Source organism: Pseudomonas sp. 1L-B-1-E-C1 (assembly GCF_057291835.1).
This window is the reverse complement of sequence record NZ_JBXAWN010000007.1, coordinates 230,687-344,135: the sequence shown is the minus strand read 5'-3', so window position 1 is coordinate 344,135 and position 113,449 is coordinate 230,687. Positions and strand designations below refer to the sequence as shown.

The window sequence follows — 113,449 nt, the reverse complement described above, 5'->3', positions numbered from 1 at the left end:
AGGAAACCCTCGGCGGTCATCACCTTGCCCCGTGGCACACCGTTCAGATCCGGGGTGACACATTCAATCTCATCAATGCCGGTCAATCGCTGCGCGAGTGAACCCTGGCCATCGGTTGTCATGACGCAATCCTTGTTGTTGTGCGAGCCGCGAACGGCGACCCGGACAAAATAGGCTGCGCCTGTTCGGAATATCAAGCAGCGCCCACAAAAATCCCGATCTCGTGCAGGAGCCGTAGGAGCTGCGTAGGAGCTGACGAGTGCAACGAGGCTGCGATCTTTTGATCTTGAAAAAATCAAAGTCAAAAGATCGCAGCCTCGTTGCACTCGTCAGCTCCTACAAGTCATGTCAGGGCAAGTAGAGGCTGAACACCCCACCGCCCAACGGCCCGCCATTGCTGATTTCGGTGCGCCCTTCCACGCCGTTGCGCTGATGCAGCGCCGCGATGCGATTGGCGAAATACAGACCCAGGCCGGTGCTGCCGCTGCTGTGATTGATGCCCTGCACATAATCGGCCTGACGCTCGAGCATCTGCGCCGGATAGCCGTCGCCGTCGTCGTTGATACTCAACACCAATTGCCCGGCTTCGTCGCTGACGGTGATCAGCAGCGACTCGCGGGCGTAACGGATCGCATTGTTGATGCAGTTGCCGAGCACCGAGGCGATCAGCTCGCGATCGAAGAAACCCAGCGGGCTCAGCGGATCGACTTCGTAGGTGGCGATGATCCCGCGACTGGCGAACACCTCTTGGTGCGCGGCCAGTTGCGCCTCGATGAAATCGTCGAGTTCGTGATAGGCCGGTTGCAGCGGCAACTGATTCACGCCGAGTTTGTACAGCCCGAGCAACTGCACGAGCATGCCGTTGAGGTGGGCGAACTCGAAATCGATCACGCCCTGCTCCGAGCCGTCGCGCAACTCCTTGGGCAAACGCGCCAGCCACTGGCTGTGAGCCTGCATCAGCATGGCCAGGGAGTTCTTCATGTCGTGAACGGTGGAGGCAATCACCGTGGAAAAATCCAGCGCCGGATCAATTGGGTTCATTCGCCAAACGCCTTGCTTTTCAGCTTCTGATAACGCGCAAACCGCGCGTCGGTGTCGGGCATCAGGCCAACCAGTTTCAGGCAGGCCCGACATTCTTCCAGTTCCGCCGACGGCACACTGGTGTCGGTGCCGTGCAGCAGCGACTGGGCCAGGTTCAGCGCAATACTGATGTTTTTCGGTTGCAGCTTGAGCGCCTTGCGGAACACCTCGCGCGCCTCGACCAGATTGCCGGTTTTGTACACGCGCACGCCCTGGCGATTGAGATCGGCCGCGGCGTTGCTCGAACTGAGGATGGTCGGATCGTCGGTGAGCTTGGCAATGTCTTTCATCACCGCCGGGTCATCACCGTAGATCTCCGCACAGCTCTTGAGCATCGAGGTACCCGCCTCGGCCTGACCGAGCATTTGCAACTGCTTGGCCACCAGCAACGCCGCCTCGGGGCTCATGAATTGCTCCATGCCATCGAGGCGCATCAGTGCTTGTTCGGTGAGTTTGTCAGCGGTTTCGGCGTCGTTGAGCAACAGGCTGGTGGCCTTCATCAGTCGCGCACGAATTTGCAGGCCGGGATCGCTCGGGTTCTCTTTAGCCACAGCGCTGAGCGTAGTGTTGATTTCCAGCCGCGTGCGCGTGTCGAGACCGCGATCACTGCCCTTGCTGATCAGCGCGTGCGCCAGGCCGAGGTTGCTTTCCGGGTCCTTGAAGCGCGACTGGGCTCCTTGCGACACGGCCTGACGATAGGCGCGCGAGGCGGTTTCGAAATCTTCGTTGGCCATCGCAAGTTTGCCCAGCAGAGCCTGACGACGCACCGCGAGCGGCGACAGGCGAATCGCTTCTTCGAGCACCCGCTGCGCGCCTTTGCTGTCGCCTTCGGCCACCAGCACATCGGCCATGCCGTCATACAGCGCCGGCATCATCGGAAAGACTTTCAGGGCCTTTTCATAGACCTCTTTGGCCTGCGTTACCTGCCCGCGCTTGAACAGCAATTTGCCCAATCCGGCAAACGCCCACGGCAACGGGCGGTCGGCGATGATGCCGTCGTAGAGCCGCTCCAGCGCTTCGTTCTGGTTCATGTCGCGCAGCGCATCGGCGCGATAACGCAGGCACAGCGGCGAGTAGCGGATGTCCTGTTTGCACAGGGCGATACAGGCATTGAGCACCTCGACCGGTTTACCGCGATCGAGGGCCTGCAGAATCGGTTTGAGCAAGGTCTTGCGTTGTTCCAGACGCTCCAGCCGTTGAGCCAGCCCGGAACGGTTGAACGGCTTGGTCAGGTACGCATCCGGCTCGTGCTCCAGCGCACTGAGCACCATGGCCTGACTGGTCTCGGCGGTGACCATGACGAAAACCGCTTCGTGGCTGATGAGCTTTTCCGACATCAGGTCTTCGAGCACTTGTTGGCCGTTCTTCTTGCCATCACCGAGGTGGAAGTCCTGAAGAATGAAATCGTAGGACTTCTGCGAACACATCTTCAGCGCCTGCTCGCCGGTGTCGGCGGTATCGACATCCTTGACGCCGAGCTCACGCAACATCGAACGCACGGAACTGCGGAAATCGGAAAAATCATCGACGATCAGAAAGCTTTTTTGGTGATACGACGACATCGAAGATTTCCAGGCAATTGAAGAAAACGAACCGAGGCGATTTCAGGCGCGCAGATGATAGCGGGAGGCCATGCACCATCAAGCGATTTCGCGCGAGCCTGAACTCACCGTTCGGGTTATCGGCCAAAAGTGCCGGGGCCTGAGGGTGGTGCTTCAAGAATATTGCTTCGAGTATTACTCTGCGCGCCTGCTCAAGGATTTCCATAAGGACTGAATCGTGTACATCAAGGGACGCTACATCCTGTCAGCCTGTTTGCTGGTCGTTATCCAGCAAGCGACAGCGGCGGCAATGGATTGCACAAAAGCCACAAGCGCTGCCGAAATCACGATTTGCGCGAATAAACCGCTGTATGAGCTGGACGCCCAGATGGGCACGCTGTATCGCCAACTGATGACAACTGCCACAGCGACGCAAACTGAACTCAAGGGCACCCAGCGCGCCTGGCTGAAAACCCGCAATGCCTGCGCAGATGATGCCGCTTGCCTGGATGGCAGCTACCGCCAGCGCCTGCAAGCATTGCAGGCGCAATGGACGCAAGCCGCAATGTGGCAGCCGGACGCCGTGGATCTTCAGGCGATGAACGATTTGCTGGAAAGCATTCGCGCCCAGAGCAAAAGCCATCCGGAATTTGCGCTGGAACGCGCCTTGGCCGCGCGGGCTTTCGATTCTTCGCAGACGTCGTTCGCGGGCGATCCAGTCGACAGCTACGACGAGCAGACCAACTTCCCCAAGTCGCGTCCCAAAGGCGTGAGCGCGGATGAATGGAAAGCATTGAACGCCTCAAGCATCGACGGAGCCGCCGAAACCGGACGGACTTCCTACGCACTGCTGGATCTGGACAATGATGGCCAGCGCGACCTTATCGTCGACACATACGCAGGCGGCACCGGCCTGTTCACCTACGTGGAAACCTGGCGCCGGGCGGGCGAGCGGTTTGTGAAAAGATCGGTCGAGCCGGAAAGTTCGCTGTTCTACACCAACGACCGTGGCGCCAATCAGGCAATCAGCTGGATCAAGCTTCACGACAGAATTTATGCCGCCTATCGAAACAGCGCCTACGGTGTCGACAACCTTTATCTGCTCAATCCACTGAAGATCAACCTTCGCGTCCCGACACTGACCGTGCGTTACGCTTACGCCCTGCAAGTGCCCCCAACTCAACATAAAGAGGATGGCACCGGCACCTATGAGCTTGACGCGGATCTGCACGGGGCACTTGAGCAATCTATCACTGAAGCGATGAAAGTCGCCCCAGGCTCGACCGATCACGCGCCGCTTTGCCCAATTCCTCCCACGGGCGCCGGTGACGACGATTACTACAGCTATGGCCCGACGCACTACGCCATCGAGAAGATCATCGATCTGCCCGTGATGATCGGGGGCGAATGTCATATCGGCGCGCTGATCGACTGGTTCGGCAGCTACAGCGAGAAAACCGGCTTATCTGCTCAACTGGCCGTGCGCAAACCGGGGGTCGAGTCGAGCGGGACTGGTTACGAGGTCTATGGACGTCGGCATATCACCGACGTCAGCAGTACCCTCGGCAAAGTCGAACTGAACAGCGACTGATCGGCAGTAGCACCGCCCCGCGAAATCATCGCCACGGTCGCTAATGACTGGGTGCCAAAAGCACAGGCCACGCAATGCAAAAAGCCCCATCGCACGGTTAAATGCGCCGGGGCTTTTCGGTGTTTGTAAGGTGGTGTCCCAGGCGGGGTTCGAACCTGCAACCTTCCCCTTAGGAGGGGGATGCTCTATCCAATTGAGCTACTGAGACACTGAGTGAAGCGCGCAGTACGCGGCGCGACAGACGGCGTGCATGTTAACGGCCAGCCCCTGTTTTGTCATGTCGTCCGTAGGGCTTTTTAAGTGTAGGCAAGCGCCCTGCAAGATTGCGGGAACTTTTACCGGGCAATTTGCACTACGCGAAATTGCCGTCATTGCAGATTGCAATCAGCACCGACCGAAAAACCCTAACAAACCCTTGTTTTTAAAGGACTTATCAGCCGTTACACTGTTGGCACGGGGACTGCTTTGCCTGTTCTATCAAAAAGAACAATTTGGAGCGTCGTGCCATGAACAGCACCCTCTTGCTTGCAAACGCAGCGGCTTTGGCTTTCTTGCTCGGATCGCATTTTTTCCCCCAGGCTGATGTCGAGCAGCCAGTGGCGCAACGCATGCCGCATTACCTGCAGGTGCAGAAAGCACCGCAGTGGGCTGTGTTGAGTGATCGCAGCGACGCCTCTACGCACATGGTCAGCGAGCCTGAGCAAGCCTCGGCGCCGACCACCGAACGTCTGGTTTTTTGAAATATCTTCAGGAGTACAACATGTCCAAATCGGCGACAGGATTTCTGATCCTCGCTTTACTGAGTGGCGTTACCCATCTGGCGCTGTTCGAGGAGACGGAAGTCACCTTGCCTCTGGTTGGCTGTGGCGTGTTTGCGGTGCTGTTCGTATTGGCACTGATCGCAGGGCGCAAGATCAAATTCGACCCGGTTCTGCGTTGAGCCGAATCAATTTCAGTAGCGCGGAAACAGCGGCAGCAAGGTCGCCAGAATTGTCGATTTGATGGACGGGGCTGTCGCTGGATCTCCGGTCTTTGAACAGCGCGTTGCGCGCCAGCCTGGCATTGATCTGCTCAGGAGTCTCCCGACCCCGCCTGAGCAGGCGCTGGCGCAGAACTTCGTCGTTGACCGTCAGCAGGATCGGTACGAGGGTCGGGTACAACTCCATCGCTTGGCGCAGGTTTGCTCTTGAACCATTGACTAGGACATGGCGCCCACCTCGCAACCATTGATCCATTTCCCTGGGAATGCCGTACGACAGGCCATTTGCTTGCCAGGCCAAGGAAAACGCGCCGACCTGCTGTTGCCGGTCGAACTCTTGCGGCGTCACGCCAATCGCATCCTCGCCTACCGACTCCGCTGATCGGGTGATCACCCGACGCATGATTTCGCAGTTCAACTCACGCAATGGCTCACGCGATGCGTCGATCAGGCTGTCCTTGCCCGAACCGGACGGCCCCATCAGGTAAAAAAGCTTGCCATCCATCCTGTAAACGCCCTCCAACGGGACCTGCCCCTAGTAAATCGGCAATTTGCCACTATCCTGTACACATAGGGATCAAGGTAGTGAGCCGCATAGCATGCACGTTCCGAGGTCTTCGGACATCAACAGATGTGCATGTAAAAGCGGGCAGCGATACGGAAGGATGGAAAGTTTTCCAACCAGTCCGCATTTCTGACAACTGGTGCTGGCATTACGCCTTTACCCGGCTCAATATTTGTCACAGAATTGACGCCAATGATCTGGCAATTTTGAGGCATGATGCCGGCCTCTTAACAATTCAGGTTGAACCAATTGGTCCGGATGCTTGTCCTACCACACATCCTGCGGCCAATCCCGAGAACCGCTCCCCTGAACTAACCGGTTAAATATATGCGCCCATTGAAACAGGCAATTTATTCCAGCCGTACGGCTGACAAGTTTGTCGTACGTCTGCCAGACGGAATGCGTGAACGCATTGCCGAGGTGGCTCGCAATCATCATCGCAGCATGAACTCCGAGATCATTGCGCGCCTTGAGCAGAGTCTTATTCAGGAAGGCGCACTGGGCGAAGAGCTGAGCATGCGCCTGGACAGCCCGGAGCTGTCGCTGCACGAGCGTGAGCTGTTGCAACGCTTCCGTCAGCTTTCGCATCGCCAGCAAAACGCTCTGGTGTCGCTGATCGCCCACGACGCCGAAATGGCTGCAGACGCGTCCTGAGTTATACCGAACACATTGAAGCCAGCTTGATTGCTGGCTTTTTTTTGCCTCGGTTTTGAGTTTTCACAGGCGTAAAAAAGCCCGTCGATCTGACGGGCCTTTGCACAGCACAGCTGCTTCAGAGCAGGAAAATTGTCGCCAGCCCGAGGAAGATGAAGAAGCCACCGCTGTCGGTCATTGCGGTGATCATCACACTGGCGCCCATCGCCGGATCGCGACCCATTTTCGCCAGCGTCATCGGGATCAACACGCCCATCAACGCCGCCAGCAACAAATTGAGCGTCATCGCCGCCGTCATGACCACACCGAGCGACCAACTGCCGTAGAGCATATACGCGACCACACCGATCACCCCGCCCCAGACCAGACCGTTGATCAAACCGACCGCCAGTTCTTTGCGCATCAAGCGCGAGGTGTTGCCGGTGCTGACCTGATCCAGCGCCATGGCGCGCACGATCATGGTGATGGTCTGGTTACCGGAGTTGCCACCGATACCCGCCACGATCGGCATCAGCGCCGCCAGTGCCACGAGCTTCTCGATCGAGCCTTCGAACAGACCGATCACCCGCGATGCGACAAATGCAGTGATCAAGTTCACCGCCAGCCACGCCCAACGGTTACGCAGGGATTTCCACACCGAGGCGAAGATATCTTCCTCTTCGCGCAGACCGGCCATGTTGAGGACTTCGCTTTCGCTTTCCTCACGGATCAGGTCGACCATTTCGTCGATGGTCAGACGGCCGATCAGTTTGCCGTTCTTGTCGACCACCGGCGCCGAGATCAAGTCGTAACGCTCGAATGCCTGAGCGGCGTCGTAGGCATCTTCGTCCGGGTGGAAACTCACCGGATCGCTGGCCATGACTTCGGCGACCTGCTTCTCCGGATCGTTGACCAGCAGACGCTTGATTGGCAGCACACCTTTGAGCACGCCGTCGTAATCGACCACGAACAGTTTGTCGGTATGACCGGGAAGTTCTTTGAGGCGACGCAGATAACGCAGAACCACTTCAAGGCTGACGTCCTCACGGATCGTCACCATCTCGAAGTCCATCAGCGCACCGACCTGATCCTCGTCATAGGACAGGGCCGAGCGCACACGTTCGCGCTGCTGGTTATCCAGACTTTCCATCAGCTCATGGACAACGTCGCGCGGCAGCTCGGAGGCCAGGTCAGCGAGTTCGTCGGCGTCCATGTCCTTGGCGGCAGCCAGGAGCTCGTGATCGTCCATGTCGGCGATCAGCGTTTCACGGACGGAATCGGATACTTCAAGAAGAATGTCGCCGTCGCGGTCGGCCTTGACCAGTTGCCAGAGCGTCAGACGATCGTCCAGCGGCAAGGCTTCAAGAATGTAGGCGACGTCGGCGGAGTGCAGATCATCGAGCTTGCGTTGCAGCTCGACGAGGTTTTGCCGGTGAACCAGGTTTTCCACGCGGTCGTGGTGCGGACCTTCCTGGCGATGAGTCAGGTCTTCAACGACACGCTGGCGCTGCAGCAACTCGACGACCTGAGCCAGGCGGTCCTGCAGGCTTTCCTGTGTTTTCTTTACTTCGATTTCGGACATAGGCGAACTCCACTCCCAGCAGCGGGGCACGCCGGAAGGATCAATCAGTCAATTCATGATTGGTGAAACGGTTTACTGAACAACTACTGGGTAAGTCCATGGAGGTTTTCCATAAGCCCCGGCGGGGCTGACGGGCGCAATGATACACGCCTGACGGTTTAAAACGTTGAAAAAATCACGGCTGAAACAAGCGCTTGCGAAACAAACCTGAGCACCTGCCTGACCCGTGCAAATGCGACGACTCATCTTGAAAAGAAAACACACCGGCAATGCAAAAAGCAGCGACTACCCTTGAGCGTAGATCGTCATGGAGGACATCGAATGCCAGCAACACCCGCGCTTTTTCTACTGACCGCCCTGCTCCACGTCACGCCTTCCAAGGCCACCACACTTCATCGCTGCCAGGCCGCTGACGGCAGCGTCACGTTCATGTCGATGAGCTGCGCTACTGGCGAGCAACTCTCAGTTCAGGAAGTTCACCCCTACTCGCCTGGTTGGGTCGCAATCATGCCGGAGTTCAATCACGAAGCTGTGACCGGCATGAAAGACAGGGGACGCGAACCGGGCATCGTCGGCGGCACTGAACATAAATGTGGAAACCTGATCGACAACAGACAGCGGCGCGAAGCGATCATCAACCGTCGAGTGATTGCCGGCATGAGTCAGCGGGACGTCGAAAGCGCACTGGGCAAACCGGACAAGATCAACACCCGCACATCGACCACGAGCTATCGTTACGACCTCAAGCGAGGCCGCAGTGCTCAAATTGATTTTGATGAAAGAGGCTGTGTGAAGGGAAAAGCCAAATCCCGGACAGCAAAAAGCCCGCGTTAAACGCGGGCTTTTTGGTATATGGTGCACTCGACAGGATTCGAACCTGTGACCGCTCGGTTCGTAGCCGAGTACTCTATCCAGCTGAGCTACGAGTGCATTTTGTGTTTTTAAACCAGACCACAACTGGCTGAAGCCGAGTTACTCGCCTTACAGCAAATAACTCTTAAATGGTGCACTCGACAGGATTCGAACCTGTGACCGCTCGGTTCGTAGCCGAGTACTCTATCCAGCTGAGCTACGAGTGCATTTGTTGCCGCGCATTATAGGCCGTCTAATCTCTATGTCAAACACTTTTTCTAGTAATTTCAACAACTTACAGAAGAAGCCAGATTACGACGTACTAAGCAAATAATGGCGGAGAACGGGGGATTCGAACCCCCGACACCCTTTTGAGGTGTACTCCCTTAGCAGGGGAGCGCCTTCGGCCACTCGGCCAGCTCTCCGCAACACGGGGCGTATATTAACCAGCTTCTTCCCCGTTTGCAAACATAAAAATCGATAAAAATTAATGGCTTGGTTCTTCGTCCTTCTCTTTCTTTATACGCAGGTAAATTTCCTCACGGTGCACCGCAACCTCTTTCGGAGCGTTGACGCCGATACGCACCTGGTTTCCTTTGACGCCGAGCACGGTCACGGTGATTTCGCCGTCACCGATAATCAGGCTTTCCGCGCACCGACGAGTCAGAATCAGCATACCTTTCTCCTTACGCCATTCATTTCAGGGACAACAGTCTGCAAAAAAAAGGCACCCGACCTACAACCGCAGCGATCGTAGCCCTACATGCCTGAGTATTGACCAGCGCGAGCAAAAGAACAGTTCCGGGGCTCACGCCATTCAAAAATAAAGGGCGCGGTCAGACCGCGCCCTTTACAGAAGCGGATTACTCGCCCTGACGGGCCGGAGCATCCAGTTCGAAAGCCGTGTGCAGCGCGCGCACGGCCAGTTCCAGGTACTTCTCTTCGATCACCACGGACACCTTGATTTCCGACGTCGAGATCATCTGGATGTTGATGCTTTCTTTCGCCAGGGATTCGAACATGCGGCTGGCCACGCCTGCGTGGGAACGCATGCCGACGCCGACGATCGAGACTTTGGCAATCTTGGTGTCGCCAACGACTTCACGGGCACCGATCTCGCGAGCGGTGTTTTCCAGCACGGTCTGTGCGGCCTGGTAGTCGTTGCGGTGCACGGTGAAGGTGAAGTCGGTGGTGTTATCGTGCGCGACGTTCTGCACGATCATGTCGACTTCGATGTTCGCGGCACTGATCGGGCCGAGAATCTTGAAGGCCACGCCCGGGGTGTCTGGCACGCCACGGATGGTCAGCTTGGCTTCATCGCGGTTGAAAGCGATGCCGGAAATGATCGGCTGTTCCATGGTTTCCTCTTCATCAATAGTAATGAGGGTGCCCGGACCCTCCTTGAAGCTGTGCAGTACGCGCAGCGGTACGTTGTACTTGCCGGCGAATTCCACCGCACGGATCTGCAACACCTTGGAACCGAGGCTGGCCATTTCCAGCATCTCTTCGAAGGTGATCTTGTCCAGACGCTGAGCGACCGGCACCACACGCGGGTCGGTGGTGTAGACACCGTCGACGTCGGTGTAGATCTGGCATTCATCGGCCTTCAAGGCTGCGGCCAATGCCACGCCGGTAGTATCGGAACCGCCACGCCCGAGGGTGGTGATGTTGCCGTGCTCGTCGACGCCCTGGAAACCGGCGACAACCACCACACGACCGGCCTTCAGATCACCGCGAATCTTCTGGTCATCAATCTGCAAGATACGCGCTTTATTGTGCGCACTGTCGGTCAGGATCCGCACCTGATTGCCGGTGTACGACACCGCCGGCACACCGCGCTTGATCAGCGCCATGGCCAACAGGGCAATCGTCACCTGCTCACCGGTTGAAACGATCACGTCCAGCTCGCGCGGAACAGGTTGCGCCTCGCCACTGATTTGCTTGGCCAGATCGATCAGACGGTTGGTTTCGCCGCTCATTGCAGACAGCACGACCACCAGGTCATCGCCGGCATCGCGGAATTTCTTAACCTTGTCGGCGACCTGCTCGATTCTCTCGACAGTGCCGACCGAGGTGCCTCCAAATTTCTGTACGATCAAAGCCATTTCAAAGCCGCCTCTGCCCATGAAGGGCGCCCAATAATCTTTCCAACAGTCGCCGGGGCCGCCACTAGACTGCGGGCCCGGCGAGCCGTCTTATAAAGCCTGCTCGACGAATGGAACGGTCAGCGCCAGTGCGCCATCCAGCGCAGCGGCATCGACACCACCGCCCTGCGCCATGTCCGGACGACCACCGCCCTTCCCGCCCACTGCCGCAGCAGCCTGTTTCATCAAATCACCGGCTTTGAGTTGGCCAGTCAGGTCCTTGGTTACGCCTGCAACCAGTACGACCTTTTCCTCATGGACACCGCCGAGCAGGATCACTGCGCGGCCGAGTTTGTTTTTCAGCTGATCGACCAGCGCCAGCAGCGCCTTGCCATCCTGGCCGTCCAGACGGGCGGCCAGCACCTTCACATCCTTGACGTCCACCGCCGAGGCCGACAGATCGTCGCCCGCTGCGCTGGCTGCCTTGGCCTGCAACTGCTCGAGTTGTTTCTCCAGCAGACGGTTGCGCTCAAGTACCGCCGAGAGCTTGTCGATCAGGTTGTCGCGGCTGCCTTTGACGAGGCTGGCCGCTTCCTTGAGTTGTTCTTCTGCCGCGTTCAAGTAGGCCAGGGCCGCAGCACCAGTGACCGCCTCGATACGACGCACGCCCGATGCCACACCGCCTTCGCTGATGATTTTCAGCAGGCCGATGTCGCCGGTACGGTTGGCGTGGATACCGCCGCACAGTTCGACGGAGAAGTCGCCCATGCTCAGCACACGCACGCTGTCGCCGTACTTCTCGCCGAACAGCGCCATGGCGCCTTTGTTCTTCGCGGTTTCGATATCGGTTTCTTCGGTTTCAACCGCGGAGTTCTTGCGAATCTCGGCGTTGACGATGTCTTCCAGCTGCTTGATCTGTTCTGGCTTGATCGCTTCAAAGTGGCTGAAGTCGAAACGCAGGCGCTGACTGTCGACCAGCGAACCTTTCTGCTGCACGTGCTCGCCCAGCACCTGACGCAACGCGGCGTGGAGCAAGTGGGTAGCCGAGTGGTTCAGCGCGGTGGCGTGACGCACTTCGGCATCGACATGGGTTTGCACCGGCGCGCCGATGGTCAGGCTGCCCGAGGCCAGTACGCCGTGGTGCAGGAACGCGCCGCCGGTCTTGGTGGTATCGCGCACGTCAAAACGGCTGTCGCCGGCCTGAATGAAACCGCAGTCGCCGATCTGGCCACCGGACTCGGCGTAGAACGGCGTCTGGTTAAGCACGATCACGCCTTCCTGGCCTTCGCTGAGCACGTCGACCGATTGACCATCCTTATAGATGGCAACGATTTTGGCCGAGCCGCTGGTGGCGGCGTAACCGGTGAACTCGGTGGCCACATCAACCTTGACCAGGGTGTTGTAGTCCAGACCGAACGAGCTGGCCGAACGCGCGCGCACACGCTGCGCTTCCATCTCGCGCTCGAAGCCGGCTTCGTCGACGGTCAGGCCGCGTTCGCGGGCGATGTCGGCGGTCAGGTCCATCGGGAAACCGTAGGTGTCGTAGAGTTTGAACACCACGTCGCCCGGCACCACGGTGCCTTTGAGTTCGGCCAGATCCTGCTCGAGGATTTTCAAGCCGTGCTCCAGGGTCTTGGAGAACTGCTCTTCTTCAGCCTTGAGCACGCGCTCGATGTTGCTTTGCTGCTTCTTCAGTTCCGGGAAGGCTTCGCCCATTTCGGCGACCAGTGCCGCGACGATCTTGTAGAAGAAGCTGCCGGTGGCGCCGAGCTTGTTGCCGTGACGGCAGGCGCGACGGATGATCCGGCGCAGCACGTAACCGCGACCTTCGTTGGACGGCAGCACGCCGTCGGCAATCAGGAAACCGCACGAACGAATGTGGTCGGAGACGACCTTGAGCGACGACTGATCGCCGTTTTCGCAGCCGATCGCTTCAGCCGAAGCCTTGAGCAGGTTCTTGAACAGGTCGATGTCGTAGTTGGAGTTGACGTGCTGCATCACCGCACTGATCCGCTCCAGGCCCATGCCGGTGTCCACCGACGGCGCTGGCAACGGATGCAACACGCCATCGGCGGTGCGGTTGAACTGCATGAATACGTTGTTCCAGATCTCGATGTAGCGGTCGCCATCTTCTTCCGGCGACCCCGGCGGGCCGCCCCAGATGTGCTCGCCGTGATCGTAGAAGATCTCGGTGCACGGGCCGCACGGGCCGGTATCGCCCATGGTCCAGAAGTTGTCGGAGGCGTACGGCGCGCCCTTGTTGTCGCCGATGCGGATCATGCGCTCGGCCGGTACACCGATTTTCTGAGTCCAGATGTCATACGCTTCGTCATCGGTGGCGTAGACGGTGACCCAGAGCTTTTCCTTCGGCAGCTTGAGCACGCCAGTAAGGAAGGTCCAGGCGAAGGTGATCGCGTCGTGCTTGAAGTAGTCGCCGAAGCTGAAGTTGCCGAGCATTTCGAAGAACGTGTGGTGACGCGCGGTGTAACCGACGTTTTCCAGGTCACTGTTCTTGCCGCCGGCGCGCACGCATTTCTGGCTGCTGGTGGCACGGGTGTACGCACGTTTTTCCTGGCCCAGGAAGCAGTCCTTGAACTGGTTCATCCCCGCGTTGGTGAACAGCAGGGTTGGGTCGTTGCCCGGAATCAAAGAGCTGGAGGCTACACGGGTGTGGCCTTGCTCTTCGAAGAAGCGAAGGAAGGCTTCACGGATTTCTGCGCTTTTCATTAGGTTCTTCCACGGAGGCTGCGGCCAAAGGCCTGTTCGAAACGTCGTGAGACGAAGCGACGGCAAAGGGCCGCATTATATCGGCCCTGCGCGCGGGGTACAGCGTGTTTATACGATAGGAACGGTCAATTGGACGGCTAACGCTGTCACTTGCGCGAAAATTCGACGAATGCCGCGATCACTTGCTCGATTTGCGCGCGGCTGACGTCCATGTGCGCGACCATGCGCAAGCGCGCAGCGGCGCTGAGCTTGATCCCGCGTTCGCCAGCGAAGGCTTTGAGCGCTTCGGCCTTGTCGCCCATTTGCACATACACCATATTGGTTTGCACAGGTTCGACGACGAAACCGGCCTCACGCAGACCATCGGCCAAGAACTGTGCGTTGGCGTGATCGTCGGCCAGCCGTTCAACATGGTGATCCAGCGCGTACAACCCCGCCGCCGCCAGCAACCCGGCCTGACGCATGCCGCCGCCAACCATTTTGCGCAAGCGCCGCGCTTTGCCGATCAACTGTTCTGAGCCACACAACACCGAGCCGACCGGCGCGCCAAGACCTTTGGACAGACACACCGACACCGAATCGAAATGCTGGGTGATCTCGCGGGCATCGACGCCGAGTCTGACCGCCGCGTTGTACAGCCGCGCGCCGTCCAGGTGCAATTGCAGGCCATGATCCTGCGTAAAACGTCGGGCGCGCGCCAGATATTCCAGCGGCAGCACCTTGCCCTGCATGGTGTTTTCCAGCGCCAGCAGGCGCGTGCGGGCGAAATGGAAATCGTCAGGCTTGATCGCCGCCGCGACCTGATCCAGATCCAGCGAACCGTCGGCCTGCACTTCCAGCGGCTGCGGCTGGATCGAGCCGAGCACCGCCGCCCCGCCACCTTCGTACTTATAGGTGTGCGCCTGCTGACCGACGATGTACTCGTCGCCGCGCTCGCAGTGCGCCATCAGGCCGAGCAGGTTGCTCATGGTCCCGGTCGGCACGAACAGCGCGGCGGCAAAGCCCAGGCGTTTGGCCAGTTCGGCTTCGAGGCGATTGACCGTTGGATCTTCGCCGTACACATCGTCCCCGGTGTCCGCTGCGGTCATCGCATCGAGCATGGCGGGAGTCGGTTGGGTGACGGTGTCGCTGCGAAGATCGATAACACTCATGAACCTGGCCTCAAGTCAGCAGGGGAAATCCCTTTGTGAAGTGGGATTACTGCGGTCATCGCGCGGATTAATCAAGCCTTGACCGAGGAAAAATCACTTTCCGACTTGAGATGGCATAGCCCATGTGGGAGCGAGCTTGCTCGCGAAAGCGGAGTGACAGTCAGCCTGTGCGTCAAATGTGAAGCCTCTTTCGCGAGCAAGCTCGCTCCCACAGTGTCATGTGCACAGCCGGGAAATATGTGTTACAAACTTGCCGCCACCCGCTTATGGGCGGCAAAAAAACGTTCTCAGGGCGGGGTGCAATTCCCCACCGGCGGTAATTGCGCGCAATGCGCATAGCCCGCGAGCGCTTGGCGCCGCACATGACTTGGGTCGGGTGCGTTGGCAAGGTCAGCAGACCCGGTGTGATCCCGGGGCCGACGGTCATAGTCCGGATGAAGAGAGAACGGGATTGACGCCAAAGGGCCGTCCGCGTGCATTCGTGCCTGCGCTCGCACCCTTGCATCCCTTTCGATTCATAACGCCCTGTTTTTCACACAAACAGGAGTCAGAACATGCAACCCACCGCTATCGACAGCAAAAGCAAACACCCACAGGGCGAGCGCGTCGCGTTCATTCAGGCCTGCTGGCACAAGGAAATCGTCGACCAGAGCCGTAAAGGCTTCATCGCCGAGATGCTGACTCAGGGTTATCAGGAAGCGGACATCGATTTCTTCGAAGTCGGCGGCGCTTTTGAAATGCCGCTGCACGCCAAGTTGCTGGCCAAGTCCGGCCGTTACGCCGGCATCGTCGCCGCCGCCCTGGTGGTGGACGGCGGTATCTATCGTCACGAGTTCGTTGCGCAATCGGTGGTCAGCGGCCTGATGCAGGTGCAGCTGGAAACCGAAGTGCCGGTGTTCTCGGTATCGCTGACCCCGCATCACTTTCATTCGGGCGAAGAGCACCAGAAGTTCTTCTTCGAACACTTTGTGCACAAGGGTCAGGAAGCAGCGCGGACGTGCGCGGATACGCTGCGCAAGATTCGCGCACTGCGCCGCACCGAGCCACATGCTGTAGCTGTCTAAGGCGCGGCAAAAACCTGTAGGAGCTGACGAGTGAAACGAGGCTGCGATCTTTCGACCTTCAAGAGCTAGATCAAAAGATCGCAGCCTTCGGCAGCTCCTACATGGAATGCGGTGAAGTCAGGCGAGGTTTTCGTCGGTGGTCGGGACGATCAGGATGCCGGCGCGCAGGCCGTTCTTGACCTTGGGATTGGGGAAGATGATCCGCGCGCCCTGCTCTTCGATCACCCAGCGGGTATTGGCCAGGTCTTCGGCCAGCACATAACCCGGTTCCAGCTCGGAAAAATTCTCGATGTCCGCTGGCAGATTCAGGCGGAACGCATCGCTGTGCTTGATGATTTCCCGCGCCACGCTGAACAGCTGCAAACCATCCAGCCCTGCTTCTGTCTCAGGCTCAGTGCCTTCGATGATCTGCTTCAGGCGGGTTTCCAGCAGTGACACGTTGACGCCGTCGTTCTGTCCGAACGGCCGCGCCTTGCCCAGTTCCAGCGTGAAAGCCTCGGCGTCGAGCTTGTCGTAGGTGTACGAACTGAACACGATCGACGGCTTGTTCTGCAACAGCACTGCTTCCATGCCGGCGGCGCGCAGTCGCGCCAGTTCACGACGGGAATGCTGGCGCCCTTCCTTCCACGGGTACAAGGCGAACTGCTCGATCTTCGAACCGCGAATCGCCGTGTGCAGGTCGTAGTGCAGACGCTGGCGCTCGGGCTTGCTGAAGAAACTCGCCGCCAGCCGTTCCAGCTCACAGGCGCGCAACGCTTCCGAGCCGCTGCTTTGTTCGTGGCGGCCGTTGAACAGCCGATTGACGTCCTGCTCGACGAAACGCTCGCCCTTGCGAATCGCTTCCGGGTTGCCGAACAGGAACAGAATGCGTGCACGCGGCTTCAGATCGCCGCGGGCGATGTCGTGCAGCAGCCGATCGAGCAACTCGATCGGTGCGGTTTCGTTGCCGTGGATGCCTGCCGAGAGCAGCAGATCCAGGCCATTGTCGCGCGCTTCCGGGGGCCGGACTTCCAACGCCCCTTCGCTCAACCAGCGCATGCGCACGCCTTCGACAGTCAGTTGAGTCTTCTCCGCCGGTTCGCGGCCGGCGAGGGTCAGTTCAAGCAGTTTGCCGAGGGCGAGCATAGAGCGGTTTCCTTAGTGGTCGTGGTTGCAATCCGGGCCGTGTACGTGGTCCTCGTCAGCGCCGAGGTCAGCCGGTTCCATTTCCAGTTGCAGACTTACCAGATTAGTCGCCAATGGGCGCAGCAGCAGGTTGGCGTACTCTTCGTCACCTTCCTCGACGTCCACGCCGATCAGCAGCTGGCCACGGCCGTCCTGCTGGATCCACAGCTCTTTGCCTTGCCACATGACCGCGACGCGGGTGCACGAGGTTTGCAATTGCGTGCCGTCGGTGTCTTCAAGGATCAGCTGCAGGGAATCGCTCATGTTCTTACTCTCTTGGGGTGATACGCCGCGCGCCGCGTTCAGGCAGCGCGCCGGCGATCAATTGATCTGGAAAGGATAAACCGCGCCTAGTTTAAGGATTTGCGTCAGTTCATCCAGTGCCGTCCGGCATTCAAGCAGCAACTGCGGGTCCGCCAGGTCGGTTTCGCTCAGGCGGTCGCGGTAGTGCTTTTCAACCCATGCGGTCAACGAACCGTACAACGGGGCCGTCATGATAACCCCTGGGTTGACCGCCGCCAGTTCAGTTTCATTCAGCGCCACGCGCAGACGCAGGCACGCCGGGCCACCGCCGTTCTGCATGCTTTGCTTGAGATCGAAGACTTTCACTTCACGGATCATTCCACCCGAGCTGGTCAGGCTCTGCAGATAAGCCCAGACACGTTCGTTGGCCTGGCATTCCTGCGGCACGATCAGCAGCATCGAGCCATCAGGGCGCGACAGGAGCTGGCTGTTGAACAGGTAAGAACGCACCGCATCGTCGACGCTGACTGCCGAACGCGGCACGCAAACAGACTGGAAGTTACCGCCGACCTTGGCCAGTTTGCCTTGCAGTTCGGCGAGCATCTTGTCGGTCTCGAGGAACGCGTCCTCGTGATAGAACAGCACTTCACCGTTGCCCACAGCGATCACGTCGTTATGGAACACGCCCTGATCGATGACGTTGGGGTTCTGTTGCGCGTAGACCACGCCTTCGTCACGCAGACCGTGCAGACGCGCGACGGCTTGCGAGGCTTCGAGGGTCTGGCGTGCAGGGTATTTCTGCGGCGCCGGGAAACGGTTGTCGAACGCACTGCGGCCGAACACGAAAAACTCGACGCCCGCCTCGCCGTACTCACGGCAGAAACGCGTGTGGTTGGCCGCGCCTTCGTCGCCGAACTGCGCCACCGCCGGCAATGCGGCGTGATGGGCGAAGTGCTGTTGATTGGCGAACATCGCGCCGAGCACACGGCTGGTGGTCGGGTGTTCGATGCTGCGGTGATATTTGCAATTGAGGTTGGCGGCGGTGAAGTGCACGCGGCCGTCACCGGTGTCGGCGCTCGGGCTAACCGTGGCGGCGTTGGCCACCCACATGCTCGACGCCGAGCAACTGGCGACCAGCAGCGGCATCGCTTCTTTGGCGGCGCGCTCGATCACCTGCGCGTCAGTGCCGCTGAAGCCCAGACGGCGCAGCGCGGCCACGTCGGGACGTTCCTGCGGAGCCAGCACGCCTTGCTGGAAACCCATGTCCATCAGCGCTTTCATTTTCGCCAGACCTTGCAGCGCCGCTTCCTTCGGGTTCGAGGACTGCTGACTGTTGCTCTGCGAGGCGACGTTGCCGTAGGACAGACCACCGTAGTTATGGGTCGGCCCCACTAGACCGTCAAAATTGACTTCATAGGATTTCATCAGCGAGGCTCCACGAGAATCTGTTGTTATAGGCTTCAGTAACTGGATTTTGAGACTGCGGTGCGGCCTTCGCGAGCAAGCTCGCTCCCACAGGGAAATGCATTTCAATGTGGGAGCGAGCTTGCTCGCGAATGGGCTCTACGCCATTTTCACGCCAGGCGTGAGGGCCGATGGCAACACCAGGCTCGGGGTTTCCAGCGACGCCACCGGGTACGCGCAGTAATCCGCTGCGTAATAGGCGCTGGCGCGGTGGTTGCCCGAGGCGCCGACGCCGCCGAACGGCGCGCTGCTCGCGGCGCCGGTCAGCTGTTTGTTCCAGTTGACGATACCGGCGCGGCTTTCCAGCCAGAACTGCTGGTAACGCGCTTCGGAATCGGAGAGCAACCCGGCGGCCAGCCCATAGGCGGTGTTGTTGGCTTCGGTGATTGCCGCGCCGAAATCGGCATAGCGGATCACTTGCAGCAGCGGCCCGAACAGTTCTTCGTCCGGACGCTCGGCGACGGCCGTCACATCGACAATGCCCGGGGTCAGCAAAGCCGATTGCGCTTGCGGCTGAGTCATTTCCAACAGCGCCACCGCGCCGTTGGCCAGCAGTTGTTCCTGCGCATCCATCAGCGCTTTCGCCGCGCCGAGGGAAATCACCGAGCCCATGAACGGCGCCGGTTGCTGATCGAACGCACCGACTTCAATGGTCGAACTGACTTCAACCAGACGCTTGAGCAAGCTGTCGCCCCACGCGCCTTGCGGCACCAGCAGACGCCGGGCGCAGGTGCAGCGCTGGCCGGCGGAAATGAACGCCGACTGAATGATCGTGTACACCGCCGCGTCCAGATCGGCGACCTGATCGACCACCAGCGGGTTGTTGCCGCCCATTTCCAACGCAAGAATCTTGTCCGGACGCCCGGCAAATTGCTGATGCAGGTGATTGCCGGTGCGGCTGGAACCGGTGAAGAACAGACCGTCGATGCCCGGGTTCGCGGCCAGAGCGATACCGGTTTCCCGCGCGCCTTGCAGCAGGTTCAGCACGCCTGCCGGCAGACCGGCCTCGATCCAGCACTTGACCGTCAGCTCGGCGACTTTCGGCGTCAGTTCGCTAGGTTTGAACAGCACCGAGTTACCGGCCAGCAGTGCCGGGACGATATGACCGTTGGGCAAGTGACCGGGGAAGTTGTAAGGACCGAACACCGCGACCACGCCGTGGGGCTTGTGGCGCAATACGGCGGTGGCGTCGCCCAATGGGCCGCTCTTCTCGCCGGTGCGCTCGCGGTAGCTCTGCACCGAAATCGCGATCTTGTTGACCATGCTGGTGACTTCGGTCGCAGCTTCCCACAGCGGTTTGCCGGTTTCTTCACCGATGGTGCGAGCCAGTTCGTCAGCGTGGTTTTTCAGCGACGCGGCGAAAGCCTCGAGCACGCTGATGCGTTCTTCGAGGGTACGACGTGCCCATTCAGGAAACGCCTGACGGGCAGCCTGCACCGCCGACTCGACCTGCGCGGCCGTCGCGCCCTCGCCCGCCCACAACACCTGCTGGGTCACCGGATTCAACGATTGAAAAGCTTCGCCCTGACCGGCCAGCCACTCACCTGCGATGTATAGCGAATTCATTATTTCGACTCCCGTGCAGCGGACAGCGCCACGGCGCGAACCTGATCGCCGGCGCTGAGTTGAAGACGTTTTGCGGTCTGCGGATCGACCACCAGGGTGCCCGCTGCCAGACGCGCTGGGGCAGCCGTGATGCGGCAATCCTCGCGCTTGCGGTTGTGGATGATGAACGGTGTGGCGTCATCACCCGGCGTGCCCACGGCCAGCACCAGCGCTTCGCTGTCACGCACCGCGCGGATCTTGCTGGTTTCGCATTCGATGGCCGGGCCGGCGTCGAAGATGTCGACGTAACCCTGATAGCTGAAGCCTTCGCTCTTGAGCATGGCCAGCGCCGGCTCGGTGTCCGGGTGCACCTGGCCGATGACGTTACGCGCATCCGGCGAAAGGAAGCAGGTGTACAGCGGGAATTTCGGCATCAGCTCGGCGATGAACGCCTTGTTGCCGACGCCGGTCAGGTAATCGGCCTGGCTGAATTCCATTTTGAAGAAGTGCCGGCCGAGGCTTTCCCAGAACGGCGAGCGCCCGGCGTCATCGGACACGCCACGCATTTCGGCGATGATCTTGTTGCCGAACAGCTCCGGGAACTCGGCGATGAACAGCATGCGCGCCTTGGACAGCATGCGACCGTTCAAACCGTTGCGGTAATCGGCGTGCAGGAACAGCGAGCACAGCTCGGAATTGCCGGTCAGGTCGTTGGCCAGAAACAGCGTCGGAATCTCACGGTAGATGTTCAGCTCTTGCGAAGCGCTGACGGTCAGACCGACGCGGAAGTTGTACCAGGGCTCACGCAGGCCAACCGCGCCGGCAATAGCGGAAATCCCCACAACGCGGCCGTCATCGTCTTCGAGCACGAACAGATAGTCGGCATCGCCACGCCCGGCTTCGCCGCGAAAGGTCTTCTCGGCCCAGCCGACCCGGTGAGTCAGGCGCTCTTCATTGGCCGGCAAAGTGGTCAGGCCGGTGCCGGTGCTGCGGGCCAGGTCGATCAGCGCGGATAAATCGCTGCTGCGTACGGGACGAACAATCATGCTATCTCCTCAAACGGGCCGCTCGCGCCACCCGTGAAACTCGCTAAGGCGTTAAACCGCCACCAGGCGCACGCTGGCACCTTCACCGACGCCCAGGGCTTCGGCCGCTTCCAGATCCAGAGTCACCGGTTTGCCCGGGGCGTAATCCAGCTCCAGCAACACCGCGCGGTAATCCTGCAACTGCGCGTTGGCCACCAGATACTGACGCCCAACGCCCTTGACCGGCTCGCCGATCTTCACCGGCACCACCCGGCTCTGGGCGATCGAACGGATCCCCGAGACACGTGCATGCAGGGTCGGGCCGCCATCGAAAATGTCTATGTAGTGATCGGTCTCGAAGCCTTCGCGCATCAGGATGTCGAAGGTGATCTGTGCACGTGGGTGCACCTGGCCCATCGCTTCTTGCGCGGAGTCCGGCAGCAGCGGCACGTAGATCGGGTAATGCGGCATCAGCTCGGCAAGGAAGGTGCGGCTTTTCAGCCCGCACAGGCGCTCGGCTTCGGCATAGTTGAGGTCGAAGAAGTTACGTCCGATCGCGTCCCAGAACGGCGAGTCGCCATTCTCGTCGCTGTAACCGACGATCTCGGTTACAACGGAATCGGCAAAGCGCTCCGGGTGGCTGGCGACGAACAGCAGACGGCCACGGGAATTGAGCTCGGCCCATGGCGATCCGACCAGCTCGCGCTGCACGTAGAAACTGGTGAGCAAGCTGTTGCCGGTCAGGTCGTGGCACTGCGAGAGCACGTGGATCTTGTTGTGGATCTTCAGTTCGCGCGAGGCATGCACGAACGTCTCGTTGCGGAAGCTGTAGAACGGCTCGGAGTAACCGGCCGAAGCGACGATGGCCGAGCAGCCGACCAGTTTGCCGGTGCTCGAGTCTTCGAGGACGAAGAAGTAACTCTCCTCACCGTTGAAGCTCACTTCGGCGGCGAACGATGCTTCGCTCGCGGCGATCTTGTCGCTCAGACGTTCCACGTCATCCGGCAAGGAAGTGACACCAATCGGGCTGTCCGCAGCCAGACGCTGTACCTCGCCCAGATCAGCCATTTGCGCGGGGCGCATCACCAGCATGGTGTCACTCCTTTCTCTTCAATATTCACAGAAAAAAACACCGGACCTTGTAGGAGTGAGCCTGCTCGCGATGACGGTGTATCAGTCGACATCAATGTGTCTGATACACCGCTATCGCGAGCAGGCTCACTCCTACAGTGAACGTGCCCGGTGTCAAAAATTGGGTTCGACGCCTGAAAAACTCCAGGCGCCGAAGGATCCATCAGGCTTGCGTCAACTTCGCCGCAGCGCGTTCGAAGCGGTCAAGGCCGGCATCGATATCGGTGTCTTCAACCACCAGGCTCGGGGCGAAACGGATCACGTCCGGGCCAGCCTGAAGAATCATCAGGCCTTCCTGTTCGGCGGCGTTGAAGATGTCCTTGGCCTTGCCTTTCCACGCTTCGCTCAGCACGCAACCGATCAGCAGACCGAGACCACGCACCTGGGTGAACAGGCCGTACTTCTCGCCGATCTGTTGCAGGCGGGTCTTGAATTTTTCGTGCTTGGCGTTCACGCCGTTCAGCACCTCAGGGGTGTTGACCACGTCGATCACCGCTTCGGCGACGGCGCAGGCCAGCGGATTGCCGCCGTAGGTGGTGCCGTGGGTGCCGACCACCAGATGTTTGGCCAGCGCTTCGGTGGTCATCATTGCCGCGATCGGGAAACCGCCGCCCAGGCTCTTGGCGCTGGTGAGAATGTCCGGGGTCACGCCGTAATGCTGGTAGGCGAACAGCTTGCCGCTGCGGCCCATGCCGGTCTGCACTTCGTCGAACACCAGCAGCGCGTTGTTCGCGTCGCACAGTTCACGGGCGCCTTGCAGGTACTCAAGCTCGGCCGGCAGCACGCCGCCCTCGCCCTGGATCGGCTCGAGCACGACCGCGCAGGTCTTCTCGGACACCGCCGCTTTGAGTGCGGCCAGATCGTTATAGGGAACGTGGGTGATGCCGGTGATTTTCGGGCCGAAACCGTCGGAGTACTTCGACTGGCCACCGACGTTGACGGTGAACAGGGTACGGCCGTGGAAGCTGTTCAGCGCGGCGATGATTTCGTATTTCTCAGTGCCGAAACGGTCGAACGCGACGCGACGGGCCAGCTTGAACGCGGCCTCATTGGCTTCGGCGCCGGAGTTGCAGAAGAACACGCGCTCGGCGAACGTGGCGTCGATCAGCTTGTGCGCCAGGCGCAGGGCCGGTTCGTTGGTGAACACGTTGGACACGTGCCACAGCTTGTTCGCCTGTTCGGTCAAGGCACCGACCAGCGCCGGATGTGCGTGGCCCAATACGTTGACGGCAATCCCGCCGGCGAAGTCGATCAGCTCGCGGCCGGCCTGATCCCAGACCCGGGAACCGGCGCCACGCACCGGAATGAAAGCGGCAGGCGCGTAGTTGGGAACCATTACCTGGTCGAAATCGGCGCGTTGTACCGCAGCGTGCTCAACGGACATCGGAGTCTCCTGAAGAGGAACACCCGCCTGGAACTGGCGAGCGATGAGGGGATTGTAAGGACAGTTTTGTGCCCGGCCTTGTCGCCAAGCGACAACTTCTTATAGCGCAAACCCCGGATTTTCCCGGGTTTACGGCAATGCGACATATAGCGTCGCAAAGGCGCAGTTTAAACCGTGGCTGCCGATTTGCGGCAGTCCGCAAGGATATCAACTCAACGGTGCGGCCGAGGTATGAATATGTACCGCACACCCCACGCATCGTTCTGATTTGCTTGGCGCTTTCCAAACGCCAAGGATTGGCCCGATGCCATCGACCGAACATCAGACTGCCGTCACCCTCGACACCCCTTTCGGGAAACAGCCCGACACTCACTATCTGCACCTGCAGGCCAGCCTTCCGAACTGGCTCGGCCAGGCTTCACCGAGCAGGCGCGAGGCGTTGAAAAATACCGCGCCGGCAATGCCCCTCAAGCTTCAAAAGCTTACAAGCGCTCAGCATGAGGGACTCAAGACACTCAATAACGCGCATTGGTCCGCACAGAACGATGTCGACCGCCAGCTGGAGCAATTTCGCGACATCAACGCCTTTGCCGAACCGCTGCTCATAGCCGAGATCAAGGCCCGCTTCGATCTGGAGCTGGACGTCAAGCAAACCCTGCTGCGCCTGTATGTCCCCGCCACCACGCCACTGTTCGGCATCAAGACCGGCGCGCGCACCTGGACGGTGTCGCTGCTGGAGGCTGCGCTGCACAACTTCGAGGAGAAAGAGACCGAGGACGATGCCTATGACGCTGCATCGACCTACATCGTGCAGTCCATTGCCCCGGAGCAAGCGGACGCTCAGCTCCAGACCACCCTGCAGTTCGACACCCTGCCCTGGCTCAAGGAAAAGCTGAGTATCCCGGCATTCACCAAAATGTGCCGGGAGCTGGACATTGGCGCGCAATACAAGACTTACCTGGAAGACCACCTCGGCATCAGCGATGCCGAAAAAGGCGCGGCCCTGCGCAAACATGTCGACAAGAGCCAAAAAGCCGCGCTCAAGGCTGCGCTGCAATTCGCTCGCCTGAGTGGCGATATCAGCGGCAGTTACTCGCGCACGATCGATGCCCTGATCGATGGTGTACGCCACCTGCGCATCAGTGGGCAGCACCTGCAATGTCAGGAGCTGACCATGATGGGCGCACCGCTCACCGGCATCCTGGTGTTCGCCCCGCAGGCCGATGAAGTCCGCACACTGGCGCGGGTAGTCGCCTACGTCCCGGATGACCCCGAGCATCCGATCAAGGAATACGCCTCCTCGGCGGAGCTGGAGAAGGAACTGACCCGTCAGTTGCGCTCCAGGGACTATCAGGAATTCTTCAGCCGTTTCGTCAACCACGAGCAGCGCGGTTTTTTCTTCTCCAGTCTGAACAGTCGCCTGGGGCAGGTGAAGTGGCATGAACCGGTGGCCGGCAGTTCAGAGCCGGTCTGGCGCGACGAGGCATTCGAAAAGCCTGATCTGCAACTGGCCGCCACAGTGATCGCCGGCGATCTGTGGGAGCACCAGTACCAGAAAAAACTCAACAAGATTCTCAATGACGGCCGGGTCATCGCGGTCGCCACCGCCACAGTCGATTCGAAGGCCCGCTGGGCGCTGTGGGATTCCTTCGTCGGCATCGCCTCGGCCATTTTGCAGACCGCGGCGTTCATCATCGCGCCGTTCGTGCCAGGGCTGGGTGAGCTGATGATGGCCTACATGGCCTATCAGTTTCTCGACGAAGTGTTCGAAGGCATCATCGATTGGGCGCAAGGACAGATTACCGAAGCGTGCAAGCATCTGGTGGGGATGGTGGACTCGCTGATTCAACTGGGCCTGTTCGCTGTCGGCGGCTCGATTGCCGTGGGCGAGTTTCGTAAAGTCCTGCCCAAGGAAGTCATCGGGTTCATCGAGCGTTTCAAACCGGTGAAACTGGCGAATGGCAAGACCCGTTATTGGGATCAGAACCTGACCCGCTATCAGCACAAATCCTTGCCGCCTGTCGATTCCAAACCCTCCCGACTTGGCCTGCACGAGCATCAAGGCAAACAGATTCTGCCGCTGGAAGATGCGCATTTTGCCGTCAGTGAATCGGCGATCCCCGGGCGTTACCACATCGAACATCCGACCCGTCCCGACGCCTACCAACCCGTCGTGCGCCACAACCGCGACGGCGCCTGGCACACCGAACTCGAGCAGCCACTGGAGTGGGACAAAGCCACCGCGCTGCGCCGCATCGGCCACGAGATGCAAGGGTTCACCCCGGAGCGTCGTGAACGCATTCTGCAAGTCAGCGGCTACAACGAAGACGCGCTGCGCCGGATGCACGTTGATCAGCAATCCATTCCACCACTGCTGGCAGACAGCATCAGCCGCTTCAGGATCGACCAGGACCTGCAACTGTTCATCGGTCAACTGGGCAGCGACCTGCCCGCACAATACCGCCGCGCCGATCCACAGATGCAACTGCAATTGCTCAGCGAACACGGGCGCTGGCCTGCCGACAAACGCCTGCGGTTGCTGGACGGGCAGGGAGAAGTGATCTGGCAGTCGACGAGCAATGAGTCCTTGCCACTGACCGATCTGCGTCAGAACAGCCTGATCGAGAGTGATGTGCTCACGTCACTGTTGCAGGACATGAGCGAACCGGCGGCCAAGGCCTTGCTGGGCGAAGCGTTCGGTGGCCCGAACCTGCCGCTGGAGATCCGCGCCCGTGAGTTGCGCAGACAAGTATTGCAATTGGCCAAAGCACAACGCAGCCGCCTGTTCGAGTCACGCTATAGAGCTATCGAGAACGTCGACGACCCGCTGCACGCCACCCTTGCGCAATTCGAACCGTCCCTGCCGCCGCGCGTCACTGAGGAACTGCTCCACACCACCAGCAGTGATGAGCTGTTGCAAATCAGCGAAGGTCAGCTGCCCCAGCGACAGCAGGAACTCATGCAGATGGCCGGCGAAGAAGTACGCGTCACCCGTGCATTCGAAGGACTGGAACTGGACTCGGTAACCAATCCGGACACCGACACTCTGGTTCTGCACAGCTTGCGAGGCGTGCCTGGCTGGAGTGGCGAGGTACGCCTGGAAATCCGCGACGGCACGTATGCCGGCAAGATGCTCGACAGCACCGGGCGCGCTGATGCACCCGAACAAAAGGTTCTGGTGCGCAAACACGATGGCACCTATCAGCCATTCGATGACCGCGGGCAAGAGCTGCATGCAGCCACCGACTTGTACTCAAGCATTCTCCATGCGCTGCCGGACACCGAGCGTCAGGCCATGGACATCCATATCGGCCAGGCAGAAAAACTAAAGACGGCGATCCGCGCACGACCACTTCATCGCAGTGACTTTCGCGTAGCGGTTTCGCTGGCACCGGTGCGTCACCCGGCAGTCGATACCCTGCGGCTGGTCGGACATCGCAGTTATGAACGACTGTCGAATGTGACGGACGTGTATACGCCACCGCATCTGAGAACAAACGCGCCGCCTGCGCAAGGGATTCGCCTGATCTATCGCGGCTACAGCGCCGCGGACGCACAGGCCTTTGCCGCCAGATTCGCGAACAACCACGCGGACATCACCAATGAACTTGCCCGCCTGAGAAACGAGTACACGCAACTGCGCGACAACCTGTGTGAGTGGGAAACCAGGGTTCCAGCGAACGACCCACAGAGCGCGCTCCCTCTGACTGAAATACAACGTCGCGCCGCACAACAAAGCCGCCAGGCATTCAGAGATGCAATCCAGCGCTGCTGGCGCCGGGAAACACGGGAGTCGGCGGGCTATCTGCTGCAGATCACCGATCCGATAACAGGTGATCTACCGACCTTGAGTGGCGACTTCAGCCATGTCAGATCGCTGGTCTTGAACGGCAGCGTCAGCACCCGGGGTCTCGAACCATTTTTACGACAATTCCCGGGACTGGTTTCCCTGGATGTGCAGAACTTCGATCTGCCGAGTCTGCCACGCGCTCTGACCTCGATGCCGGGCCTGCAGCGGGTGGCCATGCGCAACTGCGGCATCACCATGACCCCGGCGACCAAGGCGACACTGGCGTCCCTGCCCAGCGTTTCTGCCCTGGATCTTTCAAACAATCGGTTGGGTGAGCCGATTGATGTCCAATCGATGCGCGCATTGAGTTATCTCAACCTCGACAACACCAACATTTCGACGGTGCCGGCGGGCATGCTTGATCATCCGCGCCTGGTCTCCGGACGATTTGCAAGTAATCAAATCACTGAAATCCCTGACGAATTTTTCAATCTCGCCAGCTCGCTGAGTGACGGGTTTCGCTTTGAAGACAATCCGCAGCTGTCCCTGGCCAGCCGGGAAAAGGTCAAGCTTTACTACCAACGGACACGCAAGCACTTCGTCGTGCTGCCCGCTCCGGCAGATATCGAACTGACCACCCGGCTGTTTCCGGCAGTCGACGCTGAACGAGCAGTGGATCTGATTTATTACTTGCCCGGGACACTGGCCGAGGGCAGCGCCAGACTCACGGCATGGGAAGGCGAGGTTGAGCGGTTACGCAACGTCCTCGCACGCTGGAGCACCGATGTGCCTCAGCGCTCTCCCGCTACTCAAGAACCCTTGACAGCCAGTGAACGAAACAGCGAACTTCTCGCCAGGCTGGAATTCAGTCAAAAGCTGGAAAATTTCTGGCGTAACCGGTCACCCTTTCCTCCCAACCTCAGGAACAGCCAGCTGGAGCTGACCCTGGATTTCGTCGGTGAACTGCCGGTGCTCGATACCGATTTCAACCACGTTGACAGCCTGACGCTCCATGGCAATAAAGGGGTTACCGGCGTACAGGCATTCCTGCAGCGCTTCGAGAAGCTGACGACACTGCAACTGAGTCATTTCGACTTCGACCCGAATACGCTGTCAGCGGTTGAGCTGCCCGACCTGCAGACACTGCAACTGAAAAATTGCGGTGTCGTGATGACTCCGGAAAACCAGGCAAAGCTGGTCTCAATGCCACAACTGCGAACGCTGGACTTGAGCGACAACCTCCTGACTACGTTCCCCGATTTCACCCTCTTGCCGGAACTGACCCACGTCGATCTGGCCAACAACCAACTGTCGCAGGTTCCTCCCGGGCTGGTCGATCACGCCAAACTCAGCATCGCGGTTTTCAGCGACAACTTGATCCATGAACTACCCATCGAGTTGTTTGACCTGCCCGCCAATCGTACCGACGGTATGGACTTTGCCGGCAACGAACTGTTGCCCGAGACTCGTGAACAGATAAAAGCCTATTACCGCAAGACCGGTCAAGACTTCGACGTACTGGCCGATCCCGAGGACATCGCGCTGGCGCAATCACTGTTTCCGGCCCTTGACCGCGTCGAGGCCAGCGAGATCATTTACGACCTGCCCGGCACCCTGGCTGACAGCCGGACCCGACTCAACTTCTGGCAAACCGAATTGAATACCCTGCAGGCCGATCTCACGGCCTGGGCGGCCCAGGTACCGAACCGAGACCCCGTGACTGGCGAAGCGATCAGTGCCGCCGAGCAGATCATCAACACCACTTCGCGGAAAGATTTCGCCGGCCAGCTCGTGCAATTCTGGCGAGAGCGCTCAACGACCTCCGGCATCCGCAAGGACGTTTTCACGGCGAACCCGACGTTCCAGGGCGACATGCCGGTTCTGAGCACCGACTTCAGCCACATCCTGAAACTTGATCTCCGGGGCAATCCCGCGATCAGTGGCACAGGCCCGTTCCTTGAGCTGTTCCCCAACCTGCAGATTCTGGAACTCCACGATTTCTCGCTGGGCGAAATACCGGCATCCCTGACACGGTCGCCGGAACTCAAGGAAGTCAGGATGACCCACTGCAACCTGACCCTCACAGATACCGGCCAGAGAGTACTCCAATCGCTGTCTGACCTTGAGGTGCTGGATCTGAGCCGCAACCCGTTGATGCGCAGTCCGGACATCACGAATATGCAGGCACTTAACGACCTGCGTCTGTCCGGCTGCGAAATCACCGCCGTCCCGGAGAGGCTGGACACCCATCCGAATCTGCGCAACGCGCTGCTCGATCACAACGCGATCACCGAGCTGCCCGAAACCTTTTTCGACCTCGACATCGATCTCGCCGATACGATAAACCTGTCTGCCAACCCTCTGTCCGCGACTGCCCGCGACCGCATCAAGGCGTACTACGCGCAACATGGACTCAACTTTGACGTTCTGCCTGACCCGGCCGACATCAGCAGGGCGCGGCAACTGTTTCCGACACTGGACTTCCAAGACGCGGTTCATGCGGTTTATCAATTGCCTGGGACACTGGCCGATGGCACAGCGCAATTGATGAGCTGGGAAACGGAACTCGGCCAAATGCTCAACGAGCTCGACGCCTGGTCGCATCAAGTTCCCCTGCATGCACCTGACGGCCAGCTCATGGGCATGACGGATCGGGCAACGCAGCGCCTGCGCAAGCAGGCGTTCAGCCAGCAGGTCGAGCAACTCTGGCGCACCCGCCGTGTCGGCAGGTCGGCACAGCGATCCAACAGTTTTATCGCTGAGCCACCTTTTTTCGGTGACCTGCCTACGCTGTCGGCGGACTTCAGCCACGTCATTCATCTTTCCCTCCAAGGCAACAACAGGCTGACCTCCGCCGAAGGTTTCCTGCGATGCTTTACCGAATTGAGAGAGCTGGAAATGCGCGACTTCACGCTGGGCAAATTTCCTGAGGCTGTCGCCATCATGCCCCGGCTCAAAACGCTGATACTGAGTCGCTGTGGCATTGTTTTCGACGAGGCCGCGCAGACGCGCCTGTCTTCCCTGAGCAGACTGCAATCGCTGGACCTGTTCGACAATCCCCTGCGCCAGGTTCCGGATCTTTCCGTCTTACCGGAACTCAGTGTCATCGACCTCTCAAGCACCGGTATTGACCAGTTCCCCGTCGGGTTGGCCGAACGTCCCCGACTGAAGACGGCGTTGCTCAACGAAAACAAAATCATCGAGCTTCCCGATGCACTGTTCCAAGTGGCAGCCGAAATCAGTGACGGCTTCGACTTGAGCGACAATCCGCTGTCCCCAGATGCTCGGAACCGGATAAAAACCTACCGGCGAACCACCGGAAGCGACTTCAGTGTCTCGGTCGAACTGGCGGACATCGAACTGGCGGGGATACTTTATCCCCGCCTGGATGGAGCGCGCTTGAACGACATCGTCTATGGCCTGCCGGGAACACTTGCCGAAGGACGCCTTGAATTGGTGCGACGCCAGAGCGAGATCGCCACGATGTCCCGCGACCTTGAGTCATGGGCAAATGCAGTTCCCGTCGACCCCGTCAGTCATATGCCGCTGGCCGGCGATGCGCTTCGGCAGGAAACCGCCAACCGGACGGCGTTCAAGGAAAGCCTGGAACATTGCTGGCGCCGGATTACCCAGGACGGCTCGTCAGAGTTCGAGTTCTCGTCCGGTATTCCGATCCTCGGTGAACTGCCGGTCCTTTCGGCTGACTTCGGGCATGTTTCCACACTGAAACTGACGTGTGAAACCGACAGCGCCCCGCGCATCGGCCAATTCCTGAAGCATTTCCCCAATGTGCAAAATCTGCAAATCCAGGGTTATCAACTGGGGAATATTCCCGAGGTGATACTGAATATGGAGGAATTGACTGTGCTCAGTCTGCCCGGATGTGATATCGCACTCACAGAGCAAACGGTGCAGGCGCTGAGCCGGATGAACAACCTCAGCCGTCTGAATCTGAATAACAACCCGTTAACCGTCACGCCGGATCTCAGCCAGATGACCGCATTGTCCTGGCTGGATCTGAGCGGCACGCAGCTTAGAGAAATTCCATCAGGATTGCTCGATCGTCCTCACTTGACGTATGCCGACCTGTCGAACAACTACATCATCGAGCTGCCCGCCGACCTCTCGAACGCCAGCAGGACATACTTCAATTTCAGCGGCAATCGGCTCTCTCCAGAAAGCCTGCAACACGTGGAGGCCCAGCGACTGGCGAGGGAAAACGCACTGGCCGAGGAAAAACGCCTGCAGGAGGAAGCCATGGACTTTGCAGACTCGGATTTTTCTCTGGGCAACGGTCAGTCTTCGGCGTCGAACGGACTGTCGGAATCGTCCGCCTGACGGTCCGCGTCTAGCCGCGCTCGGGTGGTACCGACGACAATTCGAACGGGCTGCTGCTGCGCCGCTGGTTGCGATCTTCCCGCGGCGTGGCACCGAAGAAGTTGCGGTAGGCGCTGGAGAAATGCGGCCCCGAGGAGAAGCCACACGAGAGGCCGATCTGGATGATCGACTTGCTGGTCTGCATCAACATCTGCCGGGCCTTGTTCAGGCGCAGTTCCAAGTAGTACTGGCTCGGCACACGGTTGAGGTATTGCTTGAAGATCCGCTCCAGTTGCCGACGGGATACGCACACGTGCTGGGCGATTTCGTCGGTGGTCAGCGGCTCTTCGATGTTGGCTTCCATCAGCAACACCGCTTGGGTCAGCTTCGGATGGCTGGAGCCGAGGCGATTCTGCAATGGAATGCGCTGACGCTCACCGCCCTCGCGGATGCGCTCGACCACCAGTTCTTCCGAGACTGCGCCGGCGAGTTCGGCGCCGTGATCACGGGCCAGCACCGCCAGCAACAGATCGAGCACGGACATGCCGCCGCACGCGGTCAGGCGATCGCGGTCCCAGTCGAACAAGTGGCTGGTGGCGATGACTTTGGGGAAACGCTCGGCGAAATCGTCCTGCCAGCGCCAGTGCACGGCGGCGCGATAACCGTCGAGCAGACCGAGCTGGGCCAGCGGATAGACACCGGCCGACAGACCACCGATCACGCAACCGGCGCGCACCAATTGCTTGAGCGCACTGCTCAGCGCCGGTGCCAACGTGGTCGGCGGCTCATCAGCGAGCAGGAACAGTTTCTGGAAGTTTTCGAGCTTGCCGGCCCAGGGTTCACCGGGCAATTGCCAGGCACCTTCGGCTGGCGGCTCGGCCTGCAGAAAGGAAAGCTCGTAAACCACATCCGGGTGCACCCGCTGAGCAACACGCAAGGCTTCCTCCGCCAGCGCCAGCGTCAACGCTTTAGTGCTGGGCCAAATCAGGAAACCAATTCGATGGGCAGTCATGGGCGGGCAATCCGAAACGAACAACGGTGATGAAGGCATGGGCCAATGCTAGCCCGGAAATGAACACAAATCCTGAGTCCGACGCGGATCCCGGTAGGAGCTGCCGAAGGCTGCGATCTTTTGATCTTCGAAAACAGGATCAAAAGATCGCAGCCTCGTTGCACTCGTCAGCTCCTACAGGGAATTTTGTCAGCTCCCGAAGGCTGCGAAGCATGCACTATCGAAGTGCACAACGGCAGCCCTGTTTTATTTCAGGCTACCCGACAGGAACTGCTGCAAGCGCTCCGACTGCGGGTTGACCAGCACTTCGCGCGGGTTGCCGCTTTCTTCGACGACGCCTTTGTGCAGGAACACCAACTGGTTCGACACTTCACGGGCAAAGCCCATTTCGTGGGTCACCACAACCATGGTGCGGCCTTCCTGCGCCAGTGCCTGCATGACTTTCAGCACATCGCCGACCAGTTCCGGGTCGAGGGCCGAGGTCGGTTCGTCGAACAGCATCACTTCCGGTTCCATCGCCAGCGCCCGGGCAATCGCCACGCGCTGCTGCTCGCCACCGGACATGTGCCCCGGGAACGCGTCTTTGCGATGGGCCACGCCAACCTTGTTCAGGTAGTACTCGGCTTTTTCCCGAGCTTCGTACTTGGGTACGCCGAGCACGTGCACCGGCGCTTCCATGATGTTTTCGATCGCGGTCATGTGCGACCACAGGTTGAAATGCTGGAACACCATCGACAGGCGCGAACGCATGCGTTGCAGTTGCTTCGGATCAGCGGCTTTCAGCGCGCCGTCCTTGTTCGCCACCAGTTTCAGCTCTTCGTTGTTGAGCAGGATCCTGCCGGCGTGCGGCTGCTCGAGCAGGTTGATGCAGCGCAGGAAAGTACTTTTGCCGGAGCCACTGGAGCCGATGATGCTGATCACATCGCCGGCGGCGGCTTTCAGGGACACGCCCTTGAGCACTTCGTGACTGCCATAGCGTTTATGCAGGTCTTGGACTTCAAGTTTGTACATGCGGTCGGTTCTCACAAAAACAGTCAGTCAGTCGTTGAGCAAGCGCCCGTGACGCAGCGCTTCGCGCCCCGCCACCTTGGCCAGCCAGAAACCGGGTTGGGCATAGCGCAGCCGTTCAATGGCAAACAGCACCCCGGACGTACCAGCACACACCGTGCTGACCCGATCGGACACAGGGTCGATCACTTGAAAAATCTCGTCGCCCGCCTCGACCCATTCGCCAGGCCTGCGGGAAAAACTCACCACACCGGGGTGCGGCGCAAACAACAATTCGGTGCCTTCGAAGGGCATGCCTTCGCACGCTTCGAAAGCCGGGTTTGGCCACTCGCCGGTGATCAGGCCTTGCTCGGCAAGGAACGCCAGAATGCCTTCAGCGTACGCCTCGGCTTCATCGCGGCCGGTGTCGGCCTGCCCGCCCAGCTCGATGGTGGTTGCCAGACACGCCAGCGGAATCTGCGCCTCGGGGAACTGCCGCGACAGGCGCAGCCACGGCAACGAGCAGGCTTCGTCAAACGAGCTGCCACCGGAATCTTCCGCGAGCAGACCAACCTTGACGTTCAGATGCGCCGACAGCGAACGCCACTGCGGCCAGTGCTGCGGCAGCGCATACATGTGCAGCGCGGCTTCGGCGTCGCAGTGCAGATCCAGCACGACGTCAGCGGTGCAGGCGTGGCTGAGCAAGACACGCTGCATGCCCTGCAACTGGCTGCTCGCTTCGGGCAGTGCGGCCAGGTGATCGGCCATTGCCTGACGGATCAGCCGCACGTTGGCGTGCGGATCATCACCGAGCTTGTCGCTCAGCGCCGCCGCGACCGGCGCGCTCAGTTCAACGAAATCACGGTTGAAATTCTTGCCGCTGCCCGCCTCGAAACGGCCCTGGAAATTGCCTTGCAGCAATTGCCCGAGACCGATCGGATTGGCCACCGGCACCAGCTCGATCACGCCGTTGAGCAAGCCTTGGGCTTCGAGTTCGCCGAGGCGCTTTTTCAGCTCCCAGGCGGTGCGCATGCCCGGCAGTTCATCAGCATGCAGGCTGGCCTGGATGTAGGCCTTGCGCTCGCCGCTGCCAAAACGGAAAACCGAAACCTTGCGCTCGCTGCCCAGATGGCTCCACGGCAATACGTGATCGATGCGTTGCATATCAGTGCTTCCGTGGCGCGAGGTAGCTCAGCCAGCGACGCTCGGCCAGTTTGAACAGCTTGACCAGAATGAAGGTCAGGCACAGGTAGAACACGCCGGCAGTGATGTACGCCTCGAACGGCAGATAGAACTGCGCGTTGACGGTGCGCGCCGCGCCAGTGATGTCGATCAGGGTCACGATCGACGCCAGACTGGTGGTCTGCAGCATCATGATCACTTCGTTGCTGTACTGCGGCAGCGCGCGGCGCAGGGCCGACGGCAGCAGGATGCGCTTGTACAGCTTGAAGCGCGACATGCCCATGGCCTTGGCCGCTTCGATCTCACCGTTCGGCGTGGCCTTGAGGCTGCCGGCAATGATTTCCGCGGTGTAGGCGCTGGTGTTGACCGCAAAGGCCAGGCAGGCGCAGAACGTTGCGCTGGACAGCCACGGCCACAAGAAGCTTTCGCGCACCGCTTCGAACTGGGCCAGACCGTAGTAGATCAGGAACAGTTGCACCAGCATCGGCGTGCCACGAATCACGTAGGTGTACAGCCACGCCGCGCCGTTGACGATAGGGTTTTTCGAGACGCGCATCAGCCCCAGCGGCAACGCCGCGAGCAGGCCGAAGAACAGCGACAGCGCGAGCAGTTTGAGGGTGGTCAGCAGGCCGCCGAAGTACAGCGGCAGTGCGTCCCAGATGACGTTGTAGTCGAAGATCATAGATCAGCCGCCCTTACGCCTACCGAGTAGCGCTTCTCAAGGTGACGCAATGCCAGCAACGAAACGCTGGTAATCACCAGGTACATCGCCGCCACTGCGAGGAAGAAGGTGAAAGGCTCACGCGTGGCATCCGCCGCCTGCTTGGCCTTGAACATCATGTCTTGCAGACCGACCACGGAAATCAGCGCGGTGGCCTTGGTCAGCACCAGCCAGTTGTTGGTAAAGCCCGGGATGGCCAGACGAATCATCTGCGGCACCATCACCCGGAAGAACACCTGAAAACTGCTCATGCCATAGGCCATGCCCGCTTCGGCCTGGCCTTTGGGGATCGCCATGAACGCGCCACGGAAAGTTTCCGACAGGTACGCACCGAAGATGAAACCGAGGGTGCCGATACCGGCGGCCAGCGGGTTCAGGTCGATGTAGTCGTCATAGCCAAGCATCGGCGCAACGCGGTTGAGCAGGTCCTGACCGCCGTAGAAGATCAGCAGGATCAGCACCAGGTCGGGAATCCCGCGGATCACCGTCGAATACAGGTCGCCCAGCCACGCCAGCCAGCGCACCGGCGACAGGCGCAACGCAACACCGATCAGCCCGAGAACGATGGCCAGAGCCATGGACGACAAGGCGAGCTGAAGCGTCAGCCATGCGCCATCGAGGATGACAGCCCCGTAGCCTTTCAACATGATTCAGGTCCTCGAAAGTTGGGATGAAAAAATGGCGCAAACCGCAGAGATTCTGTTGCTTGCGCCATTTCGGACTTGTCGCAGAGACGTCTTACTTGCCGTAGATGTCGAAGGCGAAGTACTTGTCCTGGATTGCTTTGTATTTGCCGTTTTCGCGGATGGCCGCGATGGCAGTGTTGATCTTGTCTTTCAGGGCGTCGCCCTTGCGCACCGCGATGCCTACGCCGTCGCCGAAGTATTTGACGTCGGTGAAGGCCGGACCAACGAACGCGAAGCCTTTGCCGGCGTCGGTTTTCAGGAAACCGTCGTCGAGCAGGGTGGCGTCAGCCACGGTACCGTCGAGGCGACCGGCAGCCACGTCGAGGTAGATTTCGTTCTGCGAGCCGTACGGCTTGATCTCGGCGCCCAGTGGCGCGAGAACTTCGCGGGCGAAACGCTCGTGGATCGAACCACGCTGTACGCCGATGTTCTTGCCCTTCAGCTCAGCCAGGTTTTCGCTGACCTGAGTGCCGGCCTTCATGACCAGACGTGCCGGGGTGTTGTAGTACTTGTTGGTAAAGTCGACCGACTTCTTGCGATCTTCGGTGATCGACATCGACGACAGGATCGCGTCGATCTTGCGCACTTTCAGTGCCGGGATCAGACCGTCGAACTCTTGCTCGACCCACACGCACTTGACCTTCATCTCTTCGCACAGCGCGTTGCCGATGTCGTAGTCGAAACCGACGATGCTGCCGTCCGGAGCTTTCGAGGCGAATGGAGGGTAAGCCGCTTCGATGCCGATCTTCACAGGTTTTTCGTCAGCGACGGCATTCAGCGACAGCACGGACAGTGCCAGGGCGCCAAGCAGCACAAGTTTCTTCATCTTGGGACTCCATCGGTAAAGGGCAAAAACGGCAGAGTGAGCGACAGCCCAATATGCGAATGGGTGAATCGGAAATCGGTTGCGCATCGGCGGAAATTTCCCGTTGAAACCGCAGGCGATTTCAACATCAGCCACGATGAGCGAGTGATCGGCATTCTAACGACAGGCCCGAAGCCGATATTTCTTCAATGCGACAACTAATTACAGATGCACCGAGAAAGCGGTTTGAGCTCATTGACAGCTCCGCAATTTCATGCAAGAGCGAAAGACAGTGAACCGATACATATTGCAAGTTGCGGGCCCATTATTCGCAAACCCTTCTAATCCGGCAAGCGCAGCGTTGTGCCTTATTTTTCAGCGGGGGTTTGGAGGCTCTAAAACGGGGCGTAGCGTTTCACTTCGCCCCGCTTTCGCGCGAACGGTTACACATTGGCTTGTGGCGGGTAACAGCGGGAAAGGTCTGACGGTGCAGATCGATAATTATTGGCTGGGTTGGTGCGGTTTCCTACAGATGGCTACAGCGGTGTCTGACAGATCGCCTTCGCGAGCAGGCTCGCTCCCACATTTGAAATGCGCCCACTTCCTTGTGGGAGCGAGCCTGCTCGCGAAGAGGCCAGCCCGGCCACCACAAAACCTCACAGCCATAAAAAAGCCCCGCCCGGCATCACCGGACAGGGCTCCTATGCTTCTAACGCTTAAGCAACATTCATGGTCTTGTGCGTATCAATCAAATGCTGCACCACGCCCGGATCCGCCAGGGTCGAGATATCGCCCAGCCCGTCGTATTCCGCCGTGGCAATCTTGCGCAGGATGCGGCGCATGATCTTGCCCGAACGGGTTTTCGGCAGCCCCGGTGCCCACTGGATCACGTCCGGCGAAGCAATCGGGCCGATCTCCTTGCGCACCCAGTTCTTCAGCTCCAGACGCAACTGCTCGGTCGGCTCCTCGCCGTTCTTCAAGGTCACGTAGACATAAATGCCCTGCCCCTTGATGTCATGCGGCACACCCACCACCGCCGCTTCAGCGACTTTCGGATGCGCAACCATCGCGCTCTCGATCTCGGCGGTGCCCATGCGGTGGCCGGACACGTTGAGCACGTCGTCCACGCGCCCGGTGATCCAGTAGTAACCGTCGGCGTCACGACGCGCGCCGTCACCGGTGAAGTACATGCCACGGAAAGTCTTGAAGTAGGTATCGACAAAGCGGTCGTGATCGCCATACAGCGTGCGCGCCTGGCCTGGCCACGAATCGAGAATCACCAGATTGCCTTCGGCCTCGCCCTCGATAATGTTGCCGAGGTTGTCGACCAGCGCCGGCACCACACCGAAGAACGGACGCGCCGCCGAACCTGGCTTGAGCGCATGAGCACCCGGCAGCGGGCTCATCATGTTGCCGCCGGTCTCGGTCTGCCACCAGGTATCGACGATCGGGCAACGGGACTTGCCGACATTCTTGTAGTACCAGTCCCAGGCTTCCGGATTGATCGGCTCACCCACCGAACCGAGCAGGCGCAAGCTGCTGCCATCGGCGCCTTCCACAGCGGCCTGACCCGAGGCCATCATCGCGCGGATCGCGGTCGGCGCGGTGTAGAGGATGTTGACCTTGTGCTTGTCGATGATCTTCGCCACCCGGGTGATGTCCGGGTAGTTCGGCACACCTTCGAACAGCACGGTGGTCGCGCCATTGGCCAGCGGGCCATAGACGATGTAACTGTGGCCGGTGACCCAGCCGACGTCGGCGGTGCACCAGTAGATTTCGCCCGGACGGTAGTCGAACACGCGCTCGTGGGTCATTGCCGCATACAGCAGATAACCGCCGGTGGTGTGCTGCACGCCCTTCGGCTTGCCGGTGGAGCCGGAGGTATAAAGGATGAACAGCGCTTCTTCGGCGCCCATCTCTTTCGGCGCGCAAACGGTGCCCGCGACTTTCATCAGGTCTTCGTACCAGATGTCGCGATGCTGGTTCCACTTGATGTCGCCACCGGTGCGCTTGCAGACGATGACTTTCTGGATGCTGCTGGTTTCGGGGTTGGTCAGCGCGTCGTCGACGTTGGCCTTGAGGGAAATCTTCTTGCCGGCGCGAATACCCTCGTCAGCGGTGATCACCACTTTCGATTTGCAGTCGATGATGCGACCGGCCAGCGCTTCCGGCGAGAAACCGCCGAACACGACCGAGTGAATCGCGCCGATCCGGGTGCAGGCCAGCATGGCGACCACGGCTTCGGGAATCATCGGCATGTAAATGGTCACCACGTCGCCACGGTGCACATCCTGACCACGCAGGGCGTTGGCCAGTTTGCACACTTGCTCGTGCAGTTCGCGGTAGGTGATGTTGCGGCTTTCGGAAGGATCGTCGCCTTCCCAGATGATCGCGACTTGATCGCCGCGCTCGGCCAGATGACGGTCGAGGCAGTTGTAGGAAACGTTCAGGGTGCCGTCGGCAAACCACTTGATGTCGACATGGTGATCGTCGAACGAGGTCTGTTTCACCGTGGTGAAGGGCTTGATCCAGTCAAGACGCTTGGCTTGCTCGCGCCAGAAGCCGTCCGGGTTGACGACCGACTGCTGGTACATGGCTTTGTAGGTCGCCTCGTCAGTCAGCGTGTTTGCCAGAACCTCGGGACGAACGGGATACAGAGAAGCCGCACTCATCTTTCCTACCTCGGTGTAATAGTTGTTTTTGTATGACCCCGTTGTAGCCGGGTGGGCTCCATAGAACCATTCGACGATGGTAGTAACAACCCTCCCCCCCCTGCACGCGCGCCCCTGTAGGAGCTGCCGAAGGCTGCGATCTTTTGATCTGCTTTTAAGATCAAAGTCAAAAGATCGCAGCCTTCGGCAGCTCCTACAGGGAATGGGGTGCTTGGGGGATTGTTACCAAATATGCCAAAAGTGTTTATCAAAACCCGGTCTGTTTACCCCGCGCCCGACTCCCTAAAATTGACCTCGCCAACAAGGCAACCGCGATTAACAACGTTACAGCCCCCACGAAGGCCGTTAATCCAGCTCTCCAAGTAACGCATCAAATACCCAAGCTCCACACGCAACCCTAAAAAGGTTGCGTGACCCCACTCGACCTCAAAAAGGTGAATTAGAAATGAAAGCTTTATTGGTTCTGGCCCTCAGCAGTCTGTGCGCAACCGCCATGGCAAACGAGGGTCCGACTGATGTCGCACAGCAACAACCGGTTATCGAGGAATACACTTACTCCACACACCTGGACATCGCCAAAGTTGTATCGATGAGCGAAATTCCAAATGTCTGCGAAGTAGTACCGGCAAAAATGGAATACGACGACTCCAAAGGCCAACGCCACATCCTGCGCTACAGCATCATGGGCAACGGCTGCACGAACTGAATCAGACTGCACCGAATCGGATCGCTCAACGCTACATTGAGGGTCGATTCCAGCCCGGCTTCGGTCGGGCTCAGTTGTGTCTGGAGACGCTCAGAAGGGTTGCAAAACACAAGATATAGTGAAAAACGCGCTTTTCTGGCTATTTTTTAAACAGAAAACCACCTGCCAAAAATTTAACGAAAAAAAATCTGCCGGCCTCGACTCCGCGCAAAGCCCTGTAATCCCTCGGTCGGATCGAAATCCACCCCCTCCTCGGCCTCGCCATGAGCCGATTCGCCGCACCACGCCGGTAAAAATTTCCCTATAATGCCGCCCCATACGGGTCAGCAATATTCCCTTACAGGGAGCAAAAGCCATTCTGAAGCCCCGCAACAGTGCCAGACGCTGATTGCGCCCATCAGAGGCTCTCGGAACCCGTCAAAATTTCTGTTTATTTGCCTGCGTGCAGCGCTGCAAAAAACGACATCCAACGCGGCTTGTTTGGCCGTGTGAAAAACCAACCCTTCAGGTTTCACACGGGCACAAGCCCTCACGCAGGAGACGACACGTCATGCTGAGCTGGGACGAATTCGATAAAGAAGACAGTGAAGTCGCAACCGTGAAAGGCGCCAACGCCGGCCACGCAAGCGAAGCCAACATGGACCGCCTCGACAACGCCGGCGGCGCCGCGGCGCTCGAAGCCCGCGCCGTGACCGCCGACGACTCGGCCGCCGTGGCCCGCGCCAAGGCTGCACTGAACTCCCTCGACGTCGCCGAAGGCCTCGCCGAACTCGAAGGCGCCTCCGCCCGTGTCGCCGTTGACGAAAAGCGCATGATCAACTGCCGCGCCGACCTCAACCAACTCGTGCCATTCAAGTACGACTGGGCCTGGCAGAAGTACCTGGACGGTTGCGCAAACCACTGGATGCCGCAAGAAGTCAACATGACCGCCGACATCGCCCTCTGGAAAAACCCGGAAGGCCTGACCGACGACGAGCGCCGCATCGTCATGCGCAACCTCGGCTTCTTCTCCACCGCCGACTCCCTGGTTGCCAACAACCTGGTCCTGGCCGTGTACCGCCTGATCACCAACCCGGAATGCCGCCAGTACATCCTGCGCCAGGCCTTCGAAGAAGCGATTCACACCCACGCCTACCAGTACTGCATCGAATCGCTGGCCATGGATGAAGGCGAAATCTTCAACATGTACCACGAGATCCCATCGGTCGCGAAAAAGGCAGCCTGGGGCCTGAAATACACTCGTTCGATCTCCGATCCGAAGTTCGAAACCGGCACCCCGGACACCGACAAAGAGTTGCTGCGCAACCTGATCGCCTACTACTGCGTTCTCGAAGGCATCTTCTTCTACTGCGGCTTCACCCAAATCCTCTCCATGGGCCGCCGCAACAAAATGACCGGCGTCGCCGAGCAGTTCCAATACATCCTGCGCGACGAATCCATGCACCTGAACTTCGGCATCGACGTGATCAACCAGATCAAAATCGAAAACCCACACCTGTGGGATGCCGAGATGAAGGAAGAAGCGACCCAGATGATTCTGCAGGGTACGCAGCTGGAGATCGAATACGCACGGGATACCATGCCTCGCGGGGTGTTGGGTATGAATGCGGCGATGATGGAGGATTATCTGAAGTTTATTGCTAACCGTCGGTTGTCGCAGATTGGTTTGAAAGAGGAATATCCAGGGACTACGAACCCGTTCCCTTGGATGAGCGAGATTATGGACTTGAAGAAAGAGAAGAATTTCTTTGAGACTCGCGTGATCGAATACCAAACTGGTGGTGCTCTGAGCTGGGACTAATAGCCTCGCTCCGTACGATTTGACGATTGCTGCCTGAGGCGGCGAGTCGAAAAAGCAAAAAGCCCCGATCTGATCGGGGCTTTTTTATGGGCGATCGGTGAGCCTTTTACGCCTACGTCACAGCGCTCAATCTCCTACAGCACTTACAGTCGCTTCCCATTGAAGCCTGCTGCAAGCACTACTAAGCTCTGTGGCAGGTGCCTAAGAAACGCCCAACGTAGAAAGCTTCGTCAGTGACACAGACGTGTAATTCGTCGGTGGCAACGGCTCTGCTCGTTGGGATTTCTTAAGTCCGCTCTACGTTGGGATCAGGCCCTCCCAAAATCCAAACGTAAAGGTCATAGATATGTCTGATCCATGCTCGGTAACCGTCTTCTCTCGCCACAATCTTTCTCTGCATGCTCTTCTATTAGAGAACCAGCCTTGGTTCTCCGCCCGCGATGTCGGCCGCTTGATGGGTTTCCATCTGAATGATCGGGTGGTCAACAAGCTAGATAACGATCAACGCCGCGTCATGCGGATCGAGTACTTTCGAGAACCAGAACAGCATCTGATGCTCAGTGAATCTGGGGTGTATGCGCTGTTGGTGTATCACTACGTTCCGGGAAATCGGTTGTTGCGTGAGTGGTTAACCAACGAGGTCGTGCCAACCTTGCGCGATGCGCAGGATTCGGGAAATTCAAATCGGCCAATGCTGAGCTTGTTGGATTGGCCGGAGATGTCTTTGAGTTTGTTGCATTGGCAGGATGAGGGCTGGATTCGGCTGCGGGATATGCCTTATCTGTTAAATGATCAGCCGCGACGACGAACGTTCGAAGCTAATCCTTGGTGGCGGCGGGTCGTAAATACGTTGCAGTTTTCCACACATTCGCTTAGGTCAAATCATCGAAAACCCAACGACCATTGAGAAGCCCTTTCAATTGCTCAACACTCAGTAATTGCTGAGGCTTTCTATGAACAATTGCATGGCAGTTTGCACAGAGAGGAATAAGGTCAGTCACCGGATCGACAACCTGTTCCTCTTCAAATTCGGAAATGGGTTTCACGTGATGTACATGAATAAAGCCCTTCGCGTGCGCTCCATACGCTTTTTCAAAGTCAAAATCACATGCTTTGCATAGAAGGCCATGAATAGCGATAGCCTGACGTCTAAGCTTGGGACAGCGCTCGTATCTCACACCGTAATAAGTAGATTTTCTACCTTCAGTACCAACGAGTACGGTTTCAAAATCCTCCATACCGTCAGCCTGGCTGAAGCCATCTGCCTGCGATGGCGTCAGCACAGCATTGGATGAGATTCGGTCGAACACGGCCTGATCAATGGACCGAACACCGTTACGCCAGTAATTGCTCTTTAGATTTGAGGGAATTTTCTCAAGGTACTCCCCCTCAAGCTTAATTGGGATTGCCAACTCAAACTGACGAAAATCCTCAATAGAGGCAAACAGGTCTCCTCGCTTACTGTTCTTGTCTGCATACACCCTTCCTATCCGGGCCAAGCCAAAATAATGAGGCGCAGAACTCAAACGTAACGCTGAGAAAGCCTTATTTTTCAATTTCCCTTTGTAGTAGATAACCTCTGTTCCCTGGATAAGGATTTCCTTGTACCGCCTCGGGAAGTGGTAGAGAACCCCAGTTTGATCGGCCCATTTTGACAAATCATTCTCGGCAATTACGGCTGGCATCCAGTCATCCTCTTATCAGAGGCTAGAGATTACCAAATCTAGAGAAAAGTCCTACACGACTTATGGAAGACTCTCACAACTGACTCAAACCAACGCTTCAGCCGTTCGGTGAGACAGGTGTTCCACCTCTCGCTCTTAAAATGCCTTGGCGGAGCCTAGAAAATGACCACATCACTGCACCAAAAAAGGAATTAGTAGGTGCACCACCACGCGCCTCCCGCTATTAATACCCCTCCCCCACTCAAGGATCCGAGCCCCACCATGAAATTCGATCTCGCCTACTGCCTCAGCCTCGACGACAAGTTGTCGATCTATGATGTTCGCGATCTCAATTTCGATGAGACGGTGGCGTTTGACTCTGCGAAGGAGCGCTTCCAGTGCCCCAACGATGCCTGTCGTTCGGCGTTCGGAGCTTCCAACGAGTTGGGTACGTTCAACGCCAAGAATGTGAATTACGTGCGCACGCCGCACTTCAAGAATCTGCCGACTACGCAGCATGTGGCGGGTTGTCCGTATGTGAGTTTGAAGGCGTCGGCGTCGGGTGTTGAGACGGCGGATGGCGAGGTGGATGACGGGCGTGAGGAGCATTTCCCATCCGAGTTATTGCTGACCCGGCGTGAGTATGTGCGTAAGCCTGTCGCGCCCGCGGGAGTGGCGGATGTGTTGCGCGATGATCCGGTGCGGGTGGCGGCGGACGCTGGTAAAGAGTCGGCGAGTCGTGAGTCGGCGCCGGACAAGACCAGTGTGTTTGCGCATCCGGTGGAGTGTTTCGTTTCCAACTTCGCCGACAAGGATTTGCTCAAGCGGATGCCGTTGAAGATTGGCGAGCATACGGCGCCGTACAGTTCGTTTTTCAAGAAGATCGAGTATCTGACAGACAACAAGGGGCTGATTTACTGGGGGCGGATCAAGAAGATCGAGGACTTCCACAGTGCCAGTTTTCGAATCGATTTCGAGGACAAGGTCTGGTTCAAGAAGCCGGAAGACAGCAAGAAGAAGCCGTATCCGGTCAGCGTTTATCTGAACAAGAAGCTGATCGACACCTACCGCAAGCGCAAGGCGTTTCTGGAGGAGATCAAGCACGCGGTGGATAGCGACAAGGCGTTGTTCTGTTTCTTTTATGGGGTGACGCCGGAGTTGAAGCAAGTGCCCGGCAAGAAGAACCCCGAAAAGCCGTTCGAGGTCTTCAATGCCAATATCGAGAACCTGGATCACTTCATTATTCGTGAAGCGCCAGGGTTGGAATGATGGCGGCGCGCTGAGACTCAATTCCTCGAACCCTGTCTCTCATACTCTTCCATAAAAGCCTTGCGCTCCATCTCGGCAATTTCCCGCGCGACTTGATGCCGACGCTCTTTCGCAGCATGCAGCTGGACATCATCGAGAAAGCAATAATGGCGCAGCCAGTGAAGCGTCATCTCCTCGTCCGGGAAGTAGTAGGACTTGGCTCCCTTGCTGTTTCTTGGCGTGTCGTTCATTTGTTCGTCGAAAACCATCGCCGTGACTTCATTGGGTGGCAAGCACCCTGTTCCAGCGACCTTGTTGCGGAAACACCAGGCAATTTCATCAATGTGTTTTTGCGCGCTGCGATGGCCACGCCGATAGAATCGCTGGTGCTCACAAGTCTGTAGCATCCGCGCCAACATCAACTCGGTGTCCAGCCATTGTCCGAGACCATGGTTCTGGGCATTGATCATCAGTCCATTCACCCAACGCTCGGTGAAGCGCACAACGAACCCGTGATCGTCGGCTTTTTTCACGTCAGCCAGGATCACGCAATAGCGGGTTTTGATGTGCAGGACCAACAACACATGTTTGCGCTGCACAGCGATCGCATGAACCAACCACTGTTCGTCCGCGCCGTTCAGCTCATCATCTTCAATAACCGATGAAGGCGGTTTGGTGTCCACCGGCGTGATCGTTTTGCCTTTATGGACTCGGCTGAAAAACTTGCTGGCGGCTTCGGTGCAATTGAAGATCAACATCCTGGTTCTCTGCTGGTGACTGGCGGGCGACGCCCAGTCGCCGATTCTGATTTCTTTCGCCCGTACCAATCAACGATTCATTTGAGCGAAATGCTCAGCAGCACGATGACGAGCAATCCAATATAGACCCAGGCATGCACTCCGTCCGGTATCCGCCCGATCCACCGCGCAGCCAATCTGATCCCCAGCAACGAACCAACCGTCAGCAGCGCAAACGCCAACACATCGACATATCCGACATACCAGACGCCCAGATCAGACTCGGTGAAGCCGGCCAGCGCCATGTACGTAAACGTCCCGGCCAATGCTACCGGCACGCTGAGCGGATTGGCCATGGACGTCGCTTCCGACATGCTCAGGCCGCAGCGGCGCAGCAGCGGCACGGTCATGACGCTTCCTCCTACGCCGAGGAAGGTCGCGATGGCGCCGATGCCTACACCGCCGGCGGATGTTTCCGTCGAGGTCAGTCGCCGTGGGATTGTCGTTTGGGACTGTGTGAGAAATCCCCGGCGCAGCAGGCAATCGACGATGGTCAGGCCCAGATAGGCGATGAAGGCGTAGCGGATCACTTCGCCGCTGACCCACATCGCGGCGATTGCGCCGACGACCGCGCCCAGGCCGATAAACCCGCCCAATGGCCAAAGGTAATCCCGAATGAGATTGCCCGCGCGCTGGTGTTTGCGTGTGGCGATCAGGGCGTTGACGATCATTACGCAGGTCGAGGTGGCCACGGCGATGTGCATGGCCGATTGCGCGATGGGATCGTCGGCTGCGTGACTGGCGGTGAGCATGCGATAGAGCAGCGGCACGATGACGAAGCCGCCACCAAAACCGAAGAGCACGGCGCTGATGCCGGTGAGGCAGCCGAACAGTGTCAGCAGGAGGTAGAACATGGTGGACGTCCAGTATTGGAAAAGCCCTCGACACTAGAGCCACATGCACTGGCCGGCTTCAGTAGTTCAGCCAATAATGTTCGCGTTTACGCCAATCGTCGGAACCACGCCTGATGCGCAATATTTCGATCAATCAGCTCGATGACACGCCTCGCACGGTAGTGGCCATCGGTACCGATTATTCCCACGGCCACCTACTCCCGTTTCATACGCATAGACGCGCGCAATTGCTTTACGGCGCCACCGGTGTGATGCAGGTCAGCACTCAAAATGGCAACTGGGTGGTGCCGCCGCAACGCGCGGTGTGGATTCCGCCGGGTGTGGCCCACGAGGTGTTGATGCTCGGAGTGAGCACGCGCAGCGTGTATATCGAACCGGGCAATGTGGATCTGGGGTCGGATTGCCAAGTGCTGAATGTCACGCCGCTACTGCGGCAATTACTGATGGAAGCAGTGGACGTGCCGCTGACGTACGACGAGTCTGGACGTGATGGCGTGCTGATCAATTTGCTGTTGCATGAACTGACACGCAGTGCGCCTCTTCCCCTACACATTCCTATGCCTGCCGAAGGAAAGCTCCTCAGTCTGTGTCAGACCTTTCTGAACATGCCCAATCCCCATCAATCCCCGCAGCATTGGGCAGACCAGTTACACATAAGCTTGCGTACCTTTAACAGATTGTTTCGGCAGCAGACCGGGCACAGCTTCCGCCAATGGCGACAGCAAGCCTGCGTGGTGCAGGCACTGGCACGGTTGGCGGCGGGGGAAGCGGTGACGCGGATTGCTCTGGATTTCGGCTACGAGAGCCCGGCGGCATTTTCGACGATGTTTAGGCGCGTGCTCGGACAGGCACCGTCCGTCTGGTTGGAGCCTGGAAACTAGGCAAATTCGAAAATTGCGTTTGATCCCAGCCGAAAACAACTGTACAAAAACACAGTACATTTTCAATCAGCACTTTTGAGCCCGGAGCACACCATGGCCTCTCTTGCGATGAACCACGTCCTCGAACGCATTGCCCTTTTCCAGTTCACTCCGACCCACTGCGTCCAGGCCCGCGCCATGCTGGGCTGGAGCGTTGAACAACTGTCGCGCGAGGCCGAAGTGGCGGTGGCAGATATTCAGCGGTTCGAAGCGCAGCAGGACGTGGCGGATGCCGCGAGACTGGCACTGGCTTATCGGTTTGAGGCGCAGGGGTTGGTGTTCTTTCCGGGGTTTGCACCGGGGCGCAGTGTCAGGGCGCAGGGTATGTCGGGGGAATCGGTGGGGCGTGGGGATTTTGCGATGGCTGAGTAAGGAGCGCTAAGGATGGATATCGAAAAAAGCACGGGCAACGTCTACGCAGATTTGGGACTGCAGGATGCCGATGAAATGCTGATCAAATCGGAATATGCGACAAAAATATCCGTGTTGATCAAGACTGCCAACCTGAACGAATCTGAAGCGGCACAAATAATTGGCATCGCCTTGGAAGCACTCCGTCAGATACTTAGTGGGAAGTTCAGGGATTTGTCTGTCGCTACGATGGCGGATTACCACCGCCGAATAATGGAGAGCGATATCTGATTCATCCGGTTCACCCCGAAGCGAACCGGAAGAAATCGTCAGGCGTTCTGCACCACCGCTTCCCCCTCCTCCTCCACCGCCATCCACCAAGCGCTCCCCCGTTCGGGTTGCGCAATGTTGAACGCTTCGCCCATTCGCGGTGTGGTAATGGCAATACTGCGTTCCCATGCGAGGGCGAGGATGCGGTCGAAGGGTTCGTGCCAGGCGTGCATGGCCAGGTCGAAGGTGCCGTTGTGGATCGGGAAGAGCCAACGGCCCTTGAGGTCGATGTGGGCTTGCAGGGTTTCTTCCGGTTGCATGTGCACGTGGGGCCATTCGACGTTGTAGGCGCCGGTTTCCATCAGGGTCAGATCGAACGGCCCGAACTGTTCGCCGATGCGTTTGAAGCCGTCGAAGTAACCGCTGTCGCCACTGAAGAAGATGCGTGTGTCGCCATCGATCATCACCCATGACGCCCACAGCGTGCTGTTGCCGTCGAACAGGCCGCGGCCCGAGAAGTGCTGCGACGGTGTGGCGATGAAGCGGATGCCGGCGATTTCGGTGCCCTGCCACCAATCGTACTGGCGCACTTTGCTGGCATCGATGCCCCATTTGATCAGGGTGTCGCCCACGCCCAGCGGAGTCAGGAAGTACGTGGTTTTGGCGGCGAGTTTGAGTACCGCTTCGTAGTCGAGATGGTCGTAATGATTGTGCGAGAGGACCACTGCCTCGATCGGCGGCAGTTGGTCAATGCTGATCGGTGGCTGATGAAAGCGTTTCGGCCCCGCCCATTGCACTGGCGAGGCGCGCTCGGCGAAGACCGGGTCGGTGATCCAGAACTTGTTGCGCATCTTCAGCAACAGGGTTGAATGCCCGAGGCGATAGACGCTGTGGTTGGGAGCGGCGAGCAGATCTTCGCGCGTCAGCGGCTGCACGGGAATGGCGGCGGTTGGACGGGTGTTGCGCGGTTTGTGGAAAATCATGTTCCACATGATTCGCAGCATTTTGCGCAGGCCTTCGCGTTGCACCGGCGCGTGATTGCGAAACAGCCCTTGATCCTGTCGAGAGGCTTCAGGCGTGGGAGTGTTATCCGGGAGAGAAACTGGATTGGCCATGACTGAACGACTCCGAAACCGTGTGATGCACGGTATTGCGCGGGAAATGAAAAAGGCCAGGCTGCACGCAAAGGCCAAACGCTCTGGTTTGTAAGGTGCGAGGATTAACGCAACATTACACTGAGCGGTGTAGTTTCTAGGTTGCATCAAAGCTGACGCCAAGTAAACTGCCGAGTGTAATTTCCTCCCTTCTCTGCCGAAGCCCGCTCATGACCGTTCCACGACGCCTCACCGACCGCAAACGCGAAGCCATCATCCAGGCGGCGATCGCCGAATTCCGTGCCCACGGGTTCGAAATCACCAGCATGGACAAGATCGCCGCCACCGCCGGCGTGTCGAAGCGTACGGTGTACAACCACTTCCCCAGCAAGGAGGAGCTGTTTGCCGAAATCCTCAATCAATTGTGGGCGCGGATCATTGCCGAGCCATCGGTGAGCTATACCCGCGATCAACCGCTGAGCGAGCAATTGCGGCAAATGTTGCGGGAGAAAGTGCAAATGATGGCTGACGAGAATTTCCTCACCCTCGCGCGGGTCGCAATCACCGCAACCATTCATTCCCCCGAGCGGGCGCAGAACATGATCGAGCGCATGGGCGAGCGCGAGGAAGGTCTGACTGTCTGGATACGCGCGGCACAAGCCGACGGCCGGCTCAAACCGGTGGATCCCGAGTTTGCTGCGCATCAAGTGCAAGGTTTGCTCAAGGCTTTCGCCTTCTGGCCACAGATCTCGCTCGGCCGCGCGGCCCTTGATCCAGACGCGCAGAACACGGTGGCGGAGTCGGCCCTGGAAATGTTTCTGGCGCGGTACCAGCGCTGACTCAGAGCGTGTGCCGAAGCGTGTACAACTAATCTCACGAAAAGTTATACAAACTTGCTAAAAATTCCTTCCTTGTACAACTTTATGAAGTTTTGTATAAGTAGCCATCTGCCAGTAACGGAACGCTGGCATTGAGCAGTCACCGCCGAATGCCGCCTGTGCATTTCGGTCTGCCGGCGCAGGAATAGGGACTGAATCCTTTTGATTTTCCCCACTCCCGAGTATCGCAAGCATGTTTTTCAATCGCCACAAAGCCGCCCTCGAAGAACTGCAACACACCGTTTTTGACCAAGCTGCAATGCTCGAAGCGATCAACCGCTCAATGGCGGTGATCGAGTTCGATCTTGATGGCGTGGTGTTGCGTGCCAATGACAATTTCTTCAAGACCATGGGTTACACGGCTGCCCAGGCGATCGGCCAGCCGCACCGGCATTTCTGCACGGCGGAATTCGGTCGTAGCGCCCAATACACTGAGTTGTGGTCGCGCCTGAAAAACGGCCAGTTCCAGTCGGGCACCTTTGAACGGGTCAACAGCAAAGGCCAGGCGATCTGGCTGGAGGCCAGTTACAACCCGATCAAGGATGCATCGGGACGGGTGATCAAAGTGGTCAAGTACGCGATGGATGTCACCAGCAAAGTGCAGCAGGAAAACGAGGCCAACGCCAAGTTGCAGGCAATCGATCGCGCGATGGCGGTGATCGAGTTCGACCTCGAGGGCAACATTCTTACCGCCAACCAGAATTTCCTCACGCGTATGGGTTACAACCTCGCGGAGCTCAAGGGCCAGCATCACCGTTTGTTCTGCACCCCGGCGCTGGTCAACAGCAGCGCCTATCAGGATTTCTGGCGGCGCCTGAATCAGGGAGAGTTCTTCCACGGTCAGTTCGAACGCGTGGACAAACGCGGCCAGACCGTGTGGCTGGAGGCCAACTACAACCCGGTCTACGACGCTTCGGGGCGCTTGTACAAAGTGGTCAAGTTCGCTTCGGACGTCACCGCCCGTGTCGAACAACACGAGCAGGACGCGCGCAGTGCCAGTACCGCTTATCACATCTCGGTGGCGACGCGAAAAGTCGCCGAGCAAGGTACGCAAGTGATTCAACAGGCTGCCAGCGAAATGCGCGAAATCGCCGAGGACATCAGCCAATCCTCGACCCTGATTGCGCAACTGGGCGACCGCTCCGAGCAGATCACCGCCATCGTCAACACCATCCGCGCGATCGCCGACCAGACCAACCTGCTCGCGCTGAACGCTGCCATCGAAGCCGCGCGCGCCGGTGAACAGGGGCGCGGTTTTGCCGTGGTCGCCGATGAAGTGCGGCAACTGGCGGCGCGCACCAGCGGCTCCACCGCCGAGATCTCGAACATGATCAGTCTGATCCAGAGCGAAACGCGGCAGGCGATCAAGAGCATGCAAGGCACTCGCGATCGTGCGGCCGAAGGCGTGGAACTGGCGAATCAGGCTGGCACGGTGATTCTGCAGATTCGTGATGGCGCAAGTGAAGCGGTGGATGCGGTGAGCATGTTTGCCAATGAGCGTGTGCCGGGGTGATGGTGGCGGCCTGAGTCGGTAGGGCCAAATTTGGATAGTGGGATGACAATGACGCCATTTATAGTGGCTGCCATCCATCAACAAGCGCAGGGGAAATCCCATGGAAAATCGCGCCATCCGCATCGCTTGGTTGGCGATTACGATCCGCAGGTCACCGCCCACCAAGCGATCCCGATTGCACTCGGCCTGGTCGCCGAACACCTGCAACGCACCGTGCAGTTCGAGTGGCTGGCCACTGAAGAAATCGGCACTGACACTATGCTGAATCAATTCGATGGCTTCTGGCGTGTAACTGCCAGCCCCTACAAAAGTGAAGAAGGTGCGATACGCGCGATCCGCTTTGCCCGCGAACAAGGCCGACCTTTTCTCGGCACCTGCGGCGGTTTTCAGCATGCGGTTCTGGAGTATTCGCGCAATGTACTGGGATGGGCTGATGCCGAGCACGGGGAAACTTCGCCAGAGTCCGAACGCGCTGTGCTCACACCGCTGACGTGTTCGTTGGTCGAGGCCGTGGACAGCATTCACCTCCTGCCCGGCTCGTTGACCGCCCAGGCGTACGAAAAGTCTGAAATTGAAGAAGGCTATCGCTGCCGTTATGGAGTGAATCCGCAGTTCGAACGGCAATTGTTGAGCGATCGGCTACAAGCGGTCGGCCATGATTCGGCGGGGATCTGCGCGCTGTCGAACTCAAAAACCATCCATTCTTTGTCGCTACGCTGTTCCAGCCGGAACGCGCCGCACTAAAAGGAAAAATGCCACCGCTGGTTCGCGCATTTATCGAAGCCTGCGGATTGCCGGATTGAGCGTTATGCACTCGGCCATTGAGGTTGGCGGCGCCCCCAACGCCGCCTTCGCGAGCAGGCTCGCTCCCACATTGGATCTGTGGCGTTCACAAAATCCCTGTGGGAGCGAGCCTGCTCGCGAAGAGGCTCGCAACCACACTACCAACCTCAGCTGCGCACCAGACTCCGCACCGCGACAATCTCCGGCACCTCGACCCTGCTCATATACACCCGCAACGGTTCGGTGATGTTAATGCGCTCGTCGATGTGTTGATCGAGCAGCAACTGAATCAGTTCGCGCTTGAGCGTCATGGTGGTGTCCGACAGCGGTGCCCAGACGAATTCACTGGCGGGGATGATGCCGTCATCGGCCACGTCCATGCCGAACGAATCTTCGCTGAAGCGCACGATGTACTGACCGGTCTTGCGGTTGAGGCCGACGAAGCCTTTGAGATCGTCGGCGGCCTGGCAGATGAGTTGGGAGGTGATGCGCATGGTAAACCTCACGAAAGATGATCGATGGTTTACACGCAGGGCAATGTATCGGCGCGCCCTCTGCCGGGGCATATGCCGTGGGCAAGCGTACTGCAAACAGCGCCACAAAAGTGCAGGAAATTTCCGTTTTGCGCGCTTTATGTCGGTCTGGCGATAGCCCTGCGGCGCTTCAGTTGTTAAAAGGGACGTCTTGAATAAAACCTGCGAAAGGAACTCGACCATGCCTGCTACTTTTACCCGAAGCGCTCTGGTGCTGAGTCTGTTGTTCGGCCTCGGTCAGGCGCATGCCGCCAGCCACCCCGAGCCCAAGGCAATCGCTGCCGCCCATGGCATTCCGCATCCGGCGGTGATCGCCCACCGTGGCGCGTCGTTCGATGCCCCGGAATCTACCGCAGCGGCCTACAAACTGGCCCGTGACCTGGGCGCCGATTACCTGGAAATGGATTTACAACGCAGCAAGGACGGCGTGCTCTTCGCCCTGCACGACGACAACCTGCAACGCACCACCGACATCGCCAGCAAATTCCCCGAGCGCAAGGACAGCCCGGCCACCGCGTTCACCATGGCCGAACTGAAAACCCTCGATGCCGGCAGCTGGTTCAACACTAAATACCCGGATCGCGCGCGACCTTCCTACGCCGGACTGAAAATTCTTACCCTCGATGAAATCATCGACATCGCCCGCGCCAACCCGCAGCACAAGCCGGGCCTGTACATCGAAACCAAAGAGCCGCAGCTGTTTCCCGGCATCGAACATGACCTGAAGGAAAAACTGCAGGATCGCGGCTGGCTCAGTCCGGCCGGTTCGAAACTGGCGAAAAGTGCGCTGGGCGTTGGTCAGGGCAAGGGCAAGGTGATCCTGCAAACCTTCGATAAATCCAGCCTCGAACTGCTGGAGAAAGAAATGCCGCAAGTGCCGAAGATCCTGCTGTTGTGGGTCGGCGAAGGCAGCATCGAGCCGAAATCCGCCGTGACGTTTGCTGCGTCCGGTGAGAAAGACAAAAACGTGTTCTACGGCAAGCAGGAGCCCAAATCCGAAGCTGAATTCAAGCAATGGGTCGACTACGCCAAGGCCCAGGGCGCGATCGGCACCGGCCCTTCGGCAAAACTGACCCATGGTGGTGACCAGAGCTATTCCGATCTGGTGCAACCGTGGATGAACCAGTACACCCACGACCAGGGCATGCTGGTGCACGTTTATACGGTCGACGAGCCGGTGGATTACGAAAAAGTCATGGCGGCGGGTGTGGATGGCATCTTTACCAACCGCGCCAGTGAACTGTTGAAGTTCTATAAACGTCCGGCGGCTGGCAGTGTTGATGAGGTTTTGAAGAAGAACGGTTTCTAACTCGTTATCGAGTCGCCTGCTTCGCGAGCAGGCTCGCTCCCGCAAAGAGCAGTTTTATCGCGAGGCAGAGATTTAAGGGTGAATTAAGTTGCGCTGGTTAATCTGAACCCACTTACACAGATCAACCACTTCAACGCACTGCCAAGGAATGAACCGATGAAAACTTTGACTGCCCTGTTTACCGCCGCTGCCCTGACTCTTACCGCTGGCCTGGCTCAGGCTGACGTGCGTATCGACCAGATCCCGCAACTGGTCAAGGACGGCAAGATCAAGTCGCTTGAATCGATGAACGAAGCAGCCCTGAAATTGCACCCGGGCGCCACGATTACCGACACTGACCTGGACAATCACTTCAACGGTTATGAGTACGAAGTTGAACTGAAAACTGCTGACGGCAAAGAGTTCGACGTGGACTTTGATGCCACCACCGGTAAAGTGCTGAGTGACAAGCAAGACACTTGATAGACCGCTGTTAAAGAGCCGCACGATTTAGGATCGTGCGGTTTTTTTATGATTTGCGTTTGAGTTTGTTGATGAATTGTCAGTGAAAACTTTACCCCCTCACCCCAGCCCTCTCCCCCAAGGGGGCGAGGGGGAAAGGGAGCAAATCGGGGAAATTTCGGAGCCTGAGTTCGCCTCAAAATTAAAAAACCATCACAAACGACTACCAGCCTGAGTACGCCCCGGCATTTCAGGTCGGCGTATCTCGAACAATCAACACGGTCAGTCCCCTCTCCCTCTGGGAGAGGGTTAGCGTGAGGGGAAAAGCCATCACGGCGAATTGCTGACGAACCGGTATCCAGCCAAATCACGCACTCAACCGCGCCGTCACTTCGTTCAACTGTCCCGACAACCCATGCAGATTCTGACTGGCACTTTCGGTGCGCTGTACGTTGTCCAGATTGGTGCTGGCAATCGCGGTAATTTCAGTCAGGTTGCGCGAGATATCCTCCGCCACCGACGTCTGCTCTTCGGCCGCAGTGGCGATCTGGCGGTTCATGTCGCGGATCGCTTCCACCGCCAGAGTGATGCGCTCCAGCATCGCGCCAGCCTGGGTCACCTGCTCGACGCTTTCATCGCTGCGTGCCTGGCCGCTCTCGATAGCATGCGCCGCGTCGACAGCGCCGGTCTGCACGTTCTGAATGATCTGGTTGATCTCGATAATCGACTCCGCCGTGCGCTGGGCGAGGTTGCGCACCTCATCGGCAACCACCGCGAAACCGCGCCCGGCCTCACCGGCCCGTGCCGCTTCGATGGCCGCGTTGAGTGCCAGCAGATTGGTCTGTTCGGCGATGCCGCGAATCACTTCCAGCACCTTGCCGATTCGACCGCTGTCGGCTTCCAGGCGACGGATCACCGTGGCCGTGTTGGCGATTTCGCCGCGCATCTGCGTGATGGAATGAATGGTGGTTTGCATGACCTTTTCGCCCTGCTGCGCCGACTGATCGGCATCGTCGGCAGCACGCGCGGCATCAGCGGCGTGACGGGCGACTTCCTGGGCGGTGGCGGACATTTCATTCATCGCCGTGGCCACCTGATCGGTGCGGTTGAATTGCTCGTTGGTGCCCCCGGCCATGGTCGTGGCAATGGCATTCAGCTCGCCGCTGGCGCTGTCCAGATCGCTGGCGCTGCGCTGCAACCGGGTGAAGGTGTCGGCAAGGAAATCGCGCAGGGTGTTCGCGGCGGCGGCGAGGTTGCCCAGCTCATCGCGACGCTCGCTGACCACGCGCTCGGCCAACTTGCCACGGCTCAAACGAGTGACGTAATCGATCAGTTTGCGAATCGGCTCGATCAGGTTGCGACTGACCAGCCACAGACTCAATAACCCGATCAACAAGCCTGACGCGAGCATCACCAACAGGCCCAGCCACACCGTACGATCGGCGGCTGCACTGATCAGCGCCGATTGCTCGGTACCCTGCTGGCGCAGCTCGGCGACCAGCGCACTCATCTGCTCACTGGTGACGCGGTCGACACCTTTGACAGCGGCGTCACCGGCGCTCGGATCACCACCGGCAGCCACGTAGGCATCGCGGCCTTTCTGATAGGCCGCGCCCAACTGGCGATGCTCTTCGCGCAAACGTTCGATGCGTGATTTCAGACTGGCCTCGATGCCTTTCTGCCCGGCCAGTTCGCCGAGAATGTTCTGCACGTCACGCTGACGCTCTTCGAACTGGCTCCAGTATTTCGCCAGATCCGCCGGTTGCTTGCCGCGCAACAGGACGTTTTTCCACTCTTGCACCTGCACCTTGAACTGCAGGTTGGCTTCATCGATCAGTTGCGACGTGTGCAACGGGCCGGCGATCAACTGGCTGTAGCTTTGCACGCCGTTGGAGAGGAAATGAAAGCAGGCCAGGGCGATCAACAGCATCGCCAATAGACTGCCGCTCAGCAGGGCGAGAATTTGCGCTCTCAGGGATTTTTGCAGCATTGCAAGGTACTCGAAGCAGGGATGAGGCACGCCCGAGCGGACGTGAAAAATGGCCGGACTTCCCTGTCGTCGCACCATGACCAGAAGCCAATGGCGTGCAAGCTAACTCACCTGGGATCGGCGCGCCAGAGCGCTTCTTGAGAATCTTCCGACAGTCGGTAACGCATTGATTTGACGTCATTTCGCTGTCACAAAATGGTCATGTGAGCTTGCGATGATGCCGCTCAGGTGAACCTGAAAATCCTCTACCAGACACCCTCCTCCCAGCGAGCCGCCATGAACCATAGCCTCGATATCAGCCATCGCGATTCGGATCTGTTTGGCCTGCTCTACGGCTTTCGCTTCCTGCCCGGTGAGCGCGGTCGGGAGATCGATTCGGCGACGGCGTTGCGCTGTTTGCAGGACGACAGCGACAGTGACGAATTCCTCTGGCTGCACCTGAACCTGGCCCATGCTGCGTGCGAGCGCTGGATGAAAAGTCATCTGCAATTGCCCGACGAATTTTTCGAGGCGTTGCACGAGGGTTCGCGGTCGACGCGCATCGAGCATGTTGACTCGGCGCTGCTGGCGGTGGTCAACGATGTGGTGTTCAACCTCAGCAGCATGGTCTCCTCCGATGTGTCGACGCTGTGGGTCTGCGTGCGCAGCAAGCTGATCGTCAGCGCGCGCCTGCAACCGCTGCATTCGGTGGACAAATTGCGCTCGTCGGTGAAGGCCGGCGAGTGCTTTCGTTCGCCGTCGGAATTGCTCGTGCACCTGCTGCGCGATCAGGGCGAAGTGCTGACGCAGATCGTGCGCAAGACCAGTCTGAGCGTCGATCAGGTCGAGGACCAGTTGCTTTCCTCACGCCTGTCGACCAACCGCGCCGAGCTTGGTGCCAATCGCCGCGTGCTGGTGCGTCTGCAACGCCTGCTGGCGCTGGAACCGGGCTCGCTACTGCGCTTGCTCAACCGTCCGCCGCCGTGGTTGCAGAAGGAGGACGTCAAGGAGCTGCGCAAATCCACCGAGGAGTTTGCGCTGATCATCAACGACCTCACCGCCCTCGGTGAACGGATCAAATTGCTGCAGGAAGAGATCGCTGCCAACCTCAACGAACAGAGCAACCGCACGCTGTTCACCCTGACGGTGGTGACGGTGCTGGCCTTGCCGATCAACATCATCGCCGGTTTTTTCGGGATGAATGTGGGGGGCGTGCCGCTGTCGCAGGATCCCCATGGGTTTTGGGTACTGGTTGCGCTGGTGGCGACGTTCACAGTGATCGCCGGGCGCTGGGCGTTTCGCAAGCGTGGGGATTACTAAAATCAAAAGATCGCAGCCTTCGGCAGCTCCTACATTTGCAATGTGTTCTGCTGTAGGAGCTGCCGAAGGCTGCGATCTTTTGGCATTTGCCCTCTGATCAATAGTCAGACCAATAAGCCAAACACTGACCTAAGGCAGTCTCTCTGTAACATTCTGCAACGATCATGGGCGACATTCCTTCCCTCGCTCAGGATTGTCCACCATGGCTACGCCCTCACTGACCGCCAGCCCTGCATCCGCCGCCAGTGGCAGACCGGCGCTCGACAAGAAAACCGGTCCGTTCACTTACGTCATCTTTTTCGCCGTGCTGGCCATGGGCATGCTGTTTACCGCCTACAGCCTGATGCACGACATGCACGAACTTGGCACGGTGGTCACCACCTGGACGCCGTTCCTGCTGCTCGGCGTGGCGTTGTTGATTGCGCTGGGCTTTGAGTTCGTCAACGGTTTCCACGACACCGCCAACGCCGTGGCGACGGTGATCTACACGCACTCACTGCCGCCGAATGTCGCGGTAGTCTGGTCGGGGTTCTTCAATTTCCTCGGTGTGCTGCTGTCGAGCGGTGCGGTGGCGTTCGGCATCATTGCGCTGTTGCCGGTGGAGCTGATTCTGCAGGTCGGCTCGTCCGCCGGGTTTGCGATGATCTTCGCCCTGTTGATCGCGGCGATTCTGTGGAACCTCGGCACCTGGTGGCTGGGTTTGCCAGCCTCTTCTTCGCACACGCTGATCGGCTCGATCATCGGCGTCGGCGTCGCCAATGCCTTGATGCACGGCCGCGATGGCACCAGCGGTGTCGACTGGGCGCAGGCAACCAAAATCGGTTATGCCTTGCTGCTGTCGCCGCTGGTGGGCTTCGGCTGTGCGGCGCTGTTGCTGCTGGCATTGCGCGCGTTCGTCAAGAACCGTGCGCTGTACAAAGCACCCGAAGGCAACGCCCCACCGCCGTGGTGGATTCGCGGTTTGCTCATCGCCACCTGCACCGGTGTGTCATTCGCCCACGGCTCCAACGACGGCCAGAAAGGCATGGGCCTGATCATGCTGATTCTGGTCGGCACACTGCCAATGGCCTACGCATTGAACCGGACCATGCCGGAAGAGCAATCGCTGCAATTCGCCGCCGTCGCCCAAGTCACTCAACAAGCGCTGGTGAAAAGTGCACCGCTGCCGGCACCTGCCGATCCGCGCCCGGTGCTCTCGGATTACGTGCGCAGCAAGGAACCGACGCCGCAACTGATTCCCGCCCTCGCCGCCCTGACCGGGCACATCGGCGAGGAAGTCAAAGGTTACGGTTCGCTGGCAAAAGTCCCGGCCGAAGCCATGGGCAACGTGCGCAACGACATGTACCTGGCCAGCGAAAGCATTCGCCTGATGGACAAGAACAAGGTCGGTAACTTCGATGCCGACACCAACAGCAAACTGCAGCTGTTCAAACAACAGATCGACAACGCCACGCGGTTTATTCCGCTGTGGGTGAAGATCGCCGTGGCCATCGCGCTGGGACTCGGCACCATGGTCGGCTGGAAGCGCATTGTCGTGACCGTCGGCGAGAAGATCGGCAAGACTCATCTGACGTACGCCCAGGGCGCTTCGGCGGAAACCGTGGCGATGCTGACCATCGGCGCGGCGGACATGTTCGGTTTGCCGGTATCGACAACCCATGTGTTGTCCTCCGGCGTGGCCGGAACCATGGTTGCCAATGGCGCCGGGTTGCAGATGACGACGATCCGCAATCTGTTGATGGCCTGGGTGTTGACCCTGCCAGCGGCCATCCTGCTGTCGGGCAGCCTTTACTGGCTGTTCACCCAAATCTTCTGACCCTGCGCAAATCCCCCTGTAGGAGCTGCCGAAGGCTGCGATCTTTTGATCTGGTTTTTACAAATCATAGTCAAAAGATCGCAGCCTTCGGCAGCTCCTACACAGGGTTGCATTCCCAAGTCAGAGCGTTGAGCGAACGACATCGCCGAGCCAATCCATAAACACCTGCACCCGCAGCGGCAAATGCCGTTGCCGCGCATACAGCAGGGAAATCGCCATTGGCGGCGCGGTGTATTGCGCCAGCACGGTCACCAGTTCGCCGTTCTCCAGATGCGGCTGCATGCCGGTGCGCGGCACCTGCGTCAGGCCGAAGCCACCCAGGCACGCCGCTTCGTAGGCATCGGTGCTGTTGACCGTGACACTGCCGGCCATTGGCACGCGCCGTACCTCGCCTTTCTCCTCATAGACAAACCCTTCCGAACGCGAGCCCAGCACGCCGACGTAATGCACCAGCCGATGCTGTGCCAGATCTTCCAGGGTTTGCGGCACGCCGTAACGTTCCAGGTAAGCCGGGCTGGCGCAGTTGACCATCGGGAAGTCGCCGAGATGCCGGGCGACCACCGACTGATCCGGCTGCGCGCCGATGCGCAACACGCAGTCGAAACCCTCACTCAGCAGATCGACACGGCGATCGGTGCTGCTGATTTCCATCTGCAGATTCGGGTGGCGATCCATGAATTCCGGCAGGCGCGGCATGATCAACCGTCGCGCGAGAATGTTCGGCATATCGACCCGGATGCGCCCCGTCAGCGAAGCCTCGTCCTGACGAAACAGCCCCTCGATCTCGTCCATGTGCGAGAGCAGATCCTTGCTGCGCTCGTACAACACCAAGCCATCCTGCGTCGCCTGCACCTTGCGCGTGGTGCGCTGCAACAGGCGCGTGCCGAGCAAGGCTTCAAGTGCCTGCACCTGCTCGGACACCGTGGAGCGCGGCAGGCCGAGGCTTTCACCGGCGAGAGTGAAACTCGACAGTTCGCTGACCCGAACGAAGGTACGCAGCAGTTCCAGTTTGTTCATCACAGGCCTCGGTGATTGTTCGGCTGAACCGATCAGTGATTCCGCTTTTGCCGTGTTTATCACCTCAGGGCGGATAAATACACTTCTTCCATCACCACCCAACGCAATCGAGGAAGTCCGCATGAATCGCAAAATCGCACTGATCACTGGCGCCAGTCGTGGCCTGGGCCGCAGCGCCGCCCTGCACCTCGCCGCGCAAGGCATCGACATCATCGGCACCTACAACAGCCGCGCCGACGAGGCGCAAACTCTGGTCAGCGAATTACAGGCACTCGGCGCGCACGCGGCGATGCTGCAACTGGACGTCGGCCGCAGCGAAAACTTCCCCGCGTTCGCCGCGCAGGTTGCCCAAGCACTGGAGCAGACCTTTGAGCGGCAGCGCTTTGATTTCCTCATCAACAATGCCGGCATCGGCGTGCATGCGCTGTTCAGCGAGACCACCCCGGAGCAGTTCGATCTGCTGATGAACGTGCAACTGAAAGGGCCGTTCTTTCTGACTCAGCAACTGCTGCCGCTGATCAACGACGGTGGGCGCATCGTCAATATTTCCAGCGGCCTGACCCGCTTCAGCCTGCCGGGTTATGGCGCCTACGCGGCGATGAAAGGCGCGATGGAAGTGCTGACCCGTTATCAGGCCAAGGAGCTTGGCGCGCGGCAGATTGGTGTGAACGTTCTTGCGCCCGGCGCGATTGAAACCGACTTCGGCGGCGGCACGGTACGCGACAACAGTGCTGTCAACGCGATGGTTGCCAGCAATACCGCGCTGGGTCGCGTGGGGCAGGCGGATGATATTGGCGGTGCACTGGCGCTGCTGCTGTCGCCGGGTGGACAGTGGATCAACGGCCAACGGGTCGAGGCATCGGGCGGCATGTTCCTCTAACTGCAAACACCGAATCTGTAGGAGCTGCGGAACGCTGCGATCTTTTGCCTTTGATTTTTTAAAAACAAGATCAAAAGATCGCAGCGTTCCGCAGCTCCTACAGGGGGCTCGCGGATTTAACTTTGATAGGTGCGGCGCGCCATGAAGCGCTCGCGCAGGACGTCGTAACCCCAGTGGTAGACATAGGTGTACGGCAGGAAAAACAGCAGCACGCCGATGTCGAGCAACAACGCCTGCCACAGGCTGACCGACAGCCACCATGCAATCAGCGGCACGCCCATCACGATCAGCCCGCCTTCGAAAAGCAACGCATGCACCACACGGACCCAAGCGTTGTGCGCGAGATTCATCCGCGCCAATGCACGGTCGAAAAAACGGTTGAACACCACGTTCCACGCCAGCGCCAACATCGCAATCAGTACGGTGACGGCACCCATGTCGAGCAGCGGCTTTTGCATGATCCACGCCAGCAACGGTGTGCAGATGAGAATGGCGAGAAGTTCGAAACCGATAGCCTGAAAAACGCGTTCGATAATGGACTTGTGGGCAGTCATGGCCTGACTCCTTGTTTGACGATGGTTGCCATGATCCAACCGATTCCCGATACTTCATAACCAATAACCATCGATCAAGGCGATAGTTCATGGCTTCGCAGGAAGTGCTGTTGGCGTTTGTGCAGGCGGCGACGCAAGGCTCGTTTTCCGCCGCTGCGCGCAAGTTGGGGCGCAGTCAGTCGACCATCAGCGCAGCGGTCGCCAGTCTGGAAATCGATCTGGATTTGCAACTGTTTGACCGCAGCAGCCGCAAACCCACGCTCACCCCCGCCGGCCACGTCATGCTGCAGAAAGCCGAAGCGATTCTGGCCGCCACCAGTCGCCTGGAGATGAGCGCACGGCAATTGGCGCAAGGCGTGGAACCGAAGTTGACCGTGGCGATTTCCGATACCTATCAGTCGTATCGCTTTGAGGCGGCACTCGTCGGTTTCGAACAGCGTTATCCGGAGCTGGAGCTGGAATGTCTGATTGCCGAATGCGATGACCTGATCGAACTGGTCCAGCGCGGCCGGGCGCATCTGGCCTTCGCGGAAATGCAGGACAACTACCCGCCGGATCTGGTCACCTCGACCGTGGCCGAGCGCACGGAGATTGCCTTGTTCGTCAGCCGCGAGCATGCGTTGGCGAAGCTTGAGCATGTCGATCAGCAGATTCTCGAGCAACATCGCGAGCTGCGGCTGGCGACCATCGTCAATCCGTATGACAGCCGTGGCAAAGGCCGGGTGTGGTCGGCGCCGAGTTATCTGATGCTGCTGGAAATGGCGGAAAAAGGCTTTGGCTGGGCCCCGTTGCCGAGGTGGCTGGTGCAACGTTATGCCAATGATTTGCTTACAGAGCTCGACGTGCGCGGCTGGCCGAAACCGGTTTTTGTCGATGCCTTGTGGTCGCGCTTGTATCCGCCGGGGCCGGCGGGGAGCTGGTTGCTTAGCAAGATGCTCGAATAAGCGGTGCTGCCATTCGCGAGCAGGCTCGCTCCCACAATTGGAATGCGTTCACCTGTGGGAGCGAGCCTGCTCGCGAAAGGGCCAGCAGCATCGACGCAGATTCCAGATCAATCCAGTTCCTTCAGTCGCCCCTCGATAAACCGCCGCTCCGGCTCCTGCCGCGTCAGCTCCAGCGCCCGCTGATACGCCGCCCTCGCCGCCTCCACCCGCCCCAACTGCCGGCAAAACTCCGCCCGCGCCGAATGCGCCAGGTGGTAATCCTGCAACTCGCCCCGCGCCAGAATCCCTTCGATCACCAACAACCCGGCCAACGCCCCATCACGCTTGGCCACCGCCACCGCGCGGTTCAGCTCGATCACCGGCGACGGCAACGCACGCAGCAACACGTCGTACAGACCGACAATCTGCTGCCAGTCCGTTTCCGCCGCCGACGGCGCTTCCGCATGCACCGCTGCAATCGCCGCTTGCAGGCAATATGGTCCGAAGCGTCGCGTACTCAGGGCGCGTTCGACCAGCGCGCAACCTTCGGCCATCAACCCGGCATTCCACAACGACCGATCCTGATCGTCGAGCAATACCAGTTCACCGCTCGGCGAGGTGCGTGCCGGCCGGCGTGATTCGTGCAGCAGCATCAGCGCCAGCAGGCCCATGACTTCCGGTTCCGGCAGCAACTCCATGAGCAGGCGCCCCAGGCGAATGGCTTCGCGCGTCAGATCCTCGCGGGTCAGCTCGGCGCCGACAGAAGCCGAATAGCCTTCGTTGAATACCAGATAAATCACCCGCAACACGCTGTCCAGGCGCTCGGGCAATTCGTTCAGCGTGGGTACCTGATAAGGGATTTTCGCGTCGCGGATCTTCGCTTTGGCACGGACGATGCGCTGGGCAATCGCCGCCGGTGCCGAGAGAAAAGCACGGGCGATTTCTTCGGTGGTGAGGTCGCAGACTTCGCGCAAGGTCAGCGGCACTTGCGCATCCGCCGCCAGTGCCGGGTGGCAGCAGGTGAAGATCAGCCGCAAGCGATCGTCTTCCACGTCTTCGCCACTCCAGTCAGCCTGTTCCAGCTCATCGAGTTGTGCCAGCAGCAACGGTTGCGACGCCTTGAACCGCGCGCGCCGACGCAACACATCGATGGCTTTGAATCGTCCGGTCGAGACCAGCCAGGTACGCGGGTTGTCCGGCACGCCGTCGCGCTGCCAGCGCTCGACCGCGACGAAGAACGCCTCGTGCAAGGCCTCTTCGGCGAGGTCGAAATCACCAAGCAGGCGAATCAGCGTCGCCAGGATCCGCCGCGAATCCTCGCGGTAGACCTGCTCGACCCGCGCCCTGACGTCAGACATTCAACTGCCGCACCGGACGCACTTCAACGCTGCCGACCCGGGCTGCGGGAATGTTGCCGGCGAGCTGAATCGCTTCGTTGAGATCCTTGGCATCGATCAGGTAGAAACCGGCCAATTGCTCCTTGGTTTCAGCGAAAGGCCCATCGATGATCGATAACTTGCCATTGCGCATCCGTACCGTGGTTGCGGTTTCTACCGACTCCAACGCTTCGGCGGCGATCATCCGCCCGCTGCCCTGCACCGACTCGGCGTAGGCCCAGCATTCGGCGTCCTCGGGACTGTCGGGCGAGGAGTGCAACAGGCGTTCATCGCTGTAGACCAGGCATAGATATTTCATGGCGATCTCCTGATTCGAACGGATCAACTATGGCTGAAGATCAGGGAGTCACATCGAACAGCGTCGCGCCGCTCATCGGATCGAACGGTGCCGACCAGTGCTCGTGAGCAATCTTCCACGTCCCGCCAACCTGCCGGTAACAGGCGGTGACACGCATCCAGCAACTCTGGGTTTCGCCCTTGTCATTGGTGCCGCCGCAGTTGGCCACCCAGTGCGCGAAGGCAATGTTGTCGGCGCTTTCGATGGCGATTTCGTGGAACTCGAAGATGTGCGGGCCGGGGCACATCTCCATGCACTCGACCCAGTGCGCGCGGTAGGCCGCTTTGCCCTTGAATTGCAGGGCCTTGATCGCATCGAACGAGACAATGTCGTCGGCGTACAAGGCCATGACTTTCTCGACATCCTTGGCCATCACCGCTTCGCGATAGCTGTTGATCAGAGTCTGGATATCAGTCTGTGCGCTCATGGTGTTCTCCGTGGTTTTTTGTGGTGAAGACACCCTTAGTCGTTTGCCCTTTGCGCGGATCGACACGGCAAACAAAAAAATTTCGCTGACGACAATATCGCTAGAATCCAAGGCTCACTCTTTGTAGGAAAAAGGAAATTCCCGTGTCAGCCCAACTCGTGCCTTACGACAGCCTCAGCCCTTTGCAGCGTCAGCAAGTCGAGGCCATTGAAATCCACCCCGAGCAGATCAGATTCTCCGGCGACATCCACGGTGCCTTGCACACCCTGCTGTCGAAACCCGGCCCCGGCGTGAAGGGATTCGCCCTGCTCGCAGACGAGGTACCGGTGGCATTTCTGCTGCTCAAGCGCCCGCCTGTGTTGCCCGACTGGGCCGACGAACACAGCGCCACGTTGCATGCCTTGCAGGTCGATCGCCGCGCGCAGGGCAAGGGCTACGGCAAGGCGTGCCTGCAAGCGCTGCCCGCTATCGCCCGTGAAGCATGGCCGGAAATCAAAGGACTGGAATTGTCGGTGGACGCTGATAACGAGGCGGCGATTGCGCTGTATGCCAGGCATGGCTATGTCGACAGCGGCGAAGCGTACAAGGGCCGGATCGGTTACGAGCGGCGGATGGGGCTGTTTTTCTGAGTCTCCAGAAACTCTCTGCTGACACACCCCGATCCTCTGTAGGAGCTGCCGAAGGCTGCGATCTTTTGATCCTCAGCTTATTAACAGCAAGATCAAAAGATCGCAGCCTTCGGCAGCTCCTACAGTTGTGATAGGTGTTGGCTTCAGAGGGTCAGGATCATCTCGTGCCACGCCATGCCGCCGTGGTCGGACTCCGACGGTTTGATGTAAGCAAAGCCAAACCCGGCGTACAACGCAATGTGCTGCTCTTTGCACATCAGATGAATCGTCGCTTTATCCATCCCGCGCATGCGCTCGATGAATTCGCCGAGCAGGCGCTTGGCCAGGCCCTGCCCCTGGTAATCCGGGTGCACCACCACTGACATGATCACCACGTTCGGGCCTTTCGGGTCGTGGCCGATCAGTTCCTTGAAGGCCTCGTCGGACATCTGCACGTCGAACGCCGCGCCGGCATTGATGAAACCGGCGACTACACCGTCCACCTCGGCGACGACAAAGCCGTCCGGCCAGGTGGCAATGCGCGTGGCGATCTTCTCGCGGGTGGCGGCTTCGTCGCCTTCGTAGGCGACGGTTTCGATGGCGTAGCAGCGCTCGAGGTCGGCGGCGCTGACGTTGCGGATCACGGTGTTCATGGCAACTCGAAATCTGTGGAAACAAGGCCCGCCAGCATAAAGCACAACCGCCGGGGCGGACATGCTTCGCCTCGATTCGAACGCTGGTCAGGCCTTGAGCGGCAGCCAGATTTCCAGGGTGCCGGTGTTGAGTTTCGGATTGAAATCCTCGCTGTAGCGCTCGAACTCCGGTGCGTCCGCCGCTTCGTACCCGGACTGCGGCAGCCAGGTTTTCCAGATGTACTGGAAGGTGTCGGGGAGTTGCGTCAGGGGTCCTTTGTGCTCGAACACCGCATATTTCTGCGGCTGGATTTCAACCCAGCGATACTGCTCCGGCAGCTCGTCGAGCTTGTCGATCTGCACCCCGGCGATGTATTCGAAACCGCCCTCGCCGTCCGCATTGCAGCAAACGCCGTAGGTCACTTCATTGACTTGCGCGGGGATTTTTCCCAGATGCGGGATGAGCTTTTCCCATAACGCCGGAATGTCTTCGGTGGTCTCCTGAGTGAATCGCCCGCCGAAACCGGCAATCAGCAGAAATTGCCCGTGTTCGAAGCGAGGCTCGGCTATTTCGACGCGTTTTTGTTCATCCATGACGCGACTCCTGAGAACGGAAAAGTGGGTTCGGCTGGGAGTATAGAAAGCCCGACCCGTTTCGCACGTTTACAGCGCATGCAACTGCTCGACGGCGCCTGAACCGACAAACTCGTTGTAACCCGAAACGATCACGTACACCGCGAAATAGCAGAAGATCGCTGCCGATGCCAGATAGGAGTAGCGCAGAAGCTTATCGCCCAATAACTTGCCACCGTGGCTGGCGGCGAAGCACAGACCGGCCGACCACAGCAGCCCGGCGCAGAGAAAGCCGCCCAAAAACAGCGCCGAGCTCAACGGACCACCGCCACCGGATCGGGCGATCAACGTACCGCCGACAGCAGCAAACCAGAGAATCGCACTCGGCGAAGACATGGCGAGGAAGATGCCGCGAAAGAATTCCTTGCGATGAGAGTTCTGCCCCACTTCCGCCGTTTCCGCCAGCAGCGCTTCGTGGTGAATCGCCGAATAAATCATCTTCGCCGCGAAGTAGATCAGCAGCGCCGAGCCACCGATCCACAGCACCCAGCGCACGCTTTCGTACTGCAGCAAAACGGTCATGCCGGCCAGTGCCAGCACCGCATAAATCAAGTCGCCGACGCAGGTGCCCAGGCCGAGGGCGAAGCCCTGAAAGTAGCCGCGCTGCATGGCCAGGGTGATCATCGCGATGTTGGCCACGCCGATATCCAGGCACAGCGAAAGGCTCAGCAGGAAGCCGCTGGTGAATTCCATTGACCGATTTTCCTTGAAAAAAATGTTTACAACCGCGCTGGACAGTATGCCATCACTGCCCTTATCTTCCGCCACAGGTCACCGCAGTGACCAGCGTCGCTCGGACGGTTCCGGGCGCTTACGTTATCCGAGGCAACAATGGCCGAACAAGGTTCGCCGCGCCGCTTTGCGCGCATAGATCGACTCCCCCCTTACGTTTTCAACATCACCGCCGAGCTGAAGATGGCCGCTCGCCGCCGTGGTGAAGACATCATCGACCTGAGCATGGGCAATCCCGACGGCGCCACGCCGCCGCACATTGTCGAAAAACTGGTGCAGGTCGCCCAACGTGAAGACACCCACGGTTACTCGACGTCCAAGGGCATTCCGCGCCTGCGCCGGGCGCTTTCCAACTGGTACAAGCAGCGCTACGACGTCGATATCGACCCGGAAAGCGAAGCCATCGTCACCATCGGTTCCAAGGAAGGCCTGGCGCACTTGATGCTGGCGACCCTGGATCAGGGCGACACCGTACTGGTGCCGAATCCGAGCTATCCGATTCACATCTACGGCGCGGTGATTGCCGGCGCTCAGGTGCGTTCGGTGCCGCTGGTGCCGGGGGTGGATTTCTTCGATGAGCTGGAGCGGGCGATTCGCGGTTCGATCCCCAAACCGAAAATGATGATCCTCGGCTTCCCGTCGAACCCGACCGCGCAGTGCGTGGAGCTGGATTTCTTCGAGCGGGTGATCGCCCTGGCCAAGCAATACGACGTGTTGGTCATCCACGACCTGGCGTACGCCGACATCGTCTACGACGGCTGGAAAGCCCCGTCGATCATGCAGGTGCCGGGGGCCAAGGACATTGCAGTGGAGTTTTTCACCCTGTCCAAGAGCTACAACATGGCCGGCTGGCGCATCGGTTTCATGGTCGGCAACCCGGAATTGGTCAGCGCCCTGGCGCGGATCAAGAGCTATCACGACTACGGCACCTTCACCCCGCTGCAAGTGGCGGCGATTGCCGCGCTCGAAGGCGACCAGCAATGCGTGCGCGACATCGCCGAGCAGTATCGCCAGCGGCGTAACGTGCTGGTCAAGGGCCTGCATGAATTGGGCTGGATGGTCGAGAACCCGAAGGCGTCGATGTATGTCTGGGCGAAGATTCCCGAGGCATATGCGCATCTGGGTTCGCTGGAGTTCGCCAAGAAACTGCTGGCCGAGGCCAAGGTCTGCGTCTCGCCGGGGGTGGGGTTTGGTGAATATGGGGACGACCACGTGCGCTTTGCGCTGATCGAAAACCAGGATCGCATACGTCAGGCCGTGCGCGGGATTCGCGGGATGTTTCGCGCGGATGGGTTAGTTAGCAAATAACTGAGACACATCCCCTGTAGGAGCTGCCGAAGGCTGCGATCTTTTGATCTTGTTTTTTACAATCAAAAGATCGCAGCCTCGTTTCACTCGACAGCTCCTACAGGTGCCGTGTTTACAAGTTCATTACCCACAAAAAAACCGCATCACTGCGGTTTTTTTGTGCCTGCAAACTGCCGCTTAAACGAACAGCGACAACAGCAGGATAAAGCCCAACGCGACGATGGACAGAATGGTTTCCATCGCGGTCCAGGTCTTGAAGGTTTCGGCCACGGTCATGTTGAAGTACTGCTTGACCAGCCAGAAACCGGCGTCGTTGACGTGGGACAGGATCAGCGAGCCGGCGCCGGTGGCCAGCACCAGCAGCTCACGGTTGACGCCCGGAATCATGCCGACAACCGGCACCACAATGCCCGCGCCAGTGATGGTCGCCACGGTCGCCGAACCGGTGGCGATACGAATCACCGCCGCCACCAGCCACGCCAACAGGATCGGCGAGATCTGCGCGCTCACTGCCATGTGGCCGATCACGTCACCCACGCCGCTGGTCACCAGCATCTGCTTGAAGCCACCGCCGGCACCAATGATCAGGATGATCGCGGCGGTTGGCGCCAGGCTCGCGTCGAGCCACTTGAGCATCTGGTTGGAACCGATGCCCTGCTTGTAGCCAAAGGTATACAGCGACAGCAGCAACGCCAGCAGCAGTGCGGAGATCGGGTGGCCGATCATGTCCATCCAGATGCGGAAGAAATTGCCGTCCGGCAGCGCCACGTCAGCGAAGGTTTTCAGCAGCATCAGGAACACCGGCAGGAGCACGGTGACCAGAGTGATGCTGAAGCTCGGCAGGTTGGCCGAATCGTTTTCGCGGGCCAGTTGATCGACCAGCTCCTGATTCGGGTGACCCGGAATGTGCTTGGCGATGAAGGTACCGAAGATCGGACCGGCAATGATGGCGGTCGGCAGCGCGACGATCAGGCCGTAGAGAATGGTCTTGCCGATGTCAGCGCCGAACACGCCGATGGCCAGCAGCGGGCCCGGGTGCGGCGGTACCAGACCGTGCACCGCAGAGAGGCCGGCGAGCAGCGGGATACCGATCTTGATGATCGATACACCAGTGCGACGAGCGACGATGAACACCAGCGGAATCAGCAGCACGAAGCCGATTTCGAAGAACAGCGGAATGCCCACCAGGAACGCAGCGAACATCATTGCCCACTGCACCTTGTCCTTGCCGAAGGCGCGGATCAGGGTCTGGGCGATCTGATCGGCGCCGCCGGATTCGGCCATCATCTTGCCGAGCATGGTGCCCAGGGCGAGGATGATGCCGACGAAACCGAGCACGCCACCGAAGCCATCCTGGAACGCCTTGATGATGGTGTTGATCGGCATGCCGGAAGTCAGGCCGAGGAACGCGGCGGCGATGGTCAGGGCGATAAAGGGGTGAATCTTGAATTTGGTGATCAGGATAATCAGGCCGATTACCGTGACCACCGCATCGAGCAGCAGGAACGTCTCGTGGGACATGCCAAACATGGGGGGTGTCTCCTGGATTGTTGTTGTTATTAAAGCGGGTTGAACAGAAGTCGGGAGGACAGCGCTGTCTTTTTCAACATACTCATACCGCCTGTTTCAGGCCGTTGGCCTGCCACCAGACATGAGCCTGTAGAGCCAGCTCTTCGACGCTGTGCACCGAGGCGTTGAGCGCCAGGGTCAGCGGCTCGCCCTTGGGCGATTCGAGGGTGGCGAACTGGCTTTCGATCAACGTCGCCGGCATGAAGTGGCCCGGGCGGTGCGATACACGCTCGGCGGCGACTTCCGGGGTCAATTCAAGAAACACGAAACCCAGGCCCGGCAGGGCACTGCGCAGACGTTCGCGGTAACTGTGTTTAAGGGCCGAGCAGGTCAACACCGGGCGCTGGCCGTCGGCATCGACGCGACGCAGTTCATCGCACAGGCTGTCGAGCCAGCCGGCGCGGTCTTCGTCGTTCAGGGGGATCCCCGCGCTCATCTTTTCGATGTTCGCGGCCGGATGGAAAGTATCGCCTTCAATGGCAGTGGCGCCGCTCAAATGGCACAGGGCCTGGCTGACGCACGTCTTGCCGCAACCGGCAACGCCCATGATGACCAGGGCGGTGATGGGATGACTCATATAACACCTCAGCGCGCAGACAGCGCTACCTTTGCTAGCTATGACTCTAGTGCACAGGCAGAAGTTGCCGACGCCTTCTTGTCGTTTTTTTGGGTTGCAGCAGGTTTGTTCCCGATGCCAAAGCGCGCAGATCAGGCAGGACCGCGCTCACGCATTTGCAGCTGCATCAGGACAGCGCTACCTTAGTGCCTTGATTTTTGTTTGGCAAGCCGCCCGATGACCTCCCCCAAGAACGATAAAAATACCCGCACCACCGGCCGTCCGACCCTCAACGAAGTAGCCCGCCTGGCCGGCGTCAGCCCGATTACCGCCTCGCGCGCCCTGCGCGGGGTAAGCACGGTGGCCACCGAACTGGTGGAAAAAGTGCAGAAAGCCGCGCTCGAACTCAACTATGTGGTCAACCCCGCCGCCCGCGCGCTGGCCTCGGCGCAGAGCCATTCGGTGGTGGTGCTGGTGCCGTCGCTGTCCAACCTGCTGTTCATCGACACACTGGAAGCCATTCATCGGGTGCTGACGCCCAAGGGCTTCGAAGTGCTGATCGGCAACTTCCACTACTCGCGCGATGAAGAAGAAAATCTCCTGCGCAATTACATGGCTTACCAGCCGCGCGGGTTTCTGCTGACCGGTTTTGATCGCACGGAAAGTTCGCGGCGGATGATAGAGGCCAGCAACATTCCCTGCGTGTACATGATGGAGCTGGACAGCGCCGCCGGGGTCAATTGCGTAGGCTTTTCGCAGTTGAGCGCGGGTGAAACTGCCGCCGAACATCTTCTGTCCCGTGGGCGTAAACGTCTGGCCTACATCGGCGCGCAGCTGGACCAGCGCACCTTGCTGCGCGGTGAGGGTTTCCGCAAAGCATTGCAGAGGGCGGGCCGCTACGACCCGGATCTGGAGGTGCTGACGCCGCGTGCTTCGTCGGTGGGTTTGGGGGGCGAGTTGTTTTTGCAACTGCTGGCGGCGCATCCGGATGTCGATGCGATTTTCTTCGGCAACGATGACCTGGCCCAAGGTGCACTGCTGGAAGCCTTGCGCAACGGCATCAAGATTCCCGAGCAGGTGGCGATTCTCGGTTTCAACGACCTGCCAATGTCCGAGCACATGGTCCCGCGCCTGAGCAGCATCAACACCCCGCGTGAGGCAATCGGCCGGCGCGCGGCGGAGCAGATGCTGACGTTGATGGCGGGCAACAAAGTGGCGCGGCCGGCGGAGGATATGGGGTTTGAGTTGAAGGTGCGCGAGAGTACCTGAAACTCACGCGATCCCCTGTAGGAGCTGCCGAAGGCTGCGATCTTTTGATTTTGCTTTCAAGAACAAGATCAAAAGATCGCAGCCTTCGGCAGCTCCTACAGGGGTTTTGTGTTGGGCTCAATGGCTGAGCAGGTCCACCAAAGCCTGCGCGCCCTTCTGCAATGGCTGGCTCTTGAGCCACACCGCGTGTACCGGCAGCGCCAGGCCATTTTCGATGTTGCGAAAATTCAGCCGTTTCAAGCGTCCCGCGTCCAGCCATGGCTGCACCACTGACAGCGGAAAATTGCCCCAGCCCAATCCCGCTTCAACCATTTCCATCGCCGTCTCGAGGTTGTCCGTGCGCCAGTAGGATTCCGCCACCAACGGCCGGGTCTCGCTGATTGGCAAGTCGCGACTGGCGACGATGATCTGCCGCACCTGCAGCAGATCTTCGAGAAACACATCGCGCCCCTGCAGCAACGGACTGTCCGCCGCCAGCGTGGCGATCATGCGCTCGCTGCCGACGAACTGAAACCGCTCCAGCGCATTCACGCTCAACCCGGCGAAGGCCAGGCACACGCTGACCCGGCCGCTGTGCAACATCGCCAGCACATCATCCTGCGGCGCGGTCAGCACTTCGATGTCGAGCAACGGATGCCGCTCGGCAATCACTTTGATCGCTGCCAGCAAGCGCCGCCGATCAATGTCCGCGACCACGCCGATCGACAACCTGCTTTCCAGCCCCAGCGATAACTCCACCGCGTGCACTTGCAGTTGCTTGAGCTGTTCGGCGATAAGTCGCGCGTGCGGCACCAGTGATTGGGCCATCGCCGTGGGTTGCGGTTCGCGATGGCTGCGGTCGAACAACGGGTAACCGAGTTCCGCTTCAAGGTTGGCAATGCCCATGCTCACCGCCGAAGGCACCTTGCCCAACTGCCGCGCGGCGGCGGAAAACGAGCCGCGCTCGATCACCGCGAGAAACAATTCGATACTGTCGCTATTGAAATTCAACCTGCCCACCTATCAATAAAACTGAAAGCTACCGACTTTTTCTGTCAGGTCTATTGAAGCTATCTTTCGTCGCCTTCGCCAGCGCTGCTGGTCAACATTCGGCAATAAAGAGGCAAATCTGCATGCAAGGCGTGAAACGCAAACTGGTCTACGTGTCGCTCTACGAAGTGATTGGGATGACCTTCTCGGCCCTCGGTCTGGCGTTGCTGTCGGGCACGTCGCCGGGCAGCACCGGGCCGCTGGCAGTGATCATCACCAGCATCGCCGTGACCTGGAATTTCATCTACACCTCGTTGTTCGAACGCTGGGAAAGTCGCCAGATCTCACGCACCCGCACGGTGAAACGACGCATCGCCCATGCGGTCGGCTTTCAACTGACGCTGATCGTGTTTCTGATTCCGCTGATCGCGTGGTGGATGAACATCAGTCTGGTGCAGGCATTCCTGCTGGATCTGGCGCTGATCATTTTCATCCCGTGCTACACGTTCGTGTTCAACTGGTTGTTCGACCGCATCTTCGGCCTGCCGAGCTCGGCGCTGCCGGATTCTGCCGCTGCGGCATAAATCACTAATTCGTAAGAAGATATTGCGAGAAATCAGCGGTTTAACCAGGTAACCAGCCAATATTCACAATCCGTGAACTCCGATAGCAGGCTAAGCTTTTCCATCAATAAAAAATGGATCAGCTTATGACTGCTCACGCTCCCGCCGCCGCGCTCAGTGACGGCATCGACCCGGTACGCGCCGCCGAGATTTCCGCCCGCATCGACCGGCTGCCCGCTGTCGCCACGATCTGGCGTCTGGTGGCGCTGCTGTCGATCGGTGGATTTTTCGAACTCTACGACCTGTTCCAGACCGCGTATATCAGCCCCGGCCTGATTCGCGACGGCTCGTTTGCCACTGGCAACCAAGGCGTATTCGGCTTCTCCGATCAGGCGGCGTTTGCCTCGGCGACCTTCCTCGGCCTGTTTCTCGGCGCCAGCCTGCTCAGCCCGTTGGCGGATCGCTTCGGCCGCCGGGCGATCTTCACCTTCGCACTGATCTGGTACACCGTGGCCACGGTGCTGATGGGCATTCAGACCTCGGCGCTGGGCATCATCGGCATGCGTTTTCTGGTCGGCATCGGCTTGGGTATCGAATTGGTGACCATCGACGCCTACCTCTCGGAACTGGTGCCGAAACGCATGCGCAGCTCGGCGTTCGCCTTTGCGTTTTTCGTGCAGTTCCTCTCGGTGCCGGCGGTGGCCTTGATGTCGTGGTGGCTGGTGCCGCAAGCGCCGTTCGGCGTGTCAGGCTGGCGCTGGGTGGTATTGGCCAGCGCGGTGTTCGCGCTGTTTATCTGGTGGCTGCGCAAGCGTCTGCCGGAATCGCCGCGCTGGCTGGCGCAACACGGTCGCTTCGATGAAGCCAACCGCATCCTCGATAACCTCGAAGCGCGCTGCGCCAAGGATCACGGCAAAGCGCTCGATACGCCGGAACCGGTGCCTGTGGATGTCGAAGGCAAGGGCCGCTTCGCCGATATCTGGCAGCCGCCCTACCGGCGCCGCGCGTTGATGCTGATCGTTTTCCACATCTTTCAGGCGATCGGTTTCTTTGGTTTCGGCAACTGGTTGCCGGCGCTGCTTTCCGGCCAGGGTGTCAGCGTCACCCACAGTCTGATGTACGCGTTCATCATCACCCTCGCCTACCCGCTCGGGCCGTTGCTGTTCGTCAAGTTCGCCAACCGCTTCGAAAACAAATGGCAGATCGTCGGCTCGGCCCTCGGCGCGATGACTTTCGGCACCCTGTTCGCCCTGCAGACCAGCGCGTTCGGGCTGATCTTCTGCGGGGTGATGATCACCTTTTGCAATGCCTGGCTGAGCTTCAGTTATCACTCCTATCAGAGCGAACTGTTCCCGACCAACATCCGCGCCCGCGCGGTCGGGTTCTGCTATTCGTTCAGTCGTTTGTCGACGGTGTTCAGCAGTCTGTTGATTGGCATGTTTCTGGATAACTTCGGCACGCCGGGGGTGTTGGCATTCATTGCCAGCAGCATGCTGATCGTGATGCTGACCATCGGCTGGTTCGGCCCACGCACGCGCAATCTGGCCCTGGAGAATATTGCCCATCGCTGAAGGCCAATACAGGACTCCACTGTGGGAGCGAGCCTGCTCGCGAAGGCGCCGTGTCAGACAGGCATGTATTAGCTGACATAACGCTTTCGCGAGCAGGCTCGCTCCCACATTGGGCATTGGTGATGTTGAAACAGGTCAGTTCAATTGCAGGGTTTCATTGAACTGGCTGATCGCATCCACTACATGCCGCGAACCCTGCTGAATCTCGAGGATCACCTCGCCCGCCTCGTTCGCCAGTTCCACGCCCAGCCCGGTGCGACTCAGACTCGACTGCATACTCGACACTGCGCTCAGCGACAGGTCATGGTTCTTGCGCACCACGTCGACGATTTCCACAGTCGCCTGACTGGTCCGCGCCGCGAGGCTACGCACCTCGTCCGCTACCACGGCAAAACCGCGCCCGTGTTCCCCGGCACGCGCCGCTTCAATCGCCGCGTTGAGCGCCAGCAGATTGGTCTGATCGGCGATGCCGCGAATGGTCTGGACGATGCTGCCGATAATGTCCGACTGTTTGCTCACCGCATCGATACTCACCGCCGCCTCGTTCAGGTCGCGGGAAATGTCCTGAATGATCTGCACGGTCTGCTGCACCACCTGTGAGCCTTTTTGCGCGCAGGCGTCGTTTTGTACCGAAGTGCTGTGGGCCGATTCCGCAGCATTTTGCAGGGTGGTCATCTGCTTGGTGATGTCACTGGCGAACTTGACCACTTTGTACAAGCGGCCCTTGGCGTCGAACAGCGGGTTATACGAAGCCTCCAGATAAACCATCTGCCCGGACTTGTTCTTGCGTTCGAAACGGTGCGAGTGATATTCGCCGCGGTTGAGCGAAGCCCAGAATGCCTTGTACTGCGCGGATTCGGCTTCGGCGCGGTGACAGAACAGGCTGTGGTGCTGGCCGACAATTTCATTGTGCGTGTACTGCATGGTTTGCAGGAAGTTGTCGTTGGCGCTGATGACATTGCCTTCAGGGGTGAACTCGATCACTGCCATGGAACGGCCGATCGCCGCCAGCATGGCTTCTTCTTCATGCTCTTTGTTGATGCGTGCGGTGATGTCCGCCGCCACCTTGATGACACTTCTGACTTGTTTGTCGGGCCCGAATACCGGCATGTAACTGGCTTCAAGCCAGATTTCCCGACCGCTCTTGTTCAACCGCAGAAATGTCCCGCTGAGGGGTTCGCCACGGGCCAGGTCGCGCCACAACTTCGCGTAGTTCTCGCTGCGATAAAAGCTTTCTTCGCAGAAGATCCGATGGTGTTTGCCGCGCACTTCATCGGCGCTGTAGCCCATGGTCTTGCAGAAGTTCTCATTGGCGTCGAGGACGATGCCTTCGGGCGTGAACTCGATCATGGCCATCGAGCGGCTGATCGCTTCGATTTTCGCGTTGGCCTCGGTCAGCGCGCAGCTGAAGCGCTCGATTTCCCGCAGGTCAGCCTTGCGATGTAGGTTGAACATGGTTGTATCACCTTCCGCGCGTTCTTTGATTTGATGAAAGTCCAGGTCCTTCAAGATCCACCACTACGTTCCACAGAACAGGCACACGCCTTCCTCCAAGGGAGGAAGTTGTCAGGTGATAAATGATGATCAATCGGAGGGGTCGTGCAGCGACGCTCTGATCAAGACATCCTTTTCTTGATAGCCCGCATGCGGGCCAGCCCTAACGCGTAGAAGAACTTCCATGTAGGTGACGCTCCTTGTTGGTTCAGTGTCGGTGCCTTGGATCGCGCACTCTGGCAGCATGAATCACGGACCAACCCTGCGCCGCTGTCATGGATGGCATGACGGTCGACATGGTTAGTTACCTGCAAGGATAGCCAGCCTGACGCCGGGCGCAAGGCCACTAGTCGGCCAGTATCTGGCATTTTTTGTACAAGAAACGGTTCAGCGCGGGGAAAAATGGTGCCTGGGCGGACGCTTTCGCGAGCAAGCTCGCTCCCACAGGGAATCGATCCCCCCTGTAGGATTGAGCCTGCTCGCGATAGCGTTAGTTGCAGCACCACAAAAACATCAGAAAAACACTACAAACTTCCCCTTACCTTGGCCGCCACCTCCCCCGGCACCCAAACCGCCCACACCTGCGGCTGATCACGCAAAAACGCCTCGGCCACCGCCCGCGGTTGCAGGCGTTTTTCACTCATGCCGGCCAGTGTCTGGTTGAGCAGATCAATCGGCAGATCGACTTTTTCAAAGAACGCGACCAGCTCCGGGTACTGCGCCTTGAACGGCGCCGACACGCCAATCGCCAGGCTCGCCGGCATCGAACGCGTGCCCTTTGGATTCGGGTTGTTGGCATCGGCCAGGGTTTTCCATGCCTCGGCATCGAACGGTGGCTCTTCCAGCTTCACCAGTTTGAACCGCCCGAGCAGCGGCGTGGGCGACCAGTAATAGAACAGCACCGGTTTGCCACGTTTGATCGACGACGCCACCTCGGCATCCAGTGCCGCGCCAGAGCCGGTACGGAAGTTGACGAAGCTGTCAGTCAAGCCATAGGCCTTGAGCTTCTGGCTGTTGACGATTTCCGAGGTCCAGCCGGTCGGGCTGTTGAGAAAGCGCCCACGCTTCGGGTCTTCCGGGTCACGGAACACATCCTTGTAGCGCGGCAGGTCGGCGACCGATTTCAACTCCGGCGCCAGCGCCTTGATCCCGCGTTCCGGGTCGCCCTTGATCACGTATTCCGGCACCCACCAGCCTTCGGTGGCACCTTTGACCGTGTCGCCGAGGCCGAATACCTTGCCCTCGGCGGCAGCCTTGACCCACGCCGGACTGCGCCCGGCCCACTCTTCGCCGATTACCTGGATGTCGTTTTTCGCCAATGCTGCTTCCAGGCTGACGGTGCTGCCCGGAAGCGTATCGGTCGGATAGCCGTAGCCTTTTTCGACGATCAGGCGCAGCACTTCGGTGATGAAACTGCCGCTCTCCCAAGTGATATCGCCGAAGTGGATGGGTGCGGTTTTCTCCGCCGCTGAAACAGCGCCGACGCTCAGGCTCAGCGCCAGCAGCGTGCGGCCGAGCAGGGTTTTGATCGATGTCATGCAGACCTCTTTTCTTCCAGGAATTGGTTGGCGCTGTGGCGATCGCACAGCGCCTGGGAACGAGCCATGTACACGCTGACCGAACGCTGCGAGATGCCCAGCTCGGCAGCGATTTGCGGGTAGGTCAGGCCATCGATGCGCGCCAGCAGAAAGGTCGAACGGACCTTGGCCGGCAAGCGATGCAGGCTGCGATCGAGGCGATCGAGAGTTTGCGAGAGCTGAGCGAGGTGTTCAGGCGACGCCGCGACATCGAGGTCGGACTGCTGACGATGCCGGCGTTGCAGATCCGCACGGCGCCAGTGCTGATAAAGCAGACGTTGCGCGATCGTCGTCAGCAAGGCGCGAGGTTCGCGAATCGCCGTCAGCGATGGCGCTTCGAGCAATTGGGCGAAGGTTTCGCCAGCAATGTCTTCAGCACAGGCCACGTCGCGCGAGTGTCGACGCAGGTAATGACAGAGCCAGTGATAATGCGCGCGGAACAGGCGTTCCACGGTGTCGCGATGGGATTGATTGGCGCCGGACATAGGGGCTCCTGGGCAAGGGTCGCTGAATGTCCGGTGTTCCGGTGGCGCGATCGTAGCAAGGCGCCTTATGCGTTAATAATATTTAAATCTTCTTTTTATATTCGATTGGGAAATTACAGCCAGTTAACGCAAATTGCTGTAACCGCGATCTATCGCCTCCCGTTGATAGTCAAGGAGGATCTGATAGTCGTCTTCGCTGGCCGGCAAAATTTCAGGCAAACCCAAGGTCTGCATCACATCAGGCAATTCATTCAAGGCGCGATTCATCGCTTGCAGCAGCCGTTCGACCTGCTCGTCGCTGGCGCCGGCAGCCGTAATGAATGGCAGCGTGGGACTCAACGCACTGCCCGCGACCACGCGCAAACCGCTGACTTCTTCCGGCGCATGCCGGGAGATATAAGCGAACGTGACGCTGTCGATCGCGGCCAGATCGGCGAGGTTTTCCCGCAGCCAGCGCAGGCTCTCGCGGTGACCGCCACTGATGCCGACACTGGCGAAAAACCGGCCGTTCTCCTGCAGCGGTGCCAGACGCTGGCGCAGCAGGTTCATGCCGCTGTTGGAGTCTTCGCTGTTGATCACGCCACGGCTATGGCAAAACTCCGCCAAGGTGTCGCGCGGATCATCGGCGCGGCCAAGGATCAGGCTGCAATGCTGGCCGGCGCTGGCGTCAGGCAATTCATAGCGCGGCCGACCGATGACGCGAACCCGGCCACGCAGCGCTGTCATCAGCGGATAGCCGCAGGTCTGAGTGAGTAGCAGATCGGGTGATAACCACAGTTCGGCCAGCGTCAGGTTTGTCGCGTCGAGACGGCTATGGCCAAGGTGTTCGAGGATGCGCGTGAGCCACTGTTCATTGGCCACGCGGACGGGCTCGGGGGCTGGGTACATCAGCAGTTCGGCGTGGTGTTCGGTCATCGAAGCTTTTCCATTCGGTGAAATACCCTGTGGGAGCGAGCCTGCTCGCGAAGGCTTTGTCCCATTCAGAATAGTTTGGACTGATACACCGTTTTCGCGAGCAGGCTCGCTCCCACAGGGGTTTGCGGTGGCCTGACAATCAGTGAAACGGATGCTCAGGGCTATCAATCGGTTTGAAGCCATGTTGTCGCCACAGCTGTCCATACCCGCGCACGACAAACCCGCCACTGCGCGCAATCCACTGCTCGCGGTGCAGCCGGTAGACCTTGGGCAAGTCGTACCACGCCAGCCCCGGCAAGTCGTGATGCACCAGATGAAAATTCAAGTTGAGAAACAGCCAGCGCCATGGCCAGCCGGCCTCGTTGAGCACGGTGCGCTGCTCGGCCTGGGCATGCGGTCGATGCTCATGAAACGAACGGATCATCGCGATCGACAGTGCCGGTACGCTGATCAGCAACAGGTAATGCCACACCGGCAAAATGCTGTAGCGGGCAATGAAACCCAGCATCAGTAGAGTGACGAAGCCGTGGCTCAACCACATCAGCCAGGCTTGCGGATCAGCGTTTCTCAAGCGCTTTAGCTCCTCACGCGCCAACGCAATCAACGCCAGCGGCGCGCCAATCGCAAAGCGTCCGAGCACCGTTTTGTTCAGCCAGTGCACGCTGCGCTCGAACACCGAGCCGCCGTGCCAGTTGGCAGTGGTCAGATAGCGACTTTCCGGATCGATACCGGGCACCGTCAGATCGTCATCGCGGTGGTGCCGCAGATGACTGTCGCGATACAGCGTGTACGGATACCACACGGCAAACGGCGCGTAGCCGAGGATTTTATTGATGAATGTCGAGCGGGTCGGATGGCCGTGAAGCAGCTCATGCTGCAGCGACAACCACAACACCAGCAGCGGGATCAGCAGCAACGTACTCAAGCCGCGTCCCAGCCAGGCGCTGTTGAGTACGATGGCGAACCAGCCGGCGTACACACCGATCAGCAACAGCCAGGTCGGCCATTCGCTGCGGGCGGTAAAGCGCTGGCGCAGGGTTTCGATTTGCTGGCGATGCTTGGCATCAAAGTAAAAAGCCATGGCGCTGCTCGGAACGGGAATCGTCCCCTTCTGTGCAACTACGGCATTGAATCTTGCAGATTATTTTTCAGATGGAGTGGAAGCCCGAGAGACGGGCTTCCGAAGGGTTTGCTCAATGGCCGAAGATGTCGACTTTCTTGGCTTTCTTTTCTGCGCGTTTTTCAATCGCGGTCTTGGCCGGCTTCTTCTTCGCGGCTTTCTTTGAATCCATACCTTTGGACATGATCGATACTCCACTCACAGGGGTGTGAGTTCAGGTATACACCTATCCCGACCGGCGCGTTCTTTTATAATCGGCGCTTTTCGAACCGACAGTCCGAACCATGCCCGACATCCACTACAGCCAGCTCGACGAACCGTTGTGGCCGCTGATGAACAAGTTCTACCGCAGCCACCAGTCGTCGATGAAAGCCGTGCGCGAGGCGCAACTGTGGGTCGCGCGGCGCGGCGAGATCGTGGCGGCGCTGTGCCTGCGGCCGGTATCGGGCGGCCGTTGGCTGACGGGGTTGTTTGTCGATCCGGGGTGTCGCGAGCAGGGAATTGCCGGGCAGTTGATTGCGGCGGCGGTCAAGGATGTCGACGAGCCGGTGTGGCTGTTTTGCCATCCGGATTTGCGCGGGTTTTATGAGCGGCGCGGGTTCAGCGTTGATCCAGCACTGCCGCAGGCAATGGCCGAACGGTTGAGCCGGTATGCGCGGAGCAAGCCGATGATTGCGATGGGGCTGGTTTAAGATCAAAAGATCGCAGCCTTCGGCAGCTCCTACACCGATCCCTGTAGGAGCTGCCGAAGGCTGCGATCTTTTGATTCTGGTTAATCGTCAGCCATGGGATCAAGATCCGGGAACAGCACTTCAGTAAAACCGAACTTGCTGAAATCGGTAATCCGCGATGGATAAAGCCGGCCGATCAGGTGATCGCATTCATGCTGCACCACTCGCGCATGAAAACCCGAGGCCACGCGCATGATCGGCTCACCCTTGGGATCAAAGCCTTCGTAGCGAATCTGCTGATAGCGATCCACCGCGCCGCGCAGGCCCGGCACCGACAGGCAGCCTTCAAAGCCCTCCTCCGTCAGCGGATTCAATGGCGTGATCAGCGGATTGATCAGGATCGTCTGCGGCACCGCTTCGGCGTCTGGGTAACGCTCGCTGTGCTCGAAGCCGAAGATCACCAGTTGCAGATCGACGCCGATCTGCGGTGCCGCCAGACCAACGCCGCCGACGCTTTCCATGGTCTGGAACATGTCGTCGATCAGTTGCCACAGCTCGGCGCTGTTGAACATCTCCGGCGGAACCGGCGGGGCGATGCGCAGCAAACGCTCGTCGCCCATTTTCAGAATTTCACGAATCATGGTCGCGCTTCATCAGTGTCCGGCTTGAGCGAATGATCGCGGCCCAGGCCCGAGACGTGTTGTTTGGTGGATTCGTCGGGCTCGCCAGGGGCTTTCTCGCCCTTGTCCTTGCCCTCGGCGGACATGTGCTCGATCACCGCATTCATCTCTGCGCCGAGCAACAGTACCGCCGCGGAAATATAGAAATACAGCAAGAGCACGATGATCGCCCCGATGCTGCCATACATCGCGTTGTAGTTGGCGAAGGTTTTCACGTAGAAGGCAAAGCCCAGTGAGGCGAGAATCCACACCACCACCGCCAGCACCGAACCTGGGGTGATGAAGCGGAAGTCCTGTTTGACGTCGGGCATCACGTAGTAGATCAGCGCCACCGCGACCATCATCAGAATCACGATCACCGGCCAGCGCGCGATGGTCCACACCGTGACGATGAAGTCTTCCAGCCCCACTTGTGCGGCGATCCAGCCCATCACCTGCGGCCCGAGGACCATCAGCGCCGCGGCGATCAGCAGCATGCCGGCGATGCCGACCGTGTAGACGATCGACAGGGGAAAGCGCTTCCAGACCGGCCGGCCTTCGACCACGTCGTAAGCGGCGTTCATCGCGCTCATCATCAGGCGCACGCCGGCGGACGCGGTGTACAGGGCGATAACGATACCGATTGAAAGCAGACCACCCTTGGATTGCTGCAGCTGGTCGATCACCGGGTTGACCTGCTCCAGCGCCTGCGGCGGCAGGACCAGCTCGGATTGCAGGCGCAGCCAGGAGAAGAAGTCCGGCAGATGCAGGAAACCGATCAGGGCAATCAGGAAGAGAATGAACGGAAACAGCGAGAACAGCATCTGGTAGGCCAGTGCCGAGGCGTAGGTCGACATTTCGTCATCGACGAACTCAGTGACCGTGCGCACCATCACCCGGTGCAGGGGCAGACCTTTCATGTCCGGAAATATCATTCGCGTCTCCTTGCGCCGCAAAAGGTTGAAGTCGTGGCGACTCAGGGGCCGTTGTTTACCTCAAGGTAGCCTGTTTGGCGATCCTTTGGCGGATGACCGCAGGGTTCTGATACAAAAACGGCCATCCTTGGATGGCCGCTCGTGTGATTCGTTCAAGGCTCGGTTACGCCTTGTCGACGCCTTTCTTCACAGCGTCCTTGGCGTTGCCGACCGCTTGCTGGGCTTCGCCTTTTTTCTCTTGAACTTTGCCTTCCGCGCGCAGTTTGTCGTTGTCAGTGGCCTTGCCGACGCCCTGTTTGACGTTACCGACAGCTTCGTTGGCCATGCCTTTTACTTTATCGCCTGTGCTACTCATGGTGTTTCTCCGTGATGCATATAGGGAAGAAAAGTCATTACGTAACGATTGACCGGTGCGCTTGGCGCCGAGTTTCATTTATTTTGCCGGCATTTCGTCGTGGCACGCAGGTTGCGCTTTATGTTTGCCGGCGTTGCCCCGAGAATGCTCAGCCTACGGGCGTCGCGCCCCGCACACCGATTCGCAGGAATGTCATGAAGCTCAATAAAACCCAGGCCATCGCCCGTCGCAACCAGCAACTGGGCGGCGCCGTGCTCGGCACCAACAACTGCCACTTTGCCGAACTGAACCGCAACCGCAACATCTGGTGGTTCGACCTGCCGGTGTCGCGCCTGGCCATCGGTCAGTACGAGTGGATTCACTTGCTGCTGCACACCCCGGCCACTGATGAGTTGCTGCACTTGAAAGTGCCAACGGTGTTCCTGCGCGAAAAGCTCGAAGGCCTGGTGATTCGCAACGAAGGCAAACGCAAGGCGGCGCTGAGCCTGGAACTGAGTGCGGACAAGGATTCGTATCTGCAGGACATGCGTCCGGCCGGGACCAACGTGAATTTTGCGCCGTTTCGTCAGTAGGATTTGTGGCGTCTGCCCTTCCCCTCACCCTAGCCCTCTCCCAGAGGGAGAGGGGACCGAATGGGGGATATTCAAGAGATACGCCGACCTGATCGAGCTTGCCGAATCCATAATCGCCTCGGTTTTTCAGGTCGATGCACAACCCCAGACACCTTGGTCGGCTCCCTCTCCCTCGGGAGAGGGCCGGGGTGAGGGGCCGCTTCACCGCATGATCAAAGCCCTGCTCTGCACCCACAAAAAAGCCCCGCATCTGCGAGGCTTCCTGTTCAAGCGGCGCTCTTGGCCTTGAGCTTCTTCAGCTCTTCATCACGCAATTCGCGGCGCAGGATCTTGCCGACGTTGGTGGTCGGCAGCGCGTCGCGGAATTCCACCGAGCGCGGCACCTTGTAGCCGGTGACGTTGGCGCGCATGTGGTCCATGACCTGCTCCTTGGTCAGGGTCACACCCGGTTTGGCGACGATGAAAATCTTGATCGCCTCACCTGATTTCTCGTCCGGCACACCGATCGCCGCACACTGCAACACGCCCGGTAAAGTCGCCAGTACGTCTTCCAGTTCGTTCGGATAGACGTTGAAACCAGACACCAGAATCATGTCTTTCTTGCGATCGACAATGCGCATGTAGCCGTCCGGCTGGATCAGCGCGATGTCACCGGTTTTCAGCCAGCCGTCGCTGTCGAGCATTTCATCGGTGGCTTCCTGACGCTGCCAGTAGCCTTTCATCACTTGCGGGCCCTTGACGCACAGCTCGCCGATTTCGCCCAGCGGTTGCTCGACACCGGCATCGTCGATGACTTTGCACAGGGTCGACGGCACCGGAATGCCGATCGTGCCGATCTGGATGTGCTGGATCGGGTTGACCGTGGCCACCGGGCTGGTTTCGGTCATGCCGTAGCCTTCGCAGATGGCGCAACCGGTCACGGCTTTCCAGCGCTCGGCTGCGGCCAATTGCAGGGCCATGCCGCCGGACAGGGTGACTTTCAGCGCGGAGAAATCCAGCTTGCGGAAACCTTCGTTGTTGCACAGCGCCACGAACAGGGTGTTCAGACCGACGAAACCGCTGAACTTCCACTTCGACAGCTCCTTGACCATCGCCGGCAGGTCGCGCGGGTTGCTGATCAGGATGTTGTGGTTGCCGATCAGCATCATCGCCATGCAATGAAAGGTGAACGCATAGATGTGATACAGCGGCAGCGGCGTGATCAGGATCTCGCAGCCTTCGTTGAGGTTGGAGCCCATCAGCGCCTTGCATTGCAGCATGTTGGCGACCAGGTTGCGGTGGGTGAGCATCGCGCCCTTGGCCACACCGGTGGTGCCGCCGGTGTATTGCAGCACCGCGACATCGCCGCTGTCCGGGTTCGCTTCGGCCACTGGCTGGCCGTGGCCCTTGCTCAGCACGTCGTTGAACTTGATGGCTTTGGGCAAGTGATAGGCCGGGACCATTTTCTTCACGTACTTGATGACGCTGTTGATCAGCAGGCGCTTGATCGGCGGGAGCAGGTCGGCGACTTCGGTGACGATGATGTGCTTGACGCCGGTCTTCGGCACCACGGCTTCGGCCAGGTGCGCCATGTTCGCCAGGCACACCAGTGCTTTGGCACCGGAGTCGTTGAATTGGTGTTCCATTTCCCGCGCGGTGTACAGCGGGTTGGTATTGACCACGATCAGGCCGGCGCGAATGGCACCGAAGACCGCGACCGGGTACTGCAGGACGTTGGGCAATTGCACGGCGATTCGATCACCGGGCTGCAAGTCGGTATGCTGTTGCAGATACGCAGCAAAGGCACCGGACAGCTCGTACAGTTCACCGTAGGTGATTGTCTTGCCCAGGTTGCTGAAAGCCGGTTTGTTGGCGAAGCGTTGGCAGGATTGCTTCAACACTGCCTGAATGTTCGGATACTCGTCTGGATTGATCTCGGCTGCGATTCCAGCCGGGTACTTATCCTTCCAAAAGTCTTCGATCATGGAAGCCCACTCCTCAGCAACGCGAATTCTTCACCGCATTTGATGCGATTATTATTGGTGTGTGTTTTGTATTGGTGAATCCGGCGTTTTACAGGCCGAGAAGTCACAAAGCGCGCCGAGAGTAGCAGCTTTGCCAAGGGTCGACCAGAGCCAAACGTGGGCCCTACAGTCACATTGATGACTCAAGACTTGCCAGCGGTCATTTTAGAGCAAAAATCCTATTAACCTGTGAAAGCCCCGCTGCCAGGGGGATTTAAAGCAAAAGATCGCAGCCTTCGGCAGCTCCTACATTTGGAATGCGTTTCCTGTAGGAGCTGCCGAAGGCTGCGATCTTTTCGCTTGTAACCTTTAGGCGATATCCCGCAACTCGCGCCGCAGAATTTTCCCTACAGGCGTCATCGGCAACGACTCACGCAGCACGATGTGTTTCGGCACCTTGTAGGCAGTGAAATTCTCTTTGCAATAGGCCTTCAGCTCTTCCAGGCTGACGCCGGTTTCCCGCGCCACCACAAACAGCTTCACCGCTTCCCCCGAACGCTCGTCCGGCACACCGATTACCGCGCAGTTGGCGACTTTCGGGTGGGCCATGACCACGTCTTCGATTTCGTTCGGATACACGTTGAAGCCGGAGACGATGATCATGTCCTTTTTGCGATCAACGATGCGCACAAAACCGTCGGGGTCGATCACCGCAATATCGCCGGACTTGAACCAGCCCTCGGCATCCAGCACCTCAGCGGTGGCCTCGGGTTTGTTCCAGTAGCCCTTCATGATCTGCGGGCCTTTGATGCACAGCTCGCCACGCTCGCCTAGCGGTTGCTCGACGCCGTCATCGTTGATGATTTTCACCAGCGTGCCCGGCACCGGCAGGCCGACGGTGCCGAGGCGCGACTGATCGCCATACGGGTTGGTGCAGGCCACTGGCGAAGTTTCGGTCAGGCCGTAACCTTCGGTGATGCGGCAACCGGTCATCTGCTCCCAACGCTCGGCGGTGGCCTTGACCAGCGCGGTGCCGCCGGAGTTGGTCAGCTTCAGGCCGGAGAAATCCAGGGTCTTGAAATCGGGATGGTCCATCAGCGCAACGAACAAGGTGTTCAAACCCAGCAGTGCCGAGAAGCGCCAGTTTTTCAGCTCCTTGATGAAGCCGGCGATGTCGCGCGGATTGGAGATCAGCACGTTGTGGTTGCCCGACACCATCATGCACATGCAATTCGCGGTGAAGGCATAGATGTGGTACAGCGGCAGCGGCGCGATCATCACTTCCTGGCCCTCGCGCAACAGCGGCTGACCGTCCGGGCCGAGCTGGGCCAGACAGGCGCGCACCTGCTGCATGTTCGCTACCAGATTGCCGTGGGTCAGCATCGCACCCTTGGCCAGGCCAGTGGTGCCACCGGTGTATTGCAGCACGGCGATGTCATCGAGGCCGACGCTCAGCGGTTTGATACCCAGGCCACGGCCCATGCGCAGCGCACTTTTGAAGGCGATCGCCTGGGGCAGTGAATACTCGGGAACCAGTTTTTTCACCTTGCTGACCACGGTATTGACCAGCCAGCCCTTGGCGGCGGGCATCAGGTCGCCCATCTTCGCTTCGATCAGGTATTGGATATCGGTGTCGGGTAGCACTTCCTGGACTTTCTGCCCGAACAGGTTCAAGTACACCAGCGCACGCGCGCCGGAATCCTTGAACTGGTGGCGCATCTCCCGTGGCGTGTACAGCGGGTTGGTGTTGACCACGATCAGCCCGGCGCGCAGCGCGCCGAACACGGCAATCGGATAATGCAGAACGTTGGGCATCTGCACCGCAATGCGATCCCCCGGCACCAGATCGGTATGGGCCTGCAGGTAACCGGCGAACGCCGCGCTCTGGCGCTCGAGTTCGGCGTAGGTCAGGGTGATGCCCATGCTGCTGAACGCCGGGCGGTCAGCGAACTTCTTGCAGGAACGCTCAAACACTTCGATGACCGACTTGAACTCGCCCATGTCGATGTCCAGCGGTACGCCGGCCGGGCGTTTGTCATTCCAGAAATCAGGTTGCATTGTTCTTGTCCTCTTTACCTGAACCGATCCGGGAGCCGCTTTCTGTCGTTTCTGCTTCGTCCATTGAAGGCGAAAAGCACAAAGCGGAGCTTCACGGACACTAGCAGCTATGGCCATTGAGGCAAATATGACGCAAGCCGTCATTGATCGCGTGAATCTTCCCGCCGTGGCGTGGGCTGATCAGACGCGCTATACACTGTGGCGATGCTGAGCAAAGGAATCGCCATGACCCACGACACCTTCTGGCTGGATGCGAGTGACCGCAGCCGCCTGTACGTCAACCGCTGGCTGCCGGCCACGCCATTGAAAGCGGTGATTCTTCTCGCTCATGGCATGGCCGAGCACAGCGCTCGCTACGCCCGCCTCGCCGACACGTTTTGCGACAAAGACTATGGCGTCTACGCACCGGATCTGCGCGGCCATGGCCGCACCGCCGACAACGGCACCCTCGGCCATTTCGCCGATGACGATGGCTGGTGCAAGGTCGTTGGCGATCTGGCCAGCCTCAACCAGCACATCGGCCAGCAACATCCCGGCGTGCCGATCATTCTGCTCGGGCACAGCATGGGCAGTTATCTGGCCCAGGCCTATCTGCTGCACCACAGCGCCAGCCTGCACGGGGCGATTCTCAGCGGTTCGAATTTCCAGCCAGTGGCCCTGTATCGCGCCGCCCGGCAGATTGCCCGGCTGGAAAAACTGCGTCAGGGCGGCAAGGGTCGCAGCGCGTTGATCGAGTGGCTGTCGTTCGGCTCGTTCAACAATAAATTCAAACCGCTGCGCACCCGTTTCGACTGGCTGAGCCGCGATCCTGCCGAGGTCGACAAGTACGCCGCCGACCCGTTGTGTGGCTTTCGCTGTACCAATCAGTTCTGGATCGATCTGCTCGGCGGCTTGCAGCAAATCAGCAAAGCGTCCAATCTCGCGCAGATCGATCCGGGGCTGCCGCTGCTGGTGATTGGCGGCGAATGTGATCCGGTGAGCGAGGGCAAGCGTCTGACTGATCTGGCCAACGCCTTGCGCAGGGCCGGCAGCCAGCACCTGCAACTGAAGATCTACCCGCAGGCCCGGCACGAATTGTTCAACGAAAGCAATCGCGACGAAGTGACCGCCGATGTGCTCGCCTGGATCGACCAGGCCCTGAGCCATCCGCGCCCGCAGCGCAGCGAATAATTTTTTGTGGATTCACAGAAATCCGTCACAGGAAGCGATACCGATGACCCAGGTTACCAACATCCCTTACGAAGCCCTCGAAGTCGGCCAGACCGCCAGCTACAGCAAGACTGTCGAAGAGCGCGACATTCAGCTGTTCGCCGCGATGTCGGGCGACCACAACCCGGTGCACCTGGACGCCGAGTTTGCCGCCGCGAGCATGTTCAAGGAACGCATCGCCCACGGCATGTTCAGCGGTGCACTGATCAGCGCAGCGGTCGCTTGCGAACTGCCTGGGCCGGGCACTATTTATATCGGTCAGCAGATGAGCTTTCAGAAACCGGTGAAGATTGGCGACACGTTGACGGTGCGTCTGGAAATTCTCGAGAAACTGCCGAAATTTCGCGTACGCATTGCCACGCGCGTATTCAACCAGCGTGATGAGTTGGTGGTGGATGGCGAGGCGGAGATTCTCGCGCCGCGCAAGCAGCAGACGGTGACGTTGCCGACATTGCCGGCGATCAGTATTGGTTGATCGAAAAGATCGCAGCCTTCGGCAGCTCCTACTTTGGAATGCATTCCCCCGTAGGAGCTGCCGCAGGCTGCGATCTTCGCTTTCCAGACGCGCACAAAAAAACGCCAGACTAGCTGGCGTTTTTTGTAGCCGACTAACTCTTACGAGTTGGCACGAGCCTGGTTACGCAGGGCTTTCACCTGGTCGTGGTTGCGTTGTACGCCGTGGTACTGACGCTCAACCAGGTCACGAATACCCACCAGATTGTGCTTGCTGATTTTTTCCAGCGCTTCTTTGTAAGCCTTCAGCGCATGGTCTTCACCGCGCTCGGCTTCGTTCAGCACAGCCTCTTCGTCTTTGCCGGTGAACATCGATTTCACGTCGACCCAGCGACGGTGCAGATCACCGGCAACGCTGGTCGAGGTTTCCGGATCACCGCCCAGCGAACGTACCTGAGCCTGCAGCTCGGCAGCTGCGGTGGCGCAGTCGGCGGCGCGAGTCACAAACAGGGATTTCAGTTCTGGATGCTTGATGTCTTCGGCGCAAGTCTTGAACCCTTCCTGACCGTCCTTGCAGGTTTCAATCAGGTCGTTGAGTACAGAAATGGCTTCTTTATTCATGTCGGTCATTTTTCAATTCCTTGCGATGGGTTGAAGATGCAAGGGATATTGCAGTGTGCGTGCCAGCTTTCTGATCAATTAAAAATGCTTTATTTTCAATTGGTTACGAAAGATTGAACCATCTGTATGCTGGTTTTTTGCATGATCTGTCATTTGGCCTGCATGCAGAATGCCTGTATTTTCCAGACTGATCTGAAAACCAACGAAGCGTGCTGATGAATCCGGAAAAACTCGAACTGCTGATCACCCGCGAGATGCCTTTCGGCAAGTACAAGGGCCGAATCATTGCCGACCTGCCTGGCCCCTATCTGAACTGGTTCGCTCGTGAAGGCTTTCCCCACAGCGAACTCGGTGGTCTGCTCGCGCTGATGCAGGAGATCGACCACAACGGCCTGTCCGACCTGCTTGAGCCGCTACGCGCCAAACATGGCAAACCCGCCCCGCGCCACTGAAGCGCCCTCCTCTCTTGAGCCACGCCGACCATGCCTGACAACACCCGCCGAGCCCGTGATGAAGCTTTCTGGCAAACCTTTGCCGACCGATACGATGTGCAGCCCGGTCCGGTCAACCTGGAGAACGGTTACTTCGGGCGCCTGTCGCGCACGGTGATCGAGGAATACCAGCGCAACATCGAGCTGATCAACACCAGCAACTCGGTTTACGTGCGCCAGCGCTTTGAACAGCACGACAACCTCGAGATCCGCGCGCAACTGGCCGAACTGATTGGCGTACGCGCGCAAAGCGTGGCCCTGACGCGTAACGCCACCGAAGGCCTGCAATCGCTGATCCGCAATTACAATCGCCTGCAGCCGGGCGACCAGGTGCTGATCTGCGACCTCGACTACGACACGGTCAAAGGCGCCATGCGCTGGCTGGCGAAACACCGCGGCGTCGAGGTGATCGAAATTGCCCACCGCCATCCGGCCAGCTTCGACAGCCTGCTGGAAAGCTATCGCGAGGCTTTTGTCCGCCACCCGAAAATCAAATTGATGGCCCTGACCCACGTCACCCACCGCACCGGTCTGGTCATGCCGGTGCAGGCCATCGCCGCGCTGGCCAAAGAGCATGGGGTCGACATTATCCTCGACGGTGCCCACGCCCTCGGCCAGATCGAATTCGATCTGCAAGCGTTGGGCATCGCTTTCGCCGGCTACAACCTGCACAAGTGGATCGGCGCGCCGCTGACCCTTGGCTTTATCTACATCGCCCCGCAGCGTCTGGCCGACATCGATCCGGACATGGGCGAGATGCATTATCCGGTGACCGACATTCGCGCGCGCACCTCGTACAGCACGCCGAACATTCCAGCGCTGATGACCCTGCCGCTGGTGTTCGAAGAGCACAACGCCCTCGGCGGTGCCGCAGCCAAAAGCGCACGCCTGAATTACCTGCGCAATCTCTGGGTCAGCGCCGTGCGCCACCTGCCGGGCATCGAAGTAATGACGCCGGATGACCCGCAACTGTATTGCGGCATCACCTCGCTGCGTTTCACGCGTCATGAAGATCAACAGGTCATGGTTGAGCGCCTGCTCAGCGAGTTCAACCTGTTCACCGTGGTACGCACCGGCGCCGCGTCCGGGCCATGCATTCGCATCACGCCGGGGCTGACCACCACGGCTGGCGAGATGGAGCTATTGGTCCGCGCGTTGAACCACCTGCGCTAAAACCGCACAGCGTTATTCTTTTCGTAGCCTGCGAGGCCGATCTGCGAAGACACGGCAAAGGTATCGATGCCGAGGGTCTGGCAAGCGAAGGCGCCGTCTTCGAGATCCTCTCCGGCGATCGGCTGCAGCACCAGCAGTACAGCGTCCTCGGCGACGAGTGCGCAGCTGCAGCGGCCGGGCAGATGCAAGGTTCCGGCCCAGGCCTCGTGGTGTGCTGGCGCGCCGTTATCGTCACTGGGGATGTATACGTTCAGAGTGAGGCACGACGTGCCCGGCACCGGGCGATCCGGATAGACGCTGGTAAAACGGACGATGCCATGGTTATCGGTCAATTGATCGCCGCCCAGGCAGATGTTGGTATCGATCGTCTGTTGAATTCGCACCAGCGCGCCGCTGACCGGCTGGCCAGTCATGGCGTCGGCCAGCGACAGACGCAGGATCAGTGGCAGGCCTTCGACGCCTTGGCTGATGTTGCGCACCTGCGGTTGGCTGCGCCGATCGCGACTGCCGAGCGCCAACCGCTTCGCTTGATAACGGGAATGTGGCGCAAGGGGCAGAGACTGAAAATCGTCCATGAGGCGTTCTCTCTTCCATAAGATGAACGCAGGTTAACCCCGGCGAACGGACCGCGTGCGTTAACTATGTATCGCGGCATGTATGTTTACTTTCTTCGGCGCAAAAAAAAGGTGCGCCGACCAAGCGCACCATAAAGCCGTAAAGCACACAACGAGGTGTAGGGGTAAAGATCAGTCCAGCAGCGCCAGGGCCTCTGCGGTGCATTCCTGAATGCGGGCCCAGTCGCCGTTCTTGATCCACTCCGGATCGAGCATCCAGCTACCGCCCACGCACATGACGTTTTTCAGCGCCATGTAGCTCTTGATATTGGCCGGGCCGACGCCGCCAGTCGGGCAGAATTTCACTTCGCCGAACGGACCACCGAGGGCCTTGATTGCCGCTACGCCACCGCTGACTTCCGCCGGGAACAGCTTGAAGCGGCGATACCCAAGACCGTAGCCTTCCATGATCCCCGAGGCGTTGCTGATGCCCGGCAGCAGCGGAATCGGGCTGTCGACGCTGGCTTCGAGCAGGTCGCGGGTGATGCCCGGGGTGACGATGAATTGCGAGCCTGCCGCTTCCGCCGCCGCGAGCATGTTGCGATCGAGCACGGTGCCTGCACCGGTCATCAGTTCCGGACGCTGTTCGCGCAGGATCTGGATGGCTTTGAGGCCGAACTGCGAACGCAGAGTCACCTCCAGCGCGGTCAGGCCACCGGCGGCGAGGGCGTCGGCCAGTGGCAGCACGTCTTGTTCGCGGGCGATGGTGATCACCGGCAGGATCCGCGCTTTGGCGCAGAGACTGTCGATCAGGGCAACTTTGTCCGCCATGGAAACGGTCGGGGATGGGGTTGTCATAGCGGCTGTTCCTTGGCTCATGGGCACCAGTAAATCTCTAACGTAGGTTGCAGAAACGCGCGCACCGGCATGGCCGCGACGTCATCGGATGCCAGCGCGGCATTCAGGGTGGTCAGTTTCGATTGACCGGAAATCGACAGAATCTTGTGTTTGGCCGAAGCCAGCAGCGCACGGCTCATGGTCAGGCGCTGACGTGGCACGCTGGGCGCCAGCATCGGCCAGCAACGGCGCGTGCCATCGGCTTGCAGGGCTTCGGCGAGGTTCGGGCTGTCGGGGAACAGCGACGCGGTGTGACCGTCATCGCCCATGCCCAGCACCAGCACGTCGATCGGTGGCAGCTCGGCGAGCAGACGATCAGCCTGTTCAGCTGCCTGCTCGACGTTGGCCGCCGCGCTGTAGAGGCTGAGGAACTGCGCCTTCGCCGCCGGACCTTTGAGCAGGTACTGCTTGAGCAGACCGGCGTTGCTGTCGGCGTGTTCGACCGGCACCCAACGCTCGTCGGCCAGGGTCACAACGACCTTCGACCAGTCCAGCTCCTGCCTGGCCAGGTGCTGGAAAAACGCCACCGGGCTGCGCCCGCCGGACACCACCAGCACCGCGTTGCCGCGCGCGGCAATGGCCTCGCTCAGTTGCTTGGCAACGTTCAGCGCCAGGCCTTCGGCAAGCAAAACCGGGCTGTTGAATTCGTGGGCAGTCACGCCCGCCGGCAGTTGCACATCAGATATCGCCATACCACGACCTCCCGTCCCGCGTGATCAAAGCAATGGAGCTCATCGGCCCCCACGACCCGGCCGCATACGGCTTGGGCGCGTCGCCGGATTTTTTCCACCCGGCGATCAGCTGGTCACACCACTTCCACGCGGCTTCGATTTCATCTTTACGGACAAACAGGTTCTGATTGCCGTTCATCACTTCCAGCAACAACCGCTCGTAGGCATCGGGGATCCGCGCGCTACGCCAGGTGTCGGAGAAATTCAGTTGCAGCGGCCCGCTGCGCAGTTGCATGCCCTTGTCCAGGCCCTGCTCTTTGGTCATCACGCGCAAGGAAATGCCTTCGTCCGGTTGCAGGCGAATGATCAGTTTGTTGCTGATCTGCAGGCGCTGCTCCGGGGCGAAGATGTAATGCGATGGTTCCTTGAAATGGATGACGATCTGCGACAGCTTTTGCGGCATGCGCTTGCCGGTGCGCAAATAGAACGGCACGCCGGCCCAGCGCCAGTTGCGGATATCGGCACGCAGGGCGACGAAGGTTTCGGTGTCGCTCTGGGTATTGGAATTCGGTTCTTCGAGGTAGCCCGGTACCGATTTACCTTCGCTGTGACCGGCGATGTACTGGCCGCGCACCACTTGTGTGGTCAGGCCTTCCGGGCTGATCGGCGCCAGCGCCTTGAGCACTTTCACCTTTTCGTCACGGATGCTGTCGGCGGACAGGTCGGCCGGTGGGTCCATGGCGATCAGGCAGAGCAACTGCAACAGGTGATTCTGGATCATGTCGCGCAGTTGGCCGGCCTTGTCGAAGTAGCCCCAACGGCCTTCGATGCCGACCTTCTCGGCCACGGTGATTTCCACGTGGGAGATGTAATTCTGGTTCCACTGGGTTTCGAACAGGCTGTTGGCGAAACGCAGGGCGATCAGGTTCTGAACGGTTTCCTTGCCCAGATAGTGGTCGATGCGGTAAGTGCGGTCTTCCGGGAAGAACTGCGCCACTGCGTCGTTGACCTTGCGCGACGATTCCAGGTCAGAGCCGATCGGCTTTTCCAGGACCACACGGGTGTTCTCGGCCAGACCGACTTTTTCCAGGTTCTCGCAGATCGCGCCGTACACCGCCGCCGGGGTGGCGAAGTAGGCGATCATGCGCTGGCTGCTGCCGGCCAGTTCCGCCAGCGCCACGTAATCTTCGGCCTTGAGGAAGTCGACGTGCAGGTAGGTCAGGCGCGCGAGAAAGCGTTCGGCCACAGTTTCGTTCAGCTCTTTGCCGACGTAACGGCGCAATTCGGCGGCGATGAACGCCATGTGCTGCTGCTCGCTGCCGGGCTCACGAGCCAGCGCGATGATCCGCGTGTCTTCGTGCAGCAGGTCGGCACCGTCAAGGTGATAAAGGGCAGGAAACAGCTTGCGCAGGGCCAGATCGCCCAACGCGCCGAACAAGGCAAAGGTGCACGGTTCAACCGTAATGGAAGGCATGATGTTTGTTCTTTTATCAAGTTAAGCTACAAATACCTTTTTTCAAGGCATCACTCAAGGGAAAATGTAGTAATAACCACAACATTTTCGCAGAATACTCAATCCGAGTGGTGGTCGCCCGGACGCATCAGTAGGATAGGCCACCGTCACGGGCCATATCAAAGGCCCAATTTGCATAGCCCGACGCAACTCTGCGTTGGTGAATCAGGAATTCCATATGGACCGCGTGCGAAATTTACTGGAACAGATCCAGAGTCGCCTTGAAGAGCTGAACAAGGCCGAACGTAAGGTCGCCGAGGTGATCCTGCTCAACCCGCAGCAGGCCACCCGCTTCAGCATCGCCGCCCTCGCCCAGGCCGCCTCGGTCAGCGAACCGACGGTCAACCGTTTCTGCCGTTCATTCGGTGTCAGCGGTTATCCCGAACTCAAGCTGCAATTGGCCCAGAGCCTGGCCAGTGGCGCGGCGTATGTCAGCCGCGCGGTCGAGGCCGACGACAATCCCGAAGCCTACACGCAGAAGATTTTCGGCAGCGCCATCGCCTCCCTGGACAGCGCTTGCCAGGCGCTGGACCCGAACCTGATCAGCCGCGCCGTCGACCTGTTGATCCAGGCGCGGCAGATCCACTTTTTCGGCCTCGGTGCTTCGGCCCCGGTGGCGCTGGACGCGCAGCACAAGTTTTTCCGCTTCAACCTCGCGGTCACCGCGCATGCCGATGTGCTGATGCAGCGGATGATTGCTTCGGTGGCGCACACCGGTGAGCTGTTCGTGATCATTTCCTACACCGGGCGTACGCGCGAACTGGTGGAAGTGGCGCGGATCGCCCGGGAGAACGGCGCGTCCGTGCTGGGCCTGACGGCGGAGAATTCGCCGCTGGCCAAGGCCAGTACGCTGAGCCTGAACATTCCGCTGCCGGAAGACACCGACATCTATATGCCGATGACCTCGCGGATCATTCAGTTGACCGTGCTGGATGTTTTGGCGACGGGGATGACCTTGCGCCGTGGCGTGGATTTCCAGCCGCATCTGCGCAAGATCAAAGAGAGCCTGAATGCGAGCCGGTATCCGGTCGGGGATGAGTTCAATTAGGACGCTTCGCGTAAAAGATCGCAGCCTTCGGCAGCTCCTACAGGAACGCATTCCAAGGTAGGAGCTGCCGAAGGCTGCGATCTTTTGATCTTCAGGCCGCCGCCCACGCCTGCAAACTTAAATGCGCCTTCTCCCCCGGCGCCAAGTGCAGACTGTCGGTGCCGCCCGCCGCCGCTTCCACGCAAACGAATTCCGATACTTCGTCCCAGCTCACCCCCAGCAACGGCCGCGCGCCCGGATGCCAGACGACGGTGTCGCCACTGTCACCGGTATCGATGCACAACTCGCGCTGCCAGGCGTGATCCTTGAGCTGCAATTCGCCGTCATGCTGGAACACCCGCTGGCAGCCGCCATCGACGCGCAACTCACCTTCCTGCTGGCAAACCTGACGGTTCAACTGGTCATAACCCTGCGCGCCTTCGAGGCCAGACAGCGCTATCTCACCAACATCGCCAATACGCCAGTAAGCGTGCAAAGCCTGGCTCAACTGGCACGGCATGTCGTCCTGATGCTCAGTGCTCAGGCGTAATTCCATGCGTTCGCCCAGATGCGCGTGCAGGTCAACCTGCCAATCGCACAGCTGCAATTGCCAGTGCAGGCGCACGCCATCTTCAGCGCTGCTGCTGTCGAGCAACTTCCAGTCAAGCAGTCGCGCCCAGCCATGGGACGGCCAGGCATTTTCGCTCGGATGACGTCCATACCACGGCCAGCACACCGGCACGCCACCGCGGATCGCGCCGACATGCGGCCACTTCGCCGCGCACCACAACCACGGCTTCTGCCCGCGCGGTTGAAAGTGCAGCAACTGCGCGCCCTGACGACTGAACACCGCCTGACACAGCGGATGATCGATCACCAGCACGTCGCGCATCTGATAGCGCTCCCAGGCGAACACCGGTCGCTCGCGCAGGGACTTGAAGAAGCGTTGCAGCGGATGCTCATGCATTTGCCACGATCCTGAAATCATTGGGCTGCGCCTCGCCCCAAAAAAAAGCGGACAGCCTGGGCTGTCCGCAAAATGCGCACATAGAGAGGAGCTTATCGCAGACGCGTCAGAACGTTGACTGAATTTTCAGGCCAGCGACCAAAGCGTTATCGACTTCATCCACACCGCCCGGATGGGTGATGTATTGCAGGTTGGGACGCACGGTCAGCCAGTTGGTGACGTGGATGCCGTAGTTGAGCTCGTAGTTGTATTCAGTTTCACGAATCGGCGAGAACGCGGCGTTGTCGTAGTCGGACACACCGTTGGAAGCGTTCAGCAGTTCAGCGTTGCGCTTGACGTCCTTGTTGACGTGGATACGCGCCGCGCCGATGCCGATGTCATCCTTCGGACGCGCATCGAACGGGCCTTTGTAGACAAACATCACCGACTGGTAGTTGTCGATGAAGTTGGTGTCCTTGTCGTGGAAGGTCGCGTTGGCGGCGATGTTCAGACCGCGAGTAGCATCACCGTTGTGGCTGGTGAGTTGTTGTTGCGCGACGAACCAGTAGCCGTGCTTGCTGCTGTGCGACTTGTAGTCGTCACCAGTGGTTGCCGCGTCGAAACCGTTGACGTCTTCGCGAACATCGTCGGCATCGGCCGTGCTCTTGTAGTAACCGACGCGGTATTCGCCCGGCAGGCTGTTGACCTTCGGCGACCAGACCAATTCAACCGGCAGCACGGTACCCTTGGTGCCGCTGCCGCTGAGCTTGAAGCCGTTGCCGTGTTCCAGCTGCGACGGGTTCTGGTTGTACGCGCCGATCTGCGCGTAGAGCTCGTCGTTGATGTTGTACTTCACACGGATCGCGGCCTGGCTGACTGGCCAGTTGTACCAGATGTTGGTCGCCCAGTTACCCACTTGCGAACCGCAGAACGCGAGGTTCTGGAAGTCGCACGGGAAGGTGTTGAAGTCTTCGCCTTCGCCGAAGTAACCGGCCTTGACGTCGAGCTTGTTGTCGAAGAACTGGTGTTGGATCCACAGTTGGGTCAGACGCACCATGTGGCCACGGCCGTAGACTTCCTGCGAGGAGCTGAGGGTGCCGGCACGCGGATCGCCAACGCGGTCGTTGGAGATGTTGTAGCCGTTACGGTTGGTCAGCTGGATTTTCGCTTGCGTGTTGTCCCAGCCCCACAGTTTCTGCAGGTCGAGGGCCACGCCGAGGCCGAACTGGTCGCTGTAGCGGCCGGTCTTGTCGTCGTCATAACCACCGTGCAGGTTGGCGCCCATCTCGCCAACGTAGTCGGCCTTGATGTCGATACCCTGCTCGATCAGCTTGGTGCGCTCACCGCCCCAGTCGCCGGTCATCCATTTGGAGTCGGAGCTGAAGGCATCCGCCGCCATTGCATTACCGGCCAGCACCAGTGCAGCTGCCGCAGAAACCTGGCAGATCAACCGGGCATTGACGTGTTTCTTTTTCATCCCTACATCCTCGTCTTTATTGTTATTAACTGTTTTTATCTAACGCGGTTTACATAAAGTGCGGTGCTCGACAGGCCGGGCACCGCTTGCCCCCTGTGGGAGCGAGCCTGCTCGCGAATGCGGTTTTACATTCAACATCTCTGTCGACTGATACACCGTCATCGCGAGCAGGCTCACTCCTACACTGTTTTTCAGCGCCCTTTGAATTGGGCGACGTTCGCAGACCGCGCATCGGTCTGCGGTTGGCCGGCAGTGCCGAGGCGCTCGCCGGTATTGGCGTCGAACAACAACACTTTCGATGGATCGAATTGCAGCGTCAGGCTTTCGCCCACCTGCGGTGCCACGTCCGGCGCCAGTCGGCAGCAGACTTTGGTGTCATTCAGATTGACGAACACCAGCGTGTCCGGACCGGTCGGCTCCGTGACCTGCACTTCCGCGCGGATGCTTGGCAGACCATTGCCCTCGCCGTTCGCCAGACAGATCTGCTCCGGGCGGAGGCCGAGGATCACTTCGCGGTCTTCGAGCCCGGCGTCCTGCGTGCTCATCGGCAATTCACAACGCGCCTGACCGCTGTCGAGCAGCGCCAGCAGACGACCGTCCTTGCGCTGCAAACGCAGGGGGATGAAGTTCATCGGCGGCGAACCGATGAAGCTGGCGACGAACAGGTTCGCCGGGTCGTTATAGATGTCTTTCGGCGTACCGAACTGCTGGATGATGCCATCCTTCATCACCGCGACTTTGTCGCCCAGGGTCATCGCTTCGATCTGGTCGTGGGTCACGTAGACCGTGGTGGTTTTCAGGCGCTGGTGCATCAGTTTCATTTCGGTGCGCATCTCGACGCGCAGCTTGGCGTCGAGGTTGGACAGCGGTTCGTCGAACAGATAAATCTTCGGACGCCGCGCCAGGGCACGACCCATCGCCACGCGCTGTTGTTGACCACCGGAGAGCTGGCCCGGCTTGCGATTGAGCAGGTGTTCGATCTGCAACAGCTTGGCCACGCGGGCGACTTCTTCGTCGATCGCCGCCTGCGGCATCTTGCGGATCTTCAGGCCGAACTCGATGTTCTCGCGCACACTCATGGTCGGGTACAGCGCGTAGGACTGGAACACCATGGCGATGTCGCGATCCTTGGGGCTCATGCCGCTGACGTCCTGATCACCGATCATGATCGCGCCGCCGGTGATGGTTTCCAGACCGGCGATGCAGTTCATCAAGGTCGATTTGCCGCAGCCCGACGGGCCGACGAGGATCAGGAATTCACCGTCCTTGATCGACAGTTCGATGTTCTTCAGGGTGTCCGGCAGGCCGGCCCCGTAGGTCTTGTTTACGTTGCGAAGTTCAAGCGTAGCCATGATTACCCCTTGACCGCGCCGGCCGTCAGCCCGCGCACGAAATACTTGCCTGCGACCACATAGACCAGCAGGGTCGGCAGGCCGGCGATCATCGCCGCTGCCATATCCACGTTGTATTCCTTGGCGCCGGTGCTGGTGTTGACCAGGTTGTTCAGCGCCACGGTGATCGGTTGCGAATCACCGCTGGAGAACACCACCCCGAACAGGAAGTCGTTCCAGATCTGGGTGAACTGCCAGATCAGGCAGACCATGATGATCGGCGTCGACATCGGCAGGATGATGCGGCGGAAAATCGTGAAGAACCCCGCGCCATCCAGGCGCGCAGCCTTGACCAGCGCATCGGGAATGCTCACGTAGTAGTTGCGGAAGAACAGCGTGGTGAACGCCAGACCGTAAACTACGTGGACGAAGACCAGCCCGGTGGTAGTGCTCGCCAGGCCCATCTTGCCGAGGGTGAACGAGGCCGGCAGCAGCACGGTCTGGAACGGCAGGAAGCAGCCGAACAGCAGCAGACCGAAAAACAGCTGCGAACCCCGAAAGCGCCACATCGACAGCACGTAACCGTTCAACGCACCGATGGCGGTGGAGATGATTACGGCGGGTACGGTGATCTTGATCGAGTTCCAGAAGTAGCCGTCAACCGTGGCCCAGGCCTTGACCCAGCCGATGCCGCTGACCACGGTCGGCCAGCTCAACAGGTTGCCGGTGCTGATGTCTTCCGGCGTCTTGAAGCTGGTCAGCAACATGACCACCAGCGGCACCAGATAGAGAAACACCGCGAAGATCAGCACCGCGTAGATCGCGATGCGGCTCAAGCTGATGGCGGGTTTGGCAGCGAGACTAGTCATTACGCTTGGTCCTCAGCTCGGAGTACAGGTAAGGCACGATGATCGCGAGGATCGCACCGAGCATCAGAATCGCACTGGCCGAGCCCATGCCCATCTGGCCGCGACTGAAAGTGAAGGAATACATGAACATCGCTGGCAGGTCGGAGGAATAACCCGGGCCGCCGGCGGTCATTGCCGCAACGAGGTCGAAGCTCTTGATCGCGATGTGCGCAAGGATCATCACCGCACTGAAGAACACCGGACGCAGGCTTGGCAGTACGACTTTCCAGTAGATGCGCGGCATGCTCGCGCCGTCGATCTGCGCGGCACGGATGATCGATTGATCGACGCCACGCAGGCCGGCAAGGAACATCGCCATGATGAAGCCCGAGGCTTGCCACACAGCGGCGATCACCAGGCAATAAATCACGCGATCGGGGTCGATCAGCCAGTCCAGACGGAAGCCTTCCCAGCCCCAGTCACGCAACAATTTGTCCAGGCCCATGCCCGGGTTGAGCAGCCATTTCCACGCGGTACCGGTGACGATCATCGAGAGCGCCATCGGGTAGAGGTAAATGGTGCGGATAAAGCCTTCGCGACGGATGCGCTGGTCGAGGAACACCGCCAGCAACACGCCGATCACCAGGGTGATGCCGATGAACATGCCGCCGAACACGGCGAGGTTCTTGCTCGCCACCCACCAGCGATCGTTGTCGAACAACCGCGCGTATTGCGCCAGACCGGCCCACTTGTAGTTGGGCAGGAAGGTCGACGTGGTGAACGACAGAATGAACGTCCACAGGATGTAGCCATAGAAGCCCACCAGCACGATGAACATGCTCGGCGCCAGCACCAGTTTCGGTAGCCAGCGCTGCAATGCATCGAACGGCGAGGCCTTGCTGAACACAGCAACAGAACTCATGGGGAAATCCACAATAAGATTACAAACATCTTCCCTTGTGGGAGCGAGCCTGCTCGCGAAAACGCTGTGTCAGTCGACGGATGTAGCAACTGACACGACGCCTTCGCGAGCAGGCTCGCTCCCACAGGGTCGAACCTGCTTTCGGTTATTTAGCCGACTGAACTGCCGCGCCAAGTTTCTTCGCAGCATCGGCCGGGTCGGCTTTCGGGTCGTTGATGTAGTTGGTGACTACGTCAAAGAACGCGCCCTGCACCGCCAGCGTGGTTGCCATGTTGTGCGCCATGCTTGGTTGCAGGCCGCCGGACTTGGCGTCCGCGAGGAAGTCCTTGGCAGCGGTCTGTGCGCAGGAATCGAAGCCGAGCTTGTCCATGTTGTTCAACATGTCGTTGCGAACAGGGATCGAGCCTTTGTTGATGCTGAAGACTTTCTGGAAATTCTCACCCAGCACGACTTTGGCGATGTCCTGCTGACCGGCCGCAGTGCCTGCGTCCTTTTGCTTGAACACGGCCAGCGAGTCGATGTTGTAGGTGAACGCCTTGTCGGTGCCCGGGAACGCTACGCACTCGTAGTCCTTGCCGGCGACTTTCTTGGCGGCGGTCCATTCGGACTTGGCCCAGTCACCCATGATCTGCATGCCGGCCTTGCCGTTGATGACCTTGGCCGCTTCGAGGTTCCAGTCCTGACCCTTGCCGTCAGCGTCCATGTAGGTCGCGACTTTCTTCAGTTCGGTGAGCGCCTTGACCATTTCCGGGCCGGTCAGCGCCTTGTTGTCGAGATCGACCAGGGCTTTCTTGTAGCCATCCACGCCCATGACCGAGAGCACCACCGCTTCGAACACGGTGCTGTCCTGCCAAGGCTGACCGCCGTGGGCCAGCGGAATGAAGCCCGCGGCTTTCAGCTTGTCGCCGGCCGCGTAGAACTCTTCGAGGGTGGTTGGATTCTTGGTGATGCCGGCTTTCTTGAAGACTTCCGGGTTGATCCACAGCCAGTTCACACGGTGAATGTTCACCGGCACGGCCACGTAATCACCGTCGTACTTCACGGTATCGGAGACTTTCTTGTCGAGCAGACTGTCCCACTTTTCCGACTTGGCGACGTCTTTCAAAACGTCAGTGTCGAGCAGACCGGTCGACGCCCATTCCTGGATGTCCGGGCCTTTGATCTGGGCGACGCCAGGCGGGTTGCCGGCAACGGCACGGCTCTTCAGCACGGTCATGGCAGTCGCACCGCCACCACCGGCGACAGCGCCGTCCTTCCAGGTGAAACCGTCTTTTTCGACTTGGGCCTTGAGCACATCGACAGCGGCTTTTTCGCCACCGGAAGTCCACCAGTGCACGACTTCGACCGAACCTTTGGAGTCGGCAGCGGAGACACTGAGCGGCAGGATTGCGAGCGGGAACAGGGAGGCGACAGAAATGACAGTAGCGAGGCGAGAAATCGCATTCATTCGAGATGTACCTTTCTTGTTGTTATGCATTGCAAGTCTGGTGCTTGCGCTGCACGGAGTTTAAACAGAGCGTTTCGCTTCGCAGGTAACGAAGGGACGCGTAAATGTCACGACATGGTTACACAGGAACAGGCCGAGATAACCGCGCCAAAGCCGTGGCCATGCTCGGCGCCAGCGGCAACCGCGGAATCAGCACAGCCTGCCAGGCGTGATACAGATCGGGCTTGCCCGGCCAGATATCGGCACTGGGCACATTCTGCGGATTGAGTTCGTGGTGCCAGCTGCCGTTGCAGCGGTCGATGAAATTCGTCTCACAGAATTCCCAGAACAGTCGGTACCAGGTTTCGTATTGCGCGTCGCCGGTACGTTTGAGCAAGGCACTGGCGGCGGCGCTGGCTTCGGCATGCGTCCAGTGCAGGCGATGGCGAACGACGGCCTGGTTATCCCAATCGAGGGTGTAGACGATGCCCGGCGCACCATCGACATCCCAGCCGTTGCGGCAATTGTGTTCGAAGAGTTTCTGCGCATCGGTCGCCAACCAGCCCGGCGTCAGCATGCCAGCCTGCACCCGCGCGGCTTCAAGATGCAGCAGCAAGCGCGCCCATTCGAAACCATGGCCCGGCGTGGTGCCGTAAGGACGGAAACCGTCAGCAGGATTGTCGTGGTTGTAGTCGCGTAGCGGCTGCCAGTCGCGATCGAAGTGTTCGATGACCATGTAATCATTGGCCGCCGCGTGACCGTGGATCACCCGCTCGACGATGCGCTGGGCGCGCACCAGCCAGCGCGGATCTTCGGTGACATCAGCCAGCGCGAGGAATGCTTCGGTCGCGTGCATGTTGCTGTTGGCGCCGCGATAGGCTTCTTCTTCGCTCCAGTCGCGATTGAAGAATTCGCGCATGGCGCCCTCTTCTTCGCTCCAGAAATAAGTGTCGATGATATCGATTGCGTCATCGAGCAAGGCCTGGGCGCCGGGCCGTTGCGCGACCACGGCGGAACTGGCGGCGAGCGCGACGAAGGCATGCAGATAGGCGTTCTTGCCGGTGTTGTCGTCGCGGTGCCGGGCAACTGCAAACCAGCCACCGTGCAGCGCATCACGCAGCGGCCCGCGCAGAGCGGCGATACCGTGATCGATCAGCTCGGCGAACCCCGGCAGCCCCTGAATGTGGGCCATGGCGAAGCTGTGGGTCATGCGCGCGGTGTTCATGGTTTCGGCTTGCGCGTGCGCCGGCAGACGGCCGCGCTCGTCGAGGTTGCCGAAACCTTCTGGCAGCTTTGAGGCCTTGGCAAAATCCAGCAGACGCAGGCCTTCGGCGGCGAGCCATTGCTGGTGGGCAGGCGCGTTCAGCCAACTGCTGAAGTCTGGGTGAAAGGTGTCCATGGAGTGACCCTTTTTTGTTGTTAGGACTGCGGGCAGTCTAAACAACGGGCCGGGGCGGGCTTGTAACGAAGGGGACGGTGTTTGTCACTGGCTTGTGACATTAGCAAAGCGAAGTCAAAAGATCGCAGCCTTCGGCAGCTCCTACATGGAAACGCATTCCAAATGTAGGAGCTGCCGAAGGCTGCGATCTTTTGATCTTCAATCAACCGAACGCGGCAACTGCAACGTCACCCGCAACCCACCTTCACGCAGGTTCTGCAACGTCACCTCGCCGCCATGGCTATGGGCAATGTTGCGCGCAATACCCAGACCGAGTCCGTAGCCCTGCTGCTGCCCCGCCAGGCGGAAGTGCGGTTCGAACACCTGCTCCAAGCGCTGCTGCGGCACACCCGGCCCTTCGTCGTCGACGTGCAAAACAAACGCGCTGTCATCGTCATCGATGTGCAGATGCGCGTTCTGCCCGTACTTCAAGGCGTTGTCGATCAGATTGCCGATGCAGCGCTTTAGCGCCAGCGGTTTGCCCGGATATGCCGACAGCGCGCGGCCATGCTGGGTCACGCGACCATTGCCGTTCGGCGCCAGGTACGGCTCGACCAGACAATCGAGCACGTGATTGAGATCCACCGGCTCGATGTTCTCGTGGATGTCGGTGTCTTTCACGCATTGCAGCGCGCCTTTGACCAGCAGCTCCAGCTCATCCAGATCGCGGCCGAACTTGGCTTGCAGCTGTTCGTCTTCGAGCAGTTCGACGCGCAAGCGCAAGCGGGTGATCGGCGTGCGCAAGTCGTGGGAAATCGCGCTGAACAACTGACTGCGCTCGGTCAGGTAACGGCTGATGCGTTCGCGCATGGTATTGAACGCGCGGCCGACTTCGACCACTTCACTGCCACCGCCCTCCGCCACTGGCTCGACGTCGGCGCCCAGCGACAGATCCCGCGCCGCCCGCGCCAGACGCTTGAGCGGCCGGCTCTGCCAGTGCACCAGCAGGCCGATGAACAACAACAGAAAACCGCTGGTGAGGACGATAAACCACACCTGCTGCGCCGGCAGGCCTTGCTCTTCAAGACTGGTGTAGGGCTCGGGCAGCAACGAGGCGATGTATAGCCACTCGCCCGGGGCCATCTGAATTTGTGTGACCAGCACCGGCGGATTCACCGGTTCCAGGGTCAATGCGTAATGCGCCCAGGAGCGCGGCAATTCATCGAGTTTCAGCCCGGCGTTGAAAATGCGCAGGTCTTCGGGGCTGACGAAGGTCACCGAAATATCCGTGTCATGGCCCAGAGACTGGCGCAGCACTTCGTCCACCGCCTGCATCACTGCGGCCTTGCGCGGCGTTACCGGCAGCACGTCCATGCCCAGCGGTTTGTCGTTGAGGGTCACGACAAATCGGGTGCCGCCCATGCTGCGCAATTGATCGAGCACCAGCGGTCGATAGGCGACGGGCAAGGAACGGAAATAGCTGACGCTGGCGGTCATCGAATGCGCCAGACTGCGGGCGCTGGTGACCAGACCTTCGAGTTGAGTGGCGCGCAGTTGCGAAACCCAGATCACGCTCGACAGCGTCTGTGCGAACAGCACCGCCAGCAGGGTCAGCAGCAACATCCGTCCGAGCAATGAGCGCGGCACCGGCACGCGGCTGGCGAACTTGCGCAGCGCCTCAGTGAGCATTGCCGGCAACCACATTGGCTGCCAACTGATAACCGCTGCCACGCACGGTGCGGATCAGCCGTGGCGGTTTTTCGGTGTCGCGCAGGCGTTGACGCAAACGGCTGACGGCCATGTCGACGATGCGATCGAGCGGCATCAGATCGCGGCCACGGGTGGCGTTGCCGATGGTGTCGCGGTCGAGGATTTGCTGCGGGTGGTCGAGGAACAGTTTCAGCAGAGCAAAATCGGCGCCGGAAAGAATCACTTCCTCGCCGTCGGTGTGGAACAGCCGATGACTGACCGTGTCCAGGCGCCAGTCGTCAAAGGCCAGCACTTCACTGCCGCTGCGTTCGTGGGCGAATTGCGCGCGGCGCAGCAGGGCCTTGATTCGCGCTTGCAGTTCGCGCGGGCTGAACGGTTTGCCGAGGTAGTCGTCGGCGCCGAGCTCCAGACCGATCACGCGGTCGGCTTCGTCGGAACTGGCGGTCAGCATGATGATCGGCACCTGCGCCTGACGCGGATGCTGGCGCACCCAACGGCACAGGCTGAAACCATCTTCGTCGGGCAGCATGACATCGAGGATCACCAGATCGCTCGGCGCTTCGTTGAGCGCCTGCCGAAAACCGGCACCATCGGCGGTGGCCCGCACCTGAAACCCGGCGCGGGTCAGGTAGGTTTCCAGCAACTCGCGTATTTCCTGGTCGTCATCGACCAACAATATCGACTTGTTGACTGAGCTCACTTCGAAGGCATCCTTGTTGTTGGAGTTGGGGCGGATTATGCCTTAAGCGCTGATCTTACAAACATCACAAAACCACTGTGGGGGCGAGCCTGCTCGCGAATCGGGTTTACCTTCAACGCATTTGCTGACTGATACACCGCTTTCGCGAGCAGGCTCGCTCCCACATGGGCGATTGCATTTCAGGGTCGAGTTGCTTGATCCAGCGCGACGCCGGCGCCGACCAGGCCGGAATACGGCGCCGTCACCAGCCACACCGGGATGCCTTGGAAATACTCGCTCATGCAGCCCTTGTCGGCGAAGCAGCGAGCGAAGCCGCTTTCGAGGAAGAAATCGGCGAACCGTGGAATCACCCCGCCGACGATAAACACGCCGCCGCGCGCGCCGGTGGTGAGCACGTTGTTACCGGCGACGCGACCGAGCCAGCAGCAGAACTGCTCGAGCACTTCCAGAGCAATCGGGTCACCGGCCAGGCCGGCGGCAGTGATCGCTTCGGGCGTTTCGAGCGTCGGCTCATGGCCGTCCACCGCGCAGATCGCCCGGTACAGCCGCGGCAGGCCGCCGCCGCTCAATGCGGTTTCCGCGCTGACATGGCCAATTTCGTTGTAGATGTGCTGCCACAGTTGTGTTTCGCGCGGGCTGCTCAGCGGCAGGTCGACGTGGCCGCCCTCGCCCGGCAGCGCGGCAAAGCGACCTTCGCCCAGATCGAGCAAGGTGCCGACTCCCAGGCCAGTGCCCGGGCCAATCACCACCGCCGGGCGCAATGGCTCCGGCGTGCCTTCGCAGACCACGCGGAATTCGCCAGGCTGCAAGCGGGTCATGCCCAGCGCCATCGCCGAGAAGTCGTTGGTCAGCAACAATTGTTCGACCTGCAAGGTCTTGCAGAACGCGCTGCGACTGAGGCGCCAGTGATTGTTGGTGAACTTGAATTCATCGCCGCTGACCGGGCCTGCCACCGACAGGCACACCGATCCGATCGAACCCGGCGCCAGGCCAAGACCGCTCAGGTACAGGCCGATCGCCTCTTCCGGCGTGGCGAAGTCGGCCGTGGCCAGCACCTGAACCGATTGCAGTTGCTGGTTTTGCCACAACGCGAAACGTGCGTTGGTGCCTCCGATGTCACCGACCAAAGCCAGTTTCAATTAAGCGTCTCCAGGGCAGAAGTGAAGGCGCTGGCGCCCTGCTCCGCCGAGCTGAAGGCCATGCGCATGAAGCCAAACAGCTCGCGGCCGCTGCCAATGTTGTTGCCCAACAGGCCCTTGGCAGGTTCGCGCGCTGCAAATTCGGCGGCGTCGACCTTCAGTTCCAAGGTGCCTTTGACGCCATCGACGCGGATGATATCGCCCTCTTGCACGCGCGCCAAAGCACCACCGACATAAGCTTCGGGGCTGACGTGAATCGCCGCCGGGATTTTCCCCGACGCGCCGGACATGCGCCCATCGGTCACCAGCGCCACTTTGAAGCCGCGGTCCTGCAGCACGCCGAGGAACGGCGTCATCTTGTGCAGCTCCGGCATGCCGTTGGAACGCGGGCCCTGGAAGCGCATCACGGCGACGAAATCCTTCTCCAGCAGACCAGCCTTGAACGCATCGGCCAGATCCTGCTGATCCTGGAACACCATCGCCGGTGCTTCGACGATCTGGTTTTCCAGCGCAACGGCAGACACCTTCATCACGCCGCGACCGAGGTTGCCTTCCATTACCCGCAAGCCACCCTCTTGCGAGAACGCACGGGACACCGGACGCAGGATGTTTTCGTCGAGGCTGTCGGTCGGGCCTTCGCGCCAGACCAGTTCGCCGTTATCGAGGAACGGCTCCTTGGTGTACTGGCTCAGACCATGACCGAGCACGGTGTTGACGTCTTCGTGCAGCAGTCCGGCACCGAGCAGTTCGCGGATCAGGAACGACATGCCGCCGGCGGCCTGGAAGTGGTTGATGTCGGCCTTGCCGTTCGGATAAACGTGACTCAGGGTCGGCACGACTTCGGAGAGGTCGGCCATGTCTTGCCAGGTCAGTTGAATGCCCGCCGCCATGGCAATGGCCGGCATGTGCAGGGTGTGGTTGGTCGAGCCGCCGGTGGCGTGCAGGGCAACGATGGAGTTGACCAGCGCCTTCTCGTCGACGATTTCGCCGATCGGCATGAAGTTGCCGTTCTGCTTGGTCAGGCGCGTCACCTGATGCGCGGCTTCGCGGGTCAGCGCGTCGCGCAGCGGTGTGTTCGGGTTGACGAAGGACGCGCCCGGCAAGTGCAGGCCCATGACTTCCATCAGCAACTGATTGGTGTTGGCGGTGCCGTAGAACGTGCAGGTGCCCGGGCTGTGGTAGGACTTCATCTCCGATTCCAGCAGCTCTTCGCGGGTCGCCTTGCCTTCGGCGTACTTCTGGCGGACGTCGGCTTTTTCCTTGTTGGAAATCCCCGACACCATCGGCCCGCCCGGTACGAAAATGGTCGGCAAATGACCGAAGCGCAGCGAGCCCATCATCAGGCCCGGAACGATCTTGTCGCAGATGCCGAGCATCAGCGCGCCGTCGAACATGTTGTGCGACAGCGCCACGGCAGTCGACATGGCGATCACTTCGCGGCTCGGCAGGCTCAGTTCCATGCCCGGCTCGCCCTGGGTCACGCCATCGCACATGGCCGGGGTGCCGCCGGCGAACTGGCCGACCGAGCCGATTTCGCGCAGTGCGTTCTTGATTTGTTGTGGAAAGACTTCGTACGGCTGATGCGCCGAGAGCATGTCGTTATACGAAGAAACAATGGCGATGTTCGCCGAGTTCATCATCCGCAGGCTGTGCTTGTCTTCGGTGCCGCAACCGGCCACGCCATGGGCGAAGTTGGCGCATTGCAGCTTGCCGCGCATCGGGCCGTCGGTGGCGGCGCCGCGAATCAATGCAAGGTAAGCCTGACGCGTGGCGCGGCTGCGGGCGATAAGCCGTTCGGTGACCTCAAGAACGCGGGGATGCATGTGTAGAACTCCAGGCTAACGGATGTGGCGACCTGATTGTCTATGCTGGTCAAACGCCGTTGTTGTTGGAATGACAGACGGTTTTTTTGACCATTCGGACCAGTTGATTCAGGTCACTCGTTGTAGATAAAACAAAATATTGCCACTAAAAAGGCTTGTTTTCTATTTTTATGCGAATAATCTTGTAATTCCAACAACAAAACGACGGCGGCGCTGTTCCATGACTCTTCGAATCGCAATCAATGGTTTTGGCCGCATCGGCCGTAATGTCCTGCGCGCACTGTATACCCAAGGCTATCGTCAAGACCTGCAGATCGTCGCGATCAACGATCTGGGTGACAGTTCGATCAATGCCCATCTGCTCAAATACGACACCGTCCACGGCACGTTCGACGCCGAAGTGGCGCACGATAACGAAAGCCTGACGGTCAATGGCGATCGCATCGCAGTCAGCGCCATTCGCAACCCGGCCGACCTGCCGTGGGCCGCAGAAAAAATCGACGTGGTCTTCGAATGCACCGGTCTGTTTACCGACCGTGCCAAAGCCGCCGCGCATATTACCGCTGGCGCCCGCAAGGTAATCATCTCAGCGCCGGCCAAAGGCGCCGACGCCACCGTCGTTTACGGCGTCAACCACGACATTCTGCGTCAGTCGCACCAGATCATTTCCAACGCTTCGTGCACCACCAACTGCCTCGCGCCAGTGGCGCAAGTGCTGCATCGTGAGCTGGGTATCGAAAGCGGCTTGATGACCACCATTCACGCCTACACCAACGACCAGAACCTCACCGACGTCTATCACAGCGACCCGTACCGCGCCCGTTCGGCCACGCAGAACATGATCCCGAGCAAGACCGGCGCTGCCGAAGCGGTGGGCCTGGTGCTGCCGGAACTGGCCGGCAAACTGACCGGCATGGCCGTGCGTGTGCCGGTGATCAACGTGTCGCTGGTCGACCTCACCGTGCAATTGAAAAAAGAAGCCAGCGCCGACGAGGTCAACGCCCTGCTGAAAGCGGCCAGCCAGCATTCGAAGATTCTCGGTTACAACACCTTGCCGCTGGTTTCCAGCGACTTCAACCACAACCCGCTGTCGTCGATCTTCGACGCCAACCACACCAAAGTCAGCGGCAAGTTGCTCAAGGTGCTGGCCTGGTACGACAACGAATGGGGCTTCTCCAACCGCATGCTGGATAACTGCCTGGCGTTGTGTAACGCCGAATAAACGGGCGTTCCTTGATTTGACGCACATCCCTGTAGGAGCTGCCGAAGGCTGCGATCTTTTGATTTTGACTTTTTAAAAACAAGATCAAAAGATCGCAGCCTTCGGCGGCTCCTACAGGGGGGCCAATTTTACCCTGAGCTTTACCGATCTCTGACAAATCAACGCTTGACCATTCAGCTGGATGATAAGCATTATCATTCGCTCGAAATGGATCAGGTCCTCCCGTGAGTCAATCGCGCTTCAACCACGTCTTCCTCGCCCAGCGCACTTCCCTGCTGCGCACGCTGGAACGGATGGTCAACAATCACAGCACCGCTGAAGACCTGTTGCAGGAGACTTACCTGCGCGTGACCCGGGCGTTGAGCGAGCGGGCCATCGATCACCTTGAACCCTTTGTCTTCCAGACCGCGCGCAATCTGGCGCTGGATCATTTGCGTGCGCGCAAGATCCATGCGCGAACCATGGTCGATGACGTGCCTCAGGACGTGGTGCAGAGCATCGCTGCACCCGCCAGCAGCGCCGAAGACGCCGCCCATGCCGAACAACTGCTGGAGCGTTTGAACGTGAGCCTCAGCCAACTCAGCCCGCGTCAGCAGCAGATCTTCATCCTCAGCCGTTTGCACGGGCACAGCTATCAGGAAATCGCTGATGAACTGCACGTGTCGCTGAGCACCGTGCAGAAGGAACTGAAACTGATCATGACGATTTGCATCGGCGTCGCCGAACGCTTGAATGGCGACTGAAGCTGTAGGGCTTTTCTGTAAGTGGCAGGATCGACTGCACTGATCACCATGCTTTGCTACCCTTGCCCGACTTTTACGCTGCAATAAAAAACAGCCGTGCACAGACACTGCCGAGGAACCACCGTGACGCACACCCACCGCCCGCCTTCGCCCGATTCGGCGCGGGACGCTGCAGCTGCAATGGACCAGGCGCTGGACTGGC

The 113,449-nt window shown here is 59.4% G+C and carries 102 protein-coding genes, 4 tRNA genes, 3 pseudogenes and 1 riboswitch (2 of these 110 cut by a window edge); of the genes and pseudogenes, 38 read left to right on the top strand and 71 right to left on the bottom strand.

Annotated elements, in window-relative coordinates; all coding sequences use genetic code 11:
- From AC0Z4S_RS14930 to AC0Z4S_RS14920, 3 genes are all read right to left on the bottom strand, one after another.
- Positions 1-20, bottom strand: the 5' end (the start) of a protein-coding gene (locus AC0Z4S_RS14930) for a glutamine synthetase family protein (protein WP_485623594.1). The gene continues 1,222 nt to the left of window position 1, outside the view; only the first 20 of its 1,242 coding nucleotides appear in the window; the start codon lies at positions 18-20; the stop codon falls past the left edge of the window.
- A gap of 328 nt (positions 21-348) precedes the next feature.
- Positions 349-1,041, bottom strand: coding sequence for a sensor histidine kinase (locus AC0Z4S_RS14925; protein ID WP_039757863.1), 693 nt, complete (start codon positions 1,039-1,041; stop codon positions 349-351).
- Complete coding sequence (locus AC0Z4S_RS14920; protein ID WP_123418928.1) at positions 1,038-2,642, bottom strand: tetratricopeptide repeat-containing response regulator; 1,605 nt, start codon at positions 2,640-2,642, stop codon at positions 1,038-1,040. The genes AC0Z4S_RS14925 and AC0Z4S_RS14920 overlap by 4 nt, the downstream gene beginning before the upstream one ends.
- Positions 2,643-2,859: 217 nt before the next feature.
- Here AC0Z4S_RS14920 and AC0Z4S_RS14915 point away from each other — a divergent pair, with 217 nt between their 5' ends.
- Entirely contained in the window at positions 2,860-4,212 is a 1,353-nt protein-coding gene (locus AC0Z4S_RS14915; protein WP_485623578.1) for a lysozyme inhibitor LprI family protein, read from the top strand.
- A gap of 131 nt (positions 4,213-4,343) precedes the next feature.
- On the opposite strand, the gene AC0Z4S_RS14910 is transcribed toward AC0Z4S_RS14915, so the two are convergent.
- Positions 4,344-4,420: transfer RNA gene (locus AC0Z4S_RS14910), tRNA-Arg, on the bottom strand.
- 298 nt (positions 4,421-4,718) lie between these two features.
- Here AC0Z4S_RS14910 and AC0Z4S_RS14905 point away from each other — a divergent pair.
- Complete coding sequence (locus AC0Z4S_RS14905) at positions 4,719-4,952, top strand: hypothetical protein (RefSeq protein ID WP_485623576.1); 234 nt, start codon at positions 4,719-4,721, stop codon at positions 4,950-4,952.
- Positions 4,953-4,972: 20 nt separating this feature from the next.
- A complete protein-coding gene (locus tag AC0Z4S_RS14900) occupies positions 4,973-5,152 on the top strand; it encodes a PA3371 family protein (RefSeq protein ID WP_016773599.1) in 180 nt (59 codons plus the stop codon).
- Here AC0Z4S_RS14900 and phnN read toward each other — a convergent pair.
- Positions 5,127-5,696 (bottom strand): phosphonate metabolism protein/1,5-bisphosphokinase (PRPP-forming) PhnN, encoded by a 570-nt coding sequence (gene phnN, locus AC0Z4S_RS14895; protein ID WP_485623574.1) that lies wholly within the window; start codon positions 5,694-5,696, stop codon positions 5,127-5,129. The genes AC0Z4S_RS14900 and phnN overlap by 26 nt on opposite strands.
- A 387-nt stretch (positions 5,697-6,083) precedes the next feature.
- On the opposite strand from phnN, the gene AC0Z4S_RS14890 reads away from it, so the two are divergent.
- Positions 6,084-6,410 (top strand): Arc family DNA-binding protein, encoded by a 327-nt coding sequence (locus AC0Z4S_RS14890; RefSeq protein ID WP_003178899.1) that lies wholly within the window; start codon positions 6,084-6,086, stop codon positions 6,408-6,410.
- 118 nt (positions 6,411-6,528) lie between these two features.
- Here AC0Z4S_RS14890 and mgtE read toward each other — a convergent pair whose 3' ends face one another.
- A complete protein-coding gene (gene mgtE, locus AC0Z4S_RS14885; RefSeq protein WP_016773597.1) occupies positions 6,529-7,971 on the bottom strand; it encodes a magnesium transporter in 1,443 nt (480 codons plus the stop codon).
- A gap of 321 nt (positions 7,972-8,292) precedes the next feature.
- Between mgtE and AC0Z4S_RS14880 the strand changes: the two genes are divergently transcribed.
- Positions 8,293-8,805, top strand: coding sequence for a cell envelope protein SmpA (locus AC0Z4S_RS14880; protein ID WP_485623572.1), 513 nt, complete (start codon positions 8,293-8,295; stop codon positions 8,803-8,805).
- A gap of 19 nt (positions 8,806-8,824) precedes the next feature.
- On the opposite strand, the gene AC0Z4S_RS14875 is transcribed toward AC0Z4S_RS14880, so the two are convergent.
- The 7 genes from AC0Z4S_RS14875 to ltaE all read right to left on the bottom strand — a co-directional run bounded on the left by AC0Z4S_RS14875 (position 8,825) and on the right by ltaE (position 14,785).
- Positions 8,825-8,901: transfer RNA gene (locus tag AC0Z4S_RS14875), tRNA-Arg, on the bottom strand.
- A 72-nt stretch (positions 8,902-8,973) separates the two neighbouring features.
- Positions 8,974-9,050 (bottom strand) — tRNA-Arg (locus tag AC0Z4S_RS14870).
- A gap of 107 nt (positions 9,051-9,157) precedes the next feature.
- A tRNA-Ser gene (locus AC0Z4S_RS14865) sits at positions 9,158-9,248 on the bottom strand.
- A 62-nt stretch (positions 9,249-9,310) separates the two neighbouring features.
- A complete protein-coding gene (gene csrA / locus AC0Z4S_RS14860) occupies positions 9,311-9,499 on the bottom strand; it encodes a carbon storage regulator CsrA (RefSeq protein WP_002554426.1) in 189 nt (62 codons plus the stop codon).
- Between the two features lie 187 nt (positions 9,500-9,686).
- Positions 9,687-10,928, bottom strand: a complete 1,242-nt coding sequence (locus tag AC0Z4S_RS14855) for an aspartate kinase (protein ID WP_016773595.1) — start codon at positions 10,926-10,928, stop codon at positions 9,687-9,689.
- Positions 10,929-11,018: 90 nt separating this feature from the next.
- Positions 11,019-13,634: an alanine--tRNA ligase gene (gene alaS, locus AC0Z4S_RS14850; protein ID WP_485623570.1), complete on the bottom strand. Its 2,616-nt coding sequence runs from the start codon at positions 13,632-13,634 to the stop codon at positions 11,019-11,021.
- A 146-nt stretch (positions 13,635-13,780) separates the two neighbouring features.
- Positions 13,781-14,785 (bottom strand): low-specificity L-threonine aldolase, encoded by a 1,005-nt coding sequence (ltaE, locus tag AC0Z4S_RS14845; RefSeq protein ID WP_485623568.1) that lies wholly within the window; start codon positions 14,783-14,785, stop codon positions 13,781-13,783.
- 279 nt (positions 14,786-15,064) lie between these two features.
- Positions 15,065-15,236, top strand: a riboswitch (FMN riboswitch).
- Positions 15,237-15,339: 103 nt separating this feature from the next.
- Between ltaE and AC0Z4S_RS14840 the strand changes: the two genes are divergently transcribed.
- On the top strand, positions 15,340-15,849 hold the full coding sequence (locus AC0Z4S_RS14840; RefSeq protein WP_485623566.1) for a 6,7-dimethyl-8-ribityllumazine synthase: 510 nt from the start codon (positions 15,340-15,342) through the stop codon (positions 15,847-15,849).
- A 117-nt stretch (positions 15,850-15,966) separates the two neighbouring features.
- On the opposite strand, the gene astE is transcribed toward AC0Z4S_RS14840, so the two are convergent.
- The 7 genes from astE to AC0Z4S_RS14805 form a co-directional block, all read right to left on the bottom strand.
- Complete coding sequence (gene astE / locus AC0Z4S_RS14835) at positions 15,967-16,974, bottom strand: succinylglutamate desuccinylase (protein WP_315435895.1); 1,008 nt, start codon at positions 16,972-16,974, stop codon at positions 15,967-15,969.
- Positions 16,975-16,986: 12 nt separating this feature from the next.
- On the bottom strand, positions 16,987-17,277 hold the full coding sequence (locus AC0Z4S_RS14830; RefSeq protein WP_016773591.1) for a hypothetical protein: 291 nt from the start codon (positions 17,275-17,277) through the stop codon (positions 16,987-16,989).
- A 57-nt stretch (positions 17,278-17,334) separates the two neighbouring features.
- Positions 17,335-18,681 carry an N-succinylarginine dihydrolase gene (astB, locus tag AC0Z4S_RS14825; RefSeq protein ID WP_064364875.1) on the bottom strand — a complete coding sequence of 449 codons (1,347 nt, stop codon included), beginning with the start codon at positions 18,679-18,681 and terminating at the stop codon, positions 17,335-17,337.
- Between the two features lie 138 nt (positions 18,682-18,819).
- Positions 18,820-20,289, bottom strand: coding sequence for a succinylglutamate-semialdehyde dehydrogenase (astD, locus tag AC0Z4S_RS14820; protein ID WP_485623592.1), 1,470 nt, complete (start codon positions 20,287-20,289; stop codon positions 18,820-18,822).
- The gene (astA, locus tag AC0Z4S_RS14815) at positions 20,286-21,311 is read right to left on the bottom strand and encodes an arginine N-succinyltransferase (RefSeq protein ID WP_024014014.1); all 1,026 of its coding nucleotides are present in this window, start codon (positions 21,309-21,311) and stop codon (positions 20,286-20,288) included. Before astA ends, astD begins: the two co-directional genes overlap by 4 nt.
- Positions 21,312-21,362: 51 nt before the next feature.
- Positions 21,363-22,382, bottom strand: coding sequence for an arginine/ornithine succinyltransferase subunit alpha (gene aruF, locus AC0Z4S_RS14810; protein WP_471878069.1), 1,020 nt, complete (start codon positions 22,380-22,382; stop codon positions 21,363-21,365).
- 202 nt (positions 22,383-22,584) lie between these two features.
- On the bottom strand, positions 22,585-23,805 hold the full coding sequence (locus tag AC0Z4S_RS14805) for an aspartate aminotransferase family protein (protein ID WP_485623563.1): 1,221 nt from the start codon (positions 23,803-23,805) through the stop codon (positions 22,585-22,587).
- Positions 23,806-24,109: 304 nt separating this feature from the next.
- On the opposite strand from AC0Z4S_RS14805, the gene AC0Z4S_RS14800 reads away from it, so the two are divergent.
- Positions 24,110-31,933, top strand: coding sequence for a dermonecrotic toxin domain-containing protein (locus AC0Z4S_RS14800; protein WP_485623561.1), 7,824 nt, complete (start codon positions 24,110-24,112; stop codon positions 31,931-31,933).
- Between the two features lie 10 nt (positions 31,934-31,943).
- Here AC0Z4S_RS14800 and argR read toward each other — a convergent pair whose 3' ends face one another.
- From argR to acs, 7 genes are all read right to left on the bottom strand, one after another.
- The gene (argR, locus tag AC0Z4S_RS14795; protein WP_253504574.1) at positions 31,944-32,924 is read right to left on the bottom strand and encodes a transcriptional regulator ArgR; all 981 of its coding nucleotides are present in this window, start codon (positions 32,922-32,924) and stop codon (positions 31,944-31,946) included.
- A gap of 246 nt (positions 32,925-33,170) precedes the next feature.
- Positions 33,171-33,935 carry an ABC transporter ATP-binding protein gene (locus tag AC0Z4S_RS14790; protein WP_186529828.1) on the bottom strand — a complete coding sequence of 255 codons (765 nt, stop codon included), beginning with the start codon at positions 33,933-33,935 and terminating at the stop codon, positions 33,171-33,173.
- A 27-nt stretch (positions 33,936-33,962) separates the two neighbouring features.
- Positions 33,963-35,075: a succinylglutamate desuccinylase/aspartoacylase family protein gene (locus AC0Z4S_RS14785; RefSeq protein ID WP_485623558.1), complete on the bottom strand. Its 1,113-nt coding sequence runs from the start codon at positions 35,073-35,075 to the stop codon at positions 33,963-33,965.
- 1 nt (position 35,076) lies between these two features.
- A complete protein-coding gene (locus AC0Z4S_RS14780; protein ID WP_253504581.1) occupies positions 35,077-35,775 on the bottom strand; it encodes an ABC transporter permease in 699 nt (232 codons plus the stop codon).
- Positions 35,772-36,461, bottom strand: a complete 690-nt coding sequence (locus AC0Z4S_RS14775; protein WP_016773583.1) for an ABC transporter permease — start codon at positions 36,459-36,461, stop codon at positions 35,772-35,774. Before AC0Z4S_RS14775 ends, AC0Z4S_RS14780 begins: the two co-directional genes overlap by 4 nt.
- A gap of 91 nt (positions 36,462-36,552) precedes the next feature.
- Positions 36,553-37,326 carry an ABC transporter substrate-binding protein gene (locus AC0Z4S_RS14770; RefSeq protein ID WP_039757969.1) on the bottom strand — a complete coding sequence of 258 codons (774 nt, stop codon included), beginning with the start codon at positions 37,324-37,326 and terminating at the stop codon, positions 36,553-36,555.
- Positions 37,327-38,021: 695 nt separating this feature from the next.
- Positions 38,022-39,977, bottom strand: a complete 1,956-nt coding sequence (acs, locus tag AC0Z4S_RS14765; protein ID WP_056788049.1) for an acetate--CoA ligase — start codon at positions 39,975-39,977, stop codon at positions 38,022-38,024.
- A 445-nt stretch (positions 39,978-40,422) separates the two neighbouring features.
- On the opposite strand from acs, the gene AC0Z4S_RS14760 reads away from it, so the two are divergent.
- The 3 genes from AC0Z4S_RS14760 to AC0Z4S_RS14750 all read left to right on the top strand — a co-directional run bounded on the left by AC0Z4S_RS14760 (position 40,423) and on the right by AC0Z4S_RS14750 (position 43,391).
- Positions 40,423-40,683 carry a DUF2790 domain-containing protein gene (locus AC0Z4S_RS14760; RefSeq protein ID WP_042607210.1) on the top strand — a complete coding sequence of 87 codons (261 nt, stop codon included), beginning with the start codon at positions 40,423-40,425 and terminating at the stop codon, positions 40,681-40,683.
- Between the two features lie 550 nt (positions 40,684-41,233).
- Positions 41,234-42,484 carry a ribonucleotide-diphosphate reductase subunit beta gene (locus AC0Z4S_RS14755; protein WP_039757978.1) on the top strand — a complete coding sequence of 417 codons (1,251 nt, stop codon included), beginning with the start codon at positions 41,234-41,236 and terminating at the stop codon, positions 42,482-42,484.
- 346 nt (positions 42,485-42,830) lie between these two features.
- Positions 42,831-43,391 carry a BRO-N domain-containing protein gene (locus AC0Z4S_RS14750; protein WP_485623554.1) on the top strand — a complete coding sequence of 187 codons (561 nt, stop codon included), beginning with the start codon at positions 42,831-42,833 and terminating at the stop codon, positions 43,389-43,391.
- Here AC0Z4S_RS14750 and AC0Z4S_RS14745 read toward each other — a convergent pair.
- Positions 43,357-44,169 carry an HNH endonuclease gene (locus tag AC0Z4S_RS14745; protein WP_485623552.1) on the bottom strand — a complete coding sequence of 271 codons (813 nt, stop codon included), beginning with the start codon at positions 44,167-44,169 and terminating at the stop codon, positions 43,357-43,359. The genes AC0Z4S_RS14750 and AC0Z4S_RS14745 overlap by 35 nt on opposite strands.
- Positions 44,170-44,430: 261 nt before the next feature.
- Between AC0Z4S_RS14745 and AC0Z4S_RS14740 the strand changes: the two genes are divergently transcribed.
- Complete coding sequence (locus AC0Z4S_RS14740; protein ID WP_485623591.1) at positions 44,431-45,417, top strand: hypothetical protein; 987 nt, start codon at positions 44,431-44,433, stop codon at positions 45,415-45,417.
- Between the two features lie 17 nt (positions 45,418-45,434).
- Here AC0Z4S_RS14740 and AC0Z4S_RS14735 read toward each other — a convergent pair whose 3' ends face one another.
- Positions 45,435-46,154: a DUF6933 domain-containing protein gene (locus tag AC0Z4S_RS14735; RefSeq protein WP_485623550.1), complete on the bottom strand. Its 720-nt coding sequence runs from the start codon at positions 46,152-46,154 to the stop codon at positions 45,435-45,437.
- Between the two features lie 77 nt (positions 46,155-46,231).
- On the bottom strand, positions 46,232-47,047 hold the full coding sequence (locus tag AC0Z4S_RS14730) for a sulfite exporter TauE/SafE family protein (protein ID WP_485623548.1): 816 nt from the start codon (positions 47,045-47,047) through the stop codon (positions 46,232-46,234).
- 113 nt (positions 47,048-47,160) lie between these two features.
- Between AC0Z4S_RS14730 and AC0Z4S_RS14725 the strand changes: the two genes are divergently transcribed.
- From AC0Z4S_RS14725 to AC0Z4S_RS14715, 3 genes are all read left to right on the top strand, one after another.
- A complete protein-coding gene (locus tag AC0Z4S_RS14725) occupies positions 47,161-47,928 on the top strand; it encodes an AraC family transcriptional regulator (RefSeq protein ID WP_485623546.1) in 768 nt (255 codons plus the stop codon).
- Positions 47,929-48,021: 93 nt separating this feature from the next.
- The gene (locus tag AC0Z4S_RS14720) at positions 48,022-48,339 is read left to right on the top strand and encodes a helix-turn-helix domain-containing protein (protein WP_024014027.1); all 318 of its coding nucleotides are present in this window, start codon (positions 48,022-48,024) and stop codon (positions 48,337-48,339) included.
- A gap of 12 nt (positions 48,340-48,351) precedes the next feature.
- Positions 48,352-48,609: an XRE family transcriptional regulator gene (locus AC0Z4S_RS14715; protein WP_485623544.1), complete on the top strand. Its 258-nt coding sequence runs from the start codon at positions 48,352-48,354 to the stop codon at positions 48,607-48,609.
- Positions 48,610-48,647: 38 nt separating this feature from the next.
- On the opposite strand, the gene AC0Z4S_RS14710 is transcribed toward AC0Z4S_RS14715, so the two are convergent.
- Positions 48,648-49,703 carry an MBL fold metallo-hydrolase gene (locus AC0Z4S_RS14710; RefSeq protein WP_485623542.1) on the bottom strand — a complete coding sequence of 352 codons (1,056 nt, stop codon included), beginning with the start codon at positions 49,701-49,703 and terminating at the stop codon, positions 48,648-48,650.
- Positions 49,704-49,912: 209 nt separating this feature from the next.
- On the opposite strand from AC0Z4S_RS14710, the gene AC0Z4S_RS14705 reads away from it, so the two are divergent.
- From AC0Z4S_RS14705 to AC0Z4S_RS14695, 3 genes and pseudogenes are all read left to right on the top strand, one after another.
- The gene (locus tag AC0Z4S_RS14705; protein ID WP_485623540.1) at positions 49,913-50,521 is read left to right on the top strand and encodes a TetR/AcrR family transcriptional regulator; all 609 of its coding nucleotides are present in this window, start codon (positions 49,913-49,915) and stop codon (positions 50,519-50,521) included.
- Between the two features lie 232 nt (positions 50,522-50,753).
- The gene (locus AC0Z4S_RS14700) at positions 50,754-52,073 is read left to right on the top strand and encodes a methyl-accepting chemotaxis protein (protein ID WP_485623539.1); all 1,320 of its coding nucleotides are present in this window, start codon (positions 50,754-50,756) and stop codon (positions 52,071-52,073) included.
- 100 nt (positions 52,074-52,173) lie between these two features.
- Positions 52,174-52,876 (top strand): annotated as a pseudogene (locus tag AC0Z4S_RS14695) (CTP synthase C-terminal region-related (seleno)protein).
- A 147-nt stretch (positions 52,877-53,023) separates the two neighbouring features.
- On the opposite strand, the gene AC0Z4S_RS14690 reads toward AC0Z4S_RS14695, so the two are convergent.
- Positions 53,024-53,350, bottom strand: coding sequence for a DUF2025 family protein (locus AC0Z4S_RS14690; protein ID WP_485623538.1), 327 nt, complete (start codon positions 53,348-53,350; stop codon positions 53,024-53,026).
- Between the two features lie 220 nt (positions 53,351-53,570).
- Between AC0Z4S_RS14690 and AC0Z4S_RS14685 the strand changes: the two genes are divergently transcribed.
- Together AC0Z4S_RS14685 and AC0Z4S_RS14680 are read left to right on the top strand one after the other, a co-directional pair.
- Entirely contained in the window at positions 53,571-54,698 is a 1,128-nt protein-coding gene (locus tag AC0Z4S_RS14685) for a glycerophosphodiester phosphodiesterase (RefSeq protein ID WP_485623536.1), read from the top strand.
- Positions 54,699-54,854: 156 nt separating this feature from the next.
- Positions 54,855-55,160, top strand: a complete 306-nt coding sequence (locus AC0Z4S_RS14680; RefSeq protein WP_042607223.1) for a PepSY domain-containing protein — start codon at positions 54,855-54,857, stop codon at positions 55,158-55,160.
- Between the two features lie 346 nt (positions 55,161-55,506).
- Here AC0Z4S_RS14680 and AC0Z4S_RS14675 read toward each other — a convergent pair whose 3' ends face one another.
- The gene (locus AC0Z4S_RS14675) at positions 55,507-57,129 is read right to left on the bottom strand and encodes a methyl-accepting chemotaxis protein (RefSeq protein WP_485623534.1); all 1,623 of its coding nucleotides are present in this window, start codon (positions 57,127-57,129) and stop codon (positions 55,507-55,509) included.
- 276 nt (positions 57,130-57,405) lie between these two features.
- On the opposite strand from AC0Z4S_RS14675, the gene AC0Z4S_RS14670 reads away from it, so the two are divergent.
- Both AC0Z4S_RS14670 and AC0Z4S_RS14665 read left to right on the top strand, forming a co-directional pair.
- The gene (locus AC0Z4S_RS14670) at positions 57,406-58,428 is read left to right on the top strand and encodes a transporter (RefSeq protein ID WP_252874958.1); all 1,023 of its coding nucleotides are present in this window, start codon (positions 57,406-57,408) and stop codon (positions 58,426-58,428) included.
- A gap of 202 nt (positions 58,429-58,630) precedes the next feature.
- Positions 58,631-60,244, top strand: coding sequence for an inorganic phosphate transporter (locus tag AC0Z4S_RS14665; RefSeq protein ID WP_485623533.1), 1,614 nt, complete (start codon positions 58,631-58,633; stop codon positions 60,242-60,244).
- Between the two features lie 120 nt (positions 60,245-60,364).
- On the opposite strand, the gene AC0Z4S_RS14660 is transcribed toward AC0Z4S_RS14665, so the two are convergent.
- Positions 60,365-61,261 carry a LysR family transcriptional regulator gene (locus AC0Z4S_RS14660; RefSeq protein ID WP_485623532.1) on the bottom strand — a complete coding sequence of 299 codons (897 nt, stop codon included), beginning with the start codon at positions 61,259-61,261 and terminating at the stop codon, positions 60,365-60,367.
- A 121-nt stretch (positions 61,262-61,382) separates the two neighbouring features.
- Between AC0Z4S_RS14660 and AC0Z4S_RS14655 the strand changes: the two genes are divergently transcribed.
- A complete protein-coding gene (locus tag AC0Z4S_RS14655) occupies positions 61,383-62,141 on the top strand; it encodes an SDR family NAD(P)-dependent oxidoreductase (RefSeq protein WP_485623531.1) in 759 nt (252 codons plus the stop codon).
- Positions 62,142-62,257: 116 nt separating this feature from the next.
- Here the strand turns inward: AC0Z4S_RS14655 and AC0Z4S_RS14650 are convergent, their stop codons facing one another.
- Entirely contained in the window at positions 62,258-62,695 is a 438-nt protein-coding gene (locus tag AC0Z4S_RS14650; protein WP_485623529.1) for a multidrug/biocide efflux PACE transporter, read from the bottom strand.
- A gap of 89 nt (positions 62,696-62,784) precedes the next feature.
- Between AC0Z4S_RS14650 and AC0Z4S_RS14645 the strand changes: the two genes are divergently transcribed.
- Positions 62,785-63,639 carry a LysR family transcriptional regulator gene (locus tag AC0Z4S_RS14645; RefSeq protein WP_485623528.1) on the top strand — a complete coding sequence of 285 codons (855 nt, stop codon included), beginning with the start codon at positions 62,785-62,787 and terminating at the stop codon, positions 63,637-63,639.
- A gap of 107 nt (positions 63,640-63,746) precedes the next feature.
- Here AC0Z4S_RS14645 and AC0Z4S_RS14640 read toward each other — a convergent pair whose 3' ends face one another.
- The 3 genes from AC0Z4S_RS14640 to AC0Z4S_RS14630 are packed head-to-tail and all read right to left on the bottom strand — an operon-like array spanning position 63,747 to position 65,779.
- A complete protein-coding gene (locus AC0Z4S_RS14640; RefSeq protein WP_485623527.1) occupies positions 63,747-64,976 on the bottom strand; it encodes an RNA polymerase sigma factor in 1,230 nt (409 codons plus the stop codon).
- Entirely contained in the window at positions 64,969-65,313 is a 345-nt protein-coding gene (locus AC0Z4S_RS14635; protein WP_485623526.1) for a YciI family protein, read from the bottom strand. Before AC0Z4S_RS14635 ends, AC0Z4S_RS14640 begins: the two co-directional genes overlap by 8 nt.
- 40 nt (positions 65,314-65,353) lie before the next feature.
- Entirely contained in the window at positions 65,354-65,779 is a 426-nt protein-coding gene (locus AC0Z4S_RS14630; protein ID WP_253504650.1) for a YybH family protein, read from the bottom strand.
- A 143-nt stretch (positions 65,780-65,922) separates the two neighbouring features.
- Here AC0Z4S_RS14630 and AC0Z4S_RS14625 point away from each other — a divergent pair, with 143 nt between their 5' ends.
- Positions 65,923-66,408, top strand: a complete 486-nt coding sequence (locus tag AC0Z4S_RS14625) for a GNAT family N-acetyltransferase (protein ID WP_485623525.1) — start codon at positions 65,923-65,925, stop codon at positions 66,406-66,408.
- 143 nt (positions 66,409-66,551) lie between these two features.
- Here AC0Z4S_RS14625 and AC0Z4S_RS14620 read toward each other — a convergent pair whose 3' ends face one another.
- The 3 genes from AC0Z4S_RS14620 to AC0Z4S_RS14610 all read right to left on the bottom strand — a co-directional run bounded on the left by AC0Z4S_RS14620 (position 66,552) and on the right by AC0Z4S_RS14610 (position 68,345).
- Complete coding sequence (locus AC0Z4S_RS14620) at positions 66,552-67,040, bottom strand: GNAT family N-acetyltransferase (RefSeq protein WP_485623523.1); 489 nt, start codon at positions 67,038-67,040, stop codon at positions 66,552-66,554.
- Between the two features lie 87 nt (positions 67,041-67,127).
- Positions 67,128-67,613 carry a GyrI-like domain-containing protein gene (locus AC0Z4S_RS14615; RefSeq protein ID WP_485623521.1) on the bottom strand — a complete coding sequence of 162 codons (486 nt, stop codon included), beginning with the start codon at positions 67,611-67,613 and terminating at the stop codon, positions 67,128-67,130.
- 69 nt (positions 67,614-67,682) lie between these two features.
- A complete protein-coding gene (locus AC0Z4S_RS14610; protein WP_123418899.1) occupies positions 67,683-68,345 on the bottom strand; it encodes a LysE family translocator in 663 nt (220 codons plus the stop codon).
- A gap of 138 nt (positions 68,346-68,483) precedes the next feature.
- Here AC0Z4S_RS14610 and alaC point away from each other — a divergent pair, with 138 nt between their 5' ends.
- Positions 68,484-69,692, top strand: coding sequence for an alanine transaminase (gene alaC / locus AC0Z4S_RS14605; protein ID WP_485623519.1), 1,209 nt, complete (start codon positions 68,484-68,486; stop codon positions 69,690-69,692).
- A 177-nt stretch (positions 69,693-69,869) separates the two neighbouring features.
- Here alaC and AC0Z4S_RS14600 read toward each other — a convergent pair whose 3' ends face one another.
- Positions 69,870-71,222 carry a GntP family permease gene (locus AC0Z4S_RS14600; RefSeq protein WP_133339691.1) on the bottom strand — a complete coding sequence of 451 codons (1,353 nt, stop codon included), beginning with the start codon at positions 71,220-71,222 and terminating at the stop codon, positions 69,870-69,872.
- Positions 71,223-71,304: 82 nt separating this feature from the next.
- Entirely contained in the window at positions 71,305-71,838 is a 534-nt protein-coding gene (locus AC0Z4S_RS14595) for a gluconokinase (RefSeq protein WP_485623518.1), read from the bottom strand.
- A 216-nt stretch (positions 71,839-72,054) separates the two neighbouring features.
- Between AC0Z4S_RS14595 and gntR the strand changes: the two genes are divergently transcribed.
- Positions 72,055-73,086 (top strand): HTH-type transcriptional regulator GntR, encoded by a 1,032-nt coding sequence (gntR, locus tag AC0Z4S_RS14590; protein WP_485623517.1) that lies wholly within the window; start codon positions 72,055-72,057, stop codon positions 73,084-73,086.
- A gap of 117 nt (positions 73,087-73,203) precedes the next feature.
- Here gntR and AC0Z4S_RS14585 read toward each other — a convergent pair whose 3' ends face one another.
- Entirely contained in the window at positions 73,204-74,076 is an 873-nt protein-coding gene (locus AC0Z4S_RS14585; protein WP_485623516.1) for a LysR family transcriptional regulator, read from the bottom strand.
- 122 nt (positions 74,077-74,198) lie between these two features.
- Here AC0Z4S_RS14585 and AC0Z4S_RS14580 point away from each other — a divergent pair, with 122 nt between their 5' ends.
- Both AC0Z4S_RS14580 and AC0Z4S_RS14575 read left to right on the top strand, forming a co-directional pair.
- Complete coding sequence (locus AC0Z4S_RS14580) at positions 74,199-74,639, top strand: PACE efflux transporter (protein ID WP_485623514.1); 441 nt, start codon at positions 74,199-74,201, stop codon at positions 74,637-74,639.
- A gap of 125 nt (positions 74,640-74,764) precedes the next feature.
- Positions 74,765-76,189, top strand: coding sequence for an MFS transporter (locus AC0Z4S_RS14575; protein ID WP_485623513.1), 1,425 nt, complete (start codon positions 74,765-74,767; stop codon positions 76,187-76,189).
- Positions 76,190-76,324: 135 nt separating this feature from the next.
- Here the strand turns inward: AC0Z4S_RS14575 and AC0Z4S_RS14570 are convergent.
- The 6 genes and pseudogenes from AC0Z4S_RS14570 to AC0Z4S_RS14545 form a co-directional block, all read right to left on the bottom strand.
- Positions 76,325-76,750, bottom strand: a pseudogene (locus AC0Z4S_RS14570) (methyl-accepting chemotaxis protein); the annotation flags it as partial.
- A gap of 117 nt (positions 76,751-76,867) precedes the next feature.
- A pseudogene (locus tag AC0Z4S_RS14565) lies at positions 76,868-77,539 on the bottom strand (PAS domain-containing protein); the annotation flags it as partial.
- Between the two features lie 668 nt (positions 77,540-78,207).
- Positions 78,208-79,221 (bottom strand): ABC transporter substrate-binding protein, encoded by a 1,014-nt coding sequence (locus AC0Z4S_RS14560; RefSeq protein WP_485623512.1) that lies wholly within the window; start codon positions 79,219-79,221, stop codon positions 78,208-78,210.
- Positions 79,218-79,745, bottom strand: a complete 528-nt coding sequence (locus tag AC0Z4S_RS14555; protein ID WP_485623510.1) for a sigma-70 family RNA polymerase sigma factor — start codon at positions 79,743-79,745, stop codon at positions 79,218-79,220. Before AC0Z4S_RS14555 ends, AC0Z4S_RS14560 begins: the two co-directional genes overlap by 4 nt.
- 123 nt (positions 79,746-79,868) lie before the next feature.
- A complete protein-coding gene (locus AC0Z4S_RS14550) occupies positions 79,869-80,660 on the bottom strand; it encodes a phosphate/phosphite/phosphonate ABC transporter substrate-binding protein (RefSeq protein ID WP_485623509.1) in 792 nt (263 codons plus the stop codon).
- A gap of 139 nt (positions 80,661-80,799) precedes the next feature.
- A complete protein-coding gene (locus AC0Z4S_RS14545) occupies positions 80,800-81,741 on the bottom strand; it encodes a fatty acid desaturase (protein WP_485623508.1) in 942 nt (313 codons plus the stop codon).
- Between the two features lie 323 nt (positions 81,742-82,064).
- Here AC0Z4S_RS14545 and AC0Z4S_RS14540 point away from each other — a divergent pair, with 323 nt between their 5' ends.
- A complete protein-coding gene (locus tag AC0Z4S_RS14540) occupies positions 82,065-82,472 on the top strand; it encodes a GNAT family N-acetyltransferase (RefSeq protein WP_485623506.1) in 408 nt (135 codons plus the stop codon).
- Between the two features lie 80 nt (positions 82,473-82,552).
- On the opposite strand, the gene def is transcribed toward AC0Z4S_RS14540, so the two are convergent.
- From def to AC0Z4S_RS14525, 3 genes are all read right to left on the bottom strand, one after another.
- The gene (gene def / locus AC0Z4S_RS14535; protein ID WP_485623505.1) at positions 82,553-83,092 is read right to left on the bottom strand and encodes a peptide deformylase; all 540 of its coding nucleotides are present in this window, start codon (positions 83,090-83,092) and stop codon (positions 82,553-82,555) included.
- Positions 83,089-84,045 carry a YihY/virulence factor BrkB family protein gene (locus AC0Z4S_RS14530; RefSeq protein WP_137213982.1) on the bottom strand — a complete coding sequence of 319 codons (957 nt, stop codon included), beginning with the start codon at positions 84,043-84,045 and terminating at the stop codon, positions 83,089-83,091. Before AC0Z4S_RS14530 ends, def begins: the two co-directional genes overlap by 4 nt.
- A 163-nt stretch (positions 84,046-84,208) precedes the next feature.
- Positions 84,209-84,400 carry a CsbD family protein gene (locus AC0Z4S_RS14525; RefSeq protein WP_042607250.1) on the bottom strand — a complete coding sequence of 64 codons (192 nt, stop codon included), beginning with the start codon at positions 84,398-84,400 and terminating at the stop codon, positions 84,209-84,211.
- Positions 84,401-84,594: 194 nt separating this feature from the next.
- Between AC0Z4S_RS14525 and AC0Z4S_RS14520 the strand changes: the two genes are divergently transcribed.
- Positions 84,595-84,972, top strand: a complete 378-nt coding sequence (locus AC0Z4S_RS14520; protein ID WP_042607251.1) for a hypothetical protein — start codon at positions 84,595-84,597, stop codon at positions 84,970-84,972.
- 266 nt (positions 84,973-85,238) lie between these two features.
- Here the strand turns inward: AC0Z4S_RS14520 and fadD1 are convergent, their stop codons facing one another.
- Together fadD1 and fadD2 are read right to left on the bottom strand one after the other, a co-directional pair.
- A complete protein-coding gene (gene fadD1, locus AC0Z4S_RS14515) occupies positions 85,239-86,936 on the bottom strand; it encodes a long-chain-fatty-acid--CoA ligase FadD1 (RefSeq protein WP_123418887.1) in 1,698 nt (565 codons plus the stop codon).
- A 348-nt stretch (positions 86,937-87,284) separates the two neighbouring features.
- On the bottom strand, positions 87,285-88,973 hold the full coding sequence (fadD2, locus tag AC0Z4S_RS14510) for a long-chain-fatty-acid--CoA ligase FadD2 (RefSeq protein ID WP_485623503.1): 1,689 nt from the start codon (positions 88,971-88,973) through the stop codon (positions 87,285-87,287).
- A gap of 225 nt (positions 88,974-89,198) precedes the next feature.
- On the opposite strand from fadD2, the gene AC0Z4S_RS14505 reads away from it, so the two are divergent.
- Positions 89,199-90,143 carry an alpha/beta hydrolase gene (locus AC0Z4S_RS14505; RefSeq protein ID WP_253504695.1) on the top strand — a complete coding sequence of 315 codons (945 nt, stop codon included), beginning with the start codon at positions 89,199-89,201 and terminating at the stop codon, positions 90,141-90,143.
- A 43-nt stretch (positions 90,144-90,186) separates the two neighbouring features.
- The gene (locus tag AC0Z4S_RS14500) at positions 90,187-90,657 is read left to right on the top strand and encodes a MaoC family dehydratase (RefSeq protein WP_003227420.1); all 471 of its coding nucleotides are present in this window, start codon (positions 90,187-90,189) and stop codon (positions 90,655-90,657) included.
- Between the two features lie 140 nt (positions 90,658-90,797).
- Here the strand turns inward: AC0Z4S_RS14500 and AC0Z4S_RS14495 are convergent, their stop codons facing one another.
- The gene (locus AC0Z4S_RS14495; RefSeq protein WP_485623502.1) at positions 90,798-91,265 is read right to left on the bottom strand and encodes a ferritin-like domain-containing protein; all 468 of its coding nucleotides are present in this window, start codon (positions 91,263-91,265) and stop codon (positions 90,798-90,800) included.
- A 206-nt stretch (positions 91,266-91,471) separates the two neighbouring features.
- Here AC0Z4S_RS14495 and AC0Z4S_RS14490 point away from each other — a divergent pair, with 206 nt between their 5' ends.
- The gene (locus AC0Z4S_RS14490; RefSeq protein ID WP_429394300.1) at positions 91,472-91,708 is read left to right on the top strand and encodes a DUF3820 family protein; all 237 of its coding nucleotides are present in this window, start codon (positions 91,472-91,474) and stop codon (positions 91,706-91,708) included.
- A 30-nt stretch (positions 91,709-91,738) separates the two neighbouring features.
- Positions 91,739-92,920 carry an aminotransferase class V-fold PLP-dependent enzyme gene (locus AC0Z4S_RS14485; protein WP_485623501.1) on the top strand — a complete coding sequence of 394 codons (1,182 nt, stop codon included), beginning with the start codon at positions 91,739-91,741 and terminating at the stop codon, positions 92,918-92,920.
- Here the strand turns inward: AC0Z4S_RS14485 and AC0Z4S_RS14480 are convergent.
- From AC0Z4S_RS14480 to zwf, 4 genes are all read right to left on the bottom strand, one after another.
- The gene (locus AC0Z4S_RS14480) at positions 92,917-93,495 is read right to left on the bottom strand and encodes a hypothetical protein (protein ID WP_485623500.1); all 579 of its coding nucleotides are present in this window, start codon (positions 93,493-93,495) and stop codon (positions 92,917-92,919) included. The genes AC0Z4S_RS14485 and AC0Z4S_RS14480 overlap by 4 nt on opposite strands.
- A gap of 171 nt (positions 93,496-93,666) precedes the next feature.
- The gene (locus AC0Z4S_RS14475; RefSeq protein WP_016773539.1) at positions 93,667-94,332 is read right to left on the bottom strand and encodes a bifunctional 4-hydroxy-2-oxoglutarate aldolase/2-dehydro-3-deoxy-phosphogluconate aldolase; all 666 of its coding nucleotides are present in this window, start codon (positions 94,330-94,332) and stop codon (positions 93,667-93,669) included.
- A 17-nt stretch (positions 94,333-94,349) separates the two neighbouring features.
- On the bottom strand, positions 94,350-95,063 hold the full coding sequence (gene pgl, locus AC0Z4S_RS14470) for a 6-phosphogluconolactonase (protein ID WP_485623499.1): 714 nt from the start codon (positions 95,061-95,063) through the stop codon (positions 94,350-94,352).
- Positions 95,050-96,516 carry a glucose-6-phosphate dehydrogenase gene (gene zwf / locus AC0Z4S_RS14465; protein WP_016773537.1) on the bottom strand — a complete coding sequence of 489 codons (1,467 nt, stop codon included), beginning with the start codon at positions 96,514-96,516 and terminating at the stop codon, positions 95,050-95,052. Before zwf ends, pgl begins: the two co-directional genes overlap by 14 nt.
- Before the next feature lie 226 nt (positions 96,517-96,742).
- Between zwf and AC0Z4S_RS14460 the strand changes: the two genes are divergently transcribed.
- Positions 96,743-97,603 (top strand): MurR/RpiR family transcriptional regulator, encoded by an 861-nt coding sequence (locus AC0Z4S_RS14460; protein ID WP_169842436.1) that lies wholly within the window; start codon positions 96,743-96,745, stop codon positions 97,601-97,603.
- Between the two features lie 91 nt (positions 97,604-97,694).
- Here AC0Z4S_RS14460 and AC0Z4S_RS14455 read toward each other — a convergent pair whose 3' ends face one another.
- From AC0Z4S_RS14455 to edd, 11 genes are all read right to left on the bottom strand, one after another.
- Positions 97,695-98,549, bottom strand: a complete 855-nt coding sequence (locus AC0Z4S_RS14455; RefSeq protein ID WP_073472039.1) for a D-hexose-6-phosphate mutarotase — start codon at positions 98,547-98,549, stop codon at positions 97,695-97,697.
- Positions 98,550-98,655: 106 nt separating this feature from the next.
- Complete coding sequence (locus AC0Z4S_RS14450; RefSeq protein ID WP_471878027.1) at positions 98,656-100,005, bottom strand: carbohydrate porin; 1,350 nt, start codon at positions 100,003-100,005, stop codon at positions 98,656-98,658.
- Between the two features lie 191 nt (positions 100,006-100,196).
- Positions 100,197-101,357 carry an ABC transporter ATP-binding protein gene (locus AC0Z4S_RS14445; RefSeq protein WP_485623498.1) on the bottom strand — a complete coding sequence of 387 codons (1,161 nt, stop codon included), beginning with the start codon at positions 101,355-101,357 and terminating at the stop codon, positions 100,197-100,199.
- 2 nt (positions 101,358-101,359) lie between these two features.
- Positions 101,360-102,205 (bottom strand): carbohydrate ABC transporter permease, encoded by an 846-nt coding sequence (locus tag AC0Z4S_RS14440; protein ID WP_042607262.1) that lies wholly within the window; start codon positions 102,203-102,205, stop codon positions 101,360-101,362.
- Positions 102,198-103,106: a carbohydrate ABC transporter permease gene (locus AC0Z4S_RS14435; protein ID WP_485623496.1), complete on the bottom strand. Its 909-nt coding sequence runs from the start codon at positions 103,104-103,106 to the stop codon at positions 102,198-102,200. Before AC0Z4S_RS14435 ends, AC0Z4S_RS14440 begins: the two co-directional genes overlap by 8 nt.
- Positions 103,107-103,251: 145 nt before the next feature.
- On the bottom strand, positions 103,252-104,553 hold the full coding sequence (locus tag AC0Z4S_RS14430) for an ABC transporter substrate-binding protein (protein WP_024014061.1): 1,302 nt from the start codon (positions 104,551-104,553) through the stop codon (positions 103,252-103,254).
- A 118-nt stretch (positions 104,554-104,671) separates the two neighbouring features.
- Positions 104,672-105,931: a D-mannose isomerase gene (locus AC0Z4S_RS14425; RefSeq protein ID WP_485623495.1), complete on the bottom strand. Its 1,260-nt coding sequence runs from the start codon at positions 105,929-105,931 to the stop codon at positions 104,672-104,674.
- Positions 105,932-106,129: 198 nt separating this feature from the next.
- Positions 106,130-107,599 (bottom strand): ATP-binding protein, encoded by a 1,470-nt coding sequence (locus AC0Z4S_RS14420; RefSeq protein WP_039758121.1) that lies wholly within the window; start codon positions 107,597-107,599, stop codon positions 106,130-106,132.
- The gene (locus tag AC0Z4S_RS14415; protein ID WP_039758123.1) at positions 107,589-108,320 is read right to left on the bottom strand and encodes a response regulator; all 732 of its coding nucleotides are present in this window, start codon (positions 108,318-108,320) and stop codon (positions 107,589-107,591) included. The genes AC0Z4S_RS14420 and AC0Z4S_RS14415 overlap by 11 nt, the downstream gene beginning before the upstream one ends.
- 179 nt (positions 108,321-108,499) lie before the next feature.
- Positions 108,500-109,459, bottom strand: a complete 960-nt coding sequence (locus AC0Z4S_RS14410; RefSeq protein WP_485623493.1) for a glucokinase — start codon at positions 109,457-109,459, stop codon at positions 108,500-108,502.
- Complete coding sequence (gene edd, locus AC0Z4S_RS14405) at positions 109,456-111,282, bottom strand: phosphogluconate dehydratase (RefSeq protein ID WP_016773527.1); 1,827 nt, start codon at positions 111,280-111,282, stop codon at positions 109,456-109,458. The genes AC0Z4S_RS14410 and edd overlap by 4 nt, the downstream gene beginning before the upstream one ends.
- A 220-nt stretch (positions 111,283-111,502) precedes the next feature.
- Between edd and gap the strand changes: the two genes are divergently transcribed.
- From gap to AC0Z4S_RS14390, 3 genes are all read left to right on the top strand, one after another.
- Positions 111,503-112,504 (top strand): type I glyceraldehyde-3-phosphate dehydrogenase, encoded by a 1,002-nt coding sequence (gene gap, locus AC0Z4S_RS14400; RefSeq protein ID WP_485623492.1) that lies wholly within the window; start codon positions 111,503-111,505, stop codon positions 112,502-112,504.
- Positions 112,505-112,728: 224 nt separating this feature from the next.
- Positions 112,729-113,247: an RNA polymerase sigma factor gene (locus AC0Z4S_RS14395; RefSeq protein ID WP_485623491.1), complete on the top strand. Its 519-nt coding sequence runs from the start codon at positions 112,729-112,731 to the stop codon at positions 113,245-113,247.
- A gap of 123 nt (positions 113,248-113,370) precedes the next feature.
- On the top strand, positions 113,371-113,449 hold the beginning of the coding sequence (locus AC0Z4S_RS14390; protein WP_485623490.1) for a FecR family protein. It continues 887 nt past the right edge of the window; only the first 79 of its 966 coding nucleotides appear in the window; the start codon lies at positions 113,371-113,373; its stop codon lies off the right edge, out of view.

Bases quoted from the DNA above. Each gene is read 5' to 3' on its own strand.
- AC0Z4S_RS14640 (WP_485623527.1), bottom strand. From the start codon at position 64,976: ATGTCTGACGTCAGGGCGCGGGTCGAGCAGGTCTACCGCGAGGATTCG.
- fadD1 (WP_123418887.1), bottom strand. From the start codon at position 86,936: ATGATCGAAGACTTTTGGAAGGATAAGTACCCGGCTGGAATCGCAGCC.
- AC0Z4S_RS14435 (WP_485623496.1), bottom strand. From the start codon at position 103,106: ATGAGTTCTGTTGCTGTGTTCAGCAAGGCCTCGCCGTTCGATGCATTG.
- AC0Z4S_RS14650 (WP_485623529.1), bottom strand. From the start codon at position 62,695: ATGACTGCCCACAAGTCCATTATCGAACGCGTTTTTCAGGCTATCGGT.
- zwf (WP_016773537.1), bottom strand. From the start codon at position 96,516: ATGCCTTCCATTACGGTTGAACCGTGCACCTTTGCCTTGTTCGGCGCG.
- AC0Z4S_RS14905 (WP_485623576.1), top strand. From the start codon at position 4,719: ATGAACAGCACCCTCTTGCTTGCAAACGCAGCGGCTTTGGCTTTCTTG.
- AC0Z4S_RS14425 (WP_485623495.1), bottom strand. From the start codon at position 105,931: ATGGACACCTTTCACCCAGACTTCAGCAGTTGGCTGAACGCGCCTGCC.
- AC0Z4S_RS14715 (WP_485623544.1), top strand. From the start codon at position 48,352: ATGGATATCGAAAAAAGCACGGGCAACGTCTACGCAGATTTGGGACTG.
- gntR (WP_485623517.1), top strand. From the start codon at position 72,055: ATGACCTCCCCCAAGAACGATAAAAATACCCGCACCACCGGCCGTCCG.
- AC0Z4S_RS14780 (WP_253504581.1), bottom strand. From the start codon at position 35,775: ATGATCTTCGACTACAACGTCATCTGGGACGCACTGCCGCTGTACTTC.
- csrA (WP_002554426.1), bottom strand. From the start codon at position 9,499: ATGCTGATTCTGACTCGTCGGTGCGCGGAAAGCCTGATTATCGGTGAC.
- AC0Z4S_RS14545 (WP_485623508.1), bottom strand. From the start codon at position 81,741: ATGGCTTTTTACTTTGATGCCAAGCATCGCCAGCAAATCGAAACCCTG.
- AC0Z4S_RS14890 (WP_003178899.1), top strand. From the start codon at position 6,084: ATGCGCCCATTGAAACAGGCAATTTATTCCAGCCGTACGGCTGACAAG.
- phnN (WP_485623574.1), bottom strand. From the start codon at position 5,696: ATGGATGGCAAGCTTTTTTACCTGATGGGGCCGTCCGGTTCGGGCAAG.
- AC0Z4S_RS14635 (WP_485623526.1), bottom strand. From the start codon at position 65,313: ATGAAATATCTATGCCTGGTCTACAGCGATGAACGCCTGTTGCACTCC.
- AC0Z4S_RS14525 (WP_042607250.1), bottom strand. From the start codon at position 84,400: ATGAGTAGCACAGGCGATAAAGTAAAAGGCATGGCCAACGAAGCTGTC.
- AC0Z4S_RS14495 (WP_485623502.1), bottom strand. From the start codon at position 91,265: ATGACCGACATGAATAAAGAAGCCATTTCTGTACTCAACGACCTGATT.
- AC0Z4S_RS14840 (WP_485623566.1), top strand. From the start codon at position 15,340: ATGCAACCCACCGCTATCGACAGCAAAAGCAAACACCCACAGGGCGAG.
- fadD2 (WP_485623503.1), bottom strand. From the start codon at position 88,973: ATGCAACCTGATTTCTGGAATGACAAACGCCCGGCCGGCGTACCGCTG.
- AC0Z4S_RS14610 (WP_123418899.1), bottom strand. From the start codon at position 68,345: ATGGAATTCACCAGCGGCTTCCTGCTGAGCCTTTCGCTGTGCCTGGAT.
- AC0Z4S_RS14550 (WP_485623509.1), bottom strand. From the start codon at position 80,660: ATGACCGAACACCACGCCGAACTGCTGATGTACCCAGCCCCCGAGCCC.
- AC0Z4S_RS14900 (WP_016773599.1), top strand. From the start codon at position 4,973: ATGTCCAAATCGGCGACAGGATTTCTGATCCTCGCTTTACTGAGTGGC.
- AC0Z4S_RS14575 (WP_485623513.1), top strand. From the start codon at position 74,765: ATGACTGCTCACGCTCCCGCCGCCGCGCTCAGTGACGGCATCGACCCG.
- AC0Z4S_RS14700 (WP_485623539.1), top strand. From the start codon at position 50,754: ATGTTTTTCAATCGCCACAAAGCCGCCCTCGAAGAACTGCAACACACC.
- AC0Z4S_RS14450 (WP_471878027.1), bottom strand. From the start codon at position 100,005: ATGAAAAAGAAACACGTCAATGCCCGGTTGATCTGCCAGGTTTCTGCG.
- AC0Z4S_RS14750 (WP_485623554.1), top strand. From the start codon at position 42,831: ATGTCTGATCCATGCTCGGTAACCGTCTTCTCTCGCCACAATCTTTCT.
- mgtE (WP_016773597.1), bottom strand. From the start codon at position 7,971: ATGTCCGAAATCGAAGTAAAGAAAACACAGGAAAGCCTGCAGGACCGC.
- AC0Z4S_RS14645 (WP_485623528.1), top strand. From the start codon at position 62,785: ATGGCTTCGCAGGAAGTGCTGTTGGCGTTTGTGCAGGCGGCGACGCAA.
- AC0Z4S_RS14785 (WP_485623558.1), bottom strand. From the start codon at position 35,075: ATGCAACGCATCGATCACGTATTGCCGTGGAGCCATCTGGGCAGCGAG.
- AC0Z4S_RS14830 (WP_016773591.1), bottom strand. From the start codon at position 17,277: ATGAGCGATTCCCTGCAGCTGATCCTTGAAGACACCGACGGCACGCAA.
- AC0Z4S_RS14680 (WP_042607223.1), top strand. From the start codon at position 54,855: ATGAAAACTTTGACTGCCCTGTTTACCGCCGCTGCCCTGACTCTTACC.
- AC0Z4S_RS14805 (WP_485623563.1), bottom strand. From the start codon at position 23,805: ATGTCCGTTGAGCACGCTGCGGTACAACGCGCCGATTTCGACCAGGTA.
- AC0Z4S_RS14620 (WP_485623523.1), bottom strand. From the start codon at position 67,040: ATGAACACCGTGATCCGCAACGTCAGCGCCGCCGACCTCGAGCGCTGC.
- AC0Z4S_RS14740 (WP_485623591.1), top strand. From the start codon at position 44,431: ATGAAATTCGATCTCGCCTACTGCCTCAGCCTCGACGACAAGTTGTCG.
- AC0Z4S_RS14555 (WP_485623510.1), bottom strand. From the start codon at position 79,745: ATGTCCGGCGCCAATCAATCCCATCGCGACACCGTGGAACGCCTGTTC.
- AC0Z4S_RS14480 (WP_485623500.1), bottom strand. From the start codon at position 93,495: ATGGACGATTTTCAGTCTCTGCCCCTTGCGCCACATTCCCGTTATCAA.
- argR (WP_253504574.1), bottom strand. From the start codon at position 32,924: ATGACTGCCCATCGAATTGGTTTCCTGATTTGGCCCAGCACTAAAGCG.
- AC0Z4S_RS14760 (WP_042607210.1), top strand. From the start codon at position 40,423: ATGAAAGCTTTATTGGTTCTGGCCCTCAGCAGTCTGTGCGCAACCGCC.
- AC0Z4S_RS14775 (WP_016773583.1), bottom strand. From the start codon at position 36,461: ATGTTGAAAGGCTACGGGGCTGTCATCCTCGATGGCGCATGGCTGACG.
- gap (WP_485623492.1), top strand. From the start codon at position 111,503: ATGACTCTTCGAATCGCAATCAATGGTTTTGGCCGCATCGGCCGTAAT.
- alaC (WP_485623519.1), top strand. From the start codon at position 68,484: ATGGCCGAACAAGGTTCGCCGCGCCGCTTTGCGCGCATAGATCGACTC.
- AC0Z4S_RS14655 (WP_485623531.1), top strand. From the start codon at position 61,383: ATGAATCGCAAAATCGCACTGATCACTGGCGCCAGTCGTGGCCTGGGC.
- AC0Z4S_RS14925 (WP_039757863.1), bottom strand. From the start codon at position 1,041: ATGAACCCAATTGATCCGGCGCTGGATTTTTCCACGGTGATTGCCTCC.
- pgl (WP_485623499.1), bottom strand. From the start codon at position 95,063: ATGGCGATATCTGATGTGCAACTGCCGGCGGGCGTGACTGCCCACGAA.
- AC0Z4S_RS14520 (WP_042607251.1), top strand. From the start codon at position 84,595: ATGAAGCTCAATAAAACCCAGGCCATCGCCCGTCGCAACCAGCAACTG.
- AC0Z4S_RS14880 (WP_485623572.1), top strand. From the start codon at position 8,293: ATGCCAGCAACACCCGCGCTTTTTCTACTGACCGCCCTGCTCCACGTC.
- alaS (WP_485623570.1), bottom strand. From the start codon at position 13,634: ATGAAAAGCGCAGAAATCCGTGAAGCCTTCCTTCGCTTCTTCGAAGAG.
- AC0Z4S_RS14790 (WP_186529828.1), bottom strand. From the start codon at position 33,935: ATGTACAAACTTGAAGTCCAAGACCTGCATAAACGCTATGGCAGTCAC.
- astE (WP_315435895.1), bottom strand. From the start codon at position 16,974: ATGCTCGCCCTCGGCAAACTGCTTGAACTGACCCTCGCCGGCCGCGAA.
- AC0Z4S_RS14755 (WP_039757978.1), top strand. From the start codon at position 41,234: ATGCTGAGCTGGGACGAATTCGATAAAGAAGACAGTGAAGTCGCAACC.
- AC0Z4S_RS14475 (WP_016773539.1), bottom strand. From the start codon at position 94,332: ATGACAACCCCATCCCCGACCGTTTCCATGGCGGACAAAGTTGCCCTG.
- AC0Z4S_RS14660 (WP_485623532.1), bottom strand. From the start codon at position 61,261: ATGAACAAACTGGAACTGCTGCGTACCTTCGTTCGGGTCAGCGAACTG.
- AC0Z4S_RS14630 (WP_253504650.1), bottom strand. From the start codon at position 65,779: ATGAGCGCACAGACTGATATCCAGACTCTGATCAACAGCTATCGCGAA.
- AC0Z4S_RS14920 (WP_123418928.1), bottom strand. From the start codon at position 2,642: ATGTCGTCGTATCACCAAAAAAGCTTTCTGATCGTCGATGATTTTTCC.
- AC0Z4S_RS14770 (WP_039757969.1), bottom strand. From the start codon at position 37,326: ATGAAGAAACTTGTGCTGCTTGGCGCCCTGGCACTGTCCGTGCTGTCG.
- def (WP_485623505.1), bottom strand. From the start codon at position 83,092: ATGATTCGTGAAATTCTGAAAATGGGCGACGAGCGTTTGCTGCGCATC.
- AC0Z4S_RS14685 (WP_485623536.1), top strand. From the start codon at position 53,571: ATGCCTGCTACTTTTACCCGAAGCGCTCTGGTGCTGAGTCTGTTGTTC.
- AC0Z4S_RS14595 (WP_485623518.1), bottom strand. From the start codon at position 71,838: ATGAGTCATCCCATCACCGCCCTGGTCATCATGGGCGTTGCCGGTTGC.
- AC0Z4S_RS14720 (WP_024014027.1), top strand. From the start codon at position 48,022: ATGGCCTCTCTTGCGATGAACCACGTCCTCGAACGCATTGCCCTTTTC.
- edd (WP_016773527.1), bottom strand. From the start codon at position 111,282: ATGCATCCCCGCGTTCTTGAGGTCACCGAACGGCTTATCGCCCGCAGC.
- AC0Z4S_RS14615 (WP_485623521.1), bottom strand. From the start codon at position 67,613: ATGGATGAACAAAAACGCGTCGAAATAGCCGAGCCTCGCTTCGAACAC.
- AC0Z4S_RS14485 (WP_485623501.1), top strand. From the start codon at position 91,739: ATGCCTGACAACACCCGCCGAGCCCGTGATGAAGCTTTCTGGCAAACC.
- AC0Z4S_RS14530 (WP_137213982.1), bottom strand. From the start codon at position 84,045: ATGATATTTCCGGACATGAAAGGTCTGCCCCTGCACCGGGTGATGGTG.
- AC0Z4S_RS14705 (WP_485623540.1), top strand. From the start codon at position 49,913: ATGACCGTTCCACGACGCCTCACCGACCGCAAACGCGAAGCCATCATC.
- astA (WP_024014014.1), bottom strand. From the start codon at position 21,311: ATGATTGTTCGTCCCGTACGCAGCAGCGATTTATCCGCGCTGATCGAC.
- AC0Z4S_RS14420 (WP_039758121.1), bottom strand. From the start codon at position 107,599: ATGCTCACTGAGGCGCTGCGCAAGTTCGCCAGCCGCGTGCCGGTGCCG.
- AC0Z4S_RS14600 (WP_133339691.1), bottom strand. From the start codon at position 71,222: ATGTTTGGCATGTCCCACGAGACGTTCCTGCTGCTCGATGCGGTGGTC.
- AC0Z4S_RS14670 (WP_252874958.1), top strand. From the start codon at position 57,406: ATGAACCATAGCCTCGATATCAGCCATCGCGATTCGGATCTGTTTGGC.
- AC0Z4S_RS14440 (WP_042607262.1), bottom strand. From the start codon at position 102,205: ATGACTAGTCTCGCTGCCAAACCCGCCATCAGCTTGAGCCGCATCGCG.
- AC0Z4S_RS14800 (WP_485623561.1), top strand. From the start codon at position 24,110: ATGCCATCGACCGAACATCAGACTGCCGTCACCCTCGACACCCCTTTC.
- AC0Z4S_RS14500 (WP_003227420.1), top strand. From the start codon at position 90,187: ATGACCCAGGTTACCAACATCCCTTACGAAGCCCTCGAAGTCGGCCAG.
- AC0Z4S_RS14730 (WP_485623548.1), bottom strand. From the start codon at position 47,047: ATGTTCTACCTCCTGCTGACACTGTTCGGCTGCCTCACCGGCATCAGC.
- AC0Z4S_RS14540 (WP_485623506.1), top strand. From the start codon at position 82,065: ATGCCCGACATCCACTACAGCCAGCTCGACGAACCGTTGTGGCCGCTG.
- AC0Z4S_RS14580 (WP_485623514.1), top strand. From the start codon at position 74,199: ATGCAAGGCGTGAAACGCAAACTGGTCTACGTGTCGCTCTACGAAGTG.
- acs (WP_056788049.1), bottom strand. From the start codon at position 39,977: ATGAGTGCGGCTTCTCTGTATCCCGTTCGTCCCGAGGTTCTGGCAAAC.
- AC0Z4S_RS14455 (WP_073472039.1), bottom strand. From the start codon at position 98,549: ATGCATGAGCATCCGCTGCAACGCTTCTTCAAGTCCCTGCGCGAGCGA.
- AC0Z4S_RS14445 (WP_485623498.1), bottom strand. From the start codon at position 101,357: ATGGCTACGCTTGAACTTCGCAACGTAAACAAGACCTACGGGGCCGGC.
- astB (WP_064364875.1), bottom strand. From the start codon at position 18,681: ATGAAATCCTATGAAGTCAATTTTGACGGTCTAGTGGGGCCGACCCAT.
- AC0Z4S_RS14430 (WP_024014061.1), bottom strand. From the start codon at position 104,553: ATGAATGCGATTTCTCGCCTCGCTACTGTCATTTCTGTCGCCTCCCTG.
- AC0Z4S_RS14855 (WP_016773595.1), bottom strand. From the start codon at position 10,928: ATGGCTTTGATCGTACAGAAATTTGGAGGCACCTCGGTCGGCACTGTC.
- aruF (WP_471878069.1), bottom strand. From the start codon at position 22,382: ATGCTGGTGATGCGCCCCGCGCAAATGGCTGATCTGGGCGAGGTACAG.
- ltaE (WP_485623568.1), bottom strand. From the start codon at position 14,785: ATGAGTGTTATCGATCTTCGCAGCGACACCGTCACCCAACCGACTCCC.
- AC0Z4S_RS14725 (WP_485623546.1), top strand. From the start codon at position 47,161: ATGCGCAATATTTCGATCAATCAGCTCGATGACACGCCTCGCACGGTA.
- AC0Z4S_RS14490 (WP_429394300.1), top strand. From the start codon at position 91,472: ATGAATCCGGAAAAACTCGAACTGCTGATCACCCGCGAGATGCCTTTC.
- AC0Z4S_RS14665 (WP_485623533.1), top strand. From the start codon at position 58,631: ATGGCTACGCCCTCACTGACCGCCAGCCCTGCATCCGCCGCCAGTGGC.
- AC0Z4S_RS14675 (WP_485623534.1), bottom strand. From the start codon at position 57,129: ATGCTGCAAAAATCCCTGAGAGCGCAAATTCTCGCCCTGCTGAGCGGC.
- AC0Z4S_RS14690 (WP_485623538.1), bottom strand. From the start codon at position 53,350: ATGCGCATCACCTCCCAACTCATCTGCCAGGCCGCCGACGATCTCAAA.
- AC0Z4S_RS14745 (WP_485623552.1), bottom strand. From the start codon at position 44,169: ATGCCAGCCGTAATTGCCGAGAATGATTTGTCAAAATGGGCCGATCAA.
- AC0Z4S_RS14735 (WP_485623550.1), bottom strand. From the start codon at position 46,154: ATGTTGATCTTCAATTGCACCGAAGCCGCCAGCAAGTTTTTCAGCCGA.
- AC0Z4S_RS14505 (WP_253504695.1), top strand. From the start codon at position 89,199: ATGACCCACGACACCTTCTGGCTGGATGCGAGTGACCGCAGCCGCCTG.
- AC0Z4S_RS14710 (WP_485623542.1), bottom strand. From the start codon at position 49,703: ATGGCCAATCCAGTTTCTCTCCCGGATAACACTCCCACGCCTGAAGCC.
- AC0Z4S_RS14560 (WP_485623512.1), bottom strand. From the start codon at position 79,221: ATGACATCGATCAAAACCCTGCTCGGCCGCACGCTGCTGGCGCTGAGC.